At 38.8% G+C, this 115,343-nt stretch carries 100 protein-coding genes and 1 pseudogene (1 of these 101 running past the window's edge); 59 read left to right on the top strand and 42 right to left on the bottom strand.

Going from position 1 to position 115,343, the window contains the following annotated elements:
• Positions 1 to 1,224, top strand: the 3' portion of a protein-coding gene (locus R2S57_RS12780) for a dicarboxylate/amino acid:cation symporter (protein WP_316845339.1). Its footprint begins 9 nt before the window's first position; the window shows 1,224 of its 1,233 coding nt (coding positions 10–1,233); the start codon falls outside the window, past its left edge; the stop codon is at positions 1,222 to 1,224.
• Positions 1,225 to 1,368: 144 nt separating this feature from the next.
• Entirely contained in the window at positions 1,369 to 2,409 is a 1,041-nt protein-coding gene (gene thiL / locus R2S57_RS12775) for a thiamine-phosphate kinase (RefSeq protein ID WP_316845338.1), read from the top strand.
• A gap of 315 nt (positions 2,410 to 2,724) precedes the next feature.
• Here the strand turns inward: thiL and rmuC are convergent, their stop codons facing one another.
• The gene (gene rmuC / locus R2S57_RS12770) at positions 2,725 to 4,110 is read right to left on the bottom strand and encodes a DNA recombination protein RmuC (protein ID WP_316845337.1); all 1,386 of its coding nucleotides are present in this window, start codon (positions 4,108 to 4,110) and stop codon (positions 2,725 to 2,727) included.
• A gap of 118 nt (positions 4,111 to 4,228) precedes the next feature.
• Here rmuC and purU point away from each other — a divergent pair, with 118 nt between their 5' ends.
• Both purU and R2S57_RS12760 read left to right on the top strand, forming a co-directional pair.
• Positions 4,229 to 5,068: a formyltetrahydrofolate deformylase gene (gene purU / locus R2S57_RS12765; protein WP_316845336.1), complete on the top strand. Its 840-nt coding sequence runs from the start codon at positions 4,229 to 4,231 to the stop codon at positions 5,066 to 5,068.
• A gap of 226 nt (positions 5,069 to 5,294) precedes the next feature.
• Positions 5,295 to 6,134, top strand: coding sequence for a hypothetical protein (locus tag R2S57_RS12760; RefSeq protein WP_316845335.1), 840 nt, complete (start codon positions 5,295 to 5,297; stop codon positions 6,132 to 6,134).
• Here R2S57_RS12760 and R2S57_RS12755 read toward each other — a convergent pair.
• Positions 6,129 to 7,265, bottom strand: a complete 1,137-nt coding sequence (locus R2S57_RS12755) for an FAD-dependent oxidoreductase (protein WP_316845334.1) — start codon at positions 7,263 to 7,265, stop codon at positions 6,129 to 6,131. The genes R2S57_RS12760 and R2S57_RS12755 overlap by 6 nt on opposite strands.
• Positions 7,266 to 7,348: 83 nt before the next feature.
• Here R2S57_RS12755 and R2S57_RS12750 point away from each other — a divergent pair, with 83 nt between their 5' ends.
• The gene (locus R2S57_RS12750; protein ID WP_316845357.1) at positions 7,349 to 8,044 is read left to right on the top strand and encodes a zinc metallopeptidase; all 696 of its coding nucleotides are present in this window, start codon (positions 7,349 to 7,351) and stop codon (positions 8,042 to 8,044) included.
• 461 nt (positions 8,045 to 8,505) lie between these two features.
• Here R2S57_RS12750 and apaG read toward each other — a convergent pair whose 3' ends face one another.
• A complete protein-coding gene (apaG, locus tag R2S57_RS12745) occupies positions 8,506 to 8,892 on the bottom strand; it encodes a Co2+/Mg2+ efflux protein ApaG (protein ID WP_316845333.1) in 387 nt (128 codons plus the stop codon).
• A 36-nt stretch (positions 8,893 to 8,928) separates the two neighbouring features.
• Positions 8,929 to 9,936: a tRNA dihydrouridine synthase DusB gene (gene dusB, locus R2S57_RS12740; RefSeq protein ID WP_316845332.1), complete on the bottom strand. Its 1,008-nt coding sequence runs from the start codon at positions 9,934 to 9,936 to the stop codon at positions 8,929 to 8,931.
• Between the two features lie 43 nt (positions 9,937 to 9,979).
• On the opposite strand from dusB, the gene R2S57_RS12735 reads away from it, so the two are divergent.
• Genes R2S57_RS12735 through R2S57_RS12725 form a run of 3 tightly spaced genes read left to right on the top strand, consistent with a single transcriptional unit; the run spans position 9,980 to position 11,950 of the window.
• Complete coding sequence (locus R2S57_RS12735) at positions 9,980 to 10,906, top strand: CPBP family intramembrane glutamic endopeptidase (protein WP_316845331.1); 927 nt, start codon at positions 9,980 to 9,982, stop codon at positions 10,904 to 10,906.
• Positions 10,887 to 11,093 carry a putative signal transducing protein gene (locus R2S57_RS12730; RefSeq protein WP_316845330.1) on the top strand — a complete coding sequence of 69 codons (207 nt, stop codon included), beginning with the start codon at positions 10,887 to 10,889 and terminating at the stop codon, positions 11,091 to 11,093. The genes R2S57_RS12735 and R2S57_RS12730 overlap by 20 nt, the downstream gene beginning before the upstream one ends.
• A gap of 47 nt (positions 11,094 to 11,140) precedes the next feature.
• Positions 11,141 to 11,950 (top strand): phosphatidate cytidylyltransferase, encoded by an 810-nt coding sequence (locus tag R2S57_RS12725; RefSeq protein ID WP_316845329.1) that lies wholly within the window; start codon positions 11,141 to 11,143, stop codon positions 11,948 to 11,950.
• A gap of 106 nt (positions 11,951 to 12,056) precedes the next feature.
• Here R2S57_RS12725 and R2S57_RS12720 read toward each other — a convergent pair whose 3' ends face one another.
• Positions 12,057 to 12,740 (bottom strand): class I SAM-dependent methyltransferase, encoded by a 684-nt coding sequence (locus R2S57_RS12720; protein ID WP_316845328.1) that lies wholly within the window; start codon positions 12,738 to 12,740, stop codon positions 12,057 to 12,059.
• Positions 12,741 to 12,801: 61 nt separating this feature from the next.
• Positions 12,802 to 13,188 carry an acyl-CoA thioesterase gene (locus R2S57_RS12715; protein ID WP_316845327.1) on the bottom strand — a complete coding sequence of 129 codons (387 nt, stop codon included), beginning with the start codon at positions 13,186 to 13,188 and terminating at the stop codon, positions 12,802 to 12,804.
• A 195-nt stretch (positions 13,189 to 13,383) separates the two neighbouring features.
• Here R2S57_RS12715 and R2S57_RS12710 point away from each other — a divergent pair, with 195 nt between their 5' ends.
• Together R2S57_RS12710 and R2S57_RS12705 are read left to right on the top strand one after the other, a co-directional pair.
• Positions 13,384 to 16,080, top strand: a complete 2,697-nt coding sequence (locus R2S57_RS12710) for a M14 family metallopeptidase (RefSeq protein WP_316845326.1) — start codon at positions 13,384 to 13,386, stop codon at positions 16,078 to 16,080.
• Between the two features lie 171 nt (positions 16,081 to 16,251).
• The gene (locus R2S57_RS12705; protein ID WP_316845325.1) at positions 16,252 to 16,968 is read left to right on the top strand and encodes a DsbA family oxidoreductase; all 717 of its coding nucleotides are present in this window, start codon (positions 16,252 to 16,254) and stop codon (positions 16,966 to 16,968) included.
• A 349-nt stretch (positions 16,969 to 17,317) separates the two neighbouring features.
• Here R2S57_RS12705 and R2S57_RS12700 read toward each other — a convergent pair whose 3' ends face one another.
• The 3 genes from R2S57_RS12700 to mfd all read right to left on the bottom strand — a co-directional run bounded on the left by R2S57_RS12700 (position 17,318) and on the right by mfd (position 22,105).
• Positions 17,318 to 17,539: a DUF3820 family protein gene (locus R2S57_RS12700; protein ID WP_316845324.1), complete on the bottom strand. Its 222-nt coding sequence runs from the start codon at positions 17,537 to 17,539 to the stop codon at positions 17,318 to 17,320.
• Positions 17,539 to 18,621: an ATP-binding protein gene (locus R2S57_RS12695; RefSeq protein ID WP_316845323.1), complete on the bottom strand. Its 1,083-nt coding sequence runs from the start codon at positions 18,619 to 18,621 to the stop codon at positions 17,539 to 17,541. Before R2S57_RS12695 ends, R2S57_RS12700 begins: the two co-directional genes overlap by 1 nt.
• A 145-nt stretch (positions 18,622 to 18,766) precedes the next feature.
• Entirely contained in the window at positions 18,767 to 22,105 is a 3,339-nt protein-coding gene (mfd, locus tag R2S57_RS12690) for a transcription-repair coupling factor (RefSeq protein WP_316845322.1), read from the bottom strand.
• 309 nt (positions 22,106 to 22,414) lie between these two features.
• Between mfd and R2S57_RS12685 the strand changes: the two genes are divergently transcribed.
• From R2S57_RS12685 to R2S57_RS12665, 5 genes are all read left to right on the top strand, one after another.
• Complete coding sequence (locus tag R2S57_RS12685; protein WP_316845321.1) at positions 22,415 to 22,717, top strand: DUF2752 domain-containing protein; 303 nt, start codon at positions 22,415 to 22,417, stop codon at positions 22,715 to 22,717.
• 5 nt (positions 22,718 to 22,722) lie between these two features.
• A complete protein-coding gene (locus tag R2S57_RS12680; RefSeq protein WP_316845320.1) occupies positions 22,723 to 23,091 on the top strand; it encodes a TM2 domain-containing protein in 369 nt (122 codons plus the stop codon).
• Between the two features lie 343 nt (positions 23,092 to 23,434).
• Entirely contained in the window at positions 23,435 to 24,532 is a 1,098-nt protein-coding gene (locus tag R2S57_RS12675) for a Nif3-like dinuclear metal center hexameric protein (RefSeq protein ID WP_316845319.1), read from the top strand.
• Positions 24,532 to 25,275 (top strand): zinc ribbon domain-containing protein, encoded by a 744-nt coding sequence (locus R2S57_RS12670; RefSeq protein WP_316845318.1) that lies wholly within the window; start codon positions 24,532 to 24,534, stop codon positions 25,273 to 25,275. The genes R2S57_RS12675 and R2S57_RS12670 overlap by 1 nt, the downstream gene beginning before the upstream one ends.
• Positions 25,276 to 25,447: 172 nt before the next feature.
• Positions 25,448 to 26,935, top strand: coding sequence for a tetratricopeptide repeat protein (locus R2S57_RS12665; protein ID WP_316845317.1), 1,488 nt, complete (start codon positions 25,448 to 25,450; stop codon positions 26,933 to 26,935).
• Here R2S57_RS12665 and R2S57_RS12660 read toward each other — a convergent pair.
• The 3 genes from R2S57_RS12660 to R2S57_RS12650 form a co-directional block, all read right to left on the bottom strand.
• A complete protein-coding gene (locus R2S57_RS12660; RefSeq protein ID WP_316845316.1) occupies positions 26,932 to 28,008 on the bottom strand; it encodes a ketoacyl-ACP synthase III in 1,077 nt (358 codons plus the stop codon). The two genes, R2S57_RS12665 and R2S57_RS12660, sit on opposite strands and share 4 nt — an antisense overlap.
• A gap of 78 nt (positions 28,009 to 28,086) precedes the next feature.
• Positions 28,087 to 28,737, bottom strand: coding sequence for a response regulator transcription factor (locus tag R2S57_RS12655; protein ID WP_316845315.1), 651 nt, complete (start codon positions 28,735 to 28,737; stop codon positions 28,087 to 28,089).
• Complete coding sequence (locus R2S57_RS12650; RefSeq protein WP_316845314.1) at positions 28,737 to 30,614, bottom strand: 7TM diverse intracellular signaling domain-containing protein; 1,878 nt, start codon at positions 30,612 to 30,614, stop codon at positions 28,737 to 28,739. Before R2S57_RS12650 ends, R2S57_RS12655 begins: the two co-directional genes overlap by 1 nt.
• 151 nt (positions 30,615 to 30,765) lie before the next feature.
• Here R2S57_RS12650 and R2S57_RS12645 point away from each other — a divergent pair, with 151 nt between their 5' ends.
• Positions 30,766 to 31,749 carry a cell envelope integrity protein TolA gene (locus R2S57_RS12645; protein ID WP_316845313.1) on the top strand — a complete coding sequence of 328 codons (984 nt, stop codon included), beginning with the start codon at positions 30,766 to 30,768 and terminating at the stop codon, positions 31,747 to 31,749.
• Positions 31,750 to 31,807: 58 nt separating this feature from the next.
• Here R2S57_RS12645 and R2S57_RS12640 read toward each other — a convergent pair whose 3' ends face one another.
• From R2S57_RS12640 to rsfS, 3 genes are all read right to left on the bottom strand, one after another.
• Positions 31,808 to 32,452, bottom strand: a complete 645-nt coding sequence (locus R2S57_RS12640) for a lactate utilization protein C (RefSeq protein ID WP_316845312.1) — start codon at positions 32,450 to 32,452, stop codon at positions 31,808 to 31,810.
• 66 nt (positions 32,453 to 32,518) lie between these two features.
• A complete protein-coding gene (gene ftsH / locus R2S57_RS12635; protein ID WP_316845311.1) occupies positions 32,519 to 34,531 on the bottom strand; it encodes an ATP-dependent zinc metalloprotease FtsH in 2,013 nt (670 codons plus the stop codon).
• Between the two features lie 27 nt (positions 34,532 to 34,558).
• On the bottom strand, positions 34,559 to 34,933 hold the full coding sequence (gene rsfS / locus R2S57_RS12630) for a ribosome silencing factor (RefSeq protein WP_055914301.1): 375 nt from the start codon (positions 34,931 to 34,933) through the stop codon (positions 34,559 to 34,561).
• Between the two features lie 44 nt (positions 34,934 to 34,977).
• On the opposite strand from rsfS, the gene R2S57_RS12625 reads away from it, so the two are divergent.
• From R2S57_RS12625 to pfkA, 4 genes are all read left to right on the top strand, one after another.
• On the top strand, positions 34,978 to 35,754 hold the full coding sequence (locus R2S57_RS12625) for a biotin--[acetyl-CoA-carboxylase] ligase (protein WP_316845310.1): 777 nt from the start codon (positions 34,978 to 34,980) through the stop codon (positions 35,752 to 35,754).
• Positions 35,755 to 35,761: 7 nt separating this feature from the next.
• Positions 35,762 to 36,211 (top strand): protein-disulfide reductase DsbD domain-containing protein, encoded by a 450-nt coding sequence (locus tag R2S57_RS12620; RefSeq protein ID WP_316845309.1) that lies wholly within the window; start codon positions 35,762 to 35,764, stop codon positions 36,209 to 36,211.
• 151 nt (positions 36,212 to 36,362) lie between these two features.
• Positions 36,363 to 38,048: a protein-disulfide reductase DsbD family protein gene (locus tag R2S57_RS12615; RefSeq protein WP_316845308.1), complete on the top strand. Its 1,686-nt coding sequence runs from the start codon at positions 36,363 to 36,365 to the stop codon at positions 38,046 to 38,048.
• Positions 38,041 to 39,024: a 6-phosphofructokinase gene (gene pfkA, locus R2S57_RS12610; protein WP_316845307.1), complete on the top strand. Its 984-nt coding sequence runs from the start codon at positions 38,041 to 38,043 to the stop codon at positions 39,022 to 39,024. Before R2S57_RS12615 ends, pfkA begins: the two co-directional genes overlap by 8 nt.
• A 91-nt stretch (positions 39,025 to 39,115) precedes the next feature.
• Here the strand turns inward: pfkA and R2S57_RS12605 are convergent, their stop codons facing one another.
• On the bottom strand, positions 39,116 to 39,439 hold the full coding sequence (locus R2S57_RS12605; protein WP_029274899.1) for a heavy metal-binding domain-containing protein: 324 nt from the start codon (positions 39,437 to 39,439) through the stop codon (positions 39,116 to 39,118).
• Between the two features lie 176 nt (positions 39,440 to 39,615).
• Here R2S57_RS12605 and R2S57_RS12600 point away from each other — a divergent pair, with 176 nt between their 5' ends.
• On the top strand, positions 39,616 to 42,684 hold the full coding sequence (locus R2S57_RS12600) for a VIT domain-containing protein (protein ID WP_316845306.1): 3,069 nt from the start codon (positions 39,616 to 39,618) through the stop codon (positions 42,682 to 42,684).
• Positions 42,685 to 42,817: 133 nt separating this feature from the next.
• Here the strand turns inward: R2S57_RS12600 and R2S57_RS12595 are convergent, their stop codons facing one another.
• On the bottom strand, positions 42,818 to 43,339 hold the full coding sequence (locus R2S57_RS12595) for a 5' nucleotidase, NT5C type (protein WP_316845305.1): 522 nt from the start codon (positions 43,337 to 43,339) through the stop codon (positions 42,818 to 42,820).
• Between the two features lie 144 nt (positions 43,340 to 43,483).
• Here R2S57_RS12595 and R2S57_RS12590 point away from each other — a divergent pair, with 144 nt between their 5' ends.
• From R2S57_RS12590 to R2S57_RS12540, 11 genes are all read left to right on the top strand, one after another.
• On the top strand, positions 43,484 to 44,056 hold the full coding sequence (locus R2S57_RS12590) for a 30S ribosomal protein S16 (protein ID WP_316845304.1): 573 nt from the start codon (positions 43,484 to 43,486) through the stop codon (positions 44,054 to 44,056).
• A gap of 117 nt (positions 44,057 to 44,173) precedes the next feature.
• Positions 44,174 to 44,701, top strand: a complete 528-nt coding sequence (gene rimM, locus R2S57_RS12585) for a ribosome maturation factor RimM (RefSeq protein WP_316845303.1) — start codon at positions 44,174 to 44,176, stop codon at positions 44,699 to 44,701.
• Positions 44,702 to 44,745: 44 nt separating this feature from the next.
• On the top strand, positions 44,746 to 45,357 hold the full coding sequence (locus R2S57_RS12580; protein ID WP_316845302.1) for a hypothetical protein: 612 nt from the start codon (positions 44,746 to 44,748) through the stop codon (positions 45,355 to 45,357).
• A 57-nt stretch (positions 45,358 to 45,414) separates the two neighbouring features.
• Positions 45,415 to 46,089 carry a tRNA (guanosine(37)-N1)-methyltransferase TrmD gene (trmD, locus tag R2S57_RS12575; protein ID WP_316845301.1) on the top strand — a complete coding sequence of 225 codons (675 nt, stop codon included), beginning with the start codon at positions 45,415 to 45,417 and terminating at the stop codon, positions 46,087 to 46,089.
• 67 nt (positions 46,090 to 46,156) lie between these two features.
• Positions 46,157 to 46,792 carry a response regulator transcription factor gene (locus tag R2S57_RS12570; RefSeq protein WP_316845300.1) on the top strand — a complete coding sequence of 212 codons (636 nt, stop codon included), beginning with the start codon at positions 46,157 to 46,159 and terminating at the stop codon, positions 46,790 to 46,792.
• Positions 46,770 to 48,551 (top strand): 7TM diverse intracellular signaling domain-containing protein, encoded by a 1,782-nt coding sequence (locus R2S57_RS12565; RefSeq protein WP_316845299.1) that lies wholly within the window; start codon positions 46,770 to 46,772, stop codon positions 48,549 to 48,551. Before R2S57_RS12570 ends, R2S57_RS12565 begins: the two co-directional genes overlap by 23 nt.
• 120 nt (positions 48,552 to 48,671) lie before the next feature.
• Positions 48,672 to 49,520: a WG repeat-containing protein gene (locus tag R2S57_RS12560; protein WP_316845298.1), complete on the top strand. Its 849-nt coding sequence runs from the start codon at positions 48,672 to 48,674 to the stop codon at positions 49,518 to 49,520.
• Between the two features lie 11 nt (positions 49,521 to 49,531).
• On the top strand, positions 49,532 to 50,005 hold the full coding sequence (locus tag R2S57_RS12555) for a hypothetical protein (RefSeq protein ID WP_316845297.1): 474 nt from the start codon (positions 49,532 to 49,534) through the stop codon (positions 50,003 to 50,005).
• A 31-nt stretch (positions 50,006 to 50,036) separates the two neighbouring features.
• Positions 50,037 to 50,525: a hypothetical protein gene (locus R2S57_RS12550; RefSeq protein ID WP_316845296.1), complete on the top strand. Its 489-nt coding sequence runs from the start codon at positions 50,037 to 50,039 to the stop codon at positions 50,523 to 50,525.
• 232 nt (positions 50,526 to 50,757) lie between these two features.
• Entirely contained in the window at positions 50,758 to 51,105 is a 348-nt protein-coding gene (gene rplS / locus R2S57_RS12545; protein ID WP_025141628.1) for a 50S ribosomal protein L19, read from the top strand.
• A gap of 70 nt (positions 51,106 to 51,175) precedes the next feature.
• On the top strand, positions 51,176 to 52,351 hold the full coding sequence (locus R2S57_RS12540; RefSeq protein ID WP_316845295.1) for a mechanosensitive ion channel family protein: 1,176 nt from the start codon (positions 51,176 to 51,178) through the stop codon (positions 52,349 to 52,351).
• Between the two features lie 346 nt (positions 52,352 to 52,697).
• On the opposite strand, the gene R2S57_RS12535 is transcribed toward R2S57_RS12540, so the two are convergent.
• The 3 genes from R2S57_RS12535 to R2S57_RS12525 form a co-directional block, all read right to left on the bottom strand.
• Positions 52,698 to 53,357 carry a phosphatidylserine decarboxylase family protein gene (locus R2S57_RS12535; RefSeq protein ID WP_316845294.1) on the bottom strand — a complete coding sequence of 220 codons (660 nt, stop codon included), beginning with the start codon at positions 53,355 to 53,357 and terminating at the stop codon, positions 52,698 to 52,700.
• Between the two features lie 55 nt (positions 53,358 to 53,412).
• Complete coding sequence (gene hpt, locus R2S57_RS12530; protein WP_316845293.1) at positions 53,413 to 53,955, bottom strand: hypoxanthine phosphoribosyltransferase; 543 nt, start codon at positions 53,953 to 53,955, stop codon at positions 53,413 to 53,415.
• A gap of 150 nt (positions 53,956 to 54,105) precedes the next feature.
• Positions 54,106 to 56,262 (bottom strand): biosynthetic peptidoglycan transglycosylase, encoded by a 2,157-nt coding sequence (locus tag R2S57_RS12525; protein ID WP_316845292.1) that lies wholly within the window; start codon positions 56,260 to 56,262, stop codon positions 54,106 to 54,108.
• A gap of 131 nt (positions 56,263 to 56,393) precedes the next feature.
• Between R2S57_RS12525 and R2S57_RS12520 the strand changes: the two genes are divergently transcribed.
• From R2S57_RS12520 to R2S57_RS12510, 3 genes are read left to right on the top strand one after another with little or no spacing between them, the layout of a single operon-like run.
• Positions 56,394 to 57,470: an Mrp/NBP35 family ATP-binding protein gene (locus R2S57_RS12520; protein WP_316845291.1), complete on the top strand. Its 1,077-nt coding sequence runs from the start codon at positions 56,394 to 56,396 to the stop codon at positions 57,468 to 57,470.
• Between the two features lie 34 nt (positions 57,471 to 57,504).
• The gene (locus R2S57_RS12515) at positions 57,505 to 57,750 is read left to right on the top strand and encodes a NifU family protein (RefSeq protein WP_316845290.1); all 246 of its coding nucleotides are present in this window, start codon (positions 57,505 to 57,507) and stop codon (positions 57,748 to 57,750) included.
• A 53-nt stretch (positions 57,751 to 57,803) separates the two neighbouring features.
• Entirely contained in the window at positions 57,804 to 58,439 is a 636-nt protein-coding gene (locus R2S57_RS12510) for a hypothetical protein (protein WP_316845289.1), read from the top strand.
• Positions 58,440 to 58,669: 230 nt separating this feature from the next.
• Here the strand turns inward: R2S57_RS12510 and def are convergent, their stop codons facing one another.
• The 4 genes from def to R2S57_RS12490 form a co-directional block, all read right to left on the bottom strand.
• The gene (gene def / locus R2S57_RS12505; protein WP_316845288.1) at positions 58,670 to 59,230 is read right to left on the bottom strand and encodes a peptide deformylase; all 561 of its coding nucleotides are present in this window, start codon (positions 59,228 to 59,230) and stop codon (positions 58,670 to 58,672) included.
• Positions 59,231 to 59,374: 144 nt separating this feature from the next.
• Positions 59,375 to 60,607: a pitrilysin family protein gene (locus R2S57_RS12500; RefSeq protein WP_316845287.1), complete on the bottom strand. Its 1,233-nt coding sequence runs from the start codon at positions 60,605 to 60,607 to the stop codon at positions 59,375 to 59,377.
• 26 nt (positions 60,608 to 60,633) lie between these two features.
• On the bottom strand, positions 60,634 to 61,086 hold the full coding sequence (locus R2S57_RS12495) for a hypothetical protein (protein ID WP_316845286.1): 453 nt from the start codon (positions 61,084 to 61,086) through the stop codon (positions 60,634 to 60,636).
• Positions 61,087 to 61,190: 104 nt separating this feature from the next.
• On the bottom strand, positions 61,191 to 63,341 hold the full coding sequence (locus R2S57_RS12490) for a S9 family peptidase (protein ID WP_316845285.1): 2,151 nt from the start codon (positions 63,339 to 63,341) through the stop codon (positions 61,191 to 61,193).
• 218 nt (positions 63,342 to 63,559) lie between these two features.
• Here R2S57_RS12490 and proB point away from each other — a divergent pair, with 218 nt between their 5' ends.
• Both proB and R2S57_RS12480 read left to right on the top strand, forming a co-directional pair.
• The gene (gene proB, locus R2S57_RS12485) at positions 63,560 to 64,639 is read left to right on the top strand and encodes a glutamate 5-kinase (protein ID WP_316845284.1); all 1,080 of its coding nucleotides are present in this window, start codon (positions 63,560 to 63,562) and stop codon (positions 64,637 to 64,639) included.
• A gap of 128 nt (positions 64,640 to 64,767) precedes the next feature.
• The gene (locus tag R2S57_RS12480) at positions 64,768 to 66,015 is read left to right on the top strand and encodes a glutamate-5-semialdehyde dehydrogenase (protein WP_316845283.1); all 1,248 of its coding nucleotides are present in this window, start codon (positions 64,768 to 64,770) and stop codon (positions 66,013 to 66,015) included.
• Between the two features lie 128 nt (positions 66,016 to 66,143).
• Here the strand turns inward: R2S57_RS12480 and R2S57_RS12475 are convergent, their stop codons facing one another.
• Together R2S57_RS12475 and R2S57_RS12470 are read right to left on the bottom strand one after the other, a co-directional pair.
• Entirely contained in the window at positions 66,144 to 67,526 is a 1,383-nt protein-coding gene (locus tag R2S57_RS12475) for an MBL fold metallo-hydrolase (protein WP_316845282.1), read from the bottom strand.
• 82 nt (positions 67,527 to 67,608) lie between these two features.
• Complete coding sequence (locus R2S57_RS12470) at positions 67,609 to 68,061, bottom strand: hypothetical protein (RefSeq protein ID WP_316845281.1); 453 nt, start codon at positions 68,059 to 68,061, stop codon at positions 67,609 to 67,611.
• Between R2S57_RS12470 and R2S57_RS12465 the strand changes: the two genes are divergently transcribed.
• Entirely contained in the window at positions 68,060 to 68,314 is a 255-nt protein-coding gene (locus R2S57_RS12465) for a hypothetical protein (protein WP_316845280.1), read from the top strand. The two genes, R2S57_RS12470 and R2S57_RS12465, sit on opposite strands and share 2 nt — an antisense overlap.
• A 53-nt stretch (positions 68,315 to 68,367) precedes the next feature.
• Here the strand turns inward: R2S57_RS12465 and R2S57_RS12460 are convergent, their stop codons facing one another.
• The 7 genes and pseudogenes from R2S57_RS12460 to ffh all read right to left on the bottom strand — a co-directional run bounded on the left by R2S57_RS12460 (position 68,368) and on the right by ffh (position 75,020).
• A complete protein-coding gene (locus R2S57_RS12460; protein ID WP_316845279.1) occupies positions 68,368 to 68,742 on the bottom strand; it encodes a hypothetical protein in 375 nt (124 codons plus the stop codon).
• Positions 68,743 to 69,000: 258 nt separating this feature from the next.
• Positions 69,001 to 69,825: a hypothetical protein gene (locus R2S57_RS12455; protein ID WP_316845278.1), complete on the bottom strand. Its 825-nt coding sequence runs from the start codon at positions 69,823 to 69,825 to the stop codon at positions 69,001 to 69,003.
• Positions 69,797 to 70,453 carry a vancomycin high temperature exclusion protein gene (locus R2S57_RS12450; protein ID WP_316845277.1) on the bottom strand — a complete coding sequence of 219 codons (657 nt, stop codon included), beginning with the start codon at positions 70,451 to 70,453 and terminating at the stop codon, positions 69,797 to 69,799. Before R2S57_RS12450 ends, R2S57_RS12455 begins: the two co-directional genes overlap by 29 nt.
• 19 nt (positions 70,454 to 70,472) lie before the next feature.
• On the bottom strand, positions 70,473 to 71,102 hold the full coding sequence (locus R2S57_RS12445) for an XAC2610-related protein (RefSeq protein ID WP_316845276.1): 630 nt from the start codon (positions 71,100 to 71,102) through the stop codon (positions 70,473 to 70,475).
• 17 nt (positions 71,103 to 71,119) lie between these two features.
• Entirely contained in the window at positions 71,120 to 71,791 is a 672-nt protein-coding gene (locus R2S57_RS12440; RefSeq protein ID WP_316845275.1) for a hypothetical protein, read from the bottom strand.
• A gap of 77 nt (positions 71,792 to 71,868) precedes the next feature.
• Positions 71,869 to 73,407: pseudogene (locus tag R2S57_RS12435) on the bottom strand (YifB family Mg chelatase-like AAA ATPase).
• 275 nt (positions 73,408 to 73,682) lie between these two features.
• Positions 73,683 to 75,020 carry a signal recognition particle protein gene (gene ffh, locus R2S57_RS12430; protein WP_316845274.1) on the bottom strand — a complete coding sequence of 446 codons (1,338 nt, stop codon included), beginning with the start codon at positions 75,018 to 75,020 and terminating at the stop codon, positions 73,683 to 73,685.
• 207 nt (positions 75,021 to 75,227) lie between these two features.
• Here ffh and R2S57_RS12425 point away from each other — a divergent pair, with 207 nt between their 5' ends.
• The 3 genes from R2S57_RS12425 to R2S57_RS12415 all read left to right on the top strand — a co-directional run bounded on the left by R2S57_RS12425 (position 75,228) and on the right by R2S57_RS12415 (position 80,455).
• A complete protein-coding gene (locus R2S57_RS12425; protein WP_316845273.1) occupies positions 75,228 to 75,590 on the top strand; it encodes a BlaI/MecI/CopY family transcriptional regulator in 363 nt (120 codons plus the stop codon).
• Entirely contained in the window at positions 75,587 to 77,743 is a 2,157-nt protein-coding gene (locus tag R2S57_RS12420) for a M56 family metallopeptidase (protein WP_316845272.1), read from the top strand. Before R2S57_RS12425 ends, R2S57_RS12420 begins: the two co-directional genes overlap by 4 nt.
• 288 nt (positions 77,744 to 78,031) lie before the next feature.
• Complete coding sequence (locus tag R2S57_RS12415; protein ID WP_316845271.1) at positions 78,032 to 80,455, top strand: DUF5916 domain-containing protein; 2,424 nt, start codon at positions 78,032 to 78,034, stop codon at positions 80,453 to 80,455.
• An 87-nt stretch (positions 80,456 to 80,542) separates the two neighbouring features.
• On the opposite strand, the gene R2S57_RS12410 is transcribed toward R2S57_RS12415, so the two are convergent.
• Positions 80,543 to 81,529, bottom strand: coding sequence for an AraC family transcriptional regulator (locus tag R2S57_RS12410; RefSeq protein ID WP_316845270.1), 987 nt, complete (start codon positions 81,527 to 81,529; stop codon positions 80,543 to 80,545).
• Positions 81,530 to 81,625: 96 nt separating this feature from the next.
• On the opposite strand from R2S57_RS12410, the gene R2S57_RS12405 reads away from it, so the two are divergent.
• A complete protein-coding gene (locus R2S57_RS12405) occupies positions 81,626 to 82,357 on the top strand; it encodes a hypothetical protein (RefSeq protein ID WP_316845269.1) in 732 nt (243 codons plus the stop codon).
• A gap of 8 nt (positions 82,358 to 82,365) precedes the next feature.
• Here R2S57_RS12405 and R2S57_RS12400 read toward each other — a convergent pair whose 3' ends face one another.
• The 7 genes from R2S57_RS12400 to ruvX all read right to left on the bottom strand — a co-directional run bounded on the left by R2S57_RS12400 (position 82,366) and on the right by ruvX (position 87,346).
• Positions 82,366 to 83,370, bottom strand: coding sequence for a DUF3078 domain-containing protein (locus R2S57_RS12400; RefSeq protein ID WP_316845268.1), 1,005 nt, complete (start codon positions 83,368 to 83,370; stop codon positions 82,366 to 82,368).
• A 94-nt stretch (positions 83,371 to 83,464) separates the two neighbouring features.
• The gene (locus R2S57_RS12395; RefSeq protein WP_316845267.1) at positions 83,465 to 83,788 is read right to left on the bottom strand and encodes a hypothetical protein; all 324 of its coding nucleotides are present in this window, start codon (positions 83,786 to 83,788) and stop codon (positions 83,465 to 83,467) included.
• Positions 83,785 to 84,537, bottom strand: a complete 753-nt coding sequence (locus R2S57_RS12390) for a hypothetical protein (protein WP_316845266.1) — start codon at positions 84,535 to 84,537, stop codon at positions 83,785 to 83,787. The genes R2S57_RS12395 and R2S57_RS12390 overlap by 4 nt, the downstream gene beginning before the upstream one ends.
• Positions 84,538 to 84,585: 48 nt before the next feature.
• Positions 84,586 to 85,428, bottom strand: coding sequence for a glucosaminidase domain-containing protein (locus tag R2S57_RS12385; protein ID WP_316845265.1), 843 nt, complete (start codon positions 85,426 to 85,428; stop codon positions 84,586 to 84,588).
• Positions 85,429 to 85,527: 99 nt separating this feature from the next.
• Positions 85,528 to 86,205, bottom strand: coding sequence for a glucosaminidase domain-containing protein (locus tag R2S57_RS12380; protein ID WP_316845264.1), 678 nt, complete (start codon positions 86,203 to 86,205; stop codon positions 85,528 to 85,530).
• Between the two features lie 78 nt (positions 86,206 to 86,283).
• The gene (locus tag R2S57_RS12375; RefSeq protein ID WP_316845263.1) at positions 86,284 to 86,922 is read right to left on the bottom strand and encodes an O-methyltransferase; all 639 of its coding nucleotides are present in this window, start codon (positions 86,920 to 86,922) and stop codon (positions 86,284 to 86,286) included.
• Positions 86,923 to 86,929: 7 nt separating this feature from the next.
• Positions 86,930 to 87,346, bottom strand: coding sequence for a Holliday junction resolvase RuvX (ruvX, locus tag R2S57_RS12370; RefSeq protein ID WP_025141594.1), 417 nt, complete (start codon positions 87,344 to 87,346; stop codon positions 86,930 to 86,932).
• A 318-nt stretch (positions 87,347 to 87,664) separates the two neighbouring features.
• Here ruvX and R2S57_RS12365 point away from each other — a divergent pair, with 318 nt between their 5' ends.
• From R2S57_RS12365 to R2S57_RS12350, 4 genes are all read left to right on the top strand, one after another.
• Positions 87,665 to 88,813, top strand: coding sequence for a hypothetical protein (locus R2S57_RS12365; protein WP_316845262.1), 1,149 nt, complete (start codon positions 87,665 to 87,667; stop codon positions 88,811 to 88,813).
• Between the two features lies 1 nt (position 88,814).
• Complete coding sequence (gene ricT, locus R2S57_RS12360; protein WP_316845261.1) at positions 88,815 to 90,317, top strand: regulatory iron-sulfur-containing complex subunit RicT; 1,503 nt, start codon at positions 88,815 to 88,817, stop codon at positions 90,315 to 90,317.
• Positions 90,286 to 90,777: a gliding motility lipoprotein GldH gene (locus tag R2S57_RS12355; RefSeq protein WP_316845260.1), complete on the top strand. Its 492-nt coding sequence runs from the start codon at positions 90,286 to 90,288 to the stop codon at positions 90,775 to 90,777. Before ricT ends, R2S57_RS12355 begins: the two co-directional genes overlap by 32 nt.
• A gap of 174 nt (positions 90,778 to 90,951) precedes the next feature.
• The gene (locus tag R2S57_RS12350) at positions 90,952 to 93,810 is read left to right on the top strand and encodes a TonB-dependent receptor (RefSeq protein ID WP_316845259.1); all 2,859 of its coding nucleotides are present in this window, start codon (positions 90,952 to 90,954) and stop codon (positions 93,808 to 93,810) included.
• Positions 93,811 to 93,952: 142 nt separating this feature from the next.
• Here R2S57_RS12350 and R2S57_RS12345 read toward each other — a convergent pair whose 3' ends face one another.
• Positions 93,953 to 95,254 carry a UDP-N-acetylmuramoyl-tripeptide--D-alanyl-D-alanine ligase gene (locus R2S57_RS12345; protein WP_316845258.1) on the bottom strand — a complete coding sequence of 434 codons (1,302 nt, stop codon included), beginning with the start codon at positions 95,252 to 95,254 and terminating at the stop codon, positions 93,953 to 93,955.
• 83 nt (positions 95,255 to 95,337) lie between these two features.
• Between R2S57_RS12345 and R2S57_RS12340 the strand changes: the two genes are divergently transcribed.
• From R2S57_RS12340 to R2S57_RS12280, 13 genes are all read left to right on the top strand, one after another.
• Positions 95,338 to 97,833, top strand: coding sequence for a M14 family metallopeptidase (locus R2S57_RS12340; protein WP_316845257.1), 2,496 nt, complete (start codon positions 95,338 to 95,340; stop codon positions 97,831 to 97,833).
• A 217-nt stretch (positions 97,834 to 98,050) separates the two neighbouring features.
• Positions 98,051 to 99,196: a TonB-dependent receptor plug domain-containing protein gene (locus R2S57_RS12335; protein ID WP_316845256.1), complete on the top strand. Its 1,146-nt coding sequence runs from the start codon at positions 98,051 to 98,053 to the stop codon at positions 99,194 to 99,196.
• Positions 99,171 to 100,835: a TonB-dependent receptor domain-containing protein gene (locus R2S57_RS12330; protein ID WP_316845255.1), complete on the top strand. Its 1,665-nt coding sequence runs from the start codon at positions 99,171 to 99,173 to the stop codon at positions 100,833 to 100,835. Before R2S57_RS12335 ends, R2S57_RS12330 begins: the two co-directional genes overlap by 26 nt.
• Positions 100,814 to 101,212: a hypothetical protein gene (locus tag R2S57_RS12325; RefSeq protein WP_316845254.1), complete on the top strand. Its 399-nt coding sequence runs from the start codon at positions 100,814 to 100,816 to the stop codon at positions 101,210 to 101,212. Before R2S57_RS12330 ends, R2S57_RS12325 begins: the two co-directional genes overlap by 22 nt.
• A gap of 41 nt (positions 101,213 to 101,253) precedes the next feature.
• The gene (locus R2S57_RS12320; RefSeq protein WP_316845253.1) at positions 101,254 to 101,994 is read left to right on the top strand and encodes a SusD/RagB family nutrient-binding outer membrane lipoprotein; all 741 of its coding nucleotides are present in this window, start codon (positions 101,254 to 101,256) and stop codon (positions 101,992 to 101,994) included.
• On the top strand, positions 101,954 to 102,598 hold the full coding sequence (locus tag R2S57_RS12315) for a SusD/RagB family nutrient-binding outer membrane lipoprotein (RefSeq protein ID WP_316845252.1): 645 nt from the start codon (positions 101,954 to 101,956) through the stop codon (positions 102,596 to 102,598). Before R2S57_RS12320 ends, R2S57_RS12315 begins: the two co-directional genes overlap by 41 nt.
• 446 nt (positions 102,599 to 103,044) lie before the next feature.
• On the top strand, positions 103,045 to 106,215 hold the full coding sequence (locus R2S57_RS12310; protein ID WP_316845251.1) for a SusC/RagA family TonB-linked outer membrane protein: 3,171 nt from the start codon (positions 103,045 to 103,047) through the stop codon (positions 106,213 to 106,215).
• Between the two features lie 11 nt (positions 106,216 to 106,226).
• The gene (locus R2S57_RS12305; RefSeq protein ID WP_316845250.1) at positions 106,227 to 107,699 is read left to right on the top strand and encodes a SusD/RagB family nutrient-binding outer membrane lipoprotein; all 1,473 of its coding nucleotides are present in this window, start codon (positions 106,227 to 106,229) and stop codon (positions 107,697 to 107,699) included.
• A gap of 20 nt (positions 107,700 to 107,719) precedes the next feature.
• Positions 107,720 to 108,373: an immunoglobulin-like domain-containing protein gene (locus R2S57_RS12300; protein WP_316845249.1), complete on the top strand. Its 654-nt coding sequence runs from the start codon at positions 107,720 to 107,722 to the stop codon at positions 108,371 to 108,373.
• Between the two features lie 10 nt (positions 108,374 to 108,383).
• Positions 108,384 to 108,875: a lipid-binding protein gene (locus R2S57_RS12295; RefSeq protein ID WP_316845248.1), complete on the top strand. Its 492-nt coding sequence runs from the start codon at positions 108,384 to 108,386 to the stop codon at positions 108,873 to 108,875.
• Positions 108,876 to 109,369: 494 nt separating this feature from the next.
• Positions 109,370 to 112,510 carry a SusC/RagA family TonB-linked outer membrane protein gene (locus tag R2S57_RS12290; protein ID WP_316845247.1) on the top strand — a complete coding sequence of 1,047 codons (3,141 nt, stop codon included), beginning with the start codon at positions 109,370 to 109,372 and terminating at the stop codon, positions 112,508 to 112,510.
• A 10-nt stretch (positions 112,511 to 112,520) separates the two neighbouring features.
• The gene (locus tag R2S57_RS12285) at positions 112,521 to 114,086 is read left to right on the top strand and encodes a SusD/RagB family nutrient-binding outer membrane lipoprotein (protein WP_316845246.1); all 1,566 of its coding nucleotides are present in this window, start codon (positions 112,521 to 112,523) and stop codon (positions 114,084 to 114,086) included.
• Between the two features lie 17 nt (positions 114,087 to 114,103).
• The gene (locus R2S57_RS12280; RefSeq protein ID WP_316845245.1) at positions 114,104 to 114,982 is read left to right on the top strand and encodes a DUF1735 domain-containing protein; all 879 of its coding nucleotides are present in this window, start codon (positions 114,104 to 114,106) and stop codon (positions 114,980 to 114,982) included.
• The last annotated feature ends 361 nt before the right edge of the window (positions 114,983 to 115,343 follow it).

Raw genomic sequence — 115,343 nt, 5'->3', positions numbered from 1 at the left:
AACAACATCCTAAAAAATTACGCGGGTTTATTATGGCTTTTGGCAGGTATAACTGTGGGAAGCATAGTGGGCTTAATTTTTGGAAAAAGTGTTGAAAGTATAAAACCTTTAGGTGATATATTTTTAAACCTGTTGTTTACAGCTGTTATACCCCTGGTATTTTTTGCAGTTTCATCGGCGATAGCAAATATTGATAGAACAAAAAAACTGGGCAGATTACTGACCGTAATGGTTTTGGTTTTTCTATCTACGGTATTAATTTCAGCTATTTTAACCTTGGTGGCTACCTGGCTTTTTCCGATCCATCAGCAATTGGGAAATACACCCTTGCCAACCGAGCCTGAAAAAATACAGTCGTTTGGTGAGCAGATGACCCAACTTTTAACCGTAGGAGAATTTTTCGAGATCGGTAGTAGAAAAAATATGCTGGCACTGATTATTTTTTCAGTATTGGTTGGCTTTTCGACACTTTACTCCGGAAAAGAGGGTGATGGTTTTAAAAATTTCCTGGTTTCGGGCAATGAAGTGATGAAAAAACTCATCATTTTAATTATGAAATTAGGGCCAATTGGTTTAGGTGCTTATTTCGCCTATCAGGTTGGTGTTTTTGGTCCACAACTTTTTGGTACTTATGCCAAGGCTTTGGGTTTATATTACGGTGTTGGGGCATTTTATTTTATTGTTTTTTTTACACTTTACGCTTTCGTAGCAGGGGGATTTAAAGCGATAAAAGTATTTTGGAAAAACAATATTGTACCCTCTTTAACTTCAATCGGAACCTGTAGCAGTATTGCCACTATCCCGGCAAATTTAGATGGCGCAACAAAAATGGGCGTGCCCGCTTACATTACCAATGTGACGATTCCTTTGGGCTCAACCTTGCATAAAGATGGTTCGAGTATCAGTTCTATCATTAAAATTGCGGTAGTTTTTGCCATTTTTGGAAAGGATTTGGTACATGTAGATACCATTATTTTGGCTTTAGGGATTACAGTTTTGGTTAGTATTGTTGAAGGAGGAATACCAAATGGTGGGTACATTGGCGAATTGCTGATGATTTCTGCTTATCAGTTACCGCCCGAAGCTTTACCACCAGCCATGATAATCGGTACTTTGGTAGATCCGATGGCTACTTTGTTAAATGCCACGGGTGATAATGTTGCAGCCATGTTAATTGCCAGATTTACGGAGGGTAAAAATTGGATGGATGATGTGTCATCCTGACGAAGGAAGATCTGTAAGCAGAGCATCTTCACCGGGGATTCTTCGCTGTGCTCAGAATGACAGCTGAGTTTTTGAAAATAAGATTATGGGCTTGAGCCTTTAGAAATATATAATTTAATTAAGGTCCTTTTGGGGTTTGGAAATATGTTTGAAAATAAAGAACGCACAGATATTAATGAATTAGGCGAATTTGGGTTAATTAAACACCTGACTACTAATTTCAAAATTAAAAACGATTATTCGGTAAAAGGTGTTGGAGACGATGCTGCAGTATTGGATGCAAAAGGAAAACAGGTTTTAATTTCTACTGATTTATTGTTGGAAGGGATCCATTTCGATTTGGCTTATGTGCCTTTAATGCACCTGGGATACAAAGCGGTACAGGTAAACCTGAGTGATATTTACGCCATGAATGGAAAGGCAAGTCAGATTACAGTTTCGCTGGGTTTGTCGAGTAAATTTCCATTGGAAGCTGTTGAAGAAATTTATAAAGGAATTGAACTGGCCTGCAACAAATACAACATCGATTTAATCGGTGGCGATACCTCATCGAGTAAACAAGGTCTGGTGATCAGCATTACCAGTATTGGTTATGCCGATGCCGATAAAGTGGTATACAGAAATGGCGCTCAGGAACATGATTTACTTTGTGTTTCAGGAGATTTGGGCGGTGCTTATCTAGGTTTACAGATTTTGGAGAGAGAGAAATTAATTTACCTCGAAAATCCTCAGATTCAACCAGACTTGGAAGGAAAAGATTACATCATTGAAAGGCAGTTAAAACCAGAAGCACGCATGGATATTGTGGCACTTTTAGATGATCTGAGCATTAAACCCACTTCAATGATTGATGTTTCTGATGGTTTGGCTTCTGAAATTTTGCACCTGGCAGAACAATCCGATAAAGGAATGACGATTTATGAAGAGAAAATCCCTCTAGATCCAATGACTTATGAAACTGCACGTGAGTTGGGTTTAGACCCAACAGTTTGTGCTTTAAGTGGTGGTGAAGATTATGAGCTGTTATTTACGATCAGTCAGGAAGATTATAAAAAATTGAAACATGATGTAGATATCACCGTAATTGGCCATGTTACCGATAAAAATTCAGGCTGTAAAATGGTTTCGAAATCTGAAAAAGTACACGAGCTGAAGGCCCAGGGCTGGAATGCTTTTAATAAATAATATTTATAAATAAACCATGCGTCGTCATCTCGATCCGATAGCTATCCGATCTAAATGACGACTTTTTTATGTGACGGTCACCCTGATCCGATAGCTATCGGATTCATTTAAGGGTCTATCAGGCATAAAAGATGCTGAAATAAATTCAGCATGACGACTTCAATTAACAGTTCTATACTCCGAAAAATAAAAAACAGCAAAAAAAAATCGTCTTGGGTTTGTCAGAAAAAATCACTAACTTTGCAAGTTTTGTATCGATGATTTTAGGTCTTGCTTTTTACAAGATCGGCGGCACTTTGCTTTTTATTCCAAAACTTATAAATCCAGCTGCTCATTACCATCTAAATACTTTGTGTCAATCTGTTTAGTTGCTTTTGCACCCAATCTTTTAATCTTTTCCGAAGTATTGGTTAAATTCCCTGATCCTACTGAGAGTTTGTTTATGGCTTTATCATAAGCATCCTGTCCGTTTTTAATGTATTTGCCGATATTTTCCATGTCAGCTACAAAACCTACAAACTTATCGTACATACTGCCACTTAAACGGGCTATTTCCATTACATTACGATTTTGTCGCTCCTGTTTCCACATGCTGGCAATGGTGCGCAAAGTAGCCAGTAAGGTAGATGGACTTACGATGACTACCCTTCTGTCCCATGCAAAATTGAAGAGTTCGGCATCTTTTTGAACCGCGATACTGAAAGAAGATTCAATCGGTACAAACAATAACACAAAATCAGGAGAATTGATTTTATACAAATCCTGATAGTTTTTGGAAGACAGTTCCTGGATGTGGTTTTTAATGGAAGCCAGGTGTTGTTTTACATAGCCTTCACGCTCCTCTTCAGTGTCGGCTGACACAGAACGCTCGTAAGCCACTAGCGATACCTTAGCATCAACGATAAGATGTTTGTCATCCGGAAGGTCGATCACCACGTCTGGCTGGTAACGACCGCCTTCGGCGGAGGTATGTGAGGCTTGAATGCGGTATTCCTGATCGCGCACCAAACCCGAACGTTCCAATACCTTTTCCAGGATTACCTCCCCCCAGTTCCCCTGTTTTTTACTGTCGCCCTTTAAAGCTTTGGTTAAATTATTGGCATCCTCCTGAATGAGTTTGCTTTGAATCTGTAATTCTGAGATAACCCCTTTTAAAATATTCCTTTCATCTGATTCGGCCTTGTAAACTTTTTCTACCTTCTCTTCAAAGGCTTTGATATTTTCTTTCAGCGGATTTAAAATAATATCCAGGTTAGTCCGGTTCTGCTCAATAAATCTGGTAGATTTTTCTTCCAGGATTTTATTGGCGATCAATTCGAAATCTTTGTTCAGTTTTTGTTGCGACTGCTCATAACTTAACTTTTGCTCAGTTAGTTTTTCTTTTTCGGCAAGGTAGAAAGATCTTGTACTTTCGAGCTCACGGTTGGCATCAGCAAGGCGATCGCGTTCGGCCTGTAATTCCTCAATTAAACGTTGCTGTTCCTGTTTAAGTAATACGGTAATGTGTTCTTTTTCAACGTAGAGGTTAGAAACACGTTCATCTGCTTTGGCAAGGCTGATTTTCAAGGTTTCATTTTCATTTTTCATTTTTTCGAAATCCTCTACCGATATAATAGAAAGCGCAGCCTGCGGTTTCTTCAAAAATAGAAGGATCAAAACAATTAAAATAACGATTAGTAAAGCGATGCCGGCGATCTCCATAATGATAAAAATTTTAGCAAAAATGGAAAATTAAAATAGATATACCAAAAAATTTTAGTTAACTCAATTGAGGTATAACGGAAAATATTTTTTATAATTGGCCATTAGCATTTTATAAATGAACGCATTAACAGTCCTTATATCCTGTCCCGATCAAGTTGGTTTAGTGACGAATATCACCCGGGTGCTTGCTGCACATCAACTCAATATTATTGCCATGCGCGAGTTTGTAGACGAGGCCAATAAAGCTTTTTTTACACGGATTGCCTGTACGGGAAATCTGGATGATGTAGAAAAATTAAAGGAAAAACTTTTAGAGAACCTTCCAAATGCTGCAGAAGTAAATTTAATTACAGAACAGGAGAAACAGATTGCCGTTCTGGTAACCAAAGAGTATCATTGTTTAGCAGAAATACTGATCAAAGACCAGTTCAAAACTTTAGGAGCCAATGTTAAATGTGTCATTGGCAATTATGAAAGTTTAAGGGATTTTACCGAAAAATTGGGTATTCCTTATTTTTATGTTGATCATAGCAATAAAGATAAAAGTGAATTTGAAGCTGAAATAAAAGAGATTATCAACCGGTTTGAGGTAGATTATTTGGTACTGGCTAAATTTATGCGGATCCTTTCTGCTGATTTTGTAAAAGATTTTGCAGGGAAAATCATCAATATCCATCATTCCTTTTTGCCTGCTTTTATTGGTGCCAATCCCTATCGGCAGGCTTTTGAACGGGGTGTGAAAATTATTGGTGCAACCGCCCATTTTGTAACCGATAATTTGGATGAAGGTCCGATTATTACCCAACACACCAATCATGTAGATCATAATTTTGGGGTAAAAGAAATGGTTCGGGCAGGGAAAGAAATTGAGAAAAAAGTATTGTTGGAGGCCCTGGAACTAATTTTTGAAGACCGCGTTTTTGTGAGTGGGAATAAGACTGTGGTGTTTAAGTAAAGCGTTTATCGATAGGCGTTTATGGTTGAAATTCAAAATTTTATTACTACATCAAACTAAACTTATTTAAGTATTTAGTAATATATCAGACTGAGTTATACCAGCGGATATTGATGCAGATAGAATGAATATTATGTTTTCTGGAATGAAATGATTCGCAAATATGAATAACATTGATATTCTTAAAATAAATAATTAATTTTATTCAACGCTCAAAATTTTAAAAATGAAATACATTTTAACGCTTCTCCTCCTTTGGTCTATTGGATCAAAAGCCCAAACCGAACTTAAATTCGACCATGCCTTAATTGATTGTGAAGATAAATGGGTTGCTTTTCCAATGAATAAAGACAGTACCTATAATTTTGGTTTTATTTATTTGGATAAAATGGCAGGTTTAACCCTCAATGTTGAAGGAACATTTAAAATTGATGCAAAGGGTAATTATGAAGCTAAAAAGATTATAAATTCATCGGTCAAACATCGTATTCCGCCAACTAAGGTTTTAGCAGCACTCATTCCATTAACTAAGTTTAGTGAACTTCAGATCAAAGAAATACCTGATTGGTTGCATTTTTACAAAACCAGCGATACAGATGTTAACCGGATTTTTAGGTTAGGTTTTGTATATAATCAATGGGATCTAGCAGAAAAAGCATTGATTAATCTGGAAAAAGTAAAAGCAATTAACCCGAAATACAATGGGCTTAGCTTTGAATTTGCCTTTGCTTATAATGTGTTAAAACAATACGATAAAGCCGCAAAGGTTCTAAAAGAAGCCATCGTTGAAAATCCAAAAGATTGTTTGCTGTATAAAGAACTTGTTTATGCCCAATTGAATGTTAAACTAACTGATGCAGAGGAAACCTATAGAGATGCTGATAAAAATTGCTCGGATAATGCCTATAAAAGTGAAATGGCACACAATATCGCATATCATTACTATCTGTTAAAAAATAAACAGAAGTTTAATTACTGGGGTGAAGAGGTAACTAAGTATAGTAAACCAGAAGATCAGTTTTCACAAAAATTGAAGCTCATGCGTGCTGAGATGGATAAATTATAATGTTTTTAGAACCAATTGAGCCACATCCTCGCCTGTTTGTGAACCAATCGCAATGCCCATCCCATTACACCTTGTGGCACAAAAGATGTTTGGTTTAATTTCTTCAATAAGCGGTTCAAGGCTTTTTCCAAAAGCCATGATACCGCTCCAGCGGTAATCGATCTCATAATTTACTCCAGATAGGATTACATTGTTCAGTAAGTTTTCGAGTGCGGTCTGAACCTTTTTGGTTTGGCCAAAAAAGGTAGTTTCTTCAGCTTTAAAATCGATATTCCTACCCCCGCCCAATAAAACTCGATTATGTATGTTTCTGAAATAGTAATAACCTTTATCGTAATGAAAGGTGCCTTTTATTTTAAGGTCTTTAATTGGTTTGGTAATCAACACCTGCCCACGGCCAGGCACAATATCGATATCGGGCAACAGATCTTTTATAAATGCGTTGGTGGTTACAATCAATTTTTTACATTTAAAGTTTCCGTGTTTAGTTATTAGAAGCGAAAATTCTGTTTCTTTTTGAATTTTGTTTACGGTAGCGTTATTAAAAATTTGGATACCCAGCTGTTGTGCATATTGAATTAGGGCTAACATCATTTTGCCGGTATCGATCTGTGCTTCGTACTGATTTTCGATTAAGGTTGACACACTTTTTATACCAAATGACCTAATTTTTTTATCGTTCTGTCTAAAAGCATCCTTACCAATAATATCGTTAACAAGACAGTTATAATGTTCAATTTTAGATACACATTTGCTTGCCAGAAAATTGTCATCCTTTCTAAATAATTCATAGCCGCCTAAACATTGGTAATCAATGGTTTTATCGCCCAATAAATTGCGCAGTTTGAGCAAACCTTTCCAACGTCTATCTATGATGGAAGCAAGACCGCTTAGTCCACCCGATTCTTCCTGCTCAATCAGTTCAGAAATGCTACCAAAGCATGCAAAACCTGCATTTTTTGTACTTGCACCTGTTGGTAAAAACCCGCTTTCGAGTAGCGCAATTTTTAAGGATGGGGCTGATTTTTTCAGGTGGATTGCGGCGTTTAAACCTACAATCCCACTACCGATAATAATGACATCGAAATTAAAAAAGGATTCTTTTTCCCAGTATGAAAGCTCAATTGACATGGTATAAATGTACCATTTTTTAACACCCAAATAATATGGGAACGCTTTTTGATATAAGCTCGATGAAAAACATACATAAGAAAATGGGAGTTTATTTAATATTAATCATCCCGGTATTATTGCTGAGCATGTTTGTACAATGGCGGTTTAGAAACAAGTTTTCTAAATATGCCGAAATGCAACTAAGCTCTGGTTTATCGGGCAAAGAGGTAGCAGAAAGAATGCTGCATGATAATGGGATATACGACGTGAAGGTGATGAGTACCGAAGGGCAATTAACAGATCATTACAATCCATCAGATAAAACCGTTAATTTAAGTACAGATGTATACTATAGCCGAAGCGTAGCCGCAGCGGCAGTAGCAGCACACGAATGCGGACATGCCGTTCAACAGGCCAAATCTTATAATTGGCTGCAATTGAGAAGCAGCATGGTTCCGGTAGTGAGCATCTCGTCTAATCTTTTACAGTGGGTTTTATTAATTGGCGTATTGTTAATTGGTTTTACCGGTAACCCTATTGTTTTGGCCATTGGTGTGGTAGGTTTGGCATTGGTAACAATATTTAGCGTAATTACCTTACCCGTTGAATTTGATGCCAGTAACCGTGCATTGGCCTGGTTAAAAAACAATAATGGTGTGATGCAAACACAAGAGGAGAATGCACAGGCTAAAGATGCGCTCTGGTGGGCAGCCATGACTTATGTTGTAGCAGCTGTAGGTGCTTTGGCAAATTTACTTTATTATGCATCAATGCTTTTCGGAAGAAGTAGAGACTAGAAATATTTAATTTTGAAAAACACAGGGCGGCCGGGATTATTCCTGGCCGTTTTTGGTTATAAGCATTTTATTTTTTAGTAAGATTAGCGTTTTTTGGAAAGCAACTATTGTGGTAATAGGCAAACTTCGGTCCCGCTCTCCGTTCTTTCCGATGAAGAATCGGAACCACTTCGATCGGGTTTAGGTGGCGAGATGAGTTCTACGATTTGGGGCTGCAGGGTTGAGAATAAGATGGAGGCATCATGCAGGCAAACCTTTCATAAGTGTAGCAGTACTGTGGTCTAAACCTGATTGAAGTGAAAAGCCCACAGCGTAGCGAGGACTGGAAACAGAAAGCAGGGCCTGGCCCTTAAAATGAAAGGATACAGTACCTTTTCAAAAACTAAGAATGGAGTACAACTTACCAATTTCTCTACTACGGTCGAATTGACGACCCGTGGCTGGGTGACAATAAGAAAGAATTAATTTAATTTATACGGCGCTACCAATTGAAATTCTGGAATATCGACATCAAATGCTGAACCATCAATATCACGTTTCATCAAATAGGAGCCTTTCATGCTGCCCATATCAGTTTTGAGGTTACATCCCGAAACATATACATGGGTTTCGCCTGGCTGAATAATCGGCTGTAAACCAACCACACCTTCGCCTTCTACTTCCCTGCGGCTGCTGTTCGAATCGAAAATTAGCCATTGACGGCGCATTAACTGTACAGCATAATCAGAAAGGTTAGAAATTTCTACGCGATAAGCGAACATAAAATGTTCATTGGCCGGATTTGAGTATTCTGGCTGGTAAACTGTTTCTACCGAAACTTTAACCCCGTCTGTAATAGCTGTAACCATGATGATTTACGAATGTATAAAAAAACCTTTCAAAAATCAAGCCATTACGCTAGTGGCATCGTAGTCGGCAAATTTTTCTGCCACTTCTTCTAAAATACTGTAAATGTTGTTGATATCGGGCTCTGCCACTAAACGCATGCGGTATGGTTTAAAATCGGGCAGACCTTTAAAATAGTTTGCATAATGGCGGCGCATTTCGAAAATTCCGGTTTTTGGGCCTTTCCATTCTAAGGATTTATCTAAGTGTGTACGGCATACTTCAATGCGTTCTTCAATAGTTGGTCCGGCAAGGTGTTCGCCGGTTTTAAAGAAATGTTTTACCTCACGGAAAATCCACGGATAACCAATGGCTGCACGGCCAATCATAATACCATCTACCTCGTATTCCATGCGCCAGTTTGCTGCTTTTTCAGGGCTATCGATATCGCCGTTTCCAAAAATTGGAATTTTGATGCGTGGATTGCGTTTAATTTCGCGGATGAGCGACCAATCGGCTACGCCTTTATATAATTGTGCTCTTGTTCTGCCATGGATAGTAAGCGCATGGATGCCTACATCCTGAAGACGTTCGGCCACTTCGCAAACGTTTTTGGTATTATCGTCCCAGCCAAGGCGTGTTTTAACCGTAACAGGTAAATGCGAAGCTTTAACAACGGCCTCGGTCATTTTTACCATTTTATCAATATCCTGAAGTAAGCTGGAACCTGCGCCTTTACAAACTACATTTTTAACCGGACAACCGTAATTAATGTCGACAAGATCTGGCCCTGCGGCAGAAGCGATTTCAGAAGCTTCGCGCATGTGTTCGATATCGCCACCAAAAATCTGGATACCGATTGGCCTTTCATATTCGAAAATATCGAGTTTTTGGATACTTTTTGCGGCATCACGGATCAAACCTTCCGAAGAGATAAATTCTGTGTACATCATATCAGCCCCGTTTTTTTTGCAAACGTAGCGGAACGGCGGATCACTTACATCCTCCATTGGAGCCAATAATAACGGGAACTCACCTAAATCTATATTTCCTATCTTAACAGACATTTTCTATCTTCAACGATTAATAAAACATACAAAGGTACAAATAATGAATTTTGTAACACCCATCAGAAAAGAAAGCCATCCACTTTTACAGATATTTTTACTTTGTGTTTACTGGGCGGCCGGAGCGGTAATTTGCACATTATTAGGCTTTATTGTGATTGCGTTTGTATATGGCACTTCGATATTTGGTGAATTTGGGTTAATTATAAGCGGGGATCCAAAGTTTATAACCGCTTTAAAAATTATCCAGATTTTTAGCTCGATAGGGATGTTTATTCTGCCCCCTATTGTTTTAGCTTACACCGAAGGACAAAAACCTAATACCTTTTATGGTTTTAATAAGCCAAGCTTTCTTCCTTTTATTTTGGTTTTTGCAATCATGATTGTGAGTATGCCAATTATGGAGTGGGTAGCTGTATTTAATCAAAAAATGGTACTGCCCGAGTTTTTAAAGGGCTTGGAAAGCTGGATGAAATCGAAGGAACAGCAGGCGATGAAAATGACCATTCAGCTGATAACCGTAAGGAGCAATTGGGATTTTGTCGTTAATCTGATCATGATTGCGGTATTGCCTGCCATTGGCGAAGAACTGTTTTTTAGGGCAGGACTGCAGGGTTCATTGCAAAAAATGTTGGGTAACCATCATGTGGCCATTTGGAGTGCGGCGATTATTTTTAGCGCCATCCATGTTCAATTTTACGGTTTTGTGCCCCGTATGCTTTTGGGTGCTGGTTTTGGTTATTTATATTATTTCAGCGGAAGTATCTGGTATGCCATCTTAGCGCACTTTATAAATAATGCTTATGCAGTTTGTTCGGCATTTTATATGCAATTGCACCATATGCCGCTCGATAAAGCTGATGAGCCTATCGGTTTTCCTTGGTATGGCTATTTAATTAGTGCAATAATTACCATAGCTTTGTTTAAATTTTTTAAAGACAACGCAACACGTGAGCGAAAATTGGGTTAAAGTATATACCACCAGCGATGCCTTTGCGGCTGAGGTATTGAAACAAGGGTTAACAGAGGCTGGAATCCCGGCAGTAACAATGAATAAACAGCTCTCGGCATATAATATTGGCGAAATAAATGTTCTGGTAAATAAGGTAGATTTCGATAAAGCCATTGAATATATTGTTGAAAACGAAATTGAGTAACCTGTTAAACCTTATCCATTTTACATCTCCCATCTTACATTTTTAACATGAAAACCAGGGCAATAACCGCTTTTTTCTTTACCATTGTAATGCTTGGCTCTATCTTTTTAGGGAGTTATACCTTTACAATCTTCTATCTTGTTTTAAGTGTTTTATCTCTTTTTGAGTTTTACAAGCTGATCAAAAACTCTGGCATCAGGCCACACCGCAATATTGGTTTGGCTGCAGGATTCTTAATATTTTTGATGGCTGCAGGTTTACATTATTTAAAGTATGATGTTAAATATCTGTTGCTCTGTATCCCACTGGTTTTTTCGGTTTTTATTACAGAATTGTATAAGAAGAATAAAATTCCATTTGCCAATATCTCCTACACCTTTGTGGGTTTTGTATACGTAACCATTCCTTTTTGTTTTTTTCACGCCCTTGGCTTTTTAAAAAACTGGAATGAATATAACTTTCATTTCCCGTTGGCATTTTTATTGATGCTTTGGGCAAACGATACCGGAGCTTATCTTTTTGGTGTAAAATATGGCAAGCGTAAATTATTTGAGCGCCATTCGCCTAAAAAGAGCTGGGAAGGTTTTTTCGGCGGGATGTTTACCAGCGTTTTAGTTGCTTTTGCTTTGTCATTTTGGTTTACCGAAAACCCGGCCTGGGTTTGGGCAGGTATGGCTGTGCTGATTGCAAGTTTTGGTACCCTGGGCGATTTAGTAGAATCGATGCTTAAACGCAGTTTGGATACCAAAGACAGTGGTGGTTTGTTGCCGGGCCATGGTGGTTTGTTAGACCGTTTTGATGGTTTATTGTTGGCCGCACCGGTGGTTTACGCCTATTTGTATTTGATTTTGTATTAAAATTGACTTTACCTTTCGTCCTCATTTGTAACGAGGATGAATGAGATCCGCATTTGTAATGCGTTTATGCTATTAGCGATACAATCACTATTCTCGCTAATCTTCGTTATAAACGAGGACTATGTTCAGCAGTAGCTGTTACAACATAATATGGTCTTTCTATCTGCTCTCCGGTTTTACTTTGAACCTGCTCTAATTTTTTAACAAAATCTTTAATTGTAAAGCCCGCTTCCTGTAATAATTCTATTACTTTTTCTACCTCATAAAGTGTAAAGCCATAAGGAGTAAAAGGTAGGTTTTGCATAAAGCTTTTGTCGGCAAAACATACCGTAAAAATTCCGGCAGGTTTTAAAATATTTCTAATTTCTTTAAGATATTTTAATGGGTTTTCCCAAAAGTAAATGGTATTTACTGTAAATGCTTTATCGAATTGTTCATCTGCAAAAGGTAGATGGATACCATTAGTAAGTTGAAAGTGAACCTGACCTTTATTTAAAAGGTCGGCATTAATTTTTTCCGCTTCAGCGATGATTGTTTCTGAAATATCGGCACCAAAGTACCTGAGGTTTTTTGCTTTTGATAATAGTTGAGCAATATGCCCACCATTGCCATGGCCAATTTCTAAAACGGTATCGTTGTCTTGTAGGTTTAAGGCGTCAATAGCAGCACTGGTCATGCCAATATTGCTGGCATGCATCATCTCCCCTGTTTTAACGCCATGTTCGCCTTCAGGGCAGCTTAATTGCTTCGCAATATTTTTTAGATCTTCTTCCGTGTGCTGATGTTCCATAATCAAAATTAAAGATTTAGGATCGATGATTTTTATAGCTCTTTAGCCAAAGTTTACAAGATTATTTAATCACCTGTACCGGTTTTTTATTTTCATCGATGGCTACAAAAGTAAAATCGCCGTGTACGGCGAGTTCTCTTCCTTCGGCATACATTTGCTCAATATAAATTTCTACATTAACCCTTAAACTGGTGTTACCCACATGGTTTACTTTGCCAATCAGTTCTACAATGGTGCCTGCAGGGATCGGCTTTTTAAAATCAATCCTGTCACTGCTTACGGTTACCATGATCTGCCTGCTAAAACGCGTTGCGGTAATAAAAGCAACCTCATCCATTAAATGCATGGCGGTTCCACCAAAAAGGGTATCGTAATGGTTGGTTGTGTTTGGGAAAACGGCTTTAAAAATACTGGTTTTAGAGTTTTCTATTCTTTCTTCTAGGGTCATGGGCTAAATATAGGTGCTGTAAAAAGCTTTGGCAAATTTCTGTTCATAATATTTAACCAAGGATTTACACAGGTAATCAGAGATGTTTGTATCTGTGGTTTGTGTATTAAGCTCATAAACTACTTGTAACAAATTTACAGCAAGCTGTTTTTGGAGCCGATTCTCTATTATATTTGGTTACCAACTAAACTTCTTATGATGATTAAAAACTACTTTAAAGGGCTCTGCTTTGCTTTTTTAATATTCAATAGCTTTGCGGTACTTGCACAAGAGGTGCCTTCTCCAAAATCGCATTTTGGTTTCGATATCGGAGCTGATTATCAACTGGCCAATTATACCCAAACGGAAGCTTATTTTAAAAAACTGGCTGCAAGTTCTAACCGGGTTAAACTGGTCGATATCGGTAAAACCGAAGAAGGCAGAAGTCAATACATGTTGATTGTTTCTTCTCCCGAAAACCTCAAAAAATTAGAGCGTTATAAGGAAATTTCGCAACAGCTCGCCCATGCCGAAATTACCCCGGAGCAAGCTAAGGCGCTAGCGCAGGAAGGTAAGGCAGTTGTATGGATAGATGGTGGTTTGCATGCAAATGAAGTGGTTGGGGCCCATCAGCTGATCCAAACGGTATATGAGTTTGCCTCCAGAACCGACCCCGAAACCCTGCGCATTTTGGATAATGTGATCATCTTGTTTACGCATGCCAATCCTGATGGACAGGAACTGGTGAGCAACTGGTATATGCGCGAGAAAGATCAGAAAAAAAGAACAACATCTGGATTACCTGTTTTGTACGAAAAATATGCAGGGCATGATAATAACCGCGATTTTTTTATGTTAAACTTAAAAGAAACACAGAATATTGGCCGTCAGCTTTTTATAGAGTGGATTCCTCAGATTATGTACAACCACCATCAGGCTGGCCCGGCAGGAACGGTTGTTGCTGGCCCGCCCTACCGTGATCCGTTTAATTATGTTTTTGATCCGACTATATTAACCAGTTTAGATGCCGTTGGTGCTGCTATGCACAATAGAATGAACGTGGAAAATAAACCTGGTTATACCCAACGGGGTGGATCAGTTTACTCCACCTGGTATAATGGAGGCTTAAGAACAACCACTTATTTCCACAATATGATTGGGCTGTTGACCGAAATTATCGGGAACCCAACACCATCCGAAATTCCACTGGTTCCTTCGAGGTTATTGCCAAGTGGAGATTCGCCAAATCCGATTAGCCCGAGGAAATGGTACTTTAAAAACTCTATTGATTATTCGGTATCATTAAATTATGCCGTTTTAAGTTATGCCCAACGTTATCGTGATGAATTGTTATTCAATATTTATCAGATGGGGCAGAATTCGATAGCAAGGGGTAAAAAGGATACCTGGTCTTTTTCTCCAAAAAAAATTGAAGCCATTAATAATGCGGCAAAAGCAGAAAAAAATACTGCTGTAGCAGGTGGTGATGCTGATTTTGGGTCTCGACGCCAGATCAGCATGAAAGCGTTTGATACCGTGATGAAAGCGCCTTTAAACAGAGATCCACGGGGATATATTTTATCGGCAGATCAGCCAGATTTTAATTCGGCGGTTAAATTTTTAAACGCTTTGATCAGAACGGGTATTGTGGTTCAAAAAGCAACGGCGCCATTTAGTGTTGCGGGTAAAAATTATCCTGCAGGTAGTTATGTGGTCAAAACCGATCAGGCTTTCCGGCCACACGTTTTAGATATGTTCGAGCCGCAGGATCACCCAAATGATTTTAAATATGAAGGAGGTGCACCAATTCCGCCATACGATGCCGCCGGATGGACATTAGCCTATTTAATGGATGTTAAATTTGACCGGATTCTCGACGATTTTTCAGGTCCGTTTGTGAAAAATCCATACGGTGTTTTATTGAAGTTTGAAAATAAATTACCGAATGGATCGGGTTATGTTTTAAGCGCAGCACAGAACGATTCTTATACCGCAGTAAATGACCTGCTGAAAAGTAAACTTGAGGTTTACAGATCTGGCGAGAATGGCGATTTTTATGTTTCATCAGCGGGGAAATCGGTATTAGAAAAAGCAAACATTAAATTAAAAAATGCAGCGGCCCCAAAATGCAAAATTAAGGTCTCAGTTGCCAGAATTGCTCTTTGGGATACTTATGGAGGCTCAATGGCCTCGGGCTGGGTTCGCTTTTTAATGGAACAATATCATTATAGCGCTACGGTGATTTATCCACAGGATATTGATGGAGGCAATTTAAAATCAAAATATGATGTAATTGTTTTTGTAGGCGGGGCTATTCCGGCATTGCAAGGCGGTGCCGGGAACAGGTCTTTCGGGCCAAAGGCAGAAGAAATTCCGCAAGAGTTTAGAAACCGTTTGGGCAGGATTACTGCCGACAAATCGATCCCTGAGTTAAAGAAATTTTTGGAAGCTGGAGGCAATATCGTAACCATTGGCAGCAGTACCAATCTGGCCTATCACTTAAATCTTCCGGTTCGCAATGCAATGGTCGAAATTGTAAACGGAGAAGAAAAGAGATTGCCTGCCGAAAAATATTATGTTCCGGGAAGTGTTTTGAACGTGGGTGTAGATACCAGCCTGCCAACCAATTGGGGCATGGAAAAAGAAGCCGATGTATATTTCGATAATAGTCCTGTTTTTAAGCTCACAGGAGATGCCATTGCCTCTGGAAAGATCAAACCGTTGATGTGGTTTGAAAATGCCACACCGTTACGCAGTGGCTGGGCCTGGGGACAAGCTTATTTACAAGATGGTGTAACTGCTTTTGAAGCAAAAGTTGGCAAAGGTAAGTTACTTGCTTTCGGACCGGAAATCACTTTTAGGGCACAAACACATGGCACTTTTAAGCTGATATTTAACCAGTTATATAAATAGTCAGATCTATTAATACCCGGCTTTGTTAAGACGTTTAAAATGCAGTTATGTTGATCCTTCGACAGGCTCAGGATAACACTTTATATGACAAGGGAAGCCACTATCCTAAACGATAGTGGCTTTTTACTTTGGGCTTACGATGGCCAATTATAATCAGCTTAATTTTGTGTTATGAAAGTAGAAATCTGGTCGGATGTAATGTGTCCGTTTTGCTATATCGGAAAAAGGCATTTTGAACAGGCGATAGAAAAATTGCCGTTTAAAAATGAAATTGAAGTAGACTGGAAGAGCTACCAGCTCAATCCTGAATATCACAATACCAATAATGAAACGGTATACGATTACCTTTCGCGTAGTAAAGGAATGCCCATCGAGCAAGCCAAACAGATGACCAAACAGGTAATTGATATGGCTGCAAATGCAGGTTTAACTATGGATTTTGATACGAATATCCCTGCCAATACCTTTAATGCACACCGTTTAATCCATCTGGCAGCAAAACATAATCTTCAGGATTTAGCAGAAGAAAAACTGTTTGAAGCCCATTTTGTAAATAGTAAAAATATTGGCGAAACCGATGTTTTGGTTGAGCTTGCTGTAGAAATCGGTTTAGATAAAGAAGAAGCTGAGTCGGTTTTAAATGGAAATGAATTTGCCGAAGCTGTTCGTTATGATATTTATGAAAGTCAAAATTTAGGAATACGCGGCGTACCTTATTTTGTAATGGACCGCAAATATGGTGTTTCTGGTGCTCAACCTGTTCAGGCCTTTACCGATGCACTTACCCAAAGTTTTACCGAGTGGAAAGAAACTCAACCGAAAACGACACTCACGTCATTAAATAAAAATAATGATGCCGTTTGTGATGAAAACGGTTGTGAGATTTAGATTTTTTTAAAATCGTCCTGCTGAACTTGGTTTATTAGTCATTTTACGGTTTTAATGACCTAATAGCTACTTCGTGGTCAGCATCTGCTGGAGTAGGTTCTAGGAATGGGTCCTAAAACGAGTTCAGGAGGACGAGTGACAAGGGATCCTTCGACTACGCGACTATTGACGGATTGCAGTAAAGCGGTCGTTATCCGATAGCTATCGGATGCGAGGTACGAAGCCTGCCTGCTGCAGGCAGGCAATCCTAAAGCGCAAGCTAGTAGCGATCGTTGTAAGATTGCTTCGTCGGCTGAAAAAGCCTTCTCACAATGACGATACTTTGAGGCGATTTACCACTCTATTCGATTTACCGCTGCTGATTTTTCAAAGGCGTTAACAGGTATTCCAATCCATTCACGCGTATTTCAAACATGGTCGCCAATAAATCGCCCAATTTTCCTTTCGGGAAGCCTTTGTCCTTATACCAAAGCAGATAACTTTCGGGGATATTGCAGATCAGATAACCTTTATATTTTCCATAAGGCATTTGCATTTTCACTAAATCGAGCAATAAGGTGGGGTCTAACATTATAATATAAAATCTAAATAATTTTCTTTGTTAATTACAGAAAAGGGTGCCTGAGGATAATTTTTAGCAAAAAAGCCAGGTATTTTCTTTTTTTGATTGCCCCATTTAAAATCAGTAGCTGAAATCTCACCGTTTTTAACTTCTATAAGGTCAATTTCCTGTTGATCATAAGTTCTCCAAAAGTAATAAGAGGCATTTTGCTGTTCATACTCCATTTTTTTGATGCGCTCGCTAAAACAGTAATTTTCCCATAAAAGCCCCTGGTCGTTCCGAAGTGCAATTAGCCTAAAATCATTAATTATCGCATTGCGGATGCCGTTATCATAGAAGTACCATTTCGAAGATTTAGTAATTTCTTTACGTAGGTTATTACTATATCCACCAACTTTATAGATGATGAAAACCTTTGAAAGTAAATCAAGATAACGGTCTACAGTGTTTTTACTGATACCCAGAGTGCGCGAAATTTCATCAATTGAAACCTCTGAGCCCACCTGGTAAGCAATAAGTTTTAATAACTCCAATAATTTAGTGCTATTCTGGATGTTTTCGTACATCAGAATATCTTTTAACAGGTATGATTTAACCAGTTCAGTTAAATATTGTGCCTTTTCAGCCAAAGAACTTAAATGGAATAATTCTGGGTACGATCCAAAAATTAAGCGCTCTTCGAGGTTTTGTGCGGTTTGTAAAGCATTTTCCTGCTTGTCCAACTCAACCTGCGCGATAGGATAAAGGTAATAGGTTAAACTTCGCCCAGTTAGCGGTTCACCTGTTTGGTTCGAAAGATCAAAAGTAGATGATCCACTTGCAATGATGGTTAGGTCTTTAAAAGTATCGATCAGCAACTTTAATATTTTTCCAATTTCTGGAATAACCTGGGCTTCATCAATAACCAGTAATTTGGCATCTCCTAAAACTCTTTTATAATTGGCGGCAGTTCGTGTAGATAATAATACCTGTACATCCTGGTCTTCTCCATTTAAAGAGAGATAAGGGATATTGGCATCTTTGATGATATTTTCTACTAACCAGGTTTTTCCTACCCTTCTGGTACCAAAAATAAGAATTACTTTATTCATCCCAATCTTACTGAGGATAATTGGCTGTAAAGATCTAATGATTCGACTTTCCATTTAGCCAAATATAGCAAAAAACGTTAATTCAGTCAATAGACTGACTGAATTAACGTTAATTCAGTCAACGAACTGACTGAATTAACGTTTTTTAGTCGATAAGCTCTAAAGTTTGAATAGCTTCTTCAACCGTGCTTACGTTATCAAAAGCAATCCTTAAGGTGTTTTTTACCTCTTTTAAATTGCACATACGTGGGTGGTTCTGTGCAAAAGTTAAAATTTTGGTAAAAGTATTTGAATCGAAATAAGCGGATTGTTTGTCACTTAAAAAATATCCGCGTAAACTATTTTTCTTGAAACTGATTTTTTCGAAACCTAATTTCTTGCCCAACCATTGTAAGCGCACGACGCTGAGCATGGTTTTTACCTGTGGCGGAACAGGACCAAAACGATCGGCCAAGTGTTTTTCGAAAATAGCAAGCTCAGCTTCGTTATTGAGTTTAGAAAGTTCGGTATATAAATTGTAACGCTCGGTGATATTGGTAATGTAAGCATCAGGGATATACAATTCAAGATCGGTATCTACCTGTGTAAAGCCTACAAACGGACGGGCAGGTTCATTTTCGAATAAGCCTTTAAATTCAGCCTCTTTTAATTCCTGAATGGCCTCATCCAATATTTTGTGGTACATCTCGAAACCGATTTCGGCAATGAATCCGCTTTGCTCGGCACCCAATAAGTTTCCACTTCCACGGATATCCAAATCGCGCATGGCTACGTTAAAACCACTGCCAAGATCAGAAAACTCTTCAATAGCACTTAGTCGTTTACGCGCTTCGGAGGTTAAGGTAGATAAAGGAGGCGAAAGCAGATAACAAAAAGCCTTTTTATTGCTCCGGCCTACCCTGCCACGCATTTGGTGCAGATCGCTCAAACCAAACATGTGCGCATGGTTAATGATGATGGTATTGGCATTTGGAATATCTAAACCCGCTTCAATAATTGTGGTGGCGACTAAAACATCTTTTTCACCATTGATGAAATCGAGCATTACGTCTTCCAGTTGATCGCCATCTAACTTTCCGTGGGCGATACCAATTCGTGCCTTTGGAACCAGTTTCTGGATTAAGCCACCCAGCTGCATTAAGTCATTTACGCGGTTATGGATAAAGAAAACCTGTCCGCCTCGGTCTAGTTCGAACTGAACGGCTTCCTGGATCAATTTATCATTAAAAACATGGAGTTCGGTGCTTACCGGCTGGCGGTTGGGTGGTGGTGTGCTGATGATGGATAAATCCCTTGCCCCCATTAAAGAAAAATGCAAGGTTCTTGGAATGGGAGTTGCCGTAAGTGTCAAGGTATCGACATTTACACGCACCGCTTTTAATCTTTCTTTTGCGGTAACACCAAATTTCTGTTCTTCATCAATAATCATGATGCCGAGATCCTTAAACTTTACATCCTTGCTCAATAAACGGTGTGTACCGATCAAAATATCAACCTTGCCGGCTGCAGCTTCGGCCAGGGTATCTTTAATCTGTTTACTGGTTTTAAAACGGTTGATGTAATCTACCGTAACCGGGAAATCTTTTAACCGGGAGGAGAAGGTTTTAAAATGTTGTAGAGCCAAAATAGTTGTAGGCACCAGTATGGCGGCCTGTTTGCCCTCTGCTACTGCTTTAAATGCTGCACGTACCGCGATCTCTGTTTTTCCGAAGCCCACATCCCCACACACCAAACGATCCATTGGATGTGGCGATTCCATGTCCTTTTTCACATCCTGCGTGGCCTTTAACTGATCGGGGGTGTCTTCATAAATAAAAGAGGCCTCTAACTCGGTTTGTAGGTAGCTATCTGGCGAAAATGCGGTTCCAGCCTGGGTTTTGCGCAAAGCATAAAGCTTGATCAAATCCCGGGCGATATCTTTAACTTTTTTTTTAGTGGTTTTTTTAAGCTTGTCCCAGGCATCGGTACCCAGTTTATTCATTCTGGGTACACCGCTTTCCTTGCCGCTATATTTTGCAATGCGGTTTAACGAATTGATGTTTACATAAAGCAGGTCATTGTCTGCATAAATTAAACGGATCATTTCCTGGGTTTTGCCGTTTACCTCAACCTTTTCCAGTCCGGCATATTTTCCGATCCCATGGTCGATATGGGTAACATAATCGCCCGATTTTAATTCTCTGAGATCTTTTAAGGTAATGGCCTGGCTTTTCTGATAGCCTTTTTTCAGTTTGTATTTATAATACCGGTCGAAAATCTGGTGATCGGTGTAAAATGCAGTCTGGATCTGAGGATCTATAAAGCCCTCACGCAGCATACTGTTGATCGGTGTAAATTTGGCCGTTTTATCAATATCCTCTAAAATGGCATATAAACGTTCGATCTGTTTTGGTGAGTCGGTAAAAATAAAATTAACGATTCCTGCTTTTTCATTCTCCTTTAAATTATGGATCAGGAGATTAAAATCTTTATTAAATGAAGGCTGTGGTTTGGTTTCAAACTCGAAACGGTTATCCGTTTTATAAAAAAACTGCTTGCCAAACTCAATAAGCGGGAAATCCTGAAGATGATCGCCTAATAATTTTTCGTCTGTAAAGGCAAACTTAGGGTCGATCCACTCCGGGTTTTGGGTTTTATCTGCCACAGATAAAGCTTTCCAAAGTTCAACAGCTTTTTTAAAACCTGCCTTAATAATATCAAGGGTAAATTCGACATCCTTAAACCACAACTGCGTATCCTGATCGATATAATCGAGAATGCTGATATTGCTTTCGGTTAAAAATTTCGCCTGAACGTTCGGTACAATGGTTAACGATTTAACATCTTCGACCGATAATTGGCTTTCAATTTCGAAACTGCGTATACTTTCTACCTCATCGCCAAAGAATTCGATGCGGTATGGAAGATCAGAAGAGAACGAAAATATATCTACAATACCACCGCGGATGGAAAACTGACCAGGCTCGTAAACAAAGTCTCTTCTGTCGAAATCGTAATCAATTAAAAATTCATTGATAAAATCGATACCTAGTTTAGCCCCAAGGCTTATTTCTAAGGTGTTTTTTTCCAGGGCAGACCTGTCGATTACCTTTTCGGCAATAGCTTCCGGATAGGAAACCACAATTTTGCCGTATTCAGAATCGTGGTTTAATTCGTTCAATACTTCCGCACGGGCCAGCACATTGGCCGTATCCACCTGTGTAAAATCAAAAGATTTGCGGTATGAGGACGGGAACAGTAAAACCTGCTTGTCTAAAACACTTTCCAGATCGGATTGAAAATATGCTGCTTCTTCCCTATCGGGTAAAATAAACAGGATGGGTTTGTGTAATAGAAAATAAGAAGAAAGTGCAACAATAGCGTCGGCCGAACCCACCAATCCCTTTAATTGTATCTTTGGGTTTTTGGTGCTGTTTAACGCTTTGGTAAATTGGCTTACCCTATCGTCGGTTTTGTATCTGTTTATTAAATCGCGAATGTTCAAGGCACAAAAATAAGCTTATCTTTTAATATTAACCCGCAATTTGTGTAAAGGTTTTTTTAACTATTTTTGGCTAGGTTACGGGCGACAATTCAAAACTGAAAAAGAAATAAGGATCATATTCTTAGATTGCATTACTCGTTTGGTCGAAATATATCCCCCATTCGTCGATTAAGGGCAAATTGATGTAACAAAGGTAGCCTGGTAGCCTCTAAATTATATAAAAAGTGAAACAATGAAACCGTCATGATTTCCAATACACTTAAAATAAATCATGATAGCTTCATCACCATTGAAAATAAATGATAACTGATGAAATACATTAAAAGCTTTCCGCTAGAACTTTTTTTCTGGGTAGCAGCTTTAGTATTACTGGCAACAGCGAATGGCCATGAGCATCACTTTACACTTTGTCCGCTAGCCAATTTAGGTTTTGAGGATTGGTGTCCGGGATGCGGAATTGGCAGGTCGATCAGTCATATTTTACATGGCGAGTTTACCGAAAGCTTTTCCGAACATTGGTTTGGGTTTCCGGCACTTTTGATTATAATTTACAGGATATACACATTGATAAAGAATAAAAAAAGATTTAAAATTTCAACCACTAATACATAGAAACCATGGATATATTTCAATCACCTCTAATGTCGTTACCAGGTATAACACCAGAGGAATACTCATACTTACAACAAGCCACAACCGGATTAACCGAACAACAGTTGCGTAACTTCTTAATGGTTTACAGCAGCAAAAGGAAAAATCCGTCAGATATGCTAATTTTCTGTTTAATCGGTTTATTCGCCGTTCCAGGTTTGCAAAGGTTTATTATCGGCCAGATCGGGATGGGTATTTTATACCTGGTAACTGCAGGTTTATGTTTTATCGGATCGATTATCGATGTGGTAAACCACAAAACCCTCGCTTTTGAGCACAATCAGAAAATGGTTTTCGAAAGCTTGCAAATGGTGAGAATGGGCGGCTTTCAATAGGCAGCTTTTTTAATATGCTTCATCAAATACATAGGTCCGTTTCGGTTTACATCGGGACGGACTTTTTGTTGGATTTCCAGACCTCGCAGGTTTTAATTTTAGCTAAGGACTATAGACCTTGTTAAATAAACCTGATAAAGCGTAAAGCTCGGAGCGAAGGAATGAGTGAGGACTTGAAGCGATAGCAGGACTTTCGCCTCCGAAGCGCAACGAACCCTGCTTTCCAAAATATATTGGCTACCTAAGCCGCCTGAGTACATCTAAGTTGAGGTATAATTAATGTTTAGGATCAATTTAGCTGAGCAAATTTTCGAAACCTGCGAGCTTTATTTATATTTATCGGATGAAATTAGCTGAAATTACCAATTACTTAGAAAGCATAGCGCCTTTAAATTATCAGGAAGATTATGATAATTCTGGTTTAATTGTTGGCGATCCGAATATGGAAATCCGAGGGGCTTTAGTAGCTTTAGATTGTGTAGAGAAAATTGTGGATGAAGCGATTTCAACAGGTTGTAATCTGATTATTACTCACCATCCTATTGTTTTTAAGGGCTTAAAAAAACTTAACGGTAAAAACTATGTTGAGCGCGTGGTGTTAAAAGCAATCAGGAATAATATTGCCCTTTATGCCATTCATACCAATCTCGATAGTATCCACACAGGCGTAAACGCAAGAATCTGCGAGCAGCTGGGTTTAACAGGAACCAAAGTACTTTCACCAAAAACAGGACTTTTAAAAAAATTGGTTACATATTGCCCGCAGGCACAAGCCGAGCAATTGCGATCGGCATTATTTTATGCCGGTGCAGGCAATATTGGGAATTATAGCGAGTGCAGTTTCAATGCAGATGGTTTTGGTACATTTAAGGGCAATGAAGATTCAGATCCTTTTGTGGGAGAAAAAGGCGTACGCCATCGCGAAGATGAAGTGCGTATTGAAATGGTATACCCCACGCAGGCCGAGCGGAAAATTTTGGTTGCATTGTTCGAAAACCATCCTTATGAAGAAGTTGCTTATGATATTTATAAACTAGAAAATAAACATCAATTGGTGGGCTCGGGCATGGTGGGCTGGCTGGAATACGATATGGATGCCTACGATTTTTTACACCTGGTAAAGGATAGGATGCAGACCAAGGTGGTTAGGCATACCGAGGTAATTGGCAAAAGGATTAAAAAAGTGGCCGTTTGCGGAGGCTCAGGGAGCTTCCTTTTAAAAGAGGCTATTGCTGCTGGAGCAGATGCTTTTATTACAGCAGATTTTAAATATCATGAGTTTTTTGATGCAGAGGAAAAACTGATCATTGCCGACATCGGACACTTTGAAACTGAACAATTTACCTCAAATTTATTGCTTGAAATTATTCAGAAAAAATTTACTAACTTTGCAATCCGTTTAACGGAGCAAAATACAAACCCCATAAATTACTTGTTTTAATGGAACAAACCGTAGAACAAAAGCTAAAGGCTTTATACGAATTACAAAATATCCACACAAAAATTGATAAGATCCGTCAGGTACGTGGCGAATTACCAATGGAAGTTGCCGATCTTGAGGATGACGTTTTAGGATTAGAAACTAGAATTGCAAAAATCAAAGGTGAACTTGATGATCTTGAGGATTCAATCGTAACCCGTAAAAATACAATTAAAGATGCCCAAGCGGCCATCAAAAGATACGATACTCAATTAAAAGAAGTTAAAAACAACCGTGAATACGATGCTTTAACGAAAGAAATTGAGATTCAAGGTTTAGATATCCAGGTATCTGAAAAGAAAATTAAAGAACATGGTTTCGAAATCACTTCTAAAACTGAAATCTATGAAGCTGCAAAAGGCGAATTAGATGGCAGAAAGAAAGATTTAGAAGTTAAAAAAGGCGAATTGGATGTAATTACTGCTGAAACTGAAAAAGAAGAGCAAGATTTACAAAAGAAAGCGGATAAAGCGGAGCCTCAAATTGATGAGCGTTTATTGGTTGCTTACAAACGTTTGCGCAAAAATGCAATCAACGGTTTGGCTGTAGTAACGATCGACCGCGATTCTTGCTCAGGTTGTTTTAACCAGATTCCACCTCAACGCCAGTTAGATATCCGTCAACGTAAAAAAATTATCGTTTGCGAGCACTGTGGCCGTATTTTGGTTGATGAGGCTTTAACTCATGAAGTAGCAGAAGCATAGTTTATAGCTAAAGAATTATTAAAACGTCCCGATTTTATCGGGACGTTTTTTGTTTACAGCTATTTTTGTTTACGCAAAACAAGAGTACGTTTTTAGCGTTTAATGTAGATATTTGTTTTCCATGTGAAAATTTGTTGTGCAACGCACAGAACCAAACCGAAATACATCCCGAATGAATAAAAGCTTCCGTTTTTTTATAACTTCTGCCCTGCTCATTTCTCCTTTGTTTTCATTTGCAAACTTTGATTTTAATAGCAATTGCCTAAATGCCTATAAAAGTATCTTTGAACTTAAGTTGGGTAATGCAAAGGCGTATATTTCTACCGAAAAAAAGCAGCATCCCAATAATTCCATTATTCCGCTGTTGGAAAACTATGTAGATTACTTTACAGTGCTCACTTCAGAGAGCAAAGCCGATTTCGACCGGTTGAAAGGCAATAAATCTGCGCGGTTAGATCAGATCAGCGATGATGATAAAAATTCGCCCTACTATTTATATGCTCAGGCAGAGATCAATCTACAATGGGCGTTGATCCGCGGCCGTTTTGGCGAATATTTTAACGCAGCAATGGAGGTTAAAAAAGCAAACAGTCTTTTACAGGAGAACAGTAAGAAATTTCCAAATTTTCACCTTAACCTTAAAGGCTTAGGGCTGATCAATGCCGTTTTGGGAAATCTTCCTGATGGAGCGCTTAAAACCGCACTTTCTACTTTTGGCATTAAAGGCAATCTGCAAAACGGACTGAACATGTTCGAGAAATTAGCCGATAACCTGCCGAAATCATCATACGAGCCATTTTACGAAGAGGTGGTATTTTATTATGCTTATGTGTTAACCGATGTGGCGCATAGTTCGCAGGCTTATGCCAAAACGATAAAATATACCGAAAGGATTGCCGATACAAGTTTGTTAAAGAGCTATTTGCAGAGTTATGTGTGCATCAAAAACGGGCATAGTGAAGAGGCCATCTCCATTCTTGCAAAGCGGCCCAATGGAGGCGTTTATCAGCCTTTTCCTTATCTCGATTACCTGGAAGGTATTGCGCATCTGAATAAGTTAGATCTCAATGCGGCAACCTACTTTAACCGCTTTTTGCAGACCACCAAGGGTGTTAATTTTATGAAGGATACTTATCTTCACCTGGGCTGGATCGCCTTTCTGAAAGGAGATAAAGCAGGTTATACGGCATTTGCAGCCAAGGCTGTTAACAATGGTTATACCTATGTGGAAAAAGACAAACAGGCAAAGAGTGAAGCTGCTGGCGGAATGCCTACAATTGATCTTTTAAAAGCCAGGCTTTTGTTTGATGGGGGGTATTTAAACAAGGCTTTACAGCTACTCGATAATAAGAAAGCAGGTGATTATGCCAGTGATAAAGACAAAACGGAATTAAATTACCGCCTGGGCAGAATTTACGATGATTTAGGGAAGGATGATCAGGCCCTTGCCGCTTATCAGGAAACGATTAATGAAGGGAAAAATCTCAAATATTATTTTGCGGCAAACGCAGCCCTGCAAATGGGCAAGGTTTACGAGAGAAGGAAAAATGAGGTAAAAGCAAAAGAGGCTTTCAATACGGCCATTTCCATGAAAAATCATGAGTTTGAAAGCAGTATTGAAAGCCAGGCAAAAGCCGGATTAAAAAGATTGGCGAATTAAAAGCGGTGTACAAAAGCATTAATGTGCATGCCCGCTCCTACTGATGCAAAAACAGCAACATCACCCGCTTTAACTTTATATCCCTCTACCTGCTCTTTTAAAACCAGGTCCAATAAGGTTGGGACGGTTGCCACCGAACTATTTCCCAACCACGAAATCGTCATTGGGACTAAATTTTCAGGCACTGTATCTTTGCCATAAAGTTTGAATAAACGTTTCATGATGGCGGTATCCATTTTGCCGTTGGCCTGGTGAACAAATACAATATTGATATCCTTAACGTCTAATCCTGCTTTATCAATGGCTTTTTTAATGACTTGAGGCACCTGAATTACCGCAAACTCGTAGAGCTTACGTCCGTTCATTTTTAAGTACATGTTTCCATTGGTTTCTTCAGGATGGGAGCTTTTTCCCATGATTAACAGGTTGCCATGGTTTACAGCATGCGTTTCAGTTTTATGTGCTAAAATGCCTCTTTTTTCTTCGGACTCTTCTGCCTCGAAAATTACAGCACCTGCTCCATCCGAAAAAATCATGCTGTCGCGATCATGTACATCGATAATACGGCTTAAAGTTTCCGCACCAATAACCATCACACGTTTGGCATCACCACTTTTAATATAGTAATCGGCTTGTATTGCACCCTGAACCCATCCTGGGCAACCAAAAATAAGATCATAAGCTACACAATCAGGATTTTGAATACCCAATTGTTGTTTGACCTTCGAAGCCAGGGATGGTAAAACATCGGTGCGGTTGCTGCCCAAAGGAATATCGCCAAAATTATGGCAGAAGATAATATAATCTAATGTTTCTTTATCAATGCCGGCATTTTCTATGGCTTTTTCCGCGGCCTTAGCACCAATATGATTACTTAATTGCTCGGGGCAAACATAACGCCTTTCCACGATCTCGGTAATTTCAGAAAATTTATGAATGATCTCCGAATTCTCTTTCTCCAATAGACTTCCATTCTCAAAAAACGTCGAATTTAAGAATTCATTACCTGAAATAATATTTTGAGGAATATAACTCCCGGTTCCGGTAATTACCGTATTTATTGCTCTGCTCATAATTATAATACCGCATACTAAAACGGTATGTAGTATAAAAATATCAATTATAATCGAGAATCGAAAATAAATTAATTTTTACCGCGGCTTATTTTCAAGTGCAAATTTTAATAAACCTGCTTTCCCGGTTACATTTAGCTTCTGTGCCATGTTTTTGCGGTGTGTATCTACCGTGTTTAAAGCTATAAATAATTTCTGGGCGATTTGTTGTGAGGTATAGTCTTCGCTGATCAATTTCAAAATTTCCATTTCCCTGGCGGTTAAGTTATGACTTTTTTGGAAATGATCATCATCAAAGATCGAACCTGATTGAATATCTGGTTTTACTTTCTGGAAATATTTTTCACCCTTTTGTAAATCAGCAATAATTTTAAATAGCGTTTCAGCATCAGTATCCTTTTGAATGTAGGCCTTAACCCCAATGCCCTCTAGCTTTGTGGCCAATTTAACCGTATAATACATTGATAGTACCATTATTTTTACTGATGGGAACAGTTGTCGGATTTTTTCAGCGGCAATTTCGCCATCAAGAACGGGCATATTTAAATCGAGGATTAAAATATCCGGCAGTTGATGGTTTAACAGATGCAAAATTTCCTTTCCGTTTGATGCCGTTCCGATTACTTTAAAATTTGGTTGCTCACACAGGATGGCCGATAATCCTTCAGCAAATAGTTTATGATCATCTGCGATCATTAACGTGATGGTTTTTTCTTCAATCGCGTCCATTATTTCAGTGGAATATCAATAGTTGTAGTTGTGCCATTTTGGTTACTGTCGACCTGAATTTTTCCATTCATATAGTTCACCCTCGACAGAATATTCTGAATGCCTAATCCTTTTTTATCGGTATCGGGATTAAAGCCGATGCCATTATCTTCGGCCATGATATTGATTCTTTCGTCGAATAATAGAATTTGAATGGTGGCTTTTGAAGCAAAAGAGTGTCTGATAATGTTATTTACCAGCTCGTTAACAATACGGTAGATCGTAATTTCCATGGAGCTTTCGATGGGATGCTCTACCTGGAAAACGAATTCAAAGGCAATTTTACCCGAATGGTTCAGGGTGCTAAAATGTTCGTTCAGCGTTTCAATTAAACCAAACTGTTCAAAGTTCTTTGGCATTAAATTGTGCGATATTTCCCTCAAATCAGCACAGGCCTTTTCGATCATGCCAATGGTTTGATCGTAAAATACACGCTCCTTTTCAGTAAGATTTAAAACCTTGTGCTGAAAAGCCGTAATATTTAATTTAATGATCGAAAGCGTACCGCCTAAATCATCATGTAAATCGCGCGCCAAGCGGGTGCGTTCATCCTCCTGGGCATTAAAAATACCGTCGGCAAGATCCACCTGGTGTTTGCTCTTTTCTTCGAGCAGGATTTCTTTTTCCTTTTTTAGAAAATTGTAGCGTTGTGTTAACGCAAAGGATAGGAATATAATTTCGGCCGTTAAGCCCACCACCAGGCCATTTGGTTTTAGCAGGTTAAAATTGGTTAGTCCAAGGGTGTTAAAAACATAATTGAAAACCCCAAATAACAGCATCACCGTTGCAATAAAATAGTACCAGCCCAGTTTATAGCCTGCCCTAATCCTTTCGATCACACAAATGATAATGACAATTACGGTGAGGAGCGCCAAAAAGTTATTGATGTAAAAAACTGTTTTTTCCAGAATGATGAACGATTTAAACAACATCAATACAGGGAGGACAGACATGGCCCAGCAAAATCGTTTGTAGTAGTTGGTAAAGCGGTACAACCGGCTATTGGATCGGTTTTGATTGACAAAGAGCTGCATCACCTGAATCAACAGCCCACAGCTCAGCGAAGCCATAATCAACCGCATATAATCCTGCAGTCCCGGCAGGTTTGGGTAAAACCACTGAAAAGCCAAACCCTCCTCTTCCAGGATAAAAATCAGGGTACAAAAAATGTAAATCGCGTAATATAAGTGAATATTATCCCTTACAGACACATACAATAACAGGTTAAAGATTACTGCAAATACAAAAATCCCGGTATAAAATCCAAAAAGCGTATGCTGTGGAATTTCAGCCTGAATAATGTCAATATCACGCCCGATAGACATTGGCATGTACATATTTTGCCCGCGTTTATCGGCCCACAAATAAAAAGTGGCTTTTTCATGAGGCGCAAGCACCAAGGGATAAATAAAACTTCTGTTGCGGTAAGGGCGCTGTTTAAAAGGGAAATGATCTCCTGTTAAGCCTAAAGCATTTTTTTTCCCGTTTTCATCAACTTTAAACAGCTGAAGCTGGTTAATGCTCGAGCTCTGTTCCTTAAACATCAAATGAACGGATTGATTTAAGGTGTTTTCAATATCAAAAGCGACCCAATAATAAGACTGGGAATAACCTTTGCTAAAAACTTTGCCCGGTTTTAATGGGGTTAATTTGTTGGCCTTTTTATATTTTACAATAGAATCGATGCTCAGGTTTAAGTTCTTATCCTCATAAAAATAACCGTGTTTGCTAATATTGAATTTTTTGGCCGTGTCAATCAATATCGGATTACCCTGCTGCGCAAAACATTGCCCAGCTGCATTCAGAAAAAATAGGAATAACAAGAAAAATTTATTCATGGATGAGCGGATTAGCGGTAATATTGAAACCTAAGGTAGGGCCGATATTTCATAAATATAAGGTATAAACCAAACATAAAAAATACCGAGTAAAGGGTATATAGACCACCTTTCCAACCGCTTATTTTTATGGTGAATTAAATGAATTAAAATGAAGAATTTCTTAACTACTATTTTGCTCCTGTTTATGGTACAGGTGGCACTAGCCCAATCGCATGTTTCAAAAAGCGAGTATGCCCGTTATAACTGTAGGTTTGCGCCTAAGGGCTCTAACAATTCAGAGGGTAAAAACATGTGCCCTGCCTGCGCAAAAGAGGATGAAGATGCTAGGAAAAAGAAGATAGCCGATGATAAAGCAGCTTATGAAGCAGGCAAAATTAGAAATGCAAAGCTTAAGGTCGAAAGGGAGGCAGACTTTAAAAAGAAACTGGCCGAGACTGCAGAGAAAAATAAAGTGACCGAAGTACACGTTACGATGGGGAAACTGCCTGTATCAGCGAGCAAAAAGGTTGAAGTGCCCGTAAAAAAAGCGCCATCTAAACCTACAAAAGATATATTATTTTTTGCTGACTATCCAGGATCAATGTCGATGAGTGGTAAAAGTTTAAACTACTTTTTGAACGAAAATGGCGATACGGTTTTAAAAAGCAAGGATTATGACAGCACTTTTGCTGCTTTTGGAGACAATAAAAATAATTTCCCTAAGAATATAGGAATCGTGATTTTGAAGGAAGAAAACACCTTAACCAATGGTAAAACGAGAAATGTTGCAGATCTAGTTGACCTGAAGGGAAAGCGGCTTTTTAATGATAAGAGTATCAGTACTATCTTTCATCTGATGAACGATTATTTTGTGATTGGCAGAAGCAAAGATTTTGGGGAGGATTCTAGCTGGGGCTATAATTACAGGCGGATTCAGGAAGTAGATATATTCAATGTTAAAACAAAGAAAACAATCACTTTAGACAAAGACCGTTCCAGAGTAGAACTTTATTTGACATTTGATCACCATAAATTGGAAAATGAAGGGTTAAAACCGTTGCTATCAAGAAGATATTCTAACTATGATGAAGACATATATTGCATAAACGCTGCAGGAGAGTTGGTTGTGAAGAGATTTCAAAGTTCAAAATAGTTTGGTGTATAATGCGAAGGGGTTGTATGGGTGGTAATTGTCTATCTACCCCATAGCATTAGCTAAAATCATCAATTAAAAACACAAAAAGTTCTTTGGGTCCGTGTGCGCCCAAAACCAATGTTTTTTCAATATCGGCTGTTCTGCTCGGCCCGGTAATATTGCTGATCATCGAAGGGATCTGGTTGCCATATTTGTTCTTCAATAATTGAAAGCCATCTTTAAGATCTAAAACCAGCTGACTCGTTCTCGCGATTACAATATGGTGATGTGGGAAGATGCTAAGCCTTCTTCCTGCCGCACCCTGGTTGCTTACCATTACGCTTCCGTTACGGGCAATTAAAGCTTCGCAAAGGGTAATCCCTACTTCAGCCTGTTCGAAATCTTTATCGGTTTGATAAAAAGGAAATTCATACTTGCTCAAAAACTGTTGTAGTTCTGGCTCCCAGCAATATATTTTGCGCCATTTAAATTTATCTGCCAGTTGGAGCATGTTTTCAAAAAAGTCGATGCCATCCTCACAGAAAATAAAATTGCCTGATATGGCTGTAAGTTGTTCGGCAAATAATACCTCTAGCTCATCTGTATTTTTTTTATACAATTGGCTCTCCTCTAAGTTGGGATAAGGGTTTTCACGTTTTTCTAATAGTGCTTTCCTTATCTTTTTTAGTATTTGTTCCTTCGCTGTCGTATTATCCTTCATTTATAAAAAAAAGCTACCCTAATTATTTAAATTAGGGTAGCAAATGTAATAATAGAAATTATTTATTTATGCTTCTACCGGAGTAATATGTCCGGGGGCTCCGCTTTCGCTTTGATTTTCGAATAAACGTTTACCGAAAATCACCTCTAAATCATCTTTGAATAAAACTTCTTTTTCAATCAAGATATCGGCCAGTTGAATCAACTTATCTTTGTTTTCCTGTAATAAGCTGATTGCTCTCTGGTATTGACCTTCAATCAGTGCCGAAATCTCTTTATCAATGGTTAAAGCGGTATCTTCTGAATATGGTTTAGAGAAATTATATTCATTCTGACCTGACGAATCGTAGTAAGTAATGTTTCCTAATTTTTCGTTCAAGCCATAAATGGTAACCATTGCTCTGGCCTGTTTATTCACTTTTTCTAAATCGCTAAGCGCGCCGGTAGAAATGGTATCGAACATTACTTTTTCAGCTGCTCTACCACCCATCGTTGCACACATTTCATCAAGCATTTGGTGAGGACGAACAATTAAACGCTCTTCCGGTAAATACCAGGCTGCACCTAAGCTCTGTCCCCGTGGAACAATTGTAACTTTAACCAAGGGCGCTGCATGTTCCAGCAACCAGCTCACCGTAGCATGTCCAGCTTCGTGAATCGCGATAGCGCGTTTTTCACTTGGCGTGATGATTTTATTTTTCTTTTCTAAACCACCTACAATTCTATCTACTGCGTCTAAGAAATCCTGTTTATCAACTGCTGATTTATTTTTACGGGCTGCAATTAATGCCGCCTCGTTACAAACATTGGCAATATCAGCACCAGAGAAACCTGGAGTTTGTTTTGCTAAAAACTCAGTATCTAACTCTTCTGATTTTTTAAGCGGCGTAATGTGAACCTCGAAAATCTGTTTACGTTCGATAACATCTGGTAAATCAACGTAAATCTGTCTGTCGAACCTACCCGCTCTTAATAATGCTTTATCTAAAACATCTGCACGGTTGGTAGCAGCCAAGATAATCACGTGTGTATTGGTGCCAAAACCATCCATCTCAACCAAAAGTTGATTTAAGGTGTTTTCGCGCTCATCATTTCCACCCATAACTCCATTTTTACCACGGGCACGGCCAATGGCATCAATCTCATCAATAAAGATGATACAAGGTGATTTATCTTTAGCTTGTTTAAACAGGTCACGAACACGTGATGCACCTACCCCAACAAACATTTCAACAAAATCAGAACCTGATAGAGAGAAAAAAGGAACCTGGGCTTCACCTGCAACAGCTTTTGCCAATAAGGTTTTACCAGTACCTGGCGAACCGACAAGCAAAGCTCCTTTAGGGATTTTTCCACCTAAGTCGGTATATTTTTTTGGATTTTTTAGGAAATCAACGATTTCCATTACCTCTGTTTTGGCTTCCTCTAAACCTGCAACATCATTAAATGTAATGTTTACCTGGCTTTCTTTATCGAATAACGTAGCTTTTGATTTTCCAATACTAAAAATCTGACCGCCACCGCCAGCACCACCGCCCATTCTGCGCATCATGAAAATCCAGAAACCGATTAAAAGTAATACCGGAAGGATAATGCTTAAAAACCAGCTTGCCAACGGGTTGCTGCGGTTTTCGGATTGAAATGAAATTGCTTTTCTACCAGCAGGTAATGCTTTTTGCGATTCGGCTAAAGCAGCCCTTAAATCAGCAAATTTTCCACCATAAGTAAAAAAAACAGTTGGACCAGTACCTACGTTGAAAGAACTAGTGCTTTTAAATGCTTTATACTGCGGTTTATTTAAACTGTCTTTTTTAATATAAACCTCAGCTTTAACTAAATCTTCTGTTTGATAGGCAACAATTCTGTCAACATCACCAGTTAAAAGCATTTTGCTTTCGAAAGTATCATATTTTACCTCTTTACCGCTGTCGGTGGTAAATAAAAACTGTGCTGCAATAATTGCAATAATAATGGCAGCATAAACCCAGAAAATATTAAATTTTGATCCTTTTTGTGGTTTTTTGGGGATATTAGGTATTCTCTTCCCTTGTTTTTCGTTTGTATTTTGATTGTCGTTCATTTGTCTTTGTCAAAATGGTTCTAAAGGTTATGCGCTCTGATAATTTGTGCTTTCTGCATCCCCCCAAAGTTCTTCTATGCCATAAAAGTGGCGCTTTTCGGTTTTAAAAATGTGCACAACCACATCAAAATAATCTAGAATAATCCAATCTGCAGATTCGAAACCTTCCTTATGTCGTGGATCGGCCTGAGTGGCCTTATATATTTCTTTTTCTACACTATCAGCAATAGCTTTTACCTGGGTACCAGAGGTGGCACTCGCAATGATGAAGTAATCCGCTACTGAAGTATGAATATTTCTAAGATCTAACCGCACTATATCTTCTCCTTTTTTTTCTTGAATGCCGTGTACGGCTAACTCAGAAAGGTATGTAGAAAGGGCTACTATTTTCTTTTTTACCATTAAAATGCTTTAATTTTGGAATTACAATATTATAAATTCAACACTTGCAAAATAACACTTTTTCGACACTATTTGTTGGTCAAAATTTAATCAAATTAAAAGAAGTTGATTCTACCAATAACTTTTTAAAAGATTTGGTGTCAAAATCCGAGCCATTAGCCGAAGGCACTGTAATTATGGCAGATAATCAGTTTGCCGGAAGAGGACAGCAAGATAGCGTTTGGCAAACTCAGGCAGGAAAAAACATCAGTACCAGTATTTATTTAAGACCTTCATTTTTACCCATGGATAAGCAGTTTTATTTGAATATGGCCGTTAGTTTGGCTGTTAGCGATGCTTTATCTTGTTTTGTAACACATGGGATAAAGGTGAAATGGCCTAATGATATGTATTACCAAAATAAGAAACTAGGGGGCATATTAATTGAAAATACACTGACAGGCAGTTCGATAAAATCATCAGTAATTGGCATTGGGTTAAACATAAATCAATCCGAATTTTCAGATAGTATTGGTCAACGTGCCACTTCCGTCATTCAAATTTTACAAAAAGATGTGCCTTTAATGGATATTATGGCAAAAATATTCATGTTTATGGAGAAATACTACTTAATTTTGAGAGCAGGGAAATATAGTATTTTGCAAAATGATTATCTTGCAAGGCTTTATAACTTTAATATTCCAGCGTTATATAAACAAGATGGAAAGGTTTTTGAGGGTACGATTAAAGGAGTTGAAGACGGTGGTAGGTTAACTGTTGATACAAACAAGGGTTTAAAAAGCTTCAATTTTAAAGAAATAGAATTTACACACACAAAATAAACACACAATGAAAAAAATCACCTTAGTACTTTCGATGGTACTTTTTACCATCGCTGGTGCATTTGCTCAGATCGAAAAGCCTGTTACCTGGGCTTATTCAGCAAAAAAAATCAGTAAAGATGAAGCGGTTATCTACTTAAAGGCAACCATTGAAGACAGATGGCATATTTACTCTCAGAATGTTAAAGATGGCGGCCCGGTAAAGACTACGTTTACTTTTACACCTTCTAAGGATTTTAGCCTGGTTGGCAAAACAGTTGAGCCAAAAGCAATTGTTAAATACGAGAGCACTTTCAAAATGAACGTAAGTTATTTTGAAAAAGCAGTAATTTTCCAACAAAAAGTAAAATTGAATAAAGGTACAACCGCTGTTAAGGGCAAGGTTGAGTTTATGGTTTGTAACGATAAACAATGTCTTCCTCCCGAAGAAGTTGAATTTAGTGTCCCGGTTAAGTAGTCATCATCAAAATATTTAAAAAAACAGTCCCAAAGTTTAAATTCTTGGGACTGTTTCTGTTTAAAGTAAAATCTATGTGCAAAACGGTCTTATAAAAAGCTCTTAATAAAATTATTCTTAATTTCACGGTTTCAAACACACACACACACAAATGAAAAAGGTTTTATTATTAATATTAATGGCTGCAATATTTATCGCATTGCCGGCTGTTAGGAGTTACGCCATTGTAACTCAAGATACCACGGCAACCGCTCCTCCCGATGATATTGTTTTTACCGAAGTGGGTTCTGCACAGGATAGTGCTGCAAACAGTACGGTAAAAGATTCGGTAAAAAAGGATACTTCGAAAGTAGAAAAAACGGCATTAGCTGCTAAAGCTGATCCAAAACAATCACTTTGGGTAACCTTTGGCTTAGGCCTTTTAGCGGGTATCGCAGCATTTTTCCTGCCATGTATTTTTCCGATGGTTCCGCTCACGGTTGGTTTTTTTACCAAAAGAGCAGAAAGTAGGGCAAAAGGGATTAGGAGCGCCATTATTTATGGCTTATCGATTATTGTCATCTATGTAGGTTTAGGTGTAATTATCACTTTAATCTGGGGTGCAAGTGCTTTAAATGAAATCTCAACAGATGGGTTTTTCAATATCTTCATCTTCCTTATACTCATCGTTTTCGGGGTATCATTTTTGGGTGCTTTCGAAATCACACTACCCAGTTCTTTTGTAAATAAACTCGATGCGAAATCAGATGCAAAGGGTTTAAGTGGTATATTTTTTATGGCTGCTACTTTAGCAGTTGTTTCTTTCTCCTGTACTGGTCCGCTCATTGGAACATCGTTGGTTGCTATTAACACCGATTTGCTTACACCAGTGGTGGTAATGTTCGGTTTCTCTTTATCTCTGGCTATAATTTTTACCATGTTTGCCATTTTCCCAAGTTTAATGACGGGATTACCAAAATCTGGCGGATGGTTAAACTCCATTAAAGTTTTTCTTGGCTTTTTAGAGTTGGGATTGTCTTTAAAATTCCTTTCAACAGCTGATTTGGCTTACCACTGGGGAATATTGGACAGAGAGATTTTCTTAGCCATCTGGATTGTACTTGCATTAATCCTGGGTGTTTATTTATTAGGGAAAATTAAGTTCTCACACGATAGTGATCTTCCTTATGTTTCAGTGCCCAGGTTATTTATTGCAACCGCAACTTTTGTATTTGCAATTTATTTAATTCCAGGTTTATGGGGAGCACCATTAAAAGGTGTAAGCGCATTGGTTCCACCTTTATCAACCCAGGATTTTATCATTGGGCAGGATAGTGGCGGTGGTACCAACCAAACAGGAGCACCTACTCATGCCAAACGTAAGTATTCAGAATTCCTGCACATTCCGCATAACATTGATGGCTTTTTTGATTACCAGGAAGCATTAGCCTATGCCAAGGAAGTAAAAAAACCGTTATTTCTCGATTTTACGGGCCATGGTTGTGTAAATTGCCGCGAAATGGAGGCCCGGGTTTGGTCTGACCCAAGGGTACTTAAAAAATTGAAAGAAGATTATATCGTGGTGTCACTTTATACCGATGATAAAACTGATCTGCCGGCTGCCGAACAGTTCGACTCTAAAATTTTGAGTACCAGGGTAAATACGGTTGGTAAGAAATTTAAACATTTACAGGCCGAAAGATTTAATACCATTTCGCAACCATATTATGTACTTTTGGGTACTGATGAAAAAGAATTAGTTTCCCCTCCTATCGGAGTAGAATTTGATATAGATAAATATTTGCAATATCTGGATAAGGGACTTTCGGAATTTGCCAAGAAACAAACAAATGAATAAGATTAAGAATATTGGTGTTTTAACCTCTGGCGGCGATTCGCCAGGCATGAACGCTGCAATTAGGGCCGTAGTTAGGGGCGCTATTTATTATGATATTGAAGTAACCGGATTTATCCGTGGCTACGAAGGGCTGATCAATAATGATTATATCCCTATGGACCGCAAATCTGTAGCAAATATTATTCAGCGTGGAGGCACCATTTTAAAAACCGCACGTAGTGAAGCCTTCAGAACTGTTGAAGGTAGAAAAACAGCTTACGAAAACCTAAAAGCCTTAGGGATTGATGCGCTGATTGTAATTGGTGGTGACGGAACGTTTACCGGCGCCAACATTTTCTCAAAAGAGTTCGATTTTCCAATAGTGGGTTTACCGGGCACAATTGATAACGATTTAGCCGGTACCGATTTTACCATCGGTTACGACTCTGCTATTAATACCGTTATTGATGCGGTGGATCGGATCAGAGATACGGCAGAATCGCATGATAGGCTTTTTATCGTTGAGGTAATGGGACGCGATTCGGGTTTAATAGCTTTAAGAAGTGGAATTGGTGTGGGTGCAGAAGCCATCATGATTCCTGAAGCCAATATGAATGCAGATGATATTTTGCATAAACTGGAACATAGCCGTAAAGATAAAGCCTCGAAAATCATTATCGTTGCCGAAGGTGATGATACTGGTGGGGCATTTAAAGTAGGCGAAATTCTTCAGGAAAAATACCCGCATTACGATACTAAGGTTTCCGTTCTAGGGCATATACAACGTGGAGGAAAGCCAACCTGTATGGATCGTGTGCTGGCAAGCCGATTAGGGGTATCCGCGGTAGAAGGTTTAATTAATGGTGAAAGTGGCGTAATGGCCGGTCAGATTAACCGTGAGATCGTGTTTACGCCTTTTAATCATGCGATTAAACACATTAATGCTGAAAAAGTAAGTGCTAAATGGTTAAAACTGATTGATATCCTTTCGTTTTAATCGAATAATAGAAATATGATATAAAAGAAAAGTCTTTCCCGCACCGGAAAGACTTTCTTGTTTTTGCTTAGTTTTCGCAATAAGCAATATCTTAATCTTCTAATATAACAGCAGTACCATTGGCGCTTACCATTAACATGCTGCCACCACTGCCAACGGTTTCATAATCTAAATCTACCCCAACAATTGCATTGGCACCTAATGCGGCAGCATACTGTTGCATTTCATTTACCGCCGTATCTTTTCCCTCCCTTAAAACACGTTCATAAGAGCTCGATCGGCCTCCTACTATATCCGTTATACCAGCAAATAAGTCTTTAAAAATATTTGCGCCAATAATGGTTTCCCCGGTAACCAGACCTATATATTTTACGATTTTTCTGCCCTCCACCGAAGGCGTAGTGGTTACTAACATAGTTTCAGTTTTAGTCATTAGAATAATTTTTTATTGAAATGTTACATCTTTCCAAAAAAGCTCTTTTTGGATGTTAATGATGTTTTTAGCGGCATAAAATCAATCAACGAGCATTGCTTTTGAAAATAAATTTATGTAATCGCCAATGCTTTTGCATCACTATTTAAAATTAAGTTATGAGACCATCTAAAACCTTACTCATCCTTCCCTTATTGTTGGCTGTCTTTTTTGTTCAGGCACAAATGCCTGTATTGAAGGTACAACAGGCCGAAACAAGCGAACAAAAAGATGCCGTTAAACTTAAAAAGTTAGCCATCGACGTGCAGATTACCGGAAACATCGCCACAACGGTAATGACAATGACCTTCCATAATAATAGCAACCGTATTCTGGAAGGCGAACTTACCTTTCCGATGCCTGAAGGGGTAAGCATTAGCCGATATGCCTTAGATATAAACGGCAAAATGCGTGAGGCTGTTCCTGTAGAAAAAGCAAAGGCAACCGAGGTTTTCGAGAGCATCGAACGCCGCAGGGTTGACCCGGGTTTATTGGAAAAAGTGGAGGGAAATAATTTCCGGACCAGAATTTATCCATTGCCAGCCAATGGTAGCAGGACCATAATTGTAGGCTATGAGGAAGAACTTGGTTTTACGAACGGGAATGTACTTAAATATCATTTGCCTTTGGATTATAATCAAGCGATAGAGAACTTTAGTTTAAAAACTACTGTTTTCGAAAGTATCATTAAACCAGAGCTTGGCGAACAGCCCGATGGCAGCTTTGATTTAAAGGCCAATGGAAGCACTTATATAGGCGAAATTAATAAAAGCAACTACCAGCCAAAAAACGGCCTCACCATTAATTTGCCAAAAAGGAACAATTTACCCGAAGTACAGATGCAAAAAGCCTCTTCGGGTTATTATTTTCTGGTTAATGTTTTTCCCAGAATAGAAAGTCGGCAGAAGTTATGGGCAAACAATATTGGTTTAATCTGGGATGTTTCTTTAAGTGGCCTGCAGCGTAATACCGATCAGGAGATAGAACTGCTTGATTTAATCATCAAACAAAAACAAAATCTGACGATACAGCTGGGCCTGGTTAATAACGGCTTTAAAAACGCGGGAACATTCGTCATCACTCATGGTAACTGGACGCAATTAAAAGATAAATTGAAAAACTTAGTTTATGATGGCGGTACAAATTTCAGTGCGATAAATACGAGATCTCTCCAGGCTGATGAGTATATTTTATTCAGCGACGGGCTATCCACCTTCGGTAAAAACACGGTAGCACTAAATAAACCCATTCATTGCATCAATACCGCGCTAAAGGCAGATTATAGCACCTTAAAGTTCATCAGCATGAAAACAGGAGGACAATTTGTAAACCTGAATTCCATTTCAGTGAGCGATGCTTTTAAACAATTGAATCGACAAAACCTTCAGTTTTTAGGGATTAAAAACGGGAGCAGTGTACGGCAAACTTACCCATCGATGAAGGTAAATGTAAACGGGCATTTTTCGCTGGCGGGTATTATGAACGAATTTAATACTGAATTCATCTTACAGTTTGGCTTTGGGAATACTGTGGTTTCTGAGCAGGTAGTCCGTTTAAATGCCACAGAACATACCTTAAGCAGCATAGATGTAAGCCGGGTTTGGGCACAAAAGAAAATTGCCGAAATGGATATTCAATACGAAGATAATAAAGATGATATCAGTGTTTTGAGCAAGCAGTTTGGCATTGTTACGCGCAATACCAGTCTGATCGTTTTAGAAAATCTTGATGATTATTTACGGTACGACATTGTACCTCCTGTTGAACTGCAACAAGCCTATAATGCTGTTTTAAAACAGCGCAGAGCAGCTATTTTAGAACAGAAGCAGGATCTGATCAATGCTGCGGTAGCCATGACAAAAGAGTTAAAAACCTGGTGGAACACCGATTTTTACTACAAAGAACCAGAAAAGAAAAAGGAAGGCTATCCTGATCCTGGTCAAAGAGATGTAAAAGGAGACCCTGCAGCTGATATTGTAATGCCAACGCCAGCAGGAGAAGCACGCAGGCGGGAAGTAGAAGTTGCAAAAGTGGCTGAGATGGTTGTTTCTCCTGCACCGCAGGCAGTGAGGCTTGCGCCGCCTACGGGAGCCGCCAGCAGGGATAAAGAAACGAATCAATTAAATGAAGTGGTAGTGGTGGGCTATGCTGCCCAACGAAAAAGTTCTCTTACAGGATCTGTAACAACCATCCGGGGAACTGCCTCAAGTGGTTTTCTCGAGGGTAAAGTTGCAGGGGTTCAAGTCGCAAACACCACTAGGGCTGCTCAACAACCCGCAATTGTTATTCCCGAATTTAAAAGTGATAAAGATTATATGAAAGGTTTGGTAGGAAAGCCGGATAGTGCATACCAGGCTTATTTAAAAATGCGATCGAAGTATATTTCTACGCCTATGTTTTATTTTGACGTAGCCAATTGGTTTTACCAGCAGAAAGATAGTGTTCGGGCCTTAACCATTTTAAGCAATATAGCCGATTTGGATCTGGAAAACACCGATCTATACAAAACTTTGGCTTACAAATTAAAGCAGACCGGAAATTTTAAAGATGAGATTTTTATCACCCAGAAGATTTTGCAATGGCGGCCGATGGATGCACAAAGTTACCGTGATTATGCTTTAGCCTTAGCAGACAATGGACAATATCAGGCTGCCATGGATAATTTATACAAAGTACTTACCCAAAGTTATAATAGCCAGATTGCGGATAGAGATCAAGGGATTGAAGAGATCGTAATATCTGAAATAAATAATCTCATCGCGAAGCATGCCAATAGTTTAAGTACGAAAGGAATTGATAAAAGATTAATTCAGCCCCTACCTGTAGATGTGCGTGTGGTATTAAACTGGAATAAAAATGATACGGATATCGATTTGTGGTTAACGGATCCAACGGGAGAAAAAGGCTATTATGGGAATTCGAAAACAAAAATAGGTGGCAGGATCAGCAACGATTTTACTTCGGGCTATGGCCCGGAGCAGTTCATGATCAAAAAAGCAATAAAAGGAAAATATAAAATTGAGGTAAATTATTATGGCGATAGCCAGATTAACATTAGTGGGCCAACAACTGTAACGGCTGAGATTTATACCCGATATGCCACGGGTAAACAGCAGCGAAAAGTAATTGTATTGCCGCTTGCTGCTGGAAGTAGCGGAGGCAATTTGGTAGGGGAATTTAATTTTTAAAAGGTGATTACACCGATTAAAAGATTCCACAGATTTGAGATTAGAGTTGTCAAATTAATAGCGAGCCTGCTAGAAAGTTGACAACTCTTATTGGAGAGACGAATAAGATCCTTGTTGTTGCTTCATGAATAATTTAAAGCAATAATCCCGCTACCTCTTCCCAGGTATTTACACGCTCGTATTCGGTGATGAGCAAGTTATGTGGAGAGGTAAATAATAAGGGCCTGCCAGCAAAATTCATAAAATTTTTGGTGCGGTCATCAATGATGATGTCGACATTTACAATTTTATTTCCGCAGAACATAATGTGCTGCCAATCAACAAAAGGAAAATGTTCTGCCATCCAATCATACTTATCAACCAATGAGTTGCGGAACTCCATTGCTGCCGAAACAATGTAAACATCATATTTTTCCTGTAAGGCTTTAATTACCCGCTGGCTATCGTCTATCACCTCAAGATCGCGAAAAAAGCCAGGTTCATTGATATATTCGAACCATTTTTGGTTAACATCCTGTGGAACGTGGTGGTAGATCTCGTTTCCGGCATCGATCTTTAAATCAAGCGGAACATTAAAATCCCGGTTATATAATTTAATAAATTTTCCAACGGCGTCGGCAATCACCTCGTCCATGTCAATCGCAATTCTTTCCATTTTGTATCTGCAAATATTTTGGCGCAAATATCCTGAAAACAAAGAAATTAAACTATGTTTTTAATTTACAGTATTTTAGTTATCTTTGCAGCCCCGCAGCATGAAGCTCCGGGAACTATGTTGAATACATAAATACAAAAGACAATGGCAACTAAAATCAGATTGCAAAGATTCGGTAAAAAAGGGAAACCTTTTTTCCACGTTGTGGTAGCAGATTCCCGCTCTCCACGTGATGGTAAATTTATTGAGCGTTTAGGTTCTTATAACCCAAACACCAATCCTGCTACCATCGAAATTAACTTCGAAAAAACTTTAGCTTGGGTTAACAGTGGTGCACAACCAACTGATACCGCTCGTGCTATCCTTTCTTACAAAGGTGTTTTATACAAAAAACACTTAGAAGGTGGTGTTAAAAAAGGTGCTTTAACTCAAGAACAAGCAGATGAAAAATTTACAGCTTGGTTAGATGCTAAAGCAGGTAAAATTTCTGGTAAATCAGAAGGTTTAGCTACTTCTAAAGCAGATGCGCGTAAAGCAGCTTTAGTTGCAGAAGCGAAGAAAAAAGAAGATAAAGCAGCAGCTATCGCAGCTAAAAATGCACCAGTTGCAGAAGAAGTTGTTGAAGAAGAGGTTACTGAAGAAGCACCAGCTGTTGAAGCTGAAGCAACTGAAGAGACTCCTGCAGCAGAAGCTACTAAAGAAGAAGGAGCAGAATAATTTTAATTATTTTGTCTCATAAAATAGCGTTCCGAATTTCGGAACGCTATTTTTTTAATACCCCCTGTCCCTAAAGGGGGGTGTTAATAAGTCCCCTTTAGGGGATTTAGGGGGGATATGAAACACGAAGAAGCATTTTACATAGGTTACGTTACAAAAACCAGAGGTTTAAAAGGAGAAGTTCAGGTGTTTTTCGAATTCGATGAATATGAAAAGCTCGATTTTGATGTGGTTTATGCAGATATGAACGGCAAACTGGTGCCTTACTTCGTGGCATCAGCAAAACTGCAGGCCAATAAAACAGGCTATTTTAATTTTGATGATGCTGATCATATTGATAAGGTGCAGCCCTTATTAAAAAAGAAACTCTACCTTCCAATTGCCCAGATGCCAGAGCGCGATGATTCCGAGTTCTTCTATACCGACTTAAAAGGTTTTATGGCTGTTGATGAGGCACTTGGTAAGCTCGGTGAAATAATAGAAGTAAATGAATATCCCCAGCAATTTGTTGCTACTGTAATCTATAAGGAAACCGAAATTCTTTTCCCCTTAAATGAAGATTTTATTGTAGAAATCGATGATGCCGAAAAAATCTTAACCCTGGATTTGCCTGAGGGTTTATTGGATATCTATTTAGAAAATTAAAAGGTTCTTTATAAACCTTTTCGATGGTTTTTCGTTATGCTTTTATGAAGCGTTTACTTATTGCTTTTGCTGCGGCAATGCTATTGATAAGTTGTAATCAAAATAAACAATCGGAAGATAATGCTGGCGGCGAAAAAATCCTGCCAAAAACAACGCAAAAGGATTCCATTCAAGCGGTCGAGATAAAAGCTTTAAAGGCGCTGAAAGAAAAGGATTACAATGTATTTGCGTCCTGTTTTCATCCTATAGATGGTGTGAGATTTTCTCCTTACGGATTTATAGACCCTACTCATAAACATGTTTTAGCAAAGGATTTTTTAGAAGCTATCAATAAAAACTGGACTTTAACCTGGGGCCATTTTGACGGAAGTGGAGAAGCGATTAAAATGAAGGTTAAGCCTTATATTGAGCGGTTTATCTATAATTCCGATTATTTAAGCGCGGAGAAAAAGAGTTATGATGCTTTTATCGGTCAGGGGAATTCCATCAATAATTTGAAGGAAAGTTATCCTCAGCTCCATTTTACGGAACGTTATTTTAAAGGTTTCGATGAAAAATACAAAGGATTAGACTGGACCAGTTTGAGGTTTGTTTTTAAAAAATATCAAGATCATTATTATTTAGTTGCGGTGATACACGATCAATGGACAAGTTAACAGCAGCAAAATTCGAATCAAGCTAAAGACTTCAGACTAAAGCCTTACCTTTGTGCCATGCGTTTCGATATCATAACAGTTCTGCCCGCTTTATTAGAAAGTCCGTTTGCCCATTCTATTTTGCAGCGTGCACAAAAAAAAGGCATTGCCGAAATTGTGGTGCATAACCTTCGGGATTATGCAACCAATAAACAGAAAAGTGTAGACGATTATCAGTATGGTGGCGGTAGCGGCATGGTAATGAGTATTGAACCCTTTGCAGCCTGTATCGAGAAACTTCAGGCTGAACGCGAATACGATGAAATTATTTTTATGAGTCCTGATGGTGTTACTTTGAATCAAAGTACCGCAAACGAACTTTCCATTAAACAGAATATCATCATTCTGTGTGGCCACTACAAGGGTATAGATCAGCGTATACGCGATATCTTTGTGACCAGAGAGATATCGGTTGGTGATTATGTTTTAAGCGGCGGAGAGCTTCCTGCTGCGATCGTGGTTGATGCTGTTGTACGTTTGATCCCTGGTGTGTTAAATGACGAAACTTCTGCCCTATCTGATAGTTTTCAGGGCGAATTGCTTGATGCGCCCATTTATACCCGCCCGGCAGACTGGCGCGGACATAAAGTGCCAGATGTTTTATTAAGCGGCCACGAGGCAAAAGTGAATGAGTGGAGGCACGAACAGGCATTAGAGCGCACTAAAATCCGTCGTCCCGACCTTTTGGAATAAAAATTTCCTTGTTAATTATTAAGGTAAATTCTTATTTTTAGGGGAACGCTTCTAGAGTCCCGATATTATGCCCAAACAGATTGTTATTTGTGATGACCATTTACTTTTTTTAAATGGTATTTCCGAATTGCTCAAAAATACGGGGAATGACTATTGCATTTTTAAATTCAGCGATGTGCATTCCTGCAGGCATCATTTAATGCAGAACGTTACTGATGTTTTCATCTGTGATTTAAATATCAACCACTTTGATGGATTCGTGCTTTTAGAAGAACTCAAATCCCAGCTGAAGAACACCAAAATCATCGTGCTTACTGCTTATTATGAAGATTTTTTAATCCAAAAGGCAAAAAAATTGGGTGTAGATGCTTTCCTGAAGAAGGAAACACCAGCAGATGAACTCATCCAGGTTATCGAATCAAAGAAAAATACAACGTTTTATACCAATAAGAATTATAAGAGCGGCGATAGTGTTTATAGCGCTATCGATGGTCCGATTATTAATAAGTTCCGGATTTCTAAACAAGAAAAAGAGATCATTAAATTAATTATTAAGGGCTTAACCAGTAAAGAAATTGCCGATGTGCTGTTCATCAGTAAAACAACAGTAACCACACATCGAAAAAACATCCATCGAAAGCTGGAAATCAATAATAGCAGTTCGCTGATTAAATTTGCTCATGAGAATAATCTACTTGATTAGCTTTCTGCTATTCCCTCTCCTCTCCTGCGCACAAAACACAAGTAGGTCGATATCGGTAACCTCTGATTATGCAGTAGACGAAAACTCATCATGGAGCAAGGCGACTATTGAGCATAAAAAATTTCGATCATTTAGCGAAAACGACAGGGTTAATATCGGTTATAACAAATCCGCTGCGGTATGGTGTATCTTCAAGATTAAGAATACTGATGCTTCAAAAGGAGTTAAAACATGGTTATGCTTTAATAATAACCATATTGATAGCCTTACGCTCTATGATGGAAAAGTAATTAAAATCATTGGCGATAGAACAGTTGGTAAGAGCCCTTTCATCGAAACCCTGGCATTCGAGCTTAATCTGGAGCCAGGCGAAGAGAAGTTATTATGGGTAAGGGTTAAAAAACAGACTTCGTTTTTAGATTTTTCTTACAGTTTAGATGATCAGGACGATTTGGAAGCCAGATCATCTCAAAAAATAGCGTTAACTTCTTTTTTTATCGGGATCGTCTTTTTGCTATTGATGATCAATGGAATATTGTTTTTGATGACCAGAAACAGATTATATGTTTATTACATTGGCTATTCTATCCTGACAGCATTTTATACCGCAATTACGACCAATTTTGCCAAGCATGTTTTGTTTCCGGAATTTAGGTTTTTTAGCGAAGGCAGGATTTACACTGGAGCGTTATGGTTTATTGCTTTAAGCTATTTTTTGAGTTTCTTTTTAAAACTGAAACAAAATCAACCCAAGAAATATAGGTTCATTAACATATTCAATCTAATAAATCTTTCACTTTTCTTTTTATCAATATTTCTTTTATTTTTTTACAGGGATTTTGATTTTAGATATTTTTTTATTCTGGGGTATATCATTTTCCTTACCTCAATTATAACACTTTTCTGGGCTTCGCTAATGCATTTAAAGACGGAACAGACACAAGCCATTTATGCCTTGTTTGCATTTGCCCCGCAGCTTATTTGGGTGGTATGCATCGTGCTCAAAACCTTCGAAATCATACCGAAATCACTGGGAGATAATTGGATGGTATTTATGAGTTTATACGAGGTGTTTTTATTTGGGTATGTACTGTCAAGAAATTACATACAGATCTTCGTAAAAAACAATGAGTTGATGCAAGAGGTGATCGTTGAAAAAGAAACCTCGCTGAAAGCAATTAATGAGGTCCAGCTGCGGGAGCGGAGAAATATTGCCAATATTATTCACGACAATGTAGGCAGTAAGATTGCTCATATTATTCATCTTTTTGATATGAAGAACGCTGAGTTGGCTAAACAAAATGTAAATGAACTGGCGAAAGATATCAGGGAAATATCCCATAAAATACTGCCAAAAGCGCTTGATGAAGGGGCTTTGATATCCAGTCTGCAAAGCCAGATATCCAGTTTAAATGCCGGTTTAACAGCTGCAAAAATTGAACTTTTCTGTTACGATTTTCCTGATAAAATTGATGAGAAATGGATTTATGATTTATATCTTATCGCACTTGAGCTCATAAATAATGCCCTAAAACATGGTAAAGCGGAGTTAATCACCGTCGAACTTTATAAATATGCCAAACATTACCATTTTCAGTTTACTGATGACGGGATTGGTTTCGATTCACAAAAAATAAGCAAGGGCTTTGGCCTTGACAATATTGAAAAAAGGGTAAATTACTATAAAGGTAATTTCGAAATCAGCAGTGCTAACAATGAGGGAACAGTTATTCAGATCAATATCCCATTCAATCGTTAAGTTATAACCATTTTTCCTGCTTCTGTATCTGTAAATATACCCTTTACTGGGTATTTATGCTGGCGTATATTACCTATACTTTAGCTTAATATAAACAATACACCCTCTAAATTAAGCAAAATGAAACAACTCATTGCGGCAGCATTCAGTATGCTAGCCATTGCAAGTTATGCACAAGATTTAAGTCCAAAACAGAATGAAAGCGGAAAATACGGCTTTGTAGATAAGGCCGGGAAAGAGGTTATCCCCTTTAAGTATGAGAAGGCTGGGTACGGTTTTCATGAAGGATTAATCGCGGTTAAACTGGGCGGAAAATATGGTTTTATAGATCAAACAGGAAAAGTGGTTATCCCTTTCAAATATGATGATGCAATTTATTTTAAAGATGGATTTGCCCAGGTGGAACTAAATGGTAAATCGGGTTATATAGATAAAAAAGGGAAGGAAACCACAGCACTAAAATATGATGTTGCCTTCGATTTTTATGAAGGTTTTGCGAAGGTGAGACTAAACGAGAAATATGGTTTCATCGATATTACCGGTAGAGAAATTACCCCTTTAAAATACGAGGATGGAAATAATTTTAAAAATGGCTTTGCCAGTGTTAAACTGAACAACAAATGGGCTTTTATAGATAAAACGGGGAAAGAATTTACAAAGTTTAAATACGACTATGCAAAAGATTTTTCAGATGGCGTTGCTCCGGTTGAAAAGAATAAACTCTACGGCGCCATTGATAAAAACGGAAATGAAATTATTCCTTTCAAGTATAGGTTCATTGCCGATTTTGAAGAAGGTTTGGCGAAAGTGGGTCTGAATGGAAGAGAGGGCTTTATCAGCAGAACAGGTGAAGAGGTTATTCCCATTAAATATGATGCGGTTGGAAGTTTTGAGAATGGAGTGGCCCGGTTTAGATTGAACGGCAGGTGGGGAGTAATGGATAAAACAGGAAAAGAAATTACACAATAAACGAATTTGATATGAAAAATTTAATAATGCTGCTTTTTTTATTGCAGGGATCAATCGCCTTTGGCCAGACCAGTTTTGAGAACAAGAAATTGGCCCTTATGAATGATATTTTTTATAAAACGACACGGCAGGATATCAACTCCTTTATGAAAGATAAGGGTTTCAAAAAGGGAGAAGTTGAGGAAGGAGAAGGCGATGTGAAGGAAATACTGGCCTTTGACTCTCAATTTGATATGATCGAGATATCTTATGGCAAAGACAATAAAATTTCTACCATCGTATGCATTTTTGCTGGCGCGATCAATACGGCTTTTATTGAAATGGAAATAAAAAACAAAGGTTATAGCGCTAAAGTGGTTAAACAGACTATAGACGGCCAGCCAGTGAACAAGAATATCTGGAGTAAATCGGGCGCAAAATTCAATTTTATTACTTATGCTGATGAAAAGGAAAAAATAGGTGTTCTGGGCTATGGCGTGTATTAGAAACGGATGCTAGAATGAAAAGTTGTTAATCATGAAACTCAAAGGGGCAGAAAAACAGTTCTGGTGGCATTTTGGGCATATCACTGATTCGAAGCATATCCCTACAGAACTGCCGGGCTTTACCAGTATTGATTCGTTGGTTGATGATGACTATCTGGCCATGCTTTTCGCGAAAGTTTCTGTTATGCGTAGCGTTTATTTGAAAGAAACGTTGATTACTGATGAAGGGGTAAAATTGATCAGCAATGTTAAACAGCTTAAACACTTAACGCTGATGAAACATGAAAACATTACTAAAGCCTGCTTGCCTTATTTGAATAAACTGACCGATCTGGAATACCTAGATATTTGGCGCACTCAAATCAGGTTAGAAGATATCACGGTTTTAAAAGATTTAAAAAACCTTAGAGAGCTACATATATCTCCTCATAACGAGGGAGTGGAAGAAAGTTGGGATACTATTTTGGAAAAAATTATCAAAGCGGAGGAAACGTTGCCCAACTGTATTATTAACACCTGATAGGATCAGCATATAAATAATTTGCCTCAGAATCTTGAATACTACATTTTGGTATAAATTGGCGAATAAGTGGCATCCTGACCTTTTGGAATAGAAGCATTTAACCTGATCGAATGTGGATTTCGTAAAGATTGTGGAAAAAATTAAAATAGGTTTTTTTTTCTCAAAAATAATCCCTAATATTGCAATCCGATTTTCACGGGATGAAATATCGATTTAATAGCTTAAAATCATGGATTTAGTAAAATTTGTTGAAGAGCAGGCCATCGCGAAAAAAGATTTTCCTGCGTTCAAGTCTGGCGATACAGTGAGCGTGCACTATAAAATTCGCGAAGGTAATAAGGAACGTATCCAAATTTACCAAGGTGTTGTGATACAACGTAACAGTGCTGGTGCTAACGAAACTTTCACAGTTCGTAAAATGAGCAACAGTATTGGGGTTGAGCGTATTTTCCCTATCAATTCTCCAAACATTGAGAAGGTAGAAGTAAATAGCTATGGTAAAGTTCGTAGAGCGAAATTGTTCTATTTACGTGCTTTAACTGGTAAAGCTGCCCGTATCAAATCTTTGAGAAAATAATATTCTTTATTATAAGATATAGCCTTCACGATTAATTTCGTGGAGGTTTTTTTGTTTATACCTTTGTTAAATGTTAGATTCTGCTTTTTTCGACCAAATTTTTTGGGGCAACACCGTAAAGGCCTATTTCCTCTTCGGGGGCATACTTTTTTTAGGCTTAGTTTTTAAGAATATTGTTTCTAAGTTATTAAGCAGGTTGCTGTTTAAACTGTTCAGAAATTTTTCTAACCAATCGCATAACGATGCTTTCGTTGCCCTATTGGTAAAACCGATCGAGGTTTTTATCCTGTTAACTACGCTTTATCTCTCCATCAACCAGTTAAAACATCCATTGGAGGTAGCTGTATTCCATTACAGTAAATTAATTGGTAAGGTTAAAGAATTGATCCCGGTAACGATTGGCGATTGCATTGACAGGATATTTCTGTTTGGGATTATCCTGTCGATCTTTTGGATCATTTTAAGGATAATCGACTTTATTAGCCACGTTTTGCTTTATAAAGCTTCTCTAACGGAGAATAAGGCCGACGATCAATTGGTCCCCTTTTTAAAAGAGTTATTTAAAACGATCGTAATTTTTATCGGTTTTTTTACGCTACTGGGCTTTGTTTTTGAGGTTAATGTTTTAACGCTGATCACCGGATTGGGCATTGGTGGTATTGCGATTGCCCTGGCCGCTAAAGAGAGCTTAGAGAATCTTATAGGCTCTTTTACGATCTTTTTAGATAAGCCCTTTACGGTTGGCGATCTGGTAAAGGTTGATGGTGTAGAAGGAACGGTTGAAAAGGTTGGCTTTAGGAGCACGAGAATCAGAACCTCTGAAAAAACAATGGCCACTATTCCCAATAGAGGGATGATTGACGGCGTTTTGGAAAACCTTTCACTTAGAAATTCGCGTAAGGTATCTTTCATCATTGGGCTTACTTACGAAACCAATTCGGAATCACTCAGAAAAATTATTACCGAAATAGAAAGTTATATCAACAACCATCAGGGGACCAGCGATGATGGTAATGCGTCATTTAAAAGTTTTGGTGATTCTGGTCTGAATGTGGAAGTTAATTATTTTGTAACTGTACTGAATTATGCTGAGTTCCTTAAGATCAGACAGGAGATTAACCTGGAGATTATGGATATTGTGATCCGTAATAAGTCGGATTTTGCCTACCCTACCCAGCGTTTGATCAGTGACAGGCCAGCTCCGGCAGGTGATAAGGAAGAGGTGGGTAATGATGCTATGGATTAAAATCTACCAGTTATGCCCCCGTGGTCTGTGTCCTCACAGACCACAAGCTTATACTATTAAATCTGATGGTATTAGACGTTTTAGATAATGGAAAGAAAATTTTTCTTTTTCGGAAAGCAAGTATAGCGGTACTATTGAAGTTTGTTCCTGCTCCCGCTTCTGCCGATTGAAATATCGTCATCTCGCTTAGGTGAGGTTTATTTGGCAACTTTTGTTTTTCAAAACCCTCAACTACCATGGCCGGTGTCTTCGCTGACAATCAAAATGCCCTGAAAAATTGTGCTATAACAGAAAAGCCGTTCCAATATAAATCGGAACGACTTTTTTATATGTTTATATTGTTCTTCTAACTTAAAGTAGCCAGAGTAGTTATTCCGCCTTTTACCACCTGATTAAGTTCTACGTCAACCTTTGTTCCTACAGGAAGAAAAACATCAACCCTGGAGCCAAATTTAATAAAACCAAATTGCTCGGTTTGTACCACCTGATCTCCTTCTTTTACATACCATACAATTCTTCGGGCCAAAGCACCCGCAATTTGACGGAACAATACAGGTGTACCGCTCTTATGCTCAACAACGGTTGTAGTGCGTTCGTTTTCAGTTGACGATTTTGGATTCCAGGCCGCAAGGTATTTTCCTGGGTGATATTTAAAGAATTTTACCACGCCCGAAATCGGGTTACGGTTGATGTGCACATTTACAGGCGACATAAAAATAGAAACCTGTAAACGTTTGTCTTTAAAGTATTCACCTTCTTCTGTTTCCTCAATTACAACTACTTTACCATCCGCCGGGCAAATGACTAAGTTTTCTCCTGAAGAAAAACTGCGGCTAGGATTGCGGAAGAACTGCAGTACAATAATAAATAAGGCGGCTGAAAAGATATAAATGAACCAGCGTAGCCAGGTGATGTCGTGATATTTGTAATCAACTACTGCGTTGATTACGAAAATAAACAATATGCTTAAGGCAATGGTAGTGTAGCCTTCTTTATGTATGGTCATTGTGTTCGGAATTATTGGGCAAAGGTGCGAAAAATAAATTAATCCAATCTAAAAATTATGCCTCGGTTGCTCTATAAATATCGGTTAAGTTTCTGCCAAGGCCATTGTAATCTAGTCCATAGCCCACCACAAACTCATTAGGTATTTCAAAACCGACATATTCCAGGTCTTCAATTTCGTATTTTAAAGCACTGGGTTTAAGTAAAAGTGAGGCTACTTTAACGGATGCCGGATTTTTTCCCCTGATCGTTTTTAAAATATGCGTTAAGGTTAGGCCGGTATCTACAATATCTTCCACAATAATAATATCCCTTCCTTCGATATTTTCTGGCAGACCAATTAGTTCTTTTATGTTTCCTGAACTTGAGGTTCCCTCGTAAGAAGCCACACGCATAAAAGCCACTTCGCAGGGTACATCAACTTCTTTGATTAAATCAGCCATGAATAAAAAACTTCCATTGAGCACGCCAATAAACAACGGGCATTTCCCTTCATAATCAACATTGATCTGGATGCCCAACAAACGGATCCGCTTGTTTAAAGTATCGTTCTCTAAAAATATTTCGAACTCTTTATCTTCTACTTTTATTTTGTGCATGCCGCTGTTGAATGGTTTGTTTTAATATTGGTTAATTGTTTAAATCGGTTAAGCGGTTAATTGTTGGGATTAACTGAGAACTGTAAACTCCTAATTGAAAACTGTTGTCGTTTCATCATCTCCAAACTCCAAACACCCGACTGCAAACTACTATTGGGTTTTTTCCAGCTCCTTTTGTCGTTTCCGCTCTTCCCTGCGTTCTTGCCTCAATTGTTTTTTGGTTTTAGTGGTGTCTGCCGGGCTGCTTACCGGTTTGCTTGTGGTATCTTTTTTAGCTCCACCACCAAAAAGGCGTTCGAAGAAACTTTTATTTTTATCGTGTACAATTACAACTGGCAATCCATCTCCGTCATCATCAAAAGCAGAGGTGTCGATAACAGCGGTATCAGGTGCCAGGTACTGGCGCAGGCCTTCCCTTAAACGAACATTATAGAAACCGTAACCAGAAGTATCGCTGGCCACTAAACCTCTCCTTGCCATAATATTTCCCATAAACCTGAAATAGTTGAACATGTAGGGTTTTAAGCTTCCATCTGCCATAAATTTATACATCGATGCCTTTGGTTTCGGGACAATGCTGGCCAGGAACAATCCGTCGCCTATGGTTAAATCGGCGGGTTGTTTTCCAAAATAATACCTGGATGCCTCGCCTATTCCATAAATATTCTGGCCCAATTCCATAATATTGAAATACACCTCGAGCATTCGTTGCTTGCTTACCAGGTGATTGTGTTCGATCAGCCAAACAATTAATATCTCTTCTGCTTTGCGGGCTAAGGTTTTCTGACGGCTTAAATACACGTTTTTAACCAGTTGCATGCTGATGGTACTGCCACCACGCTTAAATTTCTTTTCTTTAAAGTTTACGGCAATCGATTTACGGATCGACTCTTCAACAAAGCCATTGTGTGTAAAAAAGGAAGGATCTTCTGCTGTTAAAACGGCGTTTATAAAGTTTTTGGAAATAGCAGATAACGGTGTAAAATTTGAATTTGATGGACCAATAGTGATATCGCGCATCGGTTTGCCATACTCGTAAGGCGTATAAACGAATGGGCTGTTGATTTTCTGTAAATTCGTTTTGCCCCATTGTACAATTTTAAAACCCACAGGGCTTAAAGTCGAGCTAAAACGAACACTATCAGGCACTTTAGTGTCCAGATAAAAATTAAGGTTGTATTTAACCTTGCCCTGTACTTTTAATCCTTCCAGAGATTCGAAAAGACCTTGTGGAAAAGCATCTAAAACCCCCTGTGCGTCTTGCTCTTCGGCATTTAACTTTAACTCGTAAATCTTGTTCTTTCCTAATGTGTATTTTACATAAGGATGAATCTGCGCATTTTTAAGGTAAGCGGTTGATGTACTATCCAGGGCAATGTAATTTGGACCAACTAAAATATCTGCATCTAATTTTGCACTTTGTACAATGATATCGTTTGAAGCAATCCGCGGTTGGTTAATCAACATATTTTTTACCGCCCAGGAACCCGATATCTTATAATCATCGCCACTGTATTTCGCATTTTTAAGTTCAGTTTGTAAAGTATCAAAGCTGATTTTTGCATGGAGTTTATCGTTCAGGTATGGCAGTTCGAGTTTCTTTCCATCCGCATATGCCGTAAATCTTAACTCTTTGCTTCCCGGATTTACATAACCATCAACATGCCAGGTAGACTCGCCGTTGTTTACATTTATTGCCGATTTCAAATTGCCACCATCAATTGTTGCCATGGTTGCAAAACTTAGTTTGGCGGTATCATGATCGTTTAATTTAAAAATCATGTTCTGCACATCCATATCATCAGGTATTTTGTACAAAACCTGATTTAAGATATTGCTGGCGATTTCTGACAAATTAACTTTGCCCTTGTTTTCTGTACTGTCTTTTTTCTTTCTTTTTAAGATGAAATCGATATTCGTGGTCGAATCTTTAAGCACCACACTTACAAAACCGTCGTTCAGTTTTACTTCTGATAATTTTACATTTCCGAAAATCAGCGGAAAGAGTTTTACGCCTACACGGAGCTCCCCAATGTTCGAAAGGGTATCCCTATCTTTTGGGACAACAGAAATATTGGTCATTTTTACAGTACTTAATCCTGTAAAACCAGCGGAACCGATCTTCACTTCCAGCCCATAATCCTTGTCGGCCTTGGCGATTGCCTTGGCTACCATTTTTTTAAGAAGCGCTTCCCTTTTGCTGTAGGCCACTGCACCTAAAGCAATACAAACGACTAAAAAAACACCTAAAACCCAGGCTCCGATTTTTAAATATTTTTTGGGGATCTTAATTTTTGGTATTCGCATATAGTCGTTAAAATGGTTAATTGCTTAAACGTAACAATTAAATGTTTATTTCGTGTTAAAATTACAGTTAAAAAGCCTAAATAAAAGTATATGTGGCTATGTTTTGTTAATTTTGAATTTAAATGAATACCATGCAGATTAGCCCGCAACAAGTTTTAGATGCGCTTAAAAATGTTGAAGATCCTGATCTTAAAAAAGATCTGGTTACTTTAAACATGATTAAAGATTTACAGATCACGGATAACCAGGTCAACTTTACATTAGAACTTACTACGCCAGCATGTCCGATGAAGGATATGCTAAAAAATGCCTGTACCAATGCGATCAAACATTTTGTATCGCCAGCGGCAGAAGTAATCATCAATGTAACTTCGCGGGTTACCCAGCCAAGTAATTCATCATCACTAGATAACATCAAAAACATCATTTTGGTTTCATCTGGAAAAGGAGGTGTTGGTAAATCTACTGTAGCGAGTAATCTGGCCGTTGTATTGGCTAAAGATGGTGCAAAAGTTGGCCTTATCGATGCCGATATCTATGGCCCGTCGGTACCCACGATGTTCGATCTGGTAGATGCAAAACCAGGTGCTGAAGAAACCGCAGATGGTAAAACTAAAATTTTACCGATTGAAAAATACGGGATCAAATTATTGTCTTTAGGCTTTTTTGCTGATCCCGGGCAACCGGTGCCTTGGCGCGGACCAATGGCTTCAAACGCGGTAAAGCAGTTATTTAACGATACCAATTGGGGCGAACTGGATTATCTGATTGTAGATCTTCCACCGGGGACGGGCGATATCCATATTACCATTACGCAAAGTTTCCCGATTTCGGGAGCAGTGGTGGTGACTACACCTCAGCAGGTTGCCCTGGCCGATACACACAAAGGTTTAGCGATGTTCAGGATGCCGGGAATTAATATTCCAATTTTAGGTGTTATTGAAAACATGTCGTATTTTACACCTGCAGAATTGCCGGATAATAAATATTATATCTTCGGAAAAGGAGGCGGTACCAAACTGGCAGAACGGTTTGATGTGCCATTTTTAGGAGAAATTCCGATCATACAGAGTATTTCGGAAGCCGGAGATAATGGGAAACCAGTAGCTTTGAACCAAAATCCTTTGCTGGATGTGATATTTGGTGATATTGCAAGTAAAATTGCACAGCAGATATCCATCAACAATGCACAAATGGTGAATTGCTAAAAAATTACTATTTTTATAAATTAAAATATACATAATGAATTTAACAGAACAAGTAGAACAGGCATTAGAAACTATCAGACCGTATTTAAAGGCTGACGGAGGTGATGTTTCTGTTGAAGAAATTACATCAGAAGGAACGGTAAAGCTTAAACTTTTAGGCAGCTGTGGTTCTTGTCCAATGAGTTTCATGACGATGAAATCTGGCATCGAACAGGCAATTATGAAAGCTGTTCCACAGATTACTTCGGTAGTTGCCATAAACATGGTAGAGCAAGAGTAAGCTTTAACACTATTTAACAAGGAAGTTTTATTAATAAAATTACTTTTGTCTTAATGAGATATTGTATTGCCCTGATTTGCTTAATTTTTTCTGTAACCGCTTTTTCGCAACAAAGGCCGGCACAGGATAAACTTATCCAATTTTCCGGAATTATTACGGATATCGATAGCTCAAATGTGATTCCTTATGTTACCATCACCAATCTTTCTACCAAGAGTAAAAGGGTTGGTGCCGATTATAGAGGGTATTTTACTTTCATTGTAAATCCTGGCGACACCATTTTATTTACAGCCATTGGTTATAAAAAGTTTTCTACGGTAATTCCCGAAAGTACGCCAGACAGCAAATACACGATTATGGTTAAATTGAAATCCAATGTGATCGATTTACCATCGGTGCGTGTTTTCCCCTGGGCCACAACTGAAGAATTTACCCGCGAGTTTTTATCGATGAAACTGGCGGATGATGATATGGCCATTGCCAAAAAGAACCTGTCACGCGCATCAATTGATGGTTTGATCCAAACGTTGCCTCGTGATGGGCAGGAAATCGGCAGCCAGAATTATCGTTATAATTTCGATAGGATGATCAATAAAAACATGGTGCAAACCAACCCCCTACTTAATCCTTTCGCCTGGGGCAAGCTGATGCAGCAGATTTTTGATGGAGATAAGAGCCGGACAAATTAGTCTGGAGTCTTGAGTTCGGAGTCTTTAGTCTTGGGTGCCTAGCCGATTACTTGAAAATAATTACTTGATTTATTCATCAGTCGCCCTCCTGAATTTATTTCAGGATCTATGGCGTTATTAAGATCCTGAAACAAGTGCAGGAGGACGCAAGAGGGTGATTAATGAGGGTGGGTATTAAATAATAAAAGGGAAAACGTTTCCATTTCCCCTCTAACATCTTTCAGCAAATATTATCTTTTTTTACTCTTATTCGGAAACTTCATTTTGTAATCTGTTTTGATATTTCCTTTCGAAATCGCATCCAGCTTACTTTTCAGCATTGTTTTACGGAGTACGCTTACTTTATCGGTAAATAATTTACCTTCAATGTGGTCGTATTCGTGTTGAATTACGCGTGCAGGCATTCCATCTACATCATCTGTATGCTCTACCCAGTTTTCGTCAAAATAAGTAATCTTGATGTTCGGTTTACGCATGATGTTTTCGCGGATATCAGGAATACTTAAACAGCCTTCGTTAAAACTCCAGGCTTCACCTGTTTCTTCCAAAATTTCTGCATTGATAAATACCTTTTTGTAACCGGGCTTCCCATCGTCATCTTCACCTGTATCTACAATAAAAAGGCGGATAGGCAAGCCAATCTGAGGAGCCGCTAAGCCCACACCATTTGCATAATACATGGTGTCGAACATATCACTGATCAATTGTTTTAATTCTGGATAATCTTTATCGATATCGGTTCCTATCTTTTTTAAAACAGGATCGCCGTAAGCTACTATTGGTAATTTCATTGTATTATAGTTTTTCAGAAATAAATCTGAGCTTGTTAATTATTGTAAAACGCTGTCAGTCTGAGCTTGTCAAAGACCCATGGTTAAGTCCTTCGACGGGCTCAGGATGACAAAACGAAAGATTTTGACTTACAAAAATAAGAATTATTCCTCTATTGGACAGAAAGTAAAGATATTCAGTTGCTCAATATCTAAAATCTCGTCGGTAACTGCTGCCATTTGACTTGTCGTAACCGCATTTATTTTCTCAAAAACAGTTTCCAAAGAATCTATTTTATTGTGATCAATCAGGCTTTTGGCCATCGATATAATCAAACCAATCCTGTTTTCTTCTCCCAAGGCAATTTGTCCGATAAATTTGTTTTTGGCTTTTTGTAACTGTAACTCGTTTAAAGGATGTTCTCTGAGTTTTTTGATCTCCTTGAAAATCAAAGAAAGGGCCCTGGTCTGTTTTTCTTTATCGGTTCCGAAATAAATAGAAAAGATACCAGTATCGCTTAATGGTGAGAAATTAGATTCAATGGTATACGCTATACCGTATTTCTCTCTGATCTGCAGGTTCAAAACCGAACTCATTCCGTTGCCACCAAAATAATTGTTCAACAACATCAAAGGCACCTTTTGCGATTGATGTGTAGAATAAGCCTGAGTGCCCAAAATACAGTGTGCCTGCATAATCGGTTTATAAATGGTGGTATTGCTTTGCGCAAGTGTAGCTGGTTTTACCCTTATTTTACTTGGATTGTTCTCTTCGACACTGGCAAAATGTTTAGTCCCTTTATTTATAACACTGTTTAAAGTATAATTACCCAAAACAGCTACTACAATTTCGTTTGTGCGGTAATTGGCCTTTCTGAAATTTATGACATCCTCGCGGGTGAACTGTTGAACAGATTCGGTTGTGCCTAAAATATTATTCCCAAGCGCATGACCAGCGAAAAGCATATCCTCGAAATCATCGTTAATGGCTTCTTCCGGTTGATCTAAATAAGAAGAAATCTCATCCAGGATTACACTTTTTTCTTTATCCATTTCTTCTTCCGGAAAAGTAGAATGGAACATAATATCGTTGAAGAGATCTAAAGTTCTATCGAGATATGGATTTAAAAACGAGGCATGTACGCATGTATATTCTTTTGTGGTATAGGCATTTAAATCTGCTCCAACGCTCTCTAGACGGTTTAAAATCTGATTTGTGCTGCGTTTTTCAGTCCGTTTAAAAATCAGATGTTCGATAAAATGGGCTAAGCCAGCTTTGTTTTCAGGCTCGTCGCGCGACCCTGTATTAACGATGATGCAAGCGTGAGATATGGCAGAGGCCGAGGGCACATGCAATAAGCGTATGCCGTTTGGCAAAGTGTGAACATTGTATTCCATTGAAGGGCAAAGATAAGGCTAATTGCTTACAATGACTCTGTATCTGGGTATTGCAATTGTAAAGCGGAGATCAATTTATCTTTTGTTGGCCTTTTCAATACCAAAAAAATAAAATTGGCTATGCCGAAGATCAAAAAGAACGAATTATGCGTAATAAAAAATCCGACAATGTTGAAGAGCGCACCCCCTTCTAGCATTGCAGCGCTAATGATAAATGCACTTTGGTACATATTGATCTTAGTATCGGCGGTTGCATTTTTGTCGATTTTTGCTATTAAATTTCTGTGAAAAAAGATGCTTGCCGAAATGGTAATCAACCCCATAATTGGAAATATTGGATTAAAAGGTGAAGTGGTTTTGGGATTGGCATCAAAAAACATCATTTCACGATTAAGAAAGATAGTTACCAATGCAAAAAGAAAAACGCCCGAGCATAAAGCAAGGTGAATAATTTGGAGTGTTTTTAGTTTGGTGTTCATTATGGATTTAGAATAATTTGGATTAAAATAGATTGTCATGTTGAGCCTGTCGAAACATTATCATAAGGTTCTTCGACAAGCTCAGAATGACAAAGCAACTAAAATTATTTAGTTATGCCTTCCAACGAGAATAAAAAAGCCCAGCGCAACGACACATCTTTTAAATAATCAAACCGGCCTGATGCGCCGCCGTGACCAAATTCCATGTTCGTTTTAAGCAATAAAACATTTTTATCAGTTTTCGTTGCCCTTAATTTAGCTACCCATTTGGCTGGCTCAAAATACTGCACCTGACTATCGTGCAAGCCCGTAGTAACCAGCATGTTTGGATAAGCTTTCTTCTCGACATTTTCGTAAGGCGAATAACTTTTCATATAATCGTAGGCCGCTTTTTGTTTTGGATTTCCCCACTCGTCGAACTCATTTGTAGTTAAAGGAATGCTTTCATCAAGCATGGTGTTAATTACATCGACAAAGGGAACATCGGCAATAATGCCGTTCCATAAATCTGGTGCCATATTGGCAACTGCGCCCATCAATAATCCACCTGCACTACCACCATGCGCATATAAATGACCTTTTGAAGTGTATTTCTGATCAACCAGATATTCCCCTGCCGAAATAAAATCGGTAAAAGTATTTTTCTTTTTCATCAGTTTACCATCTTCATACCACTGGCGGCCCATTTCCTGCCCGCCACGGATATTGGCAATGGCGAAAACAAAACCACGGTTTAACAGGCTTAATCTTGGCGAAGAGAACGTAGCATCGGTACTCGACCCATAAGATCCATATGCGTAAAGTAATAAAGGCGCGTTTCCGTTCTTTTCAAAGCCTTTTTTGTAAACCAAAGCAATAGGGATTTTTGTGCCATCTTTTGCCGTAGCGAAAATACGTTCTGTTGCATAATCTTTAGGATCGTAACCGCCAACAACTTCCTGCTGTTTCATCAGTTTTTTATCCTTTTTCTCCAAATCGTAATCGTAAACTGAATTTGGAGTGGTTAATGAAGTATACGAATAGCGCAATGTTTTACTATTATATTCCGGATTTGCACCTACGCCAGCAGCATAAACTGGCTCTTCGAACTTGATATAATAATCGCTACCATCTTTTTTGAGCACGCGCAATTCGGTTAAACCATTTTTACGTTCTGATAAAACCAGATGGTCTTTAAATTCTTCTCCATATTCCAATAACACATCTTTGCGGTTTGGAATAACCTCTTTCCAGTTTTCTTTTTCTGTCTTATCCAAAGGGCATTCCATCAAGCGGAAATTTTTGGCATTCCAGTTGGTTATAATGTAGAATTTATCATCTACAGGCAGAATATCGTATAAAACATCTTTCGAACGGGGAGAAAATACTTTAAAAGCCGCTTCAGGATGGTCGGCATCAATCATTCTATATTCTGCTGTTAAGGTTCCCTGCGAGCCGATAAAAATGTAACGCCCGTTTTTTGATTTCATCACCCCAATGTAGTTGCTATTGTCTTTTTCATTGTAAACAACCGCATCTGTCTTGGCATCGGAACCTAAAGTATGTTTTTTAATTTTTTCGCTTAAAAGTGTAACGGGATTTTTTGACGTATAAAAGAATGTTTTGTTATCATTTGCCCAGGCAACGCCACCTTCCGTATTGGTAATGGCATCTTTCAAAATCTCGCCTGTTTCTAAATTTTTAATGTTGATGGTGTACTGACGGCGCGAAACCTGATCAACCCCAAAGGCTAAAAGTTTGTTGTCGGGACTAACACTAAAACCTGTTGCACTATAATAGGAATGGCCTTTTGCCAGATCATCTACATCTAAAAGTATTTCTTCGGCTGCGGTTAAACTTCCTTTTTTGCGGCAATATTTAAAGTATTGCTGTCCATCTTCTGTTCTGGTATAATAGAAATAGCCATTTTTGAAAACAGGAACAGATTCATCCTTTTCTTTAATCCTACCCTTCATTTCTTTAAACAGATCTGCCTGAAACTGATCTGTACTTTTCATCATGGTATTGAGGTAAGTATTTTCGGCTTTTAGATAATCGACAACTTTTGTGCTATCAGGTCCTTTTTTAAAGTAATCGATCATCCAATAATAATTGTCTACTACGGTATCGCCATGTACAACTCTTTGATGAGGAATAATTTCTGCTATTGGAGCTTTCGCATCCGGCCATTTTATCGGTTTCATTTCTTTTTTTTGTGGATGGTTACAAGCCGTAATTGCACTAAGTACGATTAGACCGGGTAAGATACGTTTCATAGTGGTTTGATTTAGGTTGTTTGCAATTTAATAATTTTTTAGTTCAGTAGTTCATTTGTCATTGGTTGATTAGTGGGTTGATGGTCTACACCCATCTCAGAGCACTTAGCGCCAAACAAAATTATCATTTTAACAAAAATCCATTATGCCTATAGATAATCATCTGAATTAGAAAAATTGATGTTAAATTGCCACATCCAAACGGTTTGAAGATCACAATGAAATTAGGGTACAAAAAAATAGTTGTTAAAGTAGGTTCAAATGTAATTACACAAGCGAATGGTTTACCTGATGAAGCCAGGATTAAACATCTTGTGAATCAATTGGCTGAGATTAAAAAACAAGGCATCGAAGTTATTCTGGTTTCTTCAGGTGCAGTAGCATCGGGCAGAAGTTTGATCAAAGTTTCCGAAAAACAGGATGCCGTTACCACGCGACAACTATTGGCGGCCATTGGCCAGGTGAAATTGATTAATACCTATGCTAATTTCTTTGCAGAACATGCCATACAATGTGCTCAGGTTCTGGTAACAAAGGAAGATTTTCGCGACCGGGCACATTATCTAAACATGAAAAACTGCCTTCAGATTTTACTTCAGAATGAGGTTATCCCGGTGGTGAACGAGAATGATGTGGTATCGGTTACCGAGCTGATGTTTACCGATAATGATGAGCTGGCCGGACTGATCGCTTCGATGTTAAATGCAGATGCACTGATCATTTTATCAAACGTAAATGGTATTTATAATGGTGATCCCAAAATTGAAGGATCGGCTGTTATTGAGGAAATTAATGGTTCGGTTGCTAACCTGGCCTCCTTTATACAAACGGGCAAATCACAGTTTGGCCGTGGTGGGATGATCACTAAATCGACCATGGCACAAAAAGTAGCGAAACTGGGCATCACGGTCCATATTGCCAATGGAACGAACGACAATGTACTTACCTCTTTATTAAATAACGACCTGGTGCATACGCGCTTCGTACCCGAAAAAAGTAAATCAGGCAAGAAAAAATGGATTGCCCATTCTGAAACAGCCGCAACAGGTGTGGTGAAATTAAATGATGGGGCAAAAACAGTATTAACCTCAGGCAAAGCCACCAGCTTATTGCCCGTAGGAATCATCGAAATTCAAACAGATTTTTTAAAAGGTGATATTATTAAAATTGTCGACGAAAAAAATAACCTGATCGGCCTAGGTATAGCAGAATACGGATCGGATAAGGCCAGAGAAAGAATCGGGCAGAAGAAACAAAAAGCACTGGTGCATTACGATTATTTTTATTCAACGATTTAAAAGCCTTACCGCAAAGGCCACAAAGGAAATGCAAAGAAACGCAGAGTTAGATAAACAAGCGTAAATATGCACCTGACTTAGCGTTTCTCTGCAAAAACTTAGCGCTCTTTGCGGTTAATAAGACAAAAATGGATTACAAACAATACTTCGAAAAAGCAAAACAAGCCAGTCGTAAATTGATTAGCTTAAGCAAAGAAACAACTGATGCTGTTTTAACAGATCTGTCTGTTGCTTTATTGGCTAATACAGCTGAAATACTTGCAGAAAATGCAAAAGACTTGGCTAAAATGCCCATCGAGGATCCAAAATACGATAGGTTAAAGTTAAGCGCAACACGTATTTCAGATATTGCTAACGACCTTAAAAATGTTGCAGGTTTAAACAGCCCGTTGGGTAAAATTCTTTCAGATAAAACCTTAGAGAACAAACTCCATATTAAAAAAATAAGTGTGCCACTGGGTGTTGTTGGCGTAATTTACGAAGCCCGTCCGAATGTTACAGCCGATGTCTTTTCACTCTGTTTTAAAACCGGAAATGTGGCGGTGCTGAAAGGTGGAAGTGATGCTGAATGCTCAAATCTTGCTATTACAAAGGTGATCCATGGTGTATTGGATAGGTATGGAATTAGTCCCGACGTTTTAACACTTTTGCCTGCGGAAAGAGCAGCAACCGAAGCCTTGTTAAATGCACGCGGTTTTGTCGACGTTTTAATTCCAAGGGGAAGCCAGTCGTTAATTAACTACGTCCGAGAAAACAGTAAAATCCCTGTTATTGAAACCGGGGCAGGAATTGTACATACTTATTTTGATGAATCAGGAGATTTAGAGAAAGGCAAAGCGATTATTTTTAACGCCAAAACCAGAAGGGTAAGTGTTTGTAATTCTTTGGACTGTGTGCTGATCAATCAAAACAGGCTTAACGATGTGCCTGCACTTTTATCTCCTTTGGCTGATGGAAATGTGGAGCTATTTGCTGATGAAAAAAGTTATGCGGTACTAAAAGCTTCTTACCCAGCACAATTGTTAAACCAAGCCAAGTCTGAACATTTTGGAACCGAATTTTTATCACTAAAACTGGCTGTTAAAGTAGTAGCTGATTTGACCGAAGCATTGAACCATATTGCTGATTATAGTTCTAAACATAGTGAAGCCATTATCTCAGAAGATGCCGCTAACATTGCTCAATTTTTAAACGAGGTAGATGCTGCTGCGGTTTATGCCAATGCCTCAACCGGATTTACGGATGGTGCACAATTTGGCCTTGGCGCCGAAATTGGTATTAGTACACAAAAACTACACGCCCGCGGACCAATGGGGTTAGAAGAACTAACCAGTTATAAGTGGGTGGTGCAAGGTGATGGACAAGTGAGGGGTTGATGTTTTATGGAGGATGTAAAATGGATGATGGAAGGGAATGAATTATCGATCATTAATTTACAATGACCAATGAATGCTGTTCGTGTCATCGTAATTCGGGCGGACCCGATGGCCAATGGCCAACTGAACTAAAGTTCAAAAACCTCTCCCCTTTCAGGTACAGCTACATTAAAACCATCTTCTTGTAAAGCCAGCGATAAACTTTGCAGACTTTTGTCTTCACCGTGGACCAAAAATACCTTTTTGGGCTGCCCCGTTTGTTTTATTGTTTTTACCAGATCGTTATGATCGCCGTGGCCACTTAAAAGATCGGTTTGGTGTATTGTGGCATAAACCATCATTTCGCGGTCTTTAATGCGTACAATTGGTGCACCACTTAATAATTTATGACCCAGCGTTCCTTTTGCGCAATAGCCAATAAAGAGAATGGTACAATAATAATTCTGAATGTTATAATACAGGTGATCCTGGATTCTTCCACCCTCTAACATACCAGCAGATGAAATGATAATGCAGGGATCAAAGTAATTGGAAACATCTTTACTTTCTTTCATCGTTTGAACATAAGCCAAATGCTCAAATTCAAATTCATCGCCCATGGTTTGGTAAAAATCTTTTGCTTCCTGGTTTACCAGGCTGTGGTGTTTCCGGTAAACCTCTGTAGCTTGAATGGCCATAGGGCTATCTACAAAGATTTGAACGGGCGGTAAAAGTTTTTTGGTAAATATCTGGTTCAGGGCAAATACCAGTGATTGTGTTCGGCCGATGCTAAATGCCGGAATAATCAATCGACCAGGGCTTTTAATGCAGGCTTCGGTTATTTCCTGCACCAATCGTTCTTCCAGTGTTTGGTCTTTGGTGTGCATTCTACCGCCGTAGGTTGCTTCACTTACCAGATAATCGACTTCTGGCAAGGGTTCTGGATTAACCAAAACGGGGTAGTTTTCTCTACCGATATCACCGGTAAAGGCGATTTTCTTTTCAATGCCATTATCGTTTATGGTTAGAATGGCTGCGGCGGCACCAAGTAAATGGCCAACAGGTATAAAAGTTAAGCTGATATCGCCATTGATTTTAAACGTTTTGTTAAAGGCTATGGTTACAAAACGATCTATCGTATCCATCACATGTTTGTGCAGGTACAATGGTTTCGGGCCGCTAAAATTGCCGCGTTTAGTGCGTGGTTTGCGGCTAGCCTTTCTTAGAAAAAGTTCGACTGAATCGAATAATAATATCGAAGTTAAATCGGCAGTTGGCGGTGTACAGAGTACCTGGCCATCAAAACCCAGGCGTACCAGCGTAGGTAAATTGCCAGAGTGATCGATATGGGCATGAGTTAGAATTACGAGGTTAATGCTTGCCGGATCGAATGGGAATTGTTGGTTTTCTTCCTGGTAGGTATCCTTCTCATAATCTAACCCGCAATCTATCAGTATTTTATAATGCCCAACCTCCAGCAAGTGCATACTGCCTGTTACTTGTTGTGCCGCGCCCCAAAACGTTAACTTCATCTTCTTATCTGTACAGTAAATTCTTTAGCCGTAAAGTAGTATAATTGATGGGATTTTTAAACAATCAGGCGTAATTTTTTAATTATAGTCTGTCGTTTTCCCTGAATTTTAGAATCCTTAAGATTTCAGTTTTGGCTTCTTCTGAAAAATCTTCTAAATCAGCTTGTGTGATTGTTTTGTCTAAAAGCATAGCGATGACAGTATCAAAAAACCAGGAATTTTTGAGGCCGTCATATCTTCTGGCGATATGTTTGTCAAAATCCTTTAGTGCAGTAAATATCTTATAGTAGTCATCCCTATTGTCTTCAGGCTGTTGCGTTTTCCATTGATCCAAAACTTCAGCGAATTCGTGCATGCCTTTTATTAATTCTCTTTGTAAAGCTACCTCAAATAATTTTCGGGCTACCTTGTTATCTGCTTTTGAAAAATCCATATTTATCAATTGATCCCATAAAGATAAGAATGTATGATATATCCGGTCAAGCTCAAAGTCAACGAAAAGATTTTTTATCTTTGTAAAAAAAACATTCAGCATGCAAGAGCCTTTTGATATCGAAATCGGACCGATCAACTATTCAGTTTTCCCTGAAGGAAATGATTCTTATACCATTTTTAAAGATGGCAGAGAATATATTCAGATTCAAAAAGATACTTCATCGATCTGGTTAAAAATGGATTATAAAACCGAATTGCCAATTTTTGAGGAAGACGAAGAAGTGAATGCCATCGGTCAGGCCATTGAAAAATACGTGCCTGAAGAAGAGGATGAGGACGAAGAAGAGTTATAGCCATAAAAAAGGCCCGATTTTTTAAGATCGGGCCTTTAGCTTTATTATGGTTTTTACCTGGTGCAATTTGCCGTCCAGGTTTGACCATCTTTTACAACCAGAACTTTGAGGTTGCTGGCATCAATGCTAATACCAGTTAAGCCTGAGCCTACACTTACATAACTATTGTCGCTTTTCTTTTCAAACTTCACACCTGTAATGTCAGGAATGTTGTTGCCAAAATAAAAATTATACGTTTCGCCAACTTTGCTTACGGTTACTTTACCGTCAGAACTGTTAATGGTTGTTTCGCCATTACGGTAAGAAACGGTTCCATTGTAGGTACCTACGAAGAAATCTTTGTCTGCGGGATCGGTATCTTTTTTACACGATACCATTACGGTTAATGCTATCAATAGCATGCTGAAAATTTGAACTGTCTTTTTCATCTCTTTCACTTTTTTTATTTTTTAATAGGATAAATGTAACAGCCCTATGACAATGACTATGCCAGAAGATCATTTCTATTAAAGAAATAGGCCTGTAAAATCTGATGAAATGAAATTATTTTTTATTTTAAAATGCTGTAATACAGCGGATTTGTCTTTTTTAAAAAAAAACAAAAGATTAATTTTTTTTAATTGCTGATTTGAGAGATAGTTTTAAAGATTTAGGACTGTAAAACTGTTCAGTTTAAAAGAACTTGTTTAATTTCGCAACTGATAGAGTCCAACATTTGCAGCATAGAGATAACTTTTTCCACTCAAGCCAATCAACTTTGGAAAAGTCATCGCGTTACATTTGAATTTTTGGTTCTGCATTTGATAATAAGACAGATATACCGGGTTGGGTAGCTTTCCGTTGTCCCACCTGATCAAAATATCATCGTCGAATTTTGCAACTTCTTCTGCGACCTTTGCAAAGTCATTTTTAAAAAGGTCGGGTTGTCTTACTACCAAAGCTCCGTTTATAATCTCGAAAACATCACAATTACCACTTTTTAGCGGAATATTTTCGCAAGGTTCTAAACCGTACCTGGCCTGTAATTTTATATTGTATTCTTCAATGGCTTTAGTACTTAAGCTATCGTTTAAGTTTTGTAGTGCTGCCGATTTTGCTGTCAGACTATCTTGAATCACCACCGTTTTAAAGTCCTCATGTTTTTTGTAATCGGGGAAGAAATATTTTTGCCGGTTAAAATATAAGTTTCCTTCTTTATCGATATAAAACGGGAGTTTCCAATCGAATACTTCCTCGAGAATAACATTATTGTTTGCATCGATAATTTTAAAAGCCAAACCACTTTGATTTGGTATCAGCATTATTCTATCGTTTTTCAGGAACATAATTTCCTTTACCTGATCTGCTCCTGCAATTTTTTTAAATTTACTACTGTCTTTTAGTAAATCACTTAAATAGGGCACCTCGGGATGGCTATCTTTTTTTGGAATAGGGTTACAGGCAAAAAGTGATAAAACGAATAAGCAAACGAGATATTTCATGTTATTCTTTGGTGTAATTAGATGGGCCATTAATATTTACGGTTTCGCCTAAAAAATGAGGTTTTCTACCAATCATCAGATCGATTGCCGATTTTACGACAGCAAAATATTCTCTAAAGGAAACATATTTGAAGCCCTGGTATGTTCCCTGATCAGCTGCAAAACCATAAGACTTCACACCCAGTTTATTGCCAATGTTAATACATCTATGGAGATGATATTTTTGCGATACCAGGATCGCGGTATCAATCTTGAAAATAAATTTTGACCTGTACAGCGTAGAGTAGCTATCGAAACCAGCGTAATCAAGGTAAATTTTATTGGTATCAACACCATGTTCATAACAGTAGAGTTTCATTACGGTTAATTCGTCGTGTGCATCACTACCGTTATCTCCCGACAGCAGAATTTTATCAATCTTATGATTTTTGTAGAGTTTTATGCCAGCATCAAGCCTGTCTTTTAAGTATTTGCTCGGTTTATTGTTGTTTATGCCTGCTCCAAAAATAATGGCCACTTTGGTTTTTGGTGCATCTTGCTCATTTGAGTAAATCACCGGATCTGTCTGGTGTTTTACTAACAAGTTTATCCCCAAGACGACAATAAGCCCTAAAATGAAGGCGAAGAATAGTAATTTTATGATTTTTTTAATATTCATTTTTTGATGCGCTAATGGTTTATCTTTTGAACTGTGGTTTTAGATTATTGCCTTTCTTTAAGATAGAGGTAATTTTTTTATCCAGATCTAAATTTTCGGTGTCTTCAAATGAATCCCCAATTTCATATGGCGTAAGCTTTTTATCGAGCCTGTACAACTGATAATAATTGGTGCCTGTTAAACCATAACTCACAATTATCTTGTACTTTTTGTTGTAGCTAGGGTTAACAATTTTGTCGAAATCTTTTACTTTGGTTAAGGTATGGTTTTTGGGATTAATGAGGTAAAGGTTATAGAAAGAATTTCCTCCCCTTGCACCGGTATCTTCGAAAATTAACAGATCTTTTATGGCATCGTTGTTATAATCTTCGTAAGTAATATTGTCGGTGATCTGGCGCATATCAATGTTTTCCTTCCAAAATATTTTATCTGCGTTTTTACTGCTTTTACCAAAGTAGATGTTGGCATTCCGGATATCGTCAAAAGATTCCCGCTCAATGATGAGGTGTTGTATGGCCAGTACATAACTTTTGTCTTTAAAGGGATAAATGTATTGCCAGGTGCCTTTTGCATTGGGCTGATGGAATATTTTTTGGGCAAACGAATGGCTAGTGAGGAATATAAAGGATAAAAAAAAGATCTTTCTCATGGTAAGTTTGGTGAGCCTTAGTAATAGAAATATTTACCGTTTGCCGGGATTTTTAATTCGATCTGACCAGGTATAAAACCATCCATTTTAGGAATGGCCTTAAAAGGATATTTAAAGTTATAAAAACTATCCTTAGGTATCTTTTTGCCATCATCGCAATCGCCATAAGTATAGGCAACACTCACTTGTTTTGTAGAGAAATTAATATCGTATTTATAGTCAAAATCGCAGGTATCGTAATCATCGTAGGTAGAGCCGATCAGATACCAATCTGCATTTTGATAACGGTAAACATTTTTCCAGGTGCTAAAATGCCTGCTGTTGTGGTTAAAACTCTGTTCGGTTAGGAGTGTATTGTTCTTGATTTTTACCGAAAGATTTACCCCTGCATCGATACAAAAGCCACAATCCTGATTACTTCTTAAAATACTGCTATTACTTTTCCATAGTTTGATTTTACCGTCAATCCTTTTGCAGATATAAAGGATTCTTTTTAATCCGTTTTTCCCGTCAGGTTTATCTGTATCAAAAACATAAACGATTTCGTCAATACCATCTTTATCGAGGTCGCCTTTGGTTTCGGTAACCATTTTATAGCTTTTGGCTGGAGCGAAATCAGCGAATGTTTGACTGAAAGCATTGAATGAGGTGATTAAGGCACCAATAAACAAGAGCGGTAATTTTTTCATAGATGATATTTGCCTACCAATAAACTTAATGTTTATCAAGATAACAAATAAATAACCATCAATTTTTTCCAAGGCGTTTAACCCGCCCAACCGTCTCTGTCTAAACTCCTGTAATTGATCGATTCGGCTAAATGTTCGAGTTCTACATTTTCACTTCCCGCTAAATCGGCAATGGTCCGGGCTACCTTTAAAATCCTGTCGTAGGCCCGGGCAGATAACCCTAACCTTTCTATCGCCGTTTTTAGGAGGACGGTTCCTTCGTTACTGACCTGACAAACTTTACGCACCATTTTAGGACTCATTTGCGCATTATAATGTAAATCTTCATTATCGGCAAAACGGATATCCTGAATTTCCCGGGCTTTAATTACCCGGGCCCTGATTTCATCACTTTTTTCTGCTTCCTGGGCGGAAGCCAATTCTGTAAAATTAACCGGTGTAACTTCTACATGAAGATCAATCCGGTCTAAGAGTGGCCCTGATATTTTACTCAGGTATTTTTGAACAACCCCGGGTGCGCAAACGCAATCTTTTTCAGGATGATTTTAGAAGCCGCATGGACATGGGTTCATCGAAGCCACCAGCATAAAACTGGCAGGATATTCTACCGATAATCTTGCTCTTGCAATGGCCACTTTGCGGTCTTCCAAAGGTTGCCGCATCACTTCCAAAACAGTACGTTTAAATTCTGGCAGTTCATCTAGAAACAACACCCCGTTATGTGCTAAAGATATTTCGCCGGGTTGCGGGTTAATTCCACCGCCCACCAACGCAACGTCGCTAATGGTATGGTGGGTCGAGCGATATGGGCGTACGGTCATTAAAGCATCGGCAGCAGAAAGTTTTCCGGCAACGGAATGGATTTTTGTGGTTTCCAAAGCCTCTGTTAAATTTAGCGGGGGTAAAATGGTTGGAAGCCGTTTGGCAAGCATGGTTTTCCCGGCGCCAGGTGGACCGATCAAAATAACATTGTGCCCACCAGCTGCGGCTATTTCCAATGCCCTTTTAATATTTTCCTGTCCTTTAACATCCGCAAAATCGTGTTCGTAATTATTGATGTTTTTAAAGAATTCTTCCTGGATATTCACCTGAACCTGTTCAAGTGGCTCCGTTTTATTAAAGAAAGCCACTACCTGGGCCAGATTTTCTACACCATAAGCAATTAAACCGCTTACCACGCCAGCCTCACGAGCATTTTGTTTAGGCAATATGAAACCCTCAAAACCATCTTGTTGTGCTTGTATGGCGATCGGTAAGGCCCCTTTTATGGGCTGGATACTTCCATCTAAAGAGAGCTCGCCCATGATAAAGTAGTTCTCCAGTTCATCATTGGGGATTTGCCCTGAGGCCGCTAAAATACCTATCGCGATTGGCAGATCGTAAGAGGAGCCTTCTTTTTTAAGGTTGGCAGGTGCTAAATTGACTACGATTTTCTGCTTGGGCATTCGAAAGCCCGAAACATTAATGGCGCTGGCTACACGCCGCAAGCTTTCTTTTACGGCATTATCAGGCAGACCTACCATGTAGTATTTGGTACCTGCACTAATATTCACTTCGATTGTTATGGTTAGTGCATTTACACCATAAACAGCACTCCCGTATGTTTTTACAAGCATTAATTTTTAATTAAAATAAATAGGGATGTAAACTATTCGGGATGAATGTTGATGACTAATATAGAGATTGTTTAGATAATGATCAAATTTTAGTCAGCATAAGCGCTAAACGTGCCGTTTTCAACAATCGCTGTTAGATAACCTGCTTTCTCTATGAAACGGCAACACTCAATCTAAAATCTATGAAAACAAAAAATCCCGACCATTGCTGATCGGGACTATATTCTCGGGTTGTTGACCTTACGCCTTACGCCCTCCACCCTAAACCGTCCTAACTATCTGCCAAACGGCATTTTAGGCATACCTTTCATCATTGCTGCTGCGGCTGCTGGGTTCGAAAACTGCTTCATCATTTTACGCATATCTTCAAACTGTTTAATCAGCTTGGTAACTTCTTCCACTTTGCTGCCCGAACCTTTTGCAATACGCAAGCGACGGCTTTGTTGGATGCTATCTGGATTTTCTTTCTCAAATGGGGTCATCGAGTTGATAATGGCTTCTATTGATTTAAAAGCATCATCCTGAATATCCACATTTTTCATCATTTTGCCTACACCCGGAATCATGCCCATCAAATCTTTCATGTTACCCATTTTCTTGATCTGCTGAATCTGGTTGTAGAAATCGTTGAAATCGAATTTGTTCTTGCGGATTTTCTTCTGAAGTTCTGCTGCTTCTTTCTCATCAAACTGCATCTGTGCACGTTCAACAAGGGAAACCACATCACCCATACCCAAAATACGCGATGCCATACGGTCTGGATAGAAAACATCAAGTGCTTCCATTTTCTCGCCGGTACCGATAAATTTAATCGGTTTGTTAACCACCGATTTAATCGAAAGGGCTGCACCACCGCGGGTATCACCGTCTAACTTGGTTAAAACAACACCAGTAAAATCTAAACGATCATTAAATATTTTGGCTGTATTTACCGCATCCTGACCAGTCATCGAATCCACTACGAATAAAATTTCGTGTGGTTGAGTTTTGGCCTTAACTTCAGATATTTCGTTCATTAAAGATTCGTCGATCGCTAAACGACCAGCCGTATCGATAATGATGACGTTATTTCCATTTTGTTTACCATGTTCAATACCTTCTAAAGCAATGCCAACAGGATCGTTTGATGCACGGTTAGCATAAACTGAAACACCAACCGAGGTTCCTAAAACCTCTAACTGATCTACAGCCGCCGGGCGGTACATATCGCCGGCAACCAATAAAGGTTTTTTACCCTTGCCTTTTAAGTGCAATGCCAATTTACCAGCAAAGGTAGTTTTACCCGCACCGTTTAACCCTGCAATTAAAATAATGGTAGGATTTGCCTTGGTATCTAACTCTGTAACCTCGCCGCCCATTAAGGCTGCAAGTTCATCGTTCATTATTTTGGTAAGCAATTGTCCTGGCGAAACAGCGGTTAGTACATTTTGTCCTAACGCTTTTTGTCTCACATCATCGGTAAATGCTTTTGCTGTTTTATAATTTACGTCGGCATCCAATAACGCTTTACGAATCTCTTTCATGGTTTCTGCCACGTTGATTTCCGTAATGCTGCCTTGTCCTTTTAATACTTTAAATGCTCTATCTAGCTTGTCCTGTAAATTATCAAACATAATTGGGTACAAATTTTTGTAAATGCAAAGATATTGTTTTTTTGCCTAAAAGAGAGTTCAATCGTAATTAAACGGCAATTTTAAAGCCTGATTATTAAAAATATAGTCATTTAAAAATTAAAAGTAACGCAAAAGTTACTTTAATACTAATCGATTAGTATTGCTATTAATAAATTAGTAGTATGTTTGTTTATCAATTTTTACAACATGATTAAACTAGCAAAAAGAGAAGAGCAAATTATGCAGGTGTTTTGGGATGTAGAGAAAGCATTTATCAGGGATATTATCCCTTTGTTGCCAGAGCCTAAACCCCATTATAACAGTGTTGCTACGATGGTAAAAATTTTGGAGGAAAAAGGATTTCTAGGTCATGACGTAATCGGTAACATGTTCTGTTATTTTCCGGTTATTGGGCGGGAAGAATACCAAAAACACGCGTTAAAGGATGTAGTAAGCCAATACTTCGACAATTCTTATCCACGTATGCTGGCTTTTTTTGCCAAAGAACAAAATTTATCAGAAGACGAATTAACTGAAATTGTTAACCTCATTAAAACAAAGAAACCATGATGTTCTACGTGTTGAGTGTTGCCTTAATTTTGACAGGCTGCCTGGTGTTTTACAAGCTTTTATTGCAAAATGAAACCTTTTTTCCGTTAAACAGGTATGTGCTGCTAATTTGTTTGGTGCTGTCTTTTAGCTTGCCTTTTTTGCCTGTGCCAGCGCAACTGTCATTTAGAAAAGCAAATGTAGAAGTGCCTCTTACCATTAGTGAGCCAATAGCAACTGCGGTAGACGTACCTCAGCAAAAGCCAAGGGTTAAAGCAGTAAACAGCATGGAAAACAAGCAAAAGGGTTCTTTTTTTAAAGATATTGCTATCCTAAAGCTGGTTTTATGGGCGTATTGGTTGGGGGTAATTGTATTTGCGATCAACTTTGTTTTTCAGCTTTGTGTTTTGCTCTATCGTGCTTATTCCAGACCTGTAATTATTGATGGCCGTTTCAGAATTGTTGAACTAGCCGGCAACCAGGCACCTTGCTCGTTTGCCAACAATATCTTTATCAATCCCGAAAAATACGATTGGGATACCTACAACCAAATTATCCTGCACGAAAAAATCCATATCCAGCAAGGGCATAGCTATGATATTTTAATCGCCGAACTGGCCTTGGTTTTTCAGTGGTTTAATCCTTTTGCCTGGATGTACAGGAGGGCAATGGAAGACAACCTCGAGTTTTTGACGGATAATGAACTGCTGGCAAGTTCTAATATAGAACCAGCGAGTTATCAAATGAGCCTGGTAAAAGTGTCGGCGCCACATTTTCCAGCCAGTTTGACCACTAATTACAATCAATCCATCCTTAAAAAAAGATTAGTTATGATGAACGCAAAAAAATCAAACGTAAATTCTACCTGGAAATACCTCTTTATTGTACCCTTGTTTTTAATATTTACCGCTTTCCTGAATGAGCCAGTGGCTTATGGAAAAAATGATAGTCAGGCAAAAAAGGGCGAAAAATTTAATTTGATGGATAACGATGGCACCTGGTTTGCCACCATCAATGGAGATAAGGTAAACATCCGTTTCGAATCAGACGAAGACGGGAAAAACAACAACAGCAGTCAGTCTTTTTCATTGACTGAACTTAAAAACCTGCCGAGAGGAAACGAAGGGACATTTTCGGTGAGCCGCGATGCCGGTACCATGAACTTTAAGGGCAAATTCGAAAACAATACCGGCATGGGTACTTACAAATTTGGTTCTAATGCAGACTTTACCAATTTCCTTACTAAAGAAGGCGTAACGAACATCAAGGCAAAAGATAACCTGGTATTTTTCATGATCAATGTAAAGAGAAACTACGTTGCCGGGATAAAAGCATTGGGTTACGATGATATTTCTAAAGATAACCTGATTCCATTAGTAGCTTTAAATGTCACTCCTGAATACATCAGATCTTTAAAAACTGCAGGATTAACAAATGTAACCCTGGGCGAGCTGATCCCGTTAAAAGCCTTAAATGTGGATGCTGATTTTGTAAAAGGCATCAAAGAAGCTGGTTTTACCAAAATAACAGCCGATAAAATGATCACCTTTAAATCGCAGGGCATCACGGGCGAGTACCTGAAAAATGCAAAATCGGCTGATGAAGAAAGCCGAGCTGCGATTGTACAAACAGTTCCAACAAAAGCTAAATCGGGTAAAACTCCTCAGAAAAATACAAATGAAGATACTGATGAGGATGAAAAACTGAATAGGCTGATTACCAGAAAAGTAATGAACATTAGCCCTGATTATGCCAAAAGCTTTTCGGCCCTTGGTTTAAAGGTTTCTGAAGATAATCTGATCGCCATGAAATCGTTGGGCATAACCGCCGATTATTATGCAGGTTTTTCGGATCAGGGGCTAAAGATTTCTGACGATAATCTGATTGCCATGAAATCGTTGGGTGTTACTCCAGCGTATTTTACAAGCTTTAAAACCGCTGGTCTAACGGGCTTAACAGCTGATCAGATTATATCTTTAAAATCTTTAAGCGTAGCTGCTTCCGATTTTAGCGAGTTTAAAAAACTAGGCTTCAAAGATTTAAGTGTCGATGATATCATCTCGGCAAAAGCCACCGGAACCTCTCCTGTATATGTTGCCTCCATGAAGAAAAAAGGCCACAATTATAATTCCATAGAGGATTATATCAAAATGAAAGTACTTGCTATAGATTAGTTAAACCACAAACCAACCAATTATTTTTGGTGCCTTGGTGCCAAAAATAATTGGTTTGGCTTTATCTTTCTCAAAATAACAAACCCAATCATTCCTGGAACTTTTGTTTGCTTAGTATTAAGCGAAACGACTTTTTATTGCCTTTACCCAAACAGGTAAATTGAGGGGCAACGAAAGCCCGTTTACAACAATGTAGCATAATCGATATAATAAACCCGAAGGTTATATTTACGTTTTGATGCAACATTTTAATTTCGGCACGGTCTTATACCTGATTAACCTAAACCAATGAAACGCTGCATCCCAATTTTTTTCCTGTTTATCTGTGCTTTTTGTTCTGCCCAGGACATTGCTAAACAAAAGCAACTGAATGCCAAAAGAACCTTCCAGATCCCTAAGATTGATGGTATTTTAGATGAAGAATGCTGGAATAATGTGCCTGTTGCTACCGATTTTATTGAAAATAAGCCAAACCCCGGAAAAATTGAAACCCATGACCGCCGTACCGAAATGAAGGTGATTTATGATGATGTTGCGATTTATGTTTACGCCCGCATGTACGATCATCCCGACAGTGTATCGCACGAACTGGTTTCGAGGGATAATATTGGTAATGCCGATTTCATTTCGATTATTGTAGATCCATTTTATGATAAGATGAACGGAAATGGCTTTTTTGTAACGGCGGCAGGTGTGCAGTTTGATGCCAAATACTCGCAGGTTGGTGATGAAGATGCCAACTGGAACGCGGTATGGGAGAGCGCGGTTAAATTAGACGATAAAGGCTGGACTTGCGAAATGAGAATCCCTTATTCGGCGCTACGGTTTTCGGGTAAGGATATTCAGAACTGGGGACTGAATTTTAGCAGGCGCATACAACGGAGCAATACACAAACTTTTTGGAATTTTGTTGATCCTAAAGTAAACGGTTTTATCAATCAGGAAGGGCTTTGGATGGGCGTTAAAGATATTAAACCACCTTTAAGGTTATCCTTTTCGCCATACATTTCGGCTTATGTAAACCATTATCCGGTTAATTTGCTGGGCGTAAAAAATACAACTTCACGTTTTAACGGGGGGATGGATGTGAAATACGGAATCAATAACAGTTTTACCTTAGATATGACTTTGGTGCCCGATTTTGGTCAGGTACAATCTGATAACCGGATATTAAACCTCACCCCTTTCGAAGTGAAATTTAACGAAAACCGGCAATTTTTTACTGAAGGAACGGAGCTTTTTAATAAAGGAGATTTGTTTTATTCGAAACGTATCGGTTCTATCCCTTCTTTCTATGATTACAGTGGAGTGGGCAACGGCGACAAGATTATAAAAGATCAAACGGAAGCCAAGGTGCTTAATGCCACAAAAATTTCGGGGCGTACGGCAAAAGGACTCGGGATCGGAATTTTTAATGCGATAACCAACGGCATGCAGACCGAAGTGGAGGATGCGCAGGGCAATACCCGTGAAGTAGAAACCCAACCGCTTACCAACTATAATATTTTGGTTTTCGATCAGTCTTTAAAAAACAATAGTTCTGCAACATTTATCAACACCAATGTGTTGAGGCAAGGCACCGCTTACGATGCCAACGTAACTGCTTTACTATTTAACCTGAACAATAAGGGCAATAAATATTTTGTCAACGGAAGTGGCAAAATGAGCTATTTAAAGGGTAAAGAAACCAGTACCGGATATAGTTATGGACTTAAGTTTGGTAAACAGAGTGGTAATTTTCTCTGGAGTTATTCGCAGCAATATGCCGATGATAAATTCGATCCCTCTGATTTAGGCTTTTTTACCAATAACAACTTTTTAGATCAGGTTGCAGATTTCCATTACAACGTTTATAAACCAAGCAGTTGGTACAATCAGTTACTTAGCTATTTTAATGTTTTATACTCGCGCAGAGCGATGCCGGGCAGCTTTCAAACATTTTCTGTAGAAGGCGGTCCTTATGTTCAATTCAAAAACCTTTGGTCGGCAGAAATAAATGGTATTTACACAGCCGCAAAAAATGATTTCTACGAATCGAGAAACGGGCAGGTATATAAGGCGCCCCAAAGTTATAGTTTTGTTTTATACATTAACCCCAACCGTGCCAAGGCTTACAATTTTGGTGGAAACATACGCTACAGGGAACAAGAGCTTTTTAAGGGTAAAGAATACAACTTTTACTTTTTCCAAAACCTGAGGTTAAATGATAAAATCGCTTTTGGTTTGGATCTTAATTTTAATCCGAACTACAATTATGTAAACTGGGTAAAGGCACAGGGCGATCAAGCGATTTTCTCTAGATACGACCGTAGAACGGTGGAAAACTCCTTTGATGCAAAATATACTTTTACCAATTTAATGGGCTTTACGGTAGTGTTGAGGCATTATTGGAGCGACAGAAGAAATAAAGAATTTTTCCTGCTTAAACCCGATGGGAATTTGACCGGTTATAACGGAGCGCCGTTAAACGGACTGGACAGAAACTATAATGTGTTCAACATCGATTTAATCTACACCTGGCAGTTTGCACCTGGAAGCACGTTATCTGTTTCTTATAAAGATGCTGCAGAAACCTCCGATAATTTTTATACACAGCGCTACAATAAAAACCTGAGCGGAATTTTAAATGCCCCGCAGAATAACAGTCTTTCGGTAAAGGTTTTGTATTATGTCGATTATCTTGATCTGAAGAAAAAAAGGAAGAAGGTTTAATATTGCATTTAGGCTAAATATTCTTAGCCTTGGGTTTAAACCATAGGCTAATACAGACGTTCAAACCCCAAACCCTAAACCTCAAACTCAACGCGCTTTCCCCGGACTGATCCCAAATTTCTTGCTAAAGGCATTGCTGAAATGTTGAACAGAAGAATAACCCAGTTCGTCGGAAATGTTCTTGATGTCTTTACTGTTATCGGCCAGCAATTCTTTGGCACGCATCAGTTTGTAATCGCTTAAATAACCAAAAACAGTATTTTTAAACACTTCTTTAAAGCCATGTTTCAGTTTAAACTCGTTTATGCCTGCAATTTTGGCCAGTTCGGTTAAACATGGAGGGTGGTTTGCATTGGCTAAAAGATATTCTCTGGCATAATAAATACGCTCTTTATCATATTGTTTAAGGGAAGGGCTTTCAGTTTTCTTAGCCGCCTCTTCAAATGCCTGTGCCTGTAGGGCCAAAAGCTCCAAACATTTAGATTGAAGGAACAACAGTTTTAACCCGCCTGTAAAATGGCAGTTCATAATATCGTTGATGCAACTGTGCATGGCCAGGCTGATCGGCAGGTTTTCTGAAGAGATTTCCACCGAACGGTTATTCATGATGTTTTCGGCAAAATTCTTTAACAGGATACTGCTCTCGCTGGTTAAATCGATAAAACGTGATCTTTCGAAATTTACCTCAAAAAATTTATGTGTAACGCCCCCTGTAAACTCGGCCATCCCGTCAAAATCAGGACTATAGATAATATTGTGCTGATTGGCTTTGATATCCAGGCGTTTATTGGTGAGGTAGTTTTCCATGATCCCACCCCCTGTAATCGAAAAATGAAGCTCTACCATATCAGGCTCATCAAAAGATTTAATGCGCAGGCGGCTCTTTTTCACAAGCATATCGCCGTAAACAATGTAAATACCAGAAAAAGCGATCTCTACAATCTCAGCATCACCAAAAGGAAAGCTGTATTTATCTCTCCGCTCGGTTACCAATGCCTGATTTAGGGCAATATTGTCGATTGTGTTCCCTACAATATAATATCTCTCGTCGCCATCATAAATGTTTAAGGCCATAAAATCCTTTTGATATAAACTTTAATCCTTTTGGTATAAAAAGATCCGTTTGTTAGACAACTACTTTTGTTCAAAGTTACTAAACAAAAGAATACGATGCCTAAATTACCTTCATGGCTGGCCAACACAATGGAAAAAGTGATCAGCAATAAAATATATCAAGTAGAAGTTGTAGAAACTAAAATGTTGAGCAGCAACTTAAAGTGTGTTACTTTCAAAGGAGATTTTTTCGACGCCAAATTTGTACCCGGAAACGAAGTGTTATTTAGGGTAAATGCCAATGAATACAGGCATTATACCCTATCTGGCTTTGATGAAGTGAACGAAACCTGCGAAGTGATATTCTATCTCAACAGACAGGGGCCAGGCTATAGTTTGGCTGTAAATATCCAAAAAGGTGACCTTTTAAGGCTCATTGTAGACCGGGCAAAGGTGAAGTATAATGAAGAAGCGAATCAGCATTTCTTTTTTGGTGATGAAACCAGTTTGGGTTTATACGAATCGTTAGGGAAAAAAGTAATCGACGAGGATGTGGAATACTTTGGTGTTTTGGAATTACAGGAAGAAAACCTCAGTTCTGTTGATCAGCTTAAGTTATTAATCGATACCGTACCCGCTGATGTGAATGCTCCTGCAAAAAATGCCATTAACTGGATGGAAAATATGCACCCCATCTGCTGGGAAATGTGGCAAAATGCCACGTTTTATCTAACAGGCAGGGCCAAATCGGTACAAGAGTTTAAAAAGTACCTCAAACAAAGAGGCGTAAACTTTAAGCAGATTATTACCCTACCCTATTGGGAGATTGGTAAAGTTGGTGGCGGGTAATTACACCGCTACCTCGGGAAGGTAAAAGCAAAACCCAGGGCCAACGTCTGGTTGGCCTGTATTTTGTTCGTACCGGTATCATCATCAAATAATAGTACGCCTGTTAAACTGGTATTCATAAACCGGTTGATTTTTGCTGTTAAAGCAATATCTAACCTGTGGTCAATTTTACTCGCCTTAAAATCCTTATACGGGATAAACATCGCATAACGGGCTTTTAAGTTCGTATTGGTGAAAATATCTTTATCAAATGCACTTACCACCTGGAAGGCCAGCTCATTTTTAAACTTTTTTCCTTTTTCAACCGCATAAACCTCGTTTTTGCTGTCGTAAACCGCTGTATCGAGCACAAAGGTCTGCCGGGCTGTACCCGTACCAATACGGGTGGAGAAATAGGTAACAGGTTTATATTCAAAACCGATCGATTCTGTTAAATAACCAGGTGCCATAAATTTTGAAATTAAAACCGCCTGCTCGTCCCCATTTCCATCTCTATAATATCTGAAACCTTTATCAAACTGGGATTCGAAACTTACCGAACCGAAGAAGAACCAGCTTTTCGACAATTGAAAAGAAGCCTTATTGTCCCAAAAAATACGGTCGTTGGTTTTCTTTTGTAACTGATCTTTGTTTTTTATTTTTCCGTACTGCAAAACAAGCTCGCTTACATAGCTATAGCTATTTTTGTTGTACTCTGCTTTCCAGTTTACCAAGCCTCCAACGGCAACAGAGTTTGTACCCCCACCTTTCCAGTTATTGCTAAACTGTGCCTGATTTACGTTGATGCCGATATTGGTTCTGGTTTTCCAGTAATTAATCTTGGCGTTTACAACCAAAGGTTTAATTTTTACGGGCTCAAAGTTTAAGGGGCCCTGTCTGCTTGGCAGTGGACTGCGTTTCAATTTAATGTTCAGGTCTTTGGTATTGATCGGGATCGTATCAATTTCCTGTGCATATAACTTTGTAGAGCAGAAACTTAGAATCAGGATGATGGCAGCTAAACAGTTCTTCATTACCTACAAAGAAAAAGAAAAATTTTAGAGATAAAAAGCATTTACTAAAATGATTGTCAGATTGACAATTGAAATTGAGATGAAAAGCCCAGTTTCAGATCTTTTTGATCCAGCCATACCAATTACCATTTTTCAGGTAATTCAAGTCATTTTCATGATCATAAGCTTCCTTTTCGAAAACGATGTTCCGGTAAGCTAAATCGTGATTTCTGTATTTGAAAAGGTTAATCAGGTAATTCAAAAGATATAGGATGTAAAATGGAAAGATTAACAATTCCAGCTGTTGGCGTAAGTGGATTTTTTCGTGGTTAATGATCTCCCGATCGCTTTTAAGCCTTGCCGATTTTAGCAGAATAAATGGAAATAGCGCCATGCCGGCTGCCGGAAGTTTTTTAACGATGAGGATTGGCGCTTTCACAGCTTCTCAATCGTTATTTTGGGTAATGTAGGCAATTGTAAGGCTTTCGGGTTTAACCGGTAACTTTTATAGGCATTTCGGATAAATAAATTAAAGGCATAATCCGTCGCGTCTAATACAAATTGATATGTTGGACGGTATTGCTGCATAAAATCCGTCAGTTCATCATCTTTTATGCCCAAAACCTGACGTACCAAATTGGCATTAAAACGGTAATCGATCAGATCTTCACGATAATCTTTTTCAAGGATCTTTTGCAGGTGACGGGCATTCCGCCCCTGTTTACTCAATAAATTATAAATGGCATCGATACCCAAACCAACTCCACCATTACCCAGATTTAATAGATCTTTACTGCTGCCTTTCATGGTTTGGTAGCGGTATTCCTGAACATTTTTCTCGTATTGCTGCTGAGGAGTTAATCGTTTCCTTTGAATAACCACGTCTCTCAATCTAATTCCCAGCGATTTCAATTGAAAATAAGCCGCCGTTTGCCCTTTATACACCATGGTATCTACCCCATAACCAGACAGAGCGGCAACCAGGGTATCGCCCGGGATCGCATAAGTACTAAATTCTCCCTTGGTATTGTTGTATAAACCATCGCCCGTGCGGATATTGTAGATGTATACCTTGGCCAATCGCTGCCTGGTTTCTTTGTCAATAACAATACCCTGCACAGGTTTTGTTTGTGCAAAAAGCAGTGTAGAACAGCCTAAAACGAAAATAAGGGTGAAGATAAATTTCATCAGACTACAAAACTACAAATATCTGGCAGGCAATGTTTGTACTTAACATTATTTAACCTTAAGGATCTGACCTAATTTAATGGCATCAGTGCTCATTTCGTTCAGCATTTTTAACTGATCAACGGTTAAATTAAAACGTTTCGCAATATTGTATAAGGTATCGCCTTTAACAACGGTATAGGTACCATCAGCAAGAATTGGTTTCGCACCTGGAGGAGGGGTTTCAACAGGGGTAAACTTGGCTTTTTCTTGCGGGATATTCTGATTGATTTCTGTAAAAACCCTATCCTCACGCGCAATCTTCTGCTTTTCACTTTCAGATTGATCGTATTGATAAAGCTGGTATTTTTCGATGGTATTGATCAAAAGATCAGGGTATTTTGGATTGGTGGCATAACCAGCTGTTTTTAATCCCTGTGCCCAGCTTTTGTAATCGTTTTTATCCAGCTGGAAAAGAAAACTATAACGTTTACGCTTTAAAAATTCAGAGTGGTCACGGAAAGATTCGCGTGCATCTTTATATACCCTGAAACAATCGTTTTTCTGGTCATCATCCCGGAAATAATTTTTCCCTTTCCAATCGGAAGTACATTTAATGCCAAAGTGATTATTGGCATATTTGGCCAGATCGCTGTTTCCACTACCCGATTCTAAAATTCCCTGCGCCAAAGTAATACTTGCGGGAATGCCGTTTGCATTCATTTCTTCTACCGCTACTCCTTTAAATTCATCAATATAACTTAAAGTATTGTAACTTTTGTACGAATTGTTATTGGCCTTATTGGCTGCTTTTTCGATCTGTTTATTGTTTTTGGAAAACTTCCGCGAACCGCATGCGCTAAATAAAACAAGGATTGCCGCTAATAGAATATAATGATTGGATGAACGCATTGGTGGTGTATATGGTTAATTGTTTAAATCGTTTAATTGGTTAACTGTGAACTGAAAATTGCAAACTGGGCTTTGGACTCGAGACTAGGGACTCCCAACTCAAAACTTAATTCTCTGTCCTGGTTTAAGGTTAACCTTTTTCATGCCATTTTTCTGCATCAGTGCTTTAACCGTAGTGCCCTTCTTTTTAGCGATTGCACCCAGGTTATCGCCAGATCTAACGGTATAAGTTTTGCTTGTTCTTCTGCTTTTTGTGCGGTGGCGTACTGGCGTGGCATACACGGGTTCTTCGTAACCTTCTGGCCGTTCGTCGTATTGATAGAGTTCGTATTTTTTGATCAAACCAATTACCTGACTCGCCCAGCTTCTGCTGCTGGCATACCCACAGCGGCGGATGCCGTTAGCCCAGCCCCGATAATCGTATTGATCGTATTTTGCAAAAAGGTTATTAAAAGGCTCCCGCGTTTCCATAATTTCGACAAAATGGCTGTAAGATTCATCCGCATTTAAATAATCGCGGTATGAGGAGCGGATTTCGGCATTGTTGTTTGGCCCTTTTACCCCAAAATGATTGTTGAGGTGTTGCGCAATCTTGCTGTTGCCCGCTGCCGATTCGTGTATGGCAACCGCTAAAATAATACTGGCCGGAATTTTATGATCGTGCATTAAACCCTGTGCATATTCTACATGCTCGGCAATATATTCTTCTGTGTCTTGCGCCTTTGCGACAATTCCTGTTAAAAGGAGCAAGCAAAAAGTAAAGATTTTTTTAGTCATGGTTAACTGTACAAATTGTTTAATTGGTTAACTGTACGATTAACCGATTTAAACAATTAACCGATTAACCACTATATGTTAAGCTTTCTTCCTAATCACAAACAAACCATCCCGAACGGGTAATATCAGTTTTTCAACCCGTTCATCTGCAGCTATTTTTACATTAAAACTAGTAATATTTCTGGTGTCTTTGTCTTGTTTCTCGTGAAGTACTTTTCCACTCCATAGTACATTATCCACAATGATAATCCCACCAGGGCGCACGCGGTCGAAAATCAGATCGTAATAAGTGCCGTTATTTTTTTTGTCCGCATCGATAAAAACAATATCGAAAACTTCGTCTAAACCGGCTATTGTAGCGGTAGCATCGCCAAGGATGTATTGGATCTGATCGTGATATGCTGATTTTTCAAAATGGCTGCGCACCATATCTTCCAGTTCTACATTAATATCCAAAGTATACAGCAAACCATCTTTAGTTAGCCCTTCAGCCAAACATAAGGTAGCATAACCGGTAAAAGTGCCGATTTCTAAAATGCGTTTTGGCGAAACCATTTTGCTGAGCATGCTCAAAACCCTGCCCTGATAGTGACCGGAAAGCATACGAGGCATTAAAACTTTAAGGTTGGTTTCGCGGTCTATCTGCTGTAGCAGCTCGCTTTCAGGTTCGCAGTAGGCAATTAATAAATCTTGTAAATCGTCGTTTATCAGGCTCATTTGTTGGTTATAAACGGTTACTTTCCATAAAATATTGTAAAATGATGGTTGCGGCAATGGTATCCACCCGGTCTTTATCCCTTCTGTCCATTTTCTTTAGGCCACTTTGCATAATCGCCTGATGGGCCAGTTTAGAGGTAAACCGTTCATCCACCCAATGCCTTGGGATATCAGGGAACGACTTTTTTAACAGCGTGGCGAAACCCTTTACATGTTGAGCCGAATCAGACGGAGACCCATCCATTTGTTTCGGATCGCCCAGTACAAAGGCCTCTACCTGCTCAGTAAGCATATATTTTTTAACGTATTCGATCACATCTTTCGGATGCACCGTATCCAGGCCTGTTGCAATAATCTGCAAAGGATCGGTTACCGCAATACCGATGCGTTTTGTGCCATAATCAAATGCGAGGATCCGTGCCATGTATAAATAAGCGTTTGGTGTTTGGCGTAAGGCGTTTACACCATTGAAAAAAATAAAAGCCAAAGGTAAGGTTTTTTAGGAAATGGGTTTTTTCGGCAAAAAGCTTCTTCAGGACCAATCTAAACCCTATTGCAGCGGCATCCCCAAATTAGTTGAATTTGGGATATAGCGGAAAGAGGGACCGAACCGAACAAAAGCAAACCGGAGCCTGCTTTTCTAATAAATAAAATGTCGTTTTAATCTAAAAAATAAAGATTCTGAAACAAGTTCAGAATGACGAGGCTGTGAATCTCATATCTATTTACTATTTTGCACCAAATGCAGTTTAAAGAAATCATCGGACAGGAAAGAGTGAAGCAACAATTGGTGCAAACGGTTAAGGAAAACCGAATTAGCCATGCACAACTGTTTTTGTCGCCCGCCGGTTCTGGTGCGCTGCCTTTGGCCATTGCCTATGCACAATACATCAATTGCCTTAATAAAGGTGAAAATGATAGCTGTGGCGAATGTTCGAGCTGTAGAAAATATGGACGTTTGATTCACCCTGATCTTCATTTCTCCTATCCCTTTTTTGCCTCAGCAAGCGTAAAAATCGCGGTAGATGTGCTAGAAGAATGGCGTAATATGGTGATGCAGGATCCTTATTTCGACATCGATATCTGGCGGTCAAAACTCGATGCGGCCAACAAACAAGCCAATATTAACATTGCCGAATGCCACGATATTATTAAAAAACTAAGTTATAAGGCCTTTGAGGCCGAAACCAAAGTTTTAATCATGTGGCTGCCCGAATATTTGGATAAAGCGGGCAATGCACTGCTTAAATTAATTGAAGAACCACCTGCAAATACGCTGTTTATTTTAATTGCTCAAAGTCAGGATCAGATTTTAACCACCATTTTATCCAGAACGCAGATTGTGAAAATTCCGAAATTATCATCAGAAGAGGTGACGGGATTTTTATTAAATAGCAGCGGATTAAACGAACATCAGGCCATTGATTATTCCTTTTTGGCCGATGGAAACTTAATTGAAGCCAAAGCTTTGGCTGCTGATACACAAAGCGACAGTTCTGGCACCTTTACCGCCTGGTTGAGGATGGGTTTTGGCAATAAAGTTCCCGATTTGATCGAGTTTACGGATGAGGCGGCGAAGTGGGGAAGAGAAAACCAAAAGAATTTTTTAAAATATGGTGTAAATTATTTACGCGAATGCTGTTTGATTTTAAGTGGTGCCGAAGAACTGGTGAAATTGCCGCCATTGACCTTCGAAACGGCAAAAAAGCTGAGTACACACGTACTTACCCTGCAAATGGCAGAGGCCATAATTGGCGAGCTCGAAAAGGCACATTACCATATTGAAAGAAACGCAAACCCGAAAATTCTGTTTTTAGATGTATCTTTACAATTGGTAAAAATTATCAAGTTTAAAACGCTCCCTGCGGGGACTCAATATATATACAATTAATATGGGATGTGGAAGTTGTTCAACAGGCGGTGGTTGTACCCCTAATGGATGCAAAAGTAATGGCTCATGCGGCACCGGTGGTTGCCAAACAATGGAAGTTCACGATTGGCTATCTAATTTGGATATGCCTGCTAATTATAAACCTTTTCAGGTTACAGAAATCAAATTTAAAGGTTCACGCAAGGAGTTTTTCCTGAACAACGATAACATTTATCTCGAAATCGGAGAACTTGTTGCGGTTGAAGGGCCAACTGGCGGTTTCGATGTTGGGCATGTTTCGCTTACCGGCGAATTGGTGCGCATCCAGATGAAACGCCGTAAAACTGCGATGGATCAGGTAACCAAAAAAATCTACCGCAAGGCTACAGAGGCTGATGTGGAGAAATGGAATGCCGCCAAAGGGATGGAATGGGAAACCATGCACAAAGCCCGTAAACTAGCACTCGATCTCCGTTTGCAGATGAAAATCAGTGATGTGGATTATCAGGCCGATAAAACCAAAGCCACTTTCTTTTATACCGCTGATGGTCGTGTAGATTTCCGCGAGCTGATTAAAAAGATGGCCGAAAGTTTCCGCATCAGGATCGAAATGCGCCAGATCGGAATGCGCCAGGAAGCTGGCCGTTTAGGCGGAATTGGTTCATGCGGTCGCGAATTATGTTGCTCTACCTGGTTAACCAACTTTAAAACAGTTTCAACAGCTGCTGCGCGTTATCAAAACCTATCATTAAATACGTTAAAGCTTGCTGGTCAGTGTGGCAAGTTAAAGTGTTGCTTAAACTATGAGCTGGATACTTATCTGGATGCTTTAAAAGATATTCCGGATAGAATCGAAAACTTAGATACTGAGGCGGGTTATGCACGCCACCAAAAAACAGATATTTTCAAAAAAATCATGTGGTTTAGTTACCAGGGCGATGAAAACTGGATTCCGGTTAAAGCTGCCCGCGTAAAAGAGATCATGGCGATGAACAAAGCCGGCAAAAAGGCGCCTAACTTAAAAGAAGAGGCTGTTCAGATTGCTGCGCCAGTTGTGGTAGAGAAATCTTTCGATTATGAAAATGTAGTTGGTCAGGATAGTTTAACCCGTTTGGATGAACGTTCGCGTGGTAAAAACAACCAGAACAAAAATAATAATCAGAAGAATAACCGCAGCAACAATAATCAAAACAGAAGAGACCGGGTTCCTGCTGGAGATAAAAATGTAGGACTAAACAACAGGTCGCAAAAACCTCAGCAAGCTGGTAAAGCACAACCAAACGGACCAAGACCTCAACAGCAGGCGGTGCCAAAACCTCAGCATATTAACGGGCCAAAACCGCAAAATAATAAGTCAAAACCACAGCAGCAAGGGCCAAAACCCTTAGCAAAGGCAGATGGAGAGGTTTCTGCGGATGGTGTTAAACCAGAACAGAGCAAAAACAAGAGCAGAAATAACCGTAGGAAAAACAATAACCGCCGAAATAATAACAATGGCTCAGAAAATAAACCTGCTGCAGAGTAAAAAGCAACTATTTTTGCTTGGTTTTTTATTGGTGACTTCACTGTTTGTTGGCTGTAGGGAGAGTGTGGTTGATAGTAATGTAGAAATTACCGATCGAAGATGGAGTTACCGCAGGCATATTCTTACTTCTTTTGAAATTAAGGATAATACCAAAGCCTATAATATTTATTTTAAACTGCGGCATACTGCGGATTATAAATACGCCAATATCTTTATTCTTGCCCATTTTAGAGATGGAAAAAATATGCTCACCAAACGTTATCAATATAAGCTGGCCAAGAACGATGGCGAATGGCTAGGCAGTGGTTCGGGGAATTTATTTACGTATAACTTACCAATGCTTACCGGTTATCATTTTCCAAAAAATGGCAAGTTTGCTATCGAAATTGAACAGAATATGCGCGATAATCCTCTTTTGGAAGTGAGTGATGCCGGGGTTTTGGTTGAATTTGCTCAATAAACGCCCGTTTTATAATTAATTCTTAGTCGATCATTCTGTAATTCGATTTTCCAGATCAACAAAGCGCAGTTATTTGCTTCTGCAGTTGTTTTTCGAAATTTTATTCGGGAATAACGGCTTGTTGCATAAATATTTGTAATAAAATTGTTATTATTGTTTATAAACCTATGAACTATGATCAAAATATTACTCAAAAACTCGCTACCGATTTTCTTTCTTTTAATCACTACCCAACTATTTGCGCAAGGCTTAAAGGGTAAGGTTACTGACTCTGCCGGTCTGGCTATTCCAGGTGCTACCGTTCAGGTAGTTGGCTCAAAAGTGGGCACCTCTTCTGATGGAAATGGGCTTTATGCCTTAAAATTTCCGGCCGCTGGGGCATATAAAATCCGGATTTCATTTACAGGTTACCAAACGGCCGAAGTAGCTGTTGATATAGACAATACAGTAAAAACAATGGATTTCGTCTTGCAGGATGCGAAAGAACTCTTAAGTGATGTGGTGGTGATCGGATCAAGATCCACTCCGCGGACCAATATTGAAAGTGTGGTTCCTGTAGATCTGATTTCATCTAAAGATGTTAAGGTGTTTGCCCAAACAGATTTAACACAGATTTTAAACTTCGTGGCGCCCTCTTTTAGCTCCAACCGGCAAACGGTTTCTGATGGGACAGACCATATCGATCCTGCATCTTTACGTGGTTTAGGCCCCGATCAGGTGTTGGTACTGGTAAACGGAAAGCGCAGGCATACCACAGCCCTGGTTAACATCAACGGCACATTTGGGCGTGGTTCTGTTGGTACCGATTTAAACTCCATTCCCGTTTCGGCAATTGAGCGGATCGAGGTATTACGCGATGGTGCGGCGGCACAGTATGGATCAGATGCCATTGCCGGTGTAATCAACATTGTATTAAAAAAGGTAACACCTTATAGTTTCTCTAGTTCCTTTGGCCAATCTTCATCAAGTGCCTTAGATCGCGATTTTAGTGATGGCAGAACCTTTCAGGTTGATTTTAGCAAGGGTTGGGCATTTAAAAACGATAAGGGTTTTATCAACTTTGCTGCACAGTACCTTCAGAGAGGTTATACCAACAGAGGTGGTTTAGATACCCGCCCATTATTATATTCTGCAAGTCCAACCAAAGGAGCAACAGAAACTGAAGCTGCTTTTCAGGCCCGCTTTGCCAGCTTAAAGGCTGCGGATGATGCCAGGGCAGCAGCAAACGGTCTGGATAGAAACAATATGCGTGTGGGGAACTCCGATTCTAAAAACGGTGGCGGTTTCTTAAACGGACAGTTTAATTTTGGCAAAACAACCCAATTGTACTATGCCGCAGGTTTTACACATAAAACCGGAAGCGCGGCGGGGTTTTATCGCCTGCCTACCCAAACTACGCAGATTGATTTATCCATCTATCCTAACGGATTTTTGCCTTTCATCGATACCAAAATCAATGATTATTCATTTTCTGCGGGAGTAAGAGGTAAAATAGGCACCTGGGATTACGACCTGAGCAATACTAGCGGGGAGAATACCATCGCATTTAATATCAATAATACCGTAAATGCCTCCTTGCCTACCGGAACAAGTCCAACTTCCTTTTACGCCGGCGAATTGCTGTTCAGACAAAACACAAGCAATCTGGATATTAGCAAAAAACACATTTTCGACGGGGGATTTTTAACTTCGTTAAATACGGCTTTTGGGGCAGAATTTAGGGTAGATAACTATCAGATTAAAGAGGGTGAATTGTTATCTTACTCAAATGGCGGAAGATTGATTGGCACTTCCCCTACCGCTTCGGGCGCGCAGGTTTTTCCAGGTTTTAAACCCAGTAATGCATTGGACAAATCGCGGCACAATGTGGGCGCCTATGCCGATCTTGAAGCTGAATTTGGACAAAGGGTAACTTTAGGTGCTGCTGGCCGTTACGAAAATTATAGCGATTTCGGTTCCAATTTCTCGTATAAATTTACGGGTAAGGTTAAACTTTTTGGTGATGTTTCACTGCGTGGGGCTTATGCTACAGGCTTTAGGGCACCGTCTTTACACCAACAATATTTTAACAATGAGAGTACGCAGTTTGTAGGTACCAATGCAACCCAGGTTTTAACCGTAAATAATGCCAATCCAATTGTTGCCCAGTTTGGTGTTGGGGCATTAAAACCAGAAATTTCGAAATCAGGGAGTTTAGGTTTGGCCGGTAAAATTGCCAAAACTTTTACCTTCACCATCGATGCCTATAATATTGATATCAAGGATAGGATTGTTTTCTCAAGCCAATATGCCCGCGAACGTTCTGGTGGTGTTTTAGTGCCTACAGGTGTAGTAAACCAGATTTTAAATACTGTAGATCCATCGGCACAAATTAACAGTGTGCAGTTTTTTACCAATGCCATAACCACCAATACCGCTGGGATTGATGTGGTGTTAACCAACAGGTTTAATTTGGGTGCAAAAAGTAGTCTGATTTTAAGTGTTGCTGGCAATGTAAACAAAACCGTGGTGAGAAGTATCCAGGGCTCCGATAAAATTGAAAGCGATGCGACTTTGAAGGCAAAACTTTTCGATCGTTTAGAACGCTCCCGTTTCGAAAGTTCGGTGCCGAAGAACAAGCTGAATATTACCGCAACTTACAATGTGAATAAACTCTCATTTGTGGCCAGAACAGTAAGATTTGGTGAGGTAACCTATTTAAACGCCATCGATCCCAATATTGCAGCTAACGCTTTGCCGACACAACTGGATCAAACCTTTGCACCGAAATGGGTAACCGATTTTTCGGTGAGTTATGCGGCGAGTAAAACCTGGTCGGTTACCGTGGGTGCCAATAATATTTTTGATGTTTATCCTGATAAATTGTACATCGATCCACGCGATAATGAAAATAATTTAAGCGGTGTATCCACAAGCAATTATTCTGGAGGATTAGACAATACTTCAAATGGCAGATTCCTTTATCCAAGGGCGGTAAGCCAGTTTGGCTTTAGTGGCCGATATGTATATGGTAAAATTGCCTGTACGTTTTAAGGGAATGTCATCAATTTCAGTATTTTAACCAAAGATGCACACAGATAAACACGGATTTTATCTGTGTGCATCCTTTTTATCTGTGGTTAATTAAGGTTGCGCTGTATAAAGTTGACGTATTTGGTCTAAGAAATTTAATTAACTATAAATATTGCAGCAAACTTTCCAGTTTCATCCCGCGTGATCCTTTTAGCAATATCAAATGGTTTAGAACGGGGTTTTCCTGCAGATAAGCTGCGGCTTCGGCTGGTGTTTCGAAAAAGGTGCCTTCTACCTCATCTTTAAACGCGTAAAAATCTTTTCCGATAAAAATAATCTGATCAAGGCCGCTTTCGCTTGCCTGTTTGGCGATCAGTTCGTGCTGGCCAGGCGATTCAGGCCCTAATTCGAACATATCACCTAAAATGGCGGTCTTTTTATCGGCCGATAACACAGCGATATTTTTCAGCGCAGCCGTCATGCTGCTGGGGTTGGCATTGTAGAAATCGCAGATGACGGTATTTTTTTCTGTTTTGGTAAGTTGCGAACGGTTATTTTTAGGCTGATAGTTCGATAAACCCGCATTGATTTCTTCAGGGCTCATGTCGAAAAAATCACCTATGCAGATGGCCGCAAGGATATTTTCGAAATTGTAACTTCCCGTTAAATTGGTTTTTACAGATGATGAAACATCATGGTTGGTCCAGTCTACTTCAATAAAAGGATCACTGCTTTTTAATGCACCCTTTATGGTATTGCCGTTTTCCGTTCCGTAATAAATCAGTTTATTGAGGCAGGCAACAGTACTCATTTCGAGTAAATATGGATTATCCCTATTGATAAAGGTGTAGCCCTGCGTTTCTTTCAGATAGGCATACAATTCTGCCTTGCCTTTTTTTACGCCTTCAAAGCCGCCAAATCCGTCTAAATGCGCCATGCCAACATTGGTAATAATGCCATGGGTGGGCTGGGCAATGGTGCATAGCAGTTCTATTTCTTTTTGGTGGTTTGCCCCCATTTCGATTACCGCAATCTGCACATCATCGGTAATAGACAAGATGGATAAGGGAACACCAATGTGGTTATTTAAATTGCCAAAAGTGGCAAAGGTTTTATAGCGCTCTGCTAAAACCGCATTGACCAGTTCTTTGCTTGTTGTTTTCCCATTACTCCCGGTTAAACCGATCACGGGAATGTTTAACTGTTTGCGATGGTGGCTTGCCAGATCCTGCAACGTTGCTAAAACATCGGCTACCAATACACATTTTTCATTTACTGCATATTTTTCTTCATCGATAATTGCATAAGCCGCCCCTTTTTCGATGGCCTGAACCGCAAATTCGTTGGCATTAAAAAGATCTCCTTTAAGCGCAAAAAAGATGCAACCAGGTGTAATGTTTCTTGTATCGGTAGAAATAACGGGGTTTTCCAGGTAGTATTGGTATAATTTTTCGGTTGTGATCATGCTTATCGTAAAAAATATGATGTAAAATTAAGCTTTAGCAACAACAAAAAACAAAATTAGTACATTAGGTAAATTATTTTCCTATGAAGAGACTGTTAACGTTCTGCCTAATCTCCGTTGGTTCCGTTTTATTCGCACAAGCACAGCTAAAATCGCCCGATGATTTTCTGGGTTATGAACTGGGTTCTCACTTTACGCCCCATCATAAAGTTGCCGATTATTTCAGGCAAACCGCTGCAGCATCTCCTCAAAATATTAAACTGATTGAATATGGTAAAACAAACGAAGGCAGACCGCTTATGGTGGCCGTTGTTTCTTCGGCGGAAAATATAGCGAGGCTCGAGCAGATCAGGAGTAACAACCTGGCTTTAACATCAGGTACCAACAGCAGTGTCGATTTAACCAATCAGCCGGTTATTCTTTGGTTAAGTTATAATGTGCATGGAAATGAGGCAAACTCTACAGAAACCGCCATGAAAATGCTGTATACGCTGGCTTCCGGTACGAATAAACCAGCAACAGGGTGGTTAAAACATACCGTTGTGGTAATTGATCCCTGTTTAAACCCCGATGGAAGAGACCGTTATGTCAATTATTTTAACAGTGTTGTGGGTAAAACACCTAATTCGGATCCATCATCAAGAGAACATATCGAACCCTGGCCAGGTGGCAGGCCAAACCATTATTACTTTGATTTAAACCGCGATTGGGCCTGGCAAACACAGATTGAAAGTCAGCAAAGGTTAGCCTTATACAACCAATGGATGCCACAGGTACATGTCGATTTTCATGAGCAGGGTTATAACGAGCCTTACTATTTTGCACCTGCGGCAGAACCTGTTCATCAGGACATTACCCCGTGGCAAAAGAGTTTTCAGGTGGTGGTTGGGAAAAACAATGCCAAATATTTTGATGCCGAAGGCTGGCAATACTTTACTAAAGAACGGTTTGATCTGCTTTATCCTTCTTATGGCGATACCTATCCTTTGTACAATGGATCAATCGGAATGACTTACGAGCAAGGTGGCATCAGGGCCGGATTATCGGTGGTAACCAACGATGGAGATACTTTAACTTTAAAAGACCGTATTGCACACCATTTTACCACAGGGATGTCGACACTTGAAGTAAGCTCTTTAAGTCACAATAAATTATTAGAAGAGTATAAAAAGTATTTTCAGCAGGAATTAACTACTGCTCCGGGCATTTATAAAAGTTATATCATTAAACCGACTAACTTATCGCGGTTGAAAAAATTAGCAGAATTACTCACTAAAAACAAAATAGAATTTGCTTTTGGAGGAGATAAAAGCGGAAGGGCTTACGATTATGATACGCAGAAGGAAGAGAATTTTAACATTGGCCGTAACGATCTGATTGTGAATGTGCAGCAATCGAGGGCCGTTTTGGCCAATGTGCTCTTGGAACCGCAAACCTTTGTAACCGATTCTAATACCTATGATATTACCGCATGGGCCCTGCCTTATGTGTATGGCTTAAAAGGTTATGCCAGCAAAGAAAGCATTAAAGGCAAGTTTTCTGCATTGGAAGAACCTAAAGTGGCGAATACGGATGTTGATAAACCATTGGCCTGGTTATTTGGCTGGGGAACCAATGAGGATGCCCGCCTTTTAATTGCGCTGCAAAAAGAAAATATAAAGGTGCGACAGGCCGATCAGCCATTTGCTGTAAACGGTAAGGATTACCCTGCCGGCACCCTGATTGTATTGCGGGCTGAAAATGAACGCTCGATAAAAGGGATGAAAGATAAAGTTGCCCTGATTGCCAAAATGCTCGATAAACCCGTTCAGGCGGTTAGCAGTGGTTTTGTGGAAAAGGGTAAAGATTTCGGCTCTAATGTATACCCCCTGTTAAAACAACCGAAAATTGCCATTGTATCGGGCATGGAAGTTTCATCATTAGCATTCGGCGAAGCCTGGTTTTACCTGGAGCATGATCTTAACCTTTCGCCAAGTATCATCAATGTGAAGGACATTAATAATTTAGACATTAACAAGATCAATACTTTAATCCTGCCCGACGGAAGTTATAGTCCTTTCATTGGTGATGGTTTAACCGCCTGGTTAAACAAGGGTGGAAAACTGGTCTTAATGGAAGATGCCATTGAAAGTGTATTGGAGAAAAAAGGATTCGATATTAAAAAGAAAGAAGCAGTTGTAAAAAAGGACGAAAAACCTGAGGCAAACAAACAACTATTTAAGGATAAGGATCGCGACGATTTCGAAACTACCATACCAGGGGCGATTTATAAGATCAACCTCGATGCCACCCACCCCTTCTCTTATGGTTTAGGTAAAACCTATTACAGTTTAAAAACAGACCGTAAAATTTACGAACCCTTTGCTAAAGGCTGGAACGTGGGTTTGATTAACGACAAAAGTTTAATGGCTGGTGTGGTAGGCAAAAAAGCCAGGGAAGAGCTAAAATCCGGTCTTTTGATCGGTGTGCAGGACTTCGGCCGGGGGCAGGTGGTCTATTTAGCGAACGATCCCTTATTCAGGAATTTTTGGGAGGGTGGTAAAACGCTTTTCGGCAATATAGTGTTCTGTAGCTATTAGTACCCTTGATTTCAAAAACTGTAAAATATTTTTATATACAATATTGTATTTGTAATAATACATAAAATATCAATTTAAAGTGCTTTTAAATAGTTTTAAGTTAATAAATATTAAAATAAATTTGGCTTAACGTGTAACTCTATTTTCGTTACATTATTTTAATACATCATTAACCTAAATCTACTATGAAAAACTTCTACCGAGTTTGTTCATCTGTATGTTTTTTGCACTAGCGGCATGGGCACAGGATCGAACAATCAATGGAACAGTTACGTCTTCAGAAGACAAACTGCCAATCCCTGGCGTAAGCGTAAAAATTCAGGGCGCCACAGGGGGCACCTCAACCAATGCTGACGGAAAGTTCTCCATTAAAGTCTCACCCGACGCTAAGGTTATTGTATTTTCCTCCATTGGATACGCGACTCAATCCAAACCGATCGGAAGTTCGGATGTAATCAACGCCATCTTATCTTCAGATGCTAAGGCCTTGGATGAAGTTGTGGTAACCGCTTTGGGGCAAGTTAGGAAGAAAAATACATTATCCTATGCTGCACAGCAGGTGAAAGGCGAAGAACTTACACAAACAAGATCATCGAACGCGGCGTCTGCTCTATCAGGTAAAGTATCTGGTTTACAGATCATTCAGGGAAATGCAATTGGTGGATCAACGAATGTCGTGATCAGAGGTAATAAATCTTTAACAGGGAATAATCAGGCGTTATTTGTAGTTGATGGTGTTCCGGTTGACAATTCAAATAATACTTCGATTGACCAGAGAAGAGGAAGGGGCGGTTATGATTACGGAAATGCGGCAGCAGATATCAATCCTGACGATATAGAATCCGTCAATGTTCTTAAGGGAGCTGCGGCAAGTGCCTTATACGGCTCCAGAGGGGCAAATGGTGTAGTTATGATTACTACAAAAAGCAGGAAGGATAAGGGTATGGGCATTACCGTTAATAGTGGTTTAACCATAGGAACTATTGATAAATCAACTTTCCCGGAGTATCAAACTGAATATGGTGCCGGATATTCAAATGGATATGAAAGTGGAGATGGCTTCTTGTTGATTGATGTTCAGGGTAACGGTGTTAAGGAAAGGGTAGTTCCCACTTCTGAAGATGCGTCTTATGGAGCTAAATTTGATCCAAACCTATTGGTGTATCAATGGGACGCCTTTGATCCGTACTCACCTAATTATAAGAAAAAAACGCCATGGGTGGCTGCGGCAAACAATCCCTCAACATTTTATGAAACAGCAATTTCTAATAATAATAATATCATATTTGATGGTGCTTCCGATAAAGGGACAATCAAGCTGGGTTATACCAGAAGTGATGACCGGGGGAACACTACCCAATAGTAAAATCGTTAAAAATATATTGAATTTTGGCTCTACATACAAAATTACAGATCGGTTAACCGCATCTGCACTTGCAAATTACTCAAAAGTTGAGGGTTTGGGTAGGTATGGGTCAGGATATAGTGGCTTAAATGTGAACCAGAATTTTAGACAATGGTATCAAACCAATGTAGATATAGTGGCCCAAAAGGATGCTTATTTTAGAAATAAGCAAAATGTTTCATGGAACTGGGCTGATCCTTCTTCGCCTGAAGGATTGGTTCCTAAATATACTGATAATTATTATTGGATAAGATACCAGAATTATCAGAACGACACAAGAAGCAGGATTTTCGGGAACGCATCTTTAAATTATAGAGCTACTGACTGGCTAAATATTCTCGGACGTGTTTCTTTAGATACTTACAATGAATTTCAGGAAGAAAGGGTTGCTGTAGGGAGTCAGGGAGCAGCTTCTTATGCCCGTACGGATAGATCGTTCAATGAAACAAATTTTGATCTTATTGCAAACTTTGATAAAAATGTAACGGAGCAACTTAATTTGAAGGCATTGCTTGGCGTTAATATCAGAAAGAGTTTGTTGAATAGCGCTTTTTCCACTACGAATGGGGGGCTCATTGTGCCAGGGTTGTATAGCATTTCTAATTCTGTTGGTGCCGTAGCGGCCCCAATAGAAAATTACGAACCTAAAGAAGTGGATGGCTTTTTCGGTGGAGCTACCCTAACCTATGATGAATATTTAACCTTGGAAGGTACTTTTAGAAGAGATAAATCTTCTACACTTCCCGAAGGTGAAAACGCATATAACTATTATTCGATTGCTGGCAGCTGGTTGTTTTCTAAGCAGTTAAAGGATAAGGTAAACTGGATATCATCAGGAAAACTCCGTGTCAACTATGCTACGGTTGGAAATGATGCACCCTGGGGAAGTACTAAAAATGTTTATACCTCTCAAAATCTATTTGGATCAAGCATTTTATTTGCCTACCCTTTTACCACAAATAATCCTTCATTGAAGCTAGAGCAAACCGAAAGCAGTGAGATTGGTTTAGATATGGCATTTTTGGGTGACCGCATTGGTTTTGATGCATCATATTACCTGACAAAAACAAAAAATCAGATTATACCAGTTGCAGTTTCTGCTGCCACAGGCTTTACCAATACCTATGTTAATGCAGGTGTTATAAGAAATAATGGTGTTGAGGTTTCATTGTATGGTTCTCCTATTAAAACACAAAACTTTTCCTGGAACATTAACATTAATTGGACAAAAAATAACAGTAAGGTCCTGGAGCTGTATAATGACAGTAGAAACCTCCAGTTGGCTAGTTTTCAGGCGGGTATAAGCGTTAATGCTACTTTAGGTGAGCCATATGGTACTATTCAGGGCAAAGATTATGTCTACAATGCAAACGGTCAAAAAGTTATTGATAAAGAGGGATATTATAAAGTAACTACAAGTACAAATAATGTTATTGGCAATATTAACCCAAAATGGATCGGCGGTATTTATAATAGCTTTAAATATGAAAACGTGTCCTTGGGATTCTTAATTGATATCCGCTCTGGGGGCAATGTTTGGTCGTTAGACCAATTTTATGCTACCTATACAGATATTTGCCAAATACCGTTGGTTTAAACGATTTGGGTAATCCTGTAAGGAATCCGGTAACCAATAGTGGAAATAGCGGAGGGGTTATTTTAGATGGTGTAACTGAAGACGGTAAAGTGAATACTAAACGTGTTGTGATAGACGCAAATTCTACTACCCTTCCGCAAGCGGCATTTTCATACGATGCCAGTTATGTAAAATTAAGAGAAGCTACATTAACGTACACTTTCCCGAAAACTATGATTTCAAAATGGGGTCCTGTCAAATGGATTGATCTGTCTGTTTTTGGCAGGAATTTGTGGATTATACATAAAACCTTCCTTATTCAGATCCGGAAGAGAACCTGTCTTCTGGGAATGCACAAGGGATACAAAGTGGAGCATATCCAACAACCAGAACAATAGGTATTAAGGCAAAGCTATCATTCTAACTAATCAACAAGAAAATGAGAAAATCAATCATATTTTTTGCAATGCTCGTCTCTTTTGCAACTTGTAAGAAGAATATTACATCACTTAATATTGATACCAAAAGACCATCGGAAGTTCCAGCTGCGACTTTGTTTTCCTACGCAACCAAATCTTACAGCGATGTTGTTACGAGTGCTAGTGTTAACACCAATGTATTCAGATTTACGACCAGTCATTGGGCAATGGTTACCTATCAGGAGGAAGCTCAGTACGACTTCGGTACCAGAAATATTCCTCAAGCGTGGTGGACTACGATGTACAGAGAAGTACTCCAAAATTTAACCCAATCATCAACCATTATAAAGGCCAATGTGACATTAAATGCTGGGATAAAATCGAATCAACTGGCAATTATTGATATCATGCAGGTACTTGCTTATAGTACACTTGTTAATACATTTGGCAATGTGCCTTATAGCCAGGCCCTAGATCAACAAAATCTTTTTCCGAAATATGATGACGCAAAGACGATTTCTTTAGTTCTATTGAAAAGGTTAAATACCGACATTGCCCAACTTAATACAGCCAGTGCAGGATTTTCTGCAAGTGAGGACCTTATTTTTCAAGGGAATATCTCAAAATGGATAAAGTTTGGTAACTCTATGCGGATACAACAAGCTTTAATTTTAGCTGATGCAGACAATGCAGTTGCCAAAACGGCTATCGAAGCATCAGATGCAGGTGCAATTTCTGCCGATGTGGATAGCGACTTTTAAATATCTGGCGGGTGCACCAAACCAAAATCCGCTTTTTGTTGATATCGTAACCGGTGGACGTGGAGGTTATGTAGCTGCAAAAGATTTGGTAGACAAATTGTTAGAACTGTCTGATCCTCGTCTGGCCCAGTATTTTAGTACTAACGCAAACGGAGCCTATGTTGGAGGGATAGTTGGGAAAGTGAATACGGTGTCAGCTGTTTCTAAACCTGGTACAAAAGTTTATGCTGCTGATGCTCCAACCCTACTGATGGATTATGTAGAAACTGAGTTTAATAGAGCAGAAGCAGCTGAAAGAGGATATGCTGTTAATGGTAATGCAGAAACGCATTACAATAATGCGATTAAGGCATCGATTTTATATTGGGGAGGTACTGTTACTGACGCATCCACTTATCTCGCAAATCCATTAGTTGCATACACATCTGCAGCCGGTACTTGGAAAGAGAAAATAGATGTCCAAAAATGGATTGCGCTTTACAATAGACCCTTTAATTGTTGGACAGAATTAAGAAGATTAGATTTTCCAAAAATTACTGCGCCAGTGGGCGCTAAATCTGGTTTCCTAACAGGCTTAACTATCCAAGCAATGAACAGCAATTAAACGGTAGTAATTACGGCCAGGCTTCTGGTGCAATTGGCGGTGATGTTGTAACCACAAAATTGTTCTGGGATAAGTTTTAAGCCACGCCATCGCAATAAAAAATGCCATGTGGGGTAGGATTTTTAAACCGCCTCTATTCAAAAAGCACCTTTCAAATTTGATTTGGAATGTGCTTTTTGTTTTAATATACCCTTGACTGAAAAATTAACCTTCGCAAAAAAAAATAATTTTTGAAGGCAGGTGCTTAAATAATAGCTTAAAACAGTATAATGCCTATCTTTTTAGTTACAAACATTAGTTAGCAAAAAAGTTACGTTAAGAAATACGCATTGGATAGTATTTAAGGCGCTATTGGTTAAAAAATGGTTAAAATAAATTTGCTGGAACTACTAACTAACTCTAATTTAGCCCATTATTTTAAATACATTAACTAACTTATTTCTACCATGAAAAAACTTTTACACAGTTTGTTCATCCTCATGTTTTTTGCGATAAGCGCAATGGCACAGGATCGAACAATCACAGGTACAGTTACGTCTTCCGAAGACAAGCTCCCAATCCCCGGAGTGAGCGTAAAAATTCAAGGGGCCGCTGGTGGTACCTCTACCGATTCGAATGGAAAATTCTCCATTAAAGTTTCCTCAGATGCTAAAACAATAGAGTTCTCCTCGATTGGATTTGCAACTCAAACCCGTCCAGTTGGGAGTTCGAGTGTAATCAATGTTGCGTTAACTACCGATGCTAAGGCCTTGGGCGAAGTTGTGGTAACGGCATTAGGTGTTAACAAGGCTACAAAAACTTTGGGTTATTCTCAAAGTACCTTAAAATCGGCAGAGGTTAATGCTTCTGCACCGGCAAGTTTATTCGGCGGTTTGCAGGGTAAAGTAGCAGGGGTAAACATTTCCAATACCTCTGGTGCTCCGGGCGGATCAACCAAGGTTATTTTACGGGGTTATTCATCAATAACAGGTAGTAACCAACCGTTGTATGTTGTGGATGGTGTGCCTTTGGATAACTCAACTGCTGGCTCGAGCGATAATTATGATTTTGGTAACAATGCAAACGACATTGATCCTAACAACATTGAAAGCATCAGTATTTTAAAGGGATCTGCAGCAACAGCATTATATGGATCACGAGGATCGAACGGTGTTTTAATCGTAACCACAAAAAAAGGAGCTGCCGGTAAGTTGAAAGTAGATCTTTCTACCTCGACTACCCTAACCAATGTTGCCTCAATTTACAAACCTCAGGATCAGTTTGGTCAAGGTTGGGATGGTACTTATATTCCTTCTGAGAATGGGAACTGGGGCCCGAGATATGATGGGCAATTGAGAACCTGGGGCGCAGTAGTTGATAACTCTCAACTGTTAAAGCCGTACTCGTTCATTAAAAACAATGTGAGAGATGCATTAAGCACTGGTATCGAATTGAACAATAATATTTCCTTGAGTGGTGGAAATGAGAACAGCACGGCATATTTTTCTTATGGAAATATCTACAGCGATGGTTATCTTCCATCAGATAACGATTCTTACAAAAGAAATAACTTTACCTTAAAAGGATCAACCAAATACGGAAATTTCACTGCTGATGCCTCTTTAAACTATGTTGGTAAAACCACAAAATTTATCAATCAAGGTGGAGGTGATTCAGGAATTGGTTCTTCATTTTATGAGGAAATCCTACAGATCCCTGGCGATATCCCGATTAAAGATCTTCAGGATTATAAAAACAAGTTTTTTAACGTAGATAATTATTTTACCCCATATGCAGAAAACCCTTATTATGCCCTATACGAAAATGGAAGTAGGTATAAGAGTGATCGTTTATATGGAAATATTAATTTAAACTATAAAGCAACAGACTGGTTAAGCTTTCAGTTCCAGCAGGGTGCGGATGTTGATAATGCCATTAGCAAAATCTGGCACAATAAAAATGCACCGAGTATAGGCAGCTACAATGCTGGTGGCAATATCGAAGGATCGGCGAGAGCAGCTGATGCAGGTGATGTAGTTGAAGGATCCGTAAAAACGTTTGAATACGATACAAAATTAAATGCTCTTTTCAATAAGGAACTAAATAGCCACTTCGATTTAGACGGTTTAATTGGTGTGAACTATAATGATCGTGGTTCAAGAATATTGAGTACGCGCATTGAAGATTTGGCCATACCAGGTTTTTATCAGATCAATAACTCGGCTAATAAACCAACATCTACCAATGCAGAATCTCACCGCCGCTTATTTGGTGCCTATGCTTCTGCTACCCTGGGTTACAATAAATATTTGTATTTAACCCTAACGGGAAGAAACGACTGGTCGTCAACACTTCCTCAGAATAATAACAATTACTTCTACCCTGCTTCCAGTTTAGCATTTATTGCTTCTCAGGCGATCGATTTAACTAAAACACCGATCAGCTTTTTAAAGTTAAGAGCGAGTTATGGTGAAACAGGTAGTGATACCGATCCTTACCGTGTATTTAATACTGCAACCAGAACATCATCGCCATTAGGTTTCGGAACTTTGACCTTTCCTATTTTTGGTGTGTCGGGTTATTCGATTTCTAATCAGTTAAATAGCAATAACTTTAAGCCAGAGCGCGTTAAAGAGGTTGAGCTAGGTGCGGAAATCAGGTTTTTAAAAGACCGTATCGGTATTGATGCAACCTATTACAATAAATTAAGAAAAGATCAGATTATCCCATTGCCTATTGATCCGGCAACAGGTTATTCTTCTTACATTGTCAACTTTGGTTCGGTTCGTAACAAGGGTATAGAACTTGCCGTAAATATCAAACCGATTAAAACGACAGATATCGACTGGACCTTGAATTACACCTTTACAAAAGAAAACAGTAAAGTAACCGAATTACCTGCCGGATTAGATAAAGTGGTATTAAATTCCGCTTACGATGCTCAGTTTGTAGCCCGTGTTGGTCAACCATTAGGCGTGATCGAAGCACCATCACGCACTTATAGCCCAAGCGGACAGGTTATTGTAGATGCAAACGGCTATCCGGTATATTCTTCAGAAAATGTAAGCTTTGGCACTACACTTCCTGATTTCGTAATGGGATTAAATAATCAGTTCCGATATAAGGACTTTTCACTTTCATTTACCTTAGACTGGCATAAAGGTGGCGTATTTTATTCAGGAACTGCCGATTTATTGAACTTCGTAGGTGCTGATGCCAAAACAACTTATAACGATCGCCGTCCTTTTATTGTTCCCAATTCGGTTCAGAAATTAGCCGATGGTACATTTGTAGAAAATACCACCCCGATAACGGAAGCCAATACAGATGATTTTTATTATACGACATCAAATAAGGCTGATGCTTATGCTAACCGTATTTTAGATAGGTCTTTCCTGAAATTGAGAGAAGCTACTTTAAGTTATAACCTGCCAAAATCTATTGTTGGTAAAGTGGGTGCGCAAAGAGCAAGTGTATCTGTTTTTGGAAGAAATTTGATCACCTGGCTGGCTAAAACTAACAAAACGATCGATCCAGAGGTTTCTAACTTTGGAAATGATTTAGGAAGTGAATTTGGTGAGTTTAGAACTGCGCCTCCGGTTAGGTTCTTTGGCGCATCATTAAAAGTTTCATTTTAATCTACCCCGTAATGAAAAATAATCATATAAAATATAAAGCGCTGATGTTATCAGCAGTGGTGTTTCTGGCTTTTGGATGTAAGAAAACACTTGATATTAACGTAAATCCAAACAATCCCCTAATTGAAACCACTACCCCCGAAGTATTGTTTCCTTCAGGAGTGATTTCAACAACAGGGCGTGTTGGTGGTGAACTTACAATTCTGGGCGGTATTTGGTCTCAATATTATACACAGGCAAATGCTTCCAACCAGTACAAAACAATTGACGCGTACGCATTAACCCGTAACGACTTAAATGGAAGTTATGATGAGCTGTTTGCTGGTGCTTTGGCCGATTATCAATTGGCGATTAACCTAGCGGTTGCAAGAAGTGATTGGCGTTATAATTTAATGGCTACGGTAATGAAAGCTTATACCTATCAGGTATTGGTAGATTTATACGATAAAGTTCCTTATACGGAAGCATTAAAAGGTCTTGATAACCTGCAGCCAAAATTCGATGACGGTTATACCATTTATGTAGGTTTACTTGCCGAAATAAATGCGGCCCTTGCCAAAGATTATACCAGTGTTCCATTAAATAGTGACCAGGAAAAAACAGATTTTCTTTTTGGTGGTGATATGGACCTTTGGACTAAATTTGCCAACACCCTTAAGTTAAAAATGTATTTGAGGATGGTTAATGCGAAACCTGCAGAAGCACAGGCCGGGATTACAAAATTATATACTGATGGGGCAAATTTTTTAACCACTAGTGCAGGCATTGCTACATTTGAGGGTTCGCCAGATAACAGTAATCCTTTTTATGAATATAATGTTCGCCGTTTAAATACCACTACAAATTTAAGGGCAAGTAAAACTTTTACCAGTTGGCTAGAGGAGAATAATGATCCGAGAGTAAATTATTATTTTGGAACCGCTACTCCTGTGCCGATGAATCAAGGTGATTATACCGCCACCGCAATCGAACAACCTACTTATGCAGGTGCAACTGTTTTTGCACAAACAGCAAAAGATCCGGTTTGGTTTATTTCTGCAGCAGAGTCTTATTTGATGCAGGCCGAAGCTTTAGAGCGTTATTATGGAGGAGCAGGTGCTGCGGCGATGTACCAAAATGGTGTTACAGCAGCTTTTGCACAGGTTGGATTAGCTGTAGGAGCAATTCCTGCTCCATATTTGGTATATTCAACTGGTACCTTCGAAGAAAAATTGGAGCGGATTATTGTGCAAAAATGGGCCTCTTTTGCAGGTTCACACAGCCTGGAAGCCTTTTTTGAGCAAGAACGTACCGGATATCCTAGAAAAAGTAGTGTTTATTCAACTGATGACAGCTATATCCCTGGCCAATGGGTGTACTCAAAAAATGGTGTTACTTCGGGTTTGTTGCCTAAACGTTTGGTATTCCCTGCATCATCAAGAGATAGAAACAGCAACACGCCTGCGGAGGTGCCAATTACAACTAAAGTTTGGTGGGGTAAATAGTATTTATAATTGATAAAGAGATGAAAAGATATTTAACAATAATTATATTGGGAGTTATAAGCATGACTTATAGCTCTTGCAAAAAAGAGTCCTTTGATTATCCGGAAGGTTATGTAGGTATCTCTAAAGTAACTATATATCCAATACTGACCATGAAAGGTGATAAATATGTGGCAGTAGCAAAAGGTGCAACTTATACTGATGCGGGTGCAACAGCAGCGGCAGGTACGAGCACCATTGAGGTGAAGGTTACAGGTTTACCAAATACGGCTACAGCGGGGGTATATTTAATTACCTATTCGGCTACAAATACCGATGGTTTTTCGGCAACAACAACAAGATCTGTAGTGGTTTATGATACTAAAGCTGATGCCTTAGCAAATGATTTTTCGGGTAATTACTTTAGGGCGGCTACCGGAACAATTACAAAATGGACCAAACTGGCTCCCGGTGCCTACCTGGTGAATAATCCTGGTGGTGCAGCAACTGGTACATCGGTTAATGTAATTGCCGTAAACCCTACGGGCAGTGTAATCGATATTCCACAGCAAAATACCGATAGCGGTCCTTGGGGATCAAATACGGAAAGTAAAAATTTAGTTTCGGGCAATTATTCATGGGCAGTTGAAAACCCTGGTTATGGTGATGCAGTTAGAACTTTTGTTAAACAATAATCATAGAACGATGAAAAAATATTTTTATATACTAACCCTTTTTGTACTAAGCATATCTGCTTGTAAAAAGGATGAACCAGTTGGCGGTACAGCGGTGCAAGACCTGTCTGGCGAGTGGTGGGTACAGATTGACGGTGAAGGTGATTATTATGGGATCTCTACCTATAATACAGCTGATAATTCATCTAGCCAGATGTGGCTAAATTTGACTAATCTTTGGTCTCCATCAACAACGGAAACAATTTTTGGCAAAGTAAATATAAACCTCGATAGCAAAACTTTTTCCGGGCAGAATATTGCCAATGCAGGAACTTACCCTGGAGGCTTAACTTTTACGGTAACCAATGGAAAGGTCACGCCTAATGGCGCGGTTGGCCCATCATCCAAAGCAACAACTGATGCGATAGCATTGGATATTGTGTTTTCAGATGATACAACCCCAGGAACGGTTTACCATCTTAAAGGTTACCACCGAACCAAGTTTGTTGGCGACGATCATTAAGCCTCGTTACAACTGTTAGATAACAAAGCCTTCCAAAATTTTTTTTGGAAGGCTTTGTTGTTTTTAGATCATTATTAGAAAAACTTCAAATATTAATTCTAATTAAAAAAGCACTATATGTTTTCTAATTTAGAAAGCTTAATCCTTATAGCCAGAGATTTTGTAAGTTGCAATGAACGAAATACTGGTTGTGCCCTAAATAGGGAGCATCTGCATAAGCATCTTTAAAAATGTTTTTTGGCATAGTTTTTTTGCTATCATTTTTATTGCTTTTGTGCATTTATTGCGTGTTTTGGGGTAAAATACAGTTATAGGTGGGTAAAATATTCTACAGTTTGTGGGTAATTTTCCTTTAAATGCCTTTTTACTCAGACAGTAAGATTGTCAAAATAAAGTCATTATAAATTTTGGTTCTGTTAAAATTTGTTAAAATACACTTGATCTCTACTATATTTAGCAATTCAAAAAATCATTAACTAACCTATTTTCAAATTATGAAAAAACTTCTACAAAGTTTGTTCATACTTATGTTTGTCGCAATTTCGGCGATGGCACAAGAAAGAACAATCACTGGTACAGTTACATCCTCGGACGATAAATTGCCGATCCCTGGTGTAAGTGTAAGAGTAAAAGGCACACAAACAGGTGCCGTATCAGATGCTAATGGAAAGTATTCCATTAAAGTTCCTTCGGGTTCATCTGTTCTTGAATTCTCCTTTATCGGTTATGCTTCGCAAAGCAGAACAATTGGTTCAGCAGGCTCCTTAAATGTTGTTTTAGAATCTGATTCGAAAGCACTAAGCGAGGTAGTAGTTACTGCGGCCGGCTTAACAGTTCGTAAAAAAGAGCTCGGTAGTGCACAAACTACCTTAAAGAATGAAGCCCTAACACAAGCAAAACCAACAAACATTGCTTCAGGGCTTGCAGGTAAAGTTGCTGGATTAAATATCCAGGGTGTAAGCAGCGGTGTTAACCCAAATTATCGTGTGACTTTGAGAGGAATGCGCTCATTAACGGGTAACAATGAAGCCTTAATCGTTATTGATAATACCATTGTTCCTAATGCCATTCTTGGAAACATTAACCCTGATGATGTTGAAGATGTTACTATTTTAAATGGCGCGAGTTCAGCGGCATTGTATGGCTCGGCAGCATCAAATGGTGCAATAATCTTAACAATGAAAAAGGGCAGAAAGACCCCTGGCCTTGATATTAAGATTGATAATACAACAACTATTGAACAAGTTGCTTTCTATCCCGGCTTACAAAAACAATTCGGATCGGGATCTGATAATGATATTCAGGTTTATAATCCAATTGAGAATCAGCAGTATGGCCCTGCTTACGATGGTGTTATTAGACCAATCGGACGTCCATTGCAAAATGGCGCTATTCAACAAGTTCCTTATGAATGGACTGACAGCAAAAATAAATTTTGGGATAATGGTTTGACGAATATGACAAATTTTTCTGCTTCTTCAGGTGGAGAAAACGGAAGTTTATATGCCTCTGCTCAATATTTAAGAACTGATGGTACAACCCCAGGGGATAAATATAACAGAGCTACAGTAAGATTGGGCGGTACGCGTGTTTTATCAAAGGTTTTAGATTTCACCTATTCAGCATATTATGCTCAAAACCGTACGGATCAAACCACTCAAACTTCAAATATCTATAATTATCTTTTGAATGCTCCGGGCAATGCTCCATTAACAGATTATAGTGATTGGCGGAACAATCCTTTTGCAAATCCAAATGGATACTTCAATGCTTATTATAATAACCCTTATTTTATGGCTGATAACTACAGACAAACAATAAGAAATGATTATTTTATTGGTAATGCTGAATTAAAGTATAAGCCTTTAGATTGGTTAGATTTTACTGGCCGTATTGGTTTAACAACGCGTAACCAGAGTTCAAAAACATATTCAGATATCTTTACTTTTAGCGAGTATACTAAAAGCATTGTTGGATCGAGTGAATACAAAAAACAGGATATTCTAGGTGGTAACTCTGATAATTTATTTTATAACACCAATATTATTACCGACTTCATCGCTCATGCTCAGAAAAAGGTAAATGATTTTAGTTTTGATTTAACTGGATTATTTCAGGCACGCCAGGATCAGTATAAAACTACAACAGCAAGTATTTCCGGACTATTAACGCCTGGTTTGTTTAATCTAGGTAATAGTGTTAACACACCAACTGCATCTGGTGCAGATGCATTAGCCAGATCTTATGGTGCCACTGGAAGATTAAAAGTAGGTTATAAAGATTATTTATTCTTAGAAGCAACTGGACGCAATGACTGGGTTTCAATTCTAGCCCCTGAAAATCGTTCATTCTTTTATCCAAGTGTAAGTTTGTCTTTTGTTCCAACGGATGCAATTCAATTCTTGAAAGATATTAAAGAAATCGATTTCATTAAATTAAGAGGTAGTTGGTCAAAAGTTGGTCAGGTTAACTTAGGTAACTCAGCAACTTTTGGTGCCTATAGCTTACAGCCTACTTTCACACAAGGATCAGGTTATCCGTTTAATGGTGTTGGTGGCTTAACTGTTGGCGATAGATTAGTGTCGGAAAGCTTAAAGCCAGAGATTACTCAAGGATATGAGTTTGGTGTTGAAACTGGCTTATTCAAAAATAGAATTGCTTTTGTAGTAAATTATTTCAATTCAAAAACGAAAAATCAAACTGTAGCAACAGGGGTTTCAGGAGCTACCGGTTATAGTTCTTATCTCGTAAATACCGGACAAACAAGCTCAAAAGGTGTCGAAGCGAATATAACCTTAGTGCCTGTTAGAACTGAAGATTGGGACGTAACCTTCAATGCGAACTTTTCACACTACAGTAATTTCGTTGATTTCATTAGTGGTGATTTAAAGCAACTAACACTTGGATCATACACTGGTGGTGCAGGTTCATATGCAATAGAAGGTCAACCTTTCCCGGTGATCCAAGGTACAACCCATGCACGCGATCCTCAGGGAAGAATTATTGTTAACCCACTTACGGGATACCCTTCTGCTACAAGTGGTGTTAGTGTTTTGGGACAAGCTCAACCTAAAAACACATATGGGTTTAACTTAAGCGTAAAATACAAAGCATTTAGCCTTTATGGTAGTGCAGAATACCGCACAGGTAATGTGATTTACAATAATGGTGGCAGTACATTTGATTTTAGTGGTGCTGGTATAAATTCAGCGGCCTACAATAGAGATCGATTTGTTATTCCAAATTCTTCTTATTTAGATGCAAATGGTCAATACGTTGCAAATACCAATATTACAGTAAGAGATGGTGGTGCAGGTTACTGGTCAATTGCTGGTCCAAGAACGGGAATTGCGGAAAACTATATCACCTCTGCGGCGTTCTGGAAAATCCGTGAGATTTCATTAGCGTACGATATCCCATCAAAATTTTTAGCTAAATCGAAAGTTTTAAAAGCTGCTAGAATCAGCGTTCAAGGTAGAAATTTATTTATCTTCTTACCGAAATCTAATGTTTATACAGATCCTGAGTACAGTGCGGGTGATAATTTAAATAGCGGTAATGCAATTGGTCTCACTAGTTTGGATCAAACGCCTCCATCAAGATTTTATGGAGCTACTTTATCTCTAACTTTATAAAAATATAATTATGAAAAATATTTCAATATATATATTCGGAGTAATACTTTTAAGTTCTGTTTATTCGTGTAAAAAGGACTTGGATATTAATACAAATCCGAATACTGCGACAGAGGCTTCAGTTAAAACTGTTTTGCCTACTGCTTTGGTATCAACTGCTGCAAATGTCGTAACCTATAATAACAGTGTTTCTGGTGGCCAGGTTGCTGGTTACTATGCAAATGGAGGTGGGGTTAGTGGATGGGGTTCTATCATTTCATACAACTACCAATCGTCAGACGGGCAGGCACTTTGGACGAATACTTATAATACTTTAACAGATGTTAAGTATGTTTTGGATAAATCTAATGGAGATGCAACATTAAAAGAATTTAATGCTGCCGCAAAGGTACTTAAAGCATATAATTTCCAGTTATTGGTTGATGTTTATAATGATGTTCCTTATACAGAGGCGAATCAGGGAACAACTATTTTGCAACCCAAGTACGATAAAGCAACTGATATTTATAAATCAATAACAGATTTATGTGATCAGGCGATTACAGTATTTAAAGGAGTAACAGCCGCCACACCGGCATTTGTTGCTGCGGACCCACTTTACAAAGGTGATCCTAAAAAATGGGCTGCTTTTGCCCAAACTTTAAAGCTTAAATTAGTTACTAGAGGTGGAACTAAAGTTGCGTTTACAAACAAAACTTTTGATACAGGTGTAGGCTTCATTACTGATGATGCAATTGTACAGCCGGGCTATGCTAAATTAGACGGAAAGCAAAACCCAATGTGGAACTCTTGGGCTTACGGATTTGATGGAGCCGTAGTTAGTTCGGGTAGCCAATATGCGGTAACTAACTGGATTGCTTCTTTTTATAATGGAACCAAAATTACTGATACACGTCGTTCGGCAGTTGTTTATAAAACCATTGCTGCTACAACGCTGAATCAGTTGGGTTATCAAGGTGCTGATGCTGGTAGAGGTCAGTCTCCGAATTCTTGGTTTATTGGAACTAATGCAACCACTTATAGCAAAATTGGAATTTTTAAAGGACCCGATATGGGACAACCAATCATGTTAGCCGCAGAAAGTTACTTTTTACAGGCTGAAGCAAATGTGTCTGGTTTAGTGCCTGGGGCAGATGCAACCAACTTCAGAAATGGAATCGTTGCTTCTTTCGCTTATCTTTATAAAGATAATACTGGTGCAAACACCGCAGGTAAAAATGCTTCTGCTGATGCTGATGCATATATTGCCGCAAATCCACTTAATGCTGTAGTAAACTACAGTTTAGCAACAACGAATGAAAGCAAAATTGAAGCAATTATTACCCAAAAATACATTGCATTTAACCAGTTATTTGGACATGAAGCATGGAATGAATTTAGAAGGACCGGTTATCCATCAATCGTAGAAGGTTCATTGGATAAAACTGCAACTTTCGCTTCAAACGTTTCAGAAGCCACGGCTGCAAATAAATTGCCAACCAGAATCCTATATCCATTAACAGAGTTTCAATTTAATACTGGTAATATCCCAAGCGGTATTAATAAATATACTTCAAAAATATTTTGGGCTAAATAAAATTAAATATTAGAATTATGAAAAAGATTATCAATATTGTGATGGCTCTTACCTTCATAACAGGATTAAGTTCTTGTTTAAAGGATGATACCATCATTGGTCCAGATTCCCCTGGGGCGATCAAGAATATTATAGAATTTAAAAATATTGCTCCAATTAATTCATCTCCTACTGCACCTGTTCCCGTATTTATTCCTTTTACGTTGAAGCCGGATGCTGCTACTGCTGAAATTGAAGCAATTGTTAATTATGCTGGCGTTGATGTTGCACCAAGTGACATTGTTGTAAACTTGGCAGTAGATCCTTCGTTAATTGCTACATATAATAGCAAAGTTTCTGGAGCTGCTTTTAGCCAGTTAGCATCATCATCTTATACATTTCCTGCGAGTGTAACTATTCCTGCTGGTCAGAGAGAAGGTAAGTTTAAGATAACGGTTAAACCAAATTCTTTTGATGCAAGTAAAGAAAATGCATTGGGAATTAAAATAACATCTGCCTCGTCGGGCACTGTTAGTGGAAACTTTGGAGCAGTTATTTTCAGCATGCCACTTGAAAGTATATGGCAAGGTACTTATAGTGTGAGCTATAGTAATAACTATGGAACTATCGATGCCAATATTGGAACTTTCGATGATACAGGAATTAAGTTATCAACTGTTGGCCCCAATAAATTACAAACGTTAAGTGTAGCGGATACTTATAGTGGGTCAACCACTTTTCAGTTCAATGGTACCAATACTTCCATCACTAGTGTTGTTGTTATTAGTGGATCGACTAATTTTGCAACTTCTATACAAAGTGTAGATATCATTGATCCAATAAACAAAGTTTTTGGTCTTCACTACACATGGGGAGGAAGAGGAATGGTCGAGAAATGGACTAGAACAGGTGATTAATTTCTACTGAATTTTAAGAGCAAAGGGAGTTTTCGAAAGAATAGCTCCCTTTGTTTTTAAGAATCAATACTCTCAACTGCTTATAGGATTAGCTGAAGCAACAGTAGCTGGTATTGATAATCTTCAGGCAACGATAGATCCAGTAACAAATTTAGTTACAATGAAATCTATTGGAAATGCAACACTTGCTAACATTCCTGGTTCAGTTAATAAATATGACCCGGCAACGAAAACATTCACTTTGAATTTCGACTGAAATCCGACTGCATCTAAAAGAGTTTACTCGTTAGTCGCTATGTATAAAGGTGCTAGATAGTAAAAATCATAATAACTGTTTAATAAAAAAAGAGAGGCAAAACTT

It is taken from the genome of Pedobacter psychrodurus (genome assembly GCF_032678585.1).
GTDB classification, from domain to species: domain Bacteria; phylum Bacteroidota; class Bacteroidia; order Sphingobacteriales; family Sphingobacteriaceae; genus Pedobacter; species Pedobacter psychrodurus_A.
Note: the sequence above shows the minus strand (reverse complement) of the source record. Positions and strands in the feature narration are given on the sequence as shown.

What these genes read in the sequence shown, in the direction of transcription:
- R2S57_RS12560 (WP_316845298.1), top strand. Translation starts at nt 48,672, where the DNA reads ATGAAACAACTCATTGCGGCAGCATTCAGTATGCTAGCCATTGCAAGT.
- apaG (WP_316845333.1), bottom strand. Translation starts at nt 8,892, where the DNA reads ATGGTTACAGCTATTACAGACGGGGTTAAAGTTTCGGTAGAAACAGTT.
- R2S57_RS12300 (WP_316845249.1), top strand. Translation starts at nt 107,720, where the DNA reads ATGAAAAGATATTTAACAATAATTATATTGGGAGTTATAAGCATGACT.
- R2S57_RS12600 (WP_316845306.1), top strand. Translation starts at nt 39,616, where the DNA reads ATGAGACCATCTAAAACCTTACTCATCCTTCCCTTATTGTTGGCTGTC.
- R2S57_RS12520 (WP_316845291.1), top strand. Translation starts at nt 56,394, where the DNA reads ATGCAGATTAGCCCGCAACAAGTTTTAGATGCGCTTAAAAATGTTGAA.
- R2S57_RS12655 (WP_316845315.1), bottom strand. Translation starts at nt 28,737, where the DNA reads ATGGACGCGATTGAAGAAAAAACCATCACGTTAATGATCGCAGATGAT.
- R2S57_RS12285 (WP_316845246.1), top strand. Translation starts at nt 112,521, where the DNA reads ATGAAAAATATTTCAATATATATATTCGGAGTAATACTTTTAAGTTCT.
- R2S57_RS12660 (WP_316845316.1), bottom strand. Translation starts at nt 28,008, where the DNA reads ATGAGCAGAGCAATAAATACGGTAATTACCGGAACCGGGAGTTATATT.
- R2S57_RS12455 (WP_316845278.1), bottom strand. Translation starts at nt 69,825, where the DNA reads ATGGCCCATCTAATTACACCAAAGAATAACATGAAATATCTCGTTTGC.
- dusB (WP_316845332.1), bottom strand. Translation starts at nt 9,936, where the DNA reads ATGTCTGTTAAGATAGGAAATATAGATTTAGGTGAGTTCCCGTTATTA.
- R2S57_RS12605 (WP_029274899.1), bottom strand. Translation starts at nt 39,439, where the DNA reads ATGTTAGTAACCACTACGCCTTCGGTGGAGGGCAGAAAAATCGTAAAA.
- R2S57_RS12410 (WP_316845270.1), bottom strand. Translation starts at nt 81,529, where the DNA reads ATGGCCTTAAACATTTATGATGGCGACGAGAGATATTATATTGTAGGG.
- ruvX (WP_025141594.1), bottom strand. Translation starts at nt 87,346, where the DNA reads ATGGCACGGATCCTCGCATTTGATTATGGCACAAAACGCATCGGTATT.
- R2S57_RS12320 (WP_316845253.1), top strand. Translation starts at nt 101,254, where the DNA reads ATGAGAAAATCAATCATATTTTTTGCAATGCTCGTCTCTTTTGCAACT.
- R2S57_RS12425 (WP_316845273.1), top strand. Translation starts at nt 75,228, where the DNA reads ATGATTAAACTAGCAAAAAGAGAAGAGCAAATTATGCAGGTGTTTTGG.
- R2S57_RS12460 (WP_316845279.1), bottom strand. Translation starts at nt 68,742, where the DNA reads ATGAAAAAGACAGTTCAAATTTTCAGCATGCTATTGATAGCATTAACC.
- R2S57_RS12705 (WP_316845325.1), top strand. Translation starts at nt 16,252, where the DNA reads ATGAAAGTAGAAATCTGGTCGGATGTAATGTGTCCGTTTTGCTATATC.
- R2S57_RS12375 (WP_316845263.1), bottom strand. Translation starts at nt 86,922, where the DNA reads ATGAGCCTGATAAACGACGATTTACAAGATTTATTAATTGCCTACTGC.
- thiL (WP_316845338.1), top strand. Translation starts at nt 1,369, where the DNA reads ATGTTTGAAAATAAAGAACGCACAGATATTAATGAATTAGGCGAATTT.
- rmuC (WP_316845337.1), bottom strand. Translation starts at nt 4,110, where the DNA reads ATGGAGATCGCCGGCATCGCTTTACTAATCGTTATTTTAATTGTTTTG.
- R2S57_RS12310 (WP_316845251.1), top strand. Translation starts at nt 103,045, where the DNA reads ATGAAAAAACTTTTACACAGTTTGTTCATCCTCATGTTTTTTGCGATA.
- R2S57_RS12475 (WP_316845282.1), bottom strand. Translation starts at nt 67,526, where the DNA reads ATGAAGTTAACGTTTTGGGGCGCGGCACAACAAGTAACAGGCAGTATG.
- R2S57_RS12710 (WP_316845326.1), top strand. Translation starts at nt 13,384, where the DNA reads ATGATGATTAAAAACTACTTTAAAGGGCTCTGCTTTGCTTTTTTAATA.
- R2S57_RS12620 (WP_316845309.1), top strand. Translation starts at nt 35,762, where the DNA reads ATGAAAAAAATCACCTTAGTACTTTCGATGGTACTTTTTACCATCGCT.
- ftsH (WP_316845311.1), bottom strand. Translation starts at nt 34,531, where the DNA reads ATGAACGACAATCAAAATACAAACGAAAAACAAGGGAAGAGAATACCT.
- R2S57_RS12540 (WP_316845295.1), top strand. Translation starts at nt 51,176, where the DNA reads ATGTTAGATTCTGCTTTTTTCGACCAAATTTTTTGGGGCAACACCGTA.
- ricT (WP_316845261.1), top strand. Translation starts at nt 88,815, where the DNA reads ATGGGATGTGGAAGTTGTTCAACAGGCGGTGGTTGTACCCCTAATGGA.
- R2S57_RS12615 (WP_316845308.1), top strand. Translation starts at nt 36,363, where the DNA reads ATGAAAAAGGTTTTATTATTAATATTAATGGCTGCAATATTTATCGCA.
- R2S57_RS12420 (WP_316845272.1), top strand. Translation starts at nt 75,587, where the DNA reads ATGATGTTCTACGTGTTGAGTGTTGCCTTAATTTTGACAGGCTGCCTG.
- R2S57_RS12720 (WP_316845328.1), bottom strand. Translation starts at nt 12,740, where the DNA reads ATGGAACATCAGCACACGGAAGAAGATCTAAAAAATATTGCGAAGCAA.
- trmD (WP_316845301.1), top strand. Translation starts at nt 45,415, where the DNA reads ATGCGTTTCGATATCATAACAGTTCTGCCCGCTTTATTAGAAAGTCCG.
- R2S57_RS12280 (WP_316845245.1), top strand. Translation starts at nt 114,104, where the DNA reads ATGAAAAAGATTATCAATATTGTGATGGCTCTTACCTTCATAACAGGA.
- R2S57_RS12405 (WP_316845269.1), top strand. Translation starts at nt 81,626, where the DNA reads ATGCCTAAATTACCTTCATGGCTGGCCAACACAATGGAAAAAGTGATC.
- R2S57_RS12695 (WP_316845323.1), bottom strand. Translation starts at nt 18,621, where the DNA reads ATGAATAAAGTAATTCTTATTTTTGGTACCAGAAGGGTAGGAAAAACC.
- R2S57_RS12345 (WP_316845258.1), bottom strand. Translation starts at nt 95,254, where the DNA reads ATGATCACAACCGAAAAATTATACCAATACTACCTGGAAAACCCCGTT.
- R2S57_RS12595 (WP_316845305.1), bottom strand. Translation starts at nt 43,339, where the DNA reads ATGGAAAGAATTGCGATTGACATGGACGAGGTGATTGCCGACGCCGTT.
- R2S57_RS12535 (WP_316845294.1), bottom strand. Translation starts at nt 53,357, where the DNA reads ATGACCATACATAAAGAAGGCTACACTACCATTGCCTTAAGCATATTG.
- R2S57_RS12580 (WP_316845302.1), top strand. Translation starts at nt 44,746, where the DNA reads ATGAAGCGTTTACTTATTGCTTTTGCTGCGGCAATGCTATTGATAAGT.
- R2S57_RS12590 (WP_316845304.1), top strand. Translation starts at nt 43,484, where the DNA reads ATGGCAACTAAAATCAGATTGCAAAGATTCGGTAAAAAAGGGAAACCT.
- R2S57_RS12555 (WP_316845297.1), top strand. Translation starts at nt 49,532, where the DNA reads ATGAAAAATTTAATAATGCTGCTTTTTTTATTGCAGGGATCAATCGCC.
- R2S57_RS12450 (WP_316845277.1), bottom strand. Translation starts at nt 70,453, where the DNA reads ATGAATATTAAAAAAATCATAAAATTACTATTCTTCGCCTTCATTTTA.
- R2S57_RS12645 (WP_316845313.1), top strand. Translation starts at nt 30,766, where the DNA reads ATGAAGAATTTCTTAACTACTATTTTGCTCCTGTTTATGGTACAGGTG.
- R2S57_RS12480 (WP_316845283.1), top strand. Translation starts at nt 64,768, where the DNA reads ATGGATTACAAACAATACTTCGAAAAAGCAAAACAAGCCAGTCGTAAA.
- R2S57_RS12465 (WP_316845280.1), top strand. Translation starts at nt 68,060, where the DNA reads ATGCAAGAGCCTTTTGATATCGAAATCGGACCGATCAACTATTCAGTT.
- R2S57_RS12335 (WP_316845256.1), top strand. Translation starts at nt 98,051, where the DNA reads ATGTTTTTTGCACTAGCGGCATGGGCACAGGATCGAACAATCAATGGA.
- rplS (WP_025141628.1), top strand. Translation starts at nt 50,758, where the DNA reads ATGGATTTAGTAAAATTTGTTGAAGAGCAGGCCATCGCGAAAAAAGAT.
- R2S57_RS12330 (WP_316845255.1), top strand. Translation starts at nt 99,171, where the DNA reads ATGACCGGGGGAACACTACCCAATAGTAAAATCGTTAAAAATATATTG.
- R2S57_RS12700 (WP_316845324.1), bottom strand. Translation starts at nt 17,539, where the DNA reads ATGTTAGACCCCACCTTATTGCTCGATTTAGTGAAAATGCAAATGCCT.
- R2S57_RS12675 (WP_316845319.1), top strand. Translation starts at nt 23,435, where the DNA reads ATGAAATTAGCTGAAATTACCAATTACTTAGAAAGCATAGCGCCTTTA.
- R2S57_RS12390 (WP_316845266.1), bottom strand. Translation starts at nt 84,537, where the DNA reads ATGAAATTTATCTTCACCCTTATTTTCGTTTTAGGCTGTTCTACACTG.
- R2S57_RS12500 (WP_316845287.1), bottom strand. Translation starts at nt 60,607, where the DNA reads ATGGAATACAATGTTCACACTTTGCCAAACGGCATACGCTTATTGCAT.
- R2S57_RS12440 (WP_316845275.1), bottom strand. Translation starts at nt 71,791, where the DNA reads ATGAAAAAATTACCGCTCTTGTTTATTGGTGCCTTAATCACCTCATTC.
- R2S57_RS12305 (WP_316845250.1), top strand. Translation starts at nt 106,227, where the DNA reads ATGAAAAATAATCATATAAAATATAAAGCGCTGATGTTATCAGCAGTG.
- purU (WP_316845336.1), top strand. Translation starts at nt 4,229, where the DNA reads ATGAACGCATTAACAGTCCTTATATCCTGTCCCGATCAAGTTGGTTTA.
- R2S57_RS12750 (WP_316845357.1), top strand. Translation starts at nt 7,349, where the DNA reads ATGGGAGTTTATTTAATATTAATCATCCCGGTATTATTGCTGAGCATG.
- R2S57_RS12415 (WP_316845271.1), top strand. Translation starts at nt 78,032, where the DNA reads ATGAAACGCTGCATCCCAATTTTTTTCCTGTTTATCTGTGCTTTTTGT.
- pfkA (WP_316845307.1), top strand. Translation starts at nt 38,041, where the DNA reads ATGAATAAGATTAAGAATATTGGTGTTTTAACCTCTGGCGGCGATTCG.
- R2S57_RS12340 (WP_316845257.1), top strand. Translation starts at nt 95,338, where the DNA reads ATGAAGAGACTGTTAACGTTCTGCCTAATCTCCGTTGGTTCCGTTTTA.
- proB (WP_316845284.1), top strand. Translation starts at nt 63,560, where the DNA reads ATGAAATTAGGGTACAAAAAAATAGTTGTTAAAGTAGGTTCAAATGTA.
- R2S57_RS12515 (WP_316845290.1), top strand. Translation starts at nt 57,505, where the DNA reads ATGAATTTAACAGAACAAGTAGAACAGGCATTAGAAACTATCAGACCG.
- R2S57_RS12650 (WP_316845314.1), bottom strand. Translation starts at nt 30,614, where the DNA reads ATGAATAAATTTTTCTTGTTATTCCTATTTTTTCTGAATGCAGCTGGG.
- R2S57_RS12565 (WP_316845299.1), top strand. Translation starts at nt 46,770, where the DNA reads ATGAGAATAATCTACTTGATTAGCTTTCTGCTATTCCCTCTCCTCTCC.
- R2S57_RS12365 (WP_316845262.1), top strand. Translation starts at nt 87,665, where the DNA reads ATGCAGTTTAAAGAAATCATCGGACAGGAAAGAGTGAAGCAACAATTG.
- hpt (WP_316845293.1), bottom strand. Translation starts at nt 53,955, where the DNA reads ATGCACAAAATAAAAGTAGAAGATAAAGAGTTCGAAATATTTTTAGAG.
- R2S57_RS12445 (WP_316845276.1), bottom strand. Translation starts at nt 71,102, where the DNA reads ATGAGAAAGATCTTTTTTTTATCCTTTATATTCCTCACTAGCCATTCG.
- R2S57_RS12470 (WP_316845281.1), bottom strand. Translation starts at nt 68,061, where the DNA reads ATGCTGAATGTTTTTTTTACAAAGATAAAAAATCTTTTCGTTGACTTT.
- R2S57_RS12685 (WP_316845321.1), top strand. Translation starts at nt 22,415, where the DNA reads ATGAAATACATTAAAAGCTTTCCGCTAGAACTTTTTTTCTGGGTAGCA.
- R2S57_RS12510 (WP_316845289.1), top strand. Translation starts at nt 57,804, where the DNA reads ATGAGATATTGTATTGCCCTGATTTGCTTAATTTTTTCTGTAACCGCT.
- def (WP_316845288.1), bottom strand. Translation starts at nt 59,230, where the DNA reads ATGAAATTACCAATAGTAGCTTACGGCGATCCTGTTTTAAAAAAGATA.
- R2S57_RS12380 (WP_316845264.1), bottom strand. Translation starts at nt 86,205, where the DNA reads ATGACTAAAAAAATCTTTACTTTTTGCTTGCTCCTTTTAACAGGAATT.
- R2S57_RS12315 (WP_316845252.1), top strand. Translation starts at nt 101,954, where the DNA reads ATGCAGGTGCAATTTCTGCCGATGTGGATAGCGACTTTTAAATATCTG.
- R2S57_RS12670 (WP_316845318.1), top strand. Translation starts at nt 24,532, where the DNA reads ATGGAACAAACCGTAGAACAAAAGCTAAAGGCTTTATACGAATTACAA.
- R2S57_RS12680 (WP_316845320.1), top strand. Translation starts at nt 22,723, where the DNA reads ATGGATATATTTCAATCACCTCTAATGTCGTTACCAGGTATAACACCA.
- R2S57_RS12400 (WP_316845268.1), bottom strand. Translation starts at nt 83,370, where the DNA reads ATGAAGAACTGTTTAGCTGCCATCATCCTGATTCTAAGTTTCTGCTCT.
- R2S57_RS12490 (WP_316845285.1), bottom strand. Translation starts at nt 63,341, where the DNA reads ATGAAACGTATCTTACCCGGTCTAATCGTACTTAGTGCAATTACGGCT.
- R2S57_RS12495 (WP_316845286.1), bottom strand. Translation starts at nt 61,086, where the DNA reads ATGAACACCAAACTAAAAACACTCCAAATTATTCACCTTGCTTTATGC.
- R2S57_RS12355 (WP_316845260.1), top strand. Translation starts at nt 90,286, where the DNA reads ATGGCTCAGAAAATAAACCTGCTGCAGAGTAAAAAGCAACTATTTTTG.
- R2S57_RS12760 (WP_316845335.1), top strand. Translation starts at nt 5,295, where the DNA reads ATGAAATACATTTTAACGCTTCTCCTCCTTTGGTCTATTGGATCAAAA.
- R2S57_RS12550 (WP_316845296.1), top strand. Translation starts at nt 50,037, where the DNA reads ATGAAACTCAAAGGGGCAGAAAAACAGTTCTGGTGGCATTTTGGGCAT.
- R2S57_RS12715 (WP_316845327.1), bottom strand. Translation starts at nt 13,188, where the DNA reads ATGACCCTAGAAGAAAGAATAGAAAACTCTAAAACCAGTATTTTTAAA.
- R2S57_RS12385 (WP_316845265.1), bottom strand. Translation starts at nt 85,428, where the DNA reads ATGCGTTCATCCAATCATTATATTCTATTAGCGGCAATCCTTGTTTTA.
- rsfS (WP_055914301.1), bottom strand. Translation starts at nt 34,933, where the DNA reads ATGGTAAAAAAGAAAATAGTAGCCCTTTCTACATACCTTTCTGAGTTA.
- R2S57_RS12570 (WP_316845300.1), top strand. Translation starts at nt 46,157, where the DNA reads ATGCCCAAACAGATTGTTATTTGTGATGACCATTTACTTTTTTTAAAT.
- R2S57_RS12290 (WP_316845247.1), top strand. Translation starts at nt 109,370, where the DNA reads ATGAAAAAACTTCTACAAAGTTTGTTCATACTTATGTTTGTCGCAATT.
- R2S57_RS12735 (WP_316845331.1), top strand. Translation starts at nt 9,980, where the DNA reads ATGAATTTTGTAACACCCATCAGAAAAGAAAGCCATCCACTTTTACAG.
- R2S57_RS12665 (WP_316845317.1), top strand. Translation starts at nt 25,448, where the DNA reads ATGAATAAAAGCTTCCGTTTTTTTATAACTTCTGCCCTGCTCATTTCT.
- R2S57_RS12350 (WP_316845259.1), top strand. Translation starts at nt 90,952, where the DNA reads ATGATCAAAATATTACTCAAAAACTCGCTACCGATTTTCTTTCTTTTA.
- rimM (WP_316845303.1), top strand. Translation starts at nt 44,174, where the DNA reads ATGAAACACGAAGAAGCATTTTACATAGGTTACGTTACAAAAACCAGA.
- R2S57_RS12755 (WP_316845334.1), bottom strand. Translation starts at nt 7,265, where the DNA reads ATGTCAATTGAGCTTTCATACTGGGAAAAAGAATCCTTTTTTAATTTC.
- R2S57_RS12525 (WP_316845292.1), bottom strand. Translation starts at nt 56,262, where the DNA reads ATGCGAATACCAAAAATTAAGATCCCCAAAAAATATTTAAAAATCGGA.
- R2S57_RS12725 (WP_316845329.1), top strand. Translation starts at nt 11,141, where the DNA reads ATGAAAACCAGGGCAATAACCGCTTTTTTCTTTACCATTGTAATGCTT.
- R2S57_RS12640 (WP_316845312.1), bottom strand. Translation starts at nt 32,452, where the DNA reads ATGAAGGATAATACGACAGCGAAGGAACAAATACTAAAAAAGATAAGG.
- ffh (WP_316845274.1), bottom strand. Translation starts at nt 75,020, where the DNA reads ATGTTTGATAATTTACAGGACAAGCTAGATAGAGCATTTAAAGTATTA.
- R2S57_RS12295 (WP_316845248.1), top strand. Translation starts at nt 108,384, where the DNA reads ATGAAAAAATATTTTTATATACTAACCCTTTTTGTACTAAGCATATCT.